This window comes from Pseudaminobacter sp. Soil_N_29 (assembly GCF_057656055.1).
This window is the reverse complement of record NZ_JBDGLC010000005.1, coordinates 110,280-224,830: the sequence shown is the minus strand read 5'-3', so window position 1 is coordinate 224,830 and position 114,551 is coordinate 110,280. Positions and strand designations below refer to the sequence as shown.

General features: G+C 65.1%; 101 protein-coding genes (2 of these 101 cut by a window edge). 52 read left to right on the top strand and 49 right to left on the bottom strand.

The window, feature by feature from the left end:
* Both AC3A4H_RS13795 and AC3A4H_RS13790 read right to left on the bottom strand, forming a co-directional pair.
* Window positions 1-425, bottom strand: partial view of an ABC transporter permease gene (locus AC3A4H_RS13795; protein ID WP_487767170.1) — the start only. 499 nt of this gene lie to the left of the window's left edge; the window shows 425 of its 924 coding nt (coding positions 1-425); it begins with the start codon at window positions 423-425; its stop codon lies off the left edge, out of view.
* A complete protein-coding gene (locus AC3A4H_RS13790; protein WP_487767169.1) occupies window positions 418-1,287 on the bottom strand; it encodes a metallophosphoesterase family protein in 870 nt (289 codons plus the stop codon). Before AC3A4H_RS13790 ends, AC3A4H_RS13795 begins: the two co-directional genes overlap by 8 nt.
* A gap of 134 nt (window positions 1,288-1,421) precedes the next feature.
* On the opposite strand from AC3A4H_RS13790, the gene AC3A4H_RS13785 reads away from it, so the two are divergent.
* The 3 genes from AC3A4H_RS13785 (at window position 1,422) to AC3A4H_RS13775 (ending at window position 3,599) form a co-directional block, all read left to right on the top strand.
* Window positions 1,422-2,189 carry an HAD-IIA family hydrolase gene (locus AC3A4H_RS13785; RefSeq protein ID WP_487767168.1) on the top strand — a complete coding sequence of 256 codons (768 nt, stop codon included), beginning with the start codon at window positions 1,422-1,424 and terminating at the stop codon, window positions 2,187-2,189.
* Between the two features lie 14 nt (window positions 2,190-2,203).
* Window positions 2,204-3,085, top strand: coding sequence for a MurR/RpiR family transcriptional regulator (locus tag AC3A4H_RS13780; RefSeq protein WP_487767167.1), 882 nt, complete (start codon window positions 2,204-2,206; stop codon window positions 3,083-3,085).
* A 193-nt stretch (window positions 3,086-3,278) separates the two neighbouring features.
* A complete protein-coding gene (locus AC3A4H_RS13775) occupies window positions 3,279-3,599 on the top strand; it encodes a c-type cytochrome (protein WP_487767166.1) in 321 nt (106 codons plus the stop codon).
* Window positions 3,600-3,601: 2 nt separating this feature from the next.
* Here AC3A4H_RS13775 and AC3A4H_RS13770 read toward each other — a convergent pair whose 3' ends face one another.
* Both AC3A4H_RS13770 and AC3A4H_RS13765 read right to left on the bottom strand, forming a co-directional pair.
* Window positions 3,602-5,986 carry an HAD-IC family P-type ATPase gene (locus tag AC3A4H_RS13770; protein ID WP_487767165.1) on the bottom strand — a complete coding sequence of 795 codons (2,385 nt, stop codon included), beginning with the start codon at window positions 5,984-5,986 and terminating at the stop codon, window positions 3,602-3,604.
* 700 nt (window positions 5,987-6,686) lie between these two features.
* A complete protein-coding gene (locus AC3A4H_RS13765) occupies window positions 6,687-6,896 on the bottom strand; it encodes a cold-shock protein (RefSeq protein WP_348780082.1) in 210 nt (69 codons plus the stop codon).
* A gap of 264 nt (window positions 6,897-7,160) precedes the next feature.
* On the opposite strand from AC3A4H_RS13765, the gene AC3A4H_RS13760 reads away from it, so the two are divergent.
* The 3 genes from AC3A4H_RS13760 (at window position 7,161) to AC3A4H_RS13750 (ending at window position 9,291) form a co-directional block, all read left to right on the top strand.
* Window positions 7,161-8,378, top strand: coding sequence for a fatty acid desaturase (locus tag AC3A4H_RS13760; protein WP_487767164.1), 1,218 nt, complete (start codon window positions 7,161-7,163; stop codon window positions 8,376-8,378).
* A 134-nt stretch (window positions 8,379-8,512) separates the two neighbouring features.
* A complete protein-coding gene (locus AC3A4H_RS13755) occupies window positions 8,513-8,755 on the top strand; it encodes a hypothetical protein (RefSeq protein WP_487767163.1) in 243 nt (80 codons plus the stop codon).
* 167 nt (window positions 8,756-8,922) lie between these two features.
* Window positions 8,923-9,291: a hypothetical protein gene (locus AC3A4H_RS13750; protein ID WP_487767162.1), complete on the top strand. Its 369-nt coding sequence runs from the start codon at window positions 8,923-8,925 to the stop codon at window positions 9,289-9,291.
* A gap of 29 nt (window positions 9,292-9,320) precedes the next feature.
* Here AC3A4H_RS13750 and AC3A4H_RS13745 read toward each other — a convergent pair whose 3' ends face one another.
* The gene (locus AC3A4H_RS13745) at window positions 9,321-11,333 is read right to left on the bottom strand and encodes a transcriptional regulator (RefSeq protein ID WP_487767161.1); all 2,013 of its coding nucleotides are present in this window, start codon (window positions 11,331-11,333) and stop codon (window positions 9,321-9,323) included.
* 132 nt (window positions 11,334-11,465) lie between these two features.
* Here AC3A4H_RS13745 and AC3A4H_RS13740 point away from each other — a divergent pair, with 132 nt between their 5' ends.
* Both AC3A4H_RS13740 and AC3A4H_RS13735 read left to right on the top strand, forming a co-directional pair.
* The gene (locus AC3A4H_RS13740; RefSeq protein ID WP_487767160.1) at window positions 11,466-12,554 is read left to right on the top strand and encodes a PLP-dependent cysteine synthase family protein; all 1,089 of its coding nucleotides are present in this window, start codon (window positions 11,466-11,468) and stop codon (window positions 12,552-12,554) included.
* Window positions 12,555-12,570: 16 nt separating this feature from the next.
* On the top strand, window positions 12,571-14,061 hold the full coding sequence (locus AC3A4H_RS13735; protein WP_487767159.1) for a pyridoxal phosphate-dependent decarboxylase family protein: 1,491 nt from the start codon (window positions 12,571-12,573) through the stop codon (window positions 14,059-14,061).
* A gap of 45 nt (window positions 14,062-14,106) precedes the next feature.
* On the opposite strand, the gene AC3A4H_RS13730 is transcribed toward AC3A4H_RS13735, so the two are convergent.
* Window positions 14,107-14,733: an FMN-binding negative transcriptional regulator gene (locus AC3A4H_RS13730; RefSeq protein WP_487767158.1), complete on the bottom strand. Its 627-nt coding sequence runs from the start codon at window positions 14,731-14,733 to the stop codon at window positions 14,107-14,109.
* Between the two features lie 48 nt (window positions 14,734-14,781).
* Here AC3A4H_RS13730 and AC3A4H_RS13725 point away from each other — a divergent pair, with 48 nt between their 5' ends.
* The 5 genes from AC3A4H_RS13725 (at window position 14,782) to zwf (ending at window position 23,184) form a co-directional block, all read left to right on the top strand.
* Window positions 14,782-15,300: an SH3 domain-containing protein gene (locus AC3A4H_RS13725; RefSeq protein WP_487767157.1), complete on the top strand. Its 519-nt coding sequence runs from the start codon at window positions 14,782-14,784 to the stop codon at window positions 15,298-15,300.
* 322 nt (window positions 15,301-15,622) lie between these two features.
* Window positions 15,623-17,710, top strand: coding sequence for a transketolase (tkt, locus tag AC3A4H_RS13720; protein WP_487767156.1), 2,088 nt, complete (start codon window positions 15,623-15,625; stop codon window positions 17,708-17,710).
* Window positions 17,703-20,546, top strand: a complete 2,844-nt coding sequence (locus AC3A4H_RS13715; protein ID WP_487767155.1) for a bifunctional transaldolase/phosoglucose isomerase — start codon at window positions 17,703-17,705, stop codon at window positions 20,544-20,546. The genes tkt and AC3A4H_RS13715 overlap by 8 nt, the downstream gene beginning before the upstream one ends.
* A 12-nt stretch (window positions 20,547-20,558) precedes the next feature.
* The gene (gene gnd / locus AC3A4H_RS13710) at window positions 20,559-21,569 is read left to right on the top strand and encodes a phosphogluconate dehydrogenase (NAD(+)-dependent, decarboxylating) (RefSeq protein WP_487767154.1); all 1,011 of its coding nucleotides are present in this window, start codon (window positions 20,559-20,561) and stop codon (window positions 21,567-21,569) included.
* A 97-nt stretch (window positions 21,570-21,666) separates the two neighbouring features.
* On the top strand, window positions 21,667-23,184 hold the full coding sequence (zwf, locus tag AC3A4H_RS13705) for a glucose-6-phosphate dehydrogenase (protein WP_487767313.1): 1,518 nt from the start codon (window positions 21,667-21,669) through the stop codon (window positions 23,182-23,184).
* 107 nt (window positions 23,185-23,291) lie between these two features.
* On the opposite strand, the gene AC3A4H_RS13700 is transcribed toward zwf, so the two are convergent.
* From AC3A4H_RS13700 to AC3A4H_RS13645, 12 genes are all read right to left on the bottom strand, one after another.
* Complete coding sequence (locus tag AC3A4H_RS13700) at window positions 23,292-24,068, bottom strand: MetQ/NlpA family ABC transporter substrate-binding protein (protein ID WP_487767153.1); 777 nt, start codon at window positions 24,066-24,068, stop codon at window positions 23,292-23,294.
* Window positions 24,069-24,113: 45 nt separating this feature from the next.
* Window positions 24,114-24,782 (bottom strand): methionine ABC transporter permease, encoded by a 669-nt coding sequence (locus AC3A4H_RS13695; RefSeq protein WP_348780073.1) that lies wholly within the window; start codon window positions 24,780-24,782, stop codon window positions 24,114-24,116.
* Entirely contained in the window at window positions 24,772-25,806 is a 1,035-nt protein-coding gene (locus tag AC3A4H_RS13690) for a methionine ABC transporter ATP-binding protein (protein WP_487767312.1), read from the bottom strand. Before AC3A4H_RS13690 ends, AC3A4H_RS13695 begins: the two co-directional genes overlap by 11 nt.
* Window positions 25,807-26,171: 365 nt before the next feature.
* Window positions 26,172-29,225 (bottom strand): aminotransferase class III-fold pyridoxal phosphate-dependent enzyme, encoded by a 3,054-nt coding sequence (locus AC3A4H_RS13685; protein ID WP_487767152.1) that lies wholly within the window; start codon window positions 29,223-29,225, stop codon window positions 26,172-26,174.
* Between the two features lie 70 nt (window positions 29,226-29,295).
* Window positions 29,296-30,264 carry an ATP-binding cassette domain-containing protein gene (locus AC3A4H_RS13680; RefSeq protein WP_487767151.1) on the bottom strand — a complete coding sequence of 323 codons (969 nt, stop codon included), beginning with the start codon at window positions 30,262-30,264 and terminating at the stop codon, window positions 29,296-29,298.
* On the bottom strand, window positions 30,257-31,234 hold the full coding sequence (locus tag AC3A4H_RS13675; protein WP_487767150.1) for an ABC transporter ATP-binding protein: 978 nt from the start codon (window positions 31,232-31,234) through the stop codon (window positions 30,257-30,259). The genes AC3A4H_RS13680 and AC3A4H_RS13675 overlap by 8 nt, the downstream gene beginning before the upstream one ends.
* Window positions 31,231-32,052, bottom strand: a complete 822-nt coding sequence (locus AC3A4H_RS13670) for an ABC transporter permease (RefSeq protein WP_348780069.1) — start codon at window positions 32,050-32,052, stop codon at window positions 31,231-31,233. The genes AC3A4H_RS13675 and AC3A4H_RS13670 overlap by 4 nt, the downstream gene beginning before the upstream one ends.
* Before the next feature lie 5 nt (window positions 32,053-32,057).
* Window positions 32,058-32,993, bottom strand: a complete 936-nt coding sequence (locus AC3A4H_RS13665) for an ABC transporter permease (RefSeq protein WP_487767149.1) — start codon at window positions 32,991-32,993, stop codon at window positions 32,058-32,060.
* Window positions 32,994-33,166: 173 nt separating this feature from the next.
* Complete coding sequence (locus AC3A4H_RS13660; RefSeq protein WP_487767148.1) at window positions 33,167-34,765, bottom strand: ABC transporter substrate-binding protein; 1,599 nt, start codon at window positions 34,763-34,765, stop codon at window positions 33,167-33,169.
* A gap of 121 nt (window positions 34,766-34,886) precedes the next feature.
* Entirely contained in the window at window positions 34,887-36,518 is a 1,632-nt protein-coding gene (locus tag AC3A4H_RS13655) for an amidohydrolase (protein WP_487767147.1), read from the bottom strand.
* Window positions 36,519-36,669: 151 nt separating this feature from the next.
* Entirely contained in the window at window positions 36,670-37,467 is a 798-nt protein-coding gene (locus AC3A4H_RS13650; protein ID WP_487767146.1) for a M55 family metallopeptidase, read from the bottom strand.
* 198 nt (window positions 37,468-37,665) lie between these two features.
* Entirely contained in the window at window positions 37,666-38,454 is a 789-nt protein-coding gene (locus tag AC3A4H_RS13645; protein WP_487767145.1) for a helix-turn-helix domain-containing protein, read from the bottom strand.
* 133 nt (window positions 38,455-38,587) lie between these two features.
* Here AC3A4H_RS13645 and AC3A4H_RS13640 point away from each other — a divergent pair, with 133 nt between their 5' ends.
* The 6 genes from AC3A4H_RS13640 to AC3A4H_RS13615 all read left to right on the top strand — a co-directional run bounded on the left by AC3A4H_RS13640 (window position 38,588) and on the right by AC3A4H_RS13615 (window position 45,773).
* The gene (locus AC3A4H_RS13640) at window positions 38,588-40,591 is read left to right on the top strand and encodes a CocE/NonD family hydrolase (protein WP_487767144.1); all 2,004 of its coding nucleotides are present in this window, start codon (window positions 38,588-38,590) and stop codon (window positions 40,589-40,591) included.
* Between the two features lie 22 nt (window positions 40,592-40,613).
* A complete protein-coding gene (locus AC3A4H_RS13635) occupies window positions 40,614-42,203 on the top strand; it encodes an ABC transporter substrate-binding protein (protein ID WP_487767143.1) in 1,590 nt (529 codons plus the stop codon).
* 81 nt (window positions 42,204-42,284) lie between these two features.
* On the top strand, window positions 42,285-43,229 hold the full coding sequence (locus AC3A4H_RS13630; protein WP_487767142.1) for an ABC transporter permease: 945 nt from the start codon (window positions 42,285-42,287) through the stop codon (window positions 43,227-43,229).
* Between the two features lie 10 nt (window positions 43,230-43,239).
* Entirely contained in the window at window positions 43,240-44,094 is an 855-nt protein-coding gene (locus AC3A4H_RS13625) for an ABC transporter permease (protein ID WP_487767141.1), read from the top strand.
* 3 nt (window positions 44,095-44,097) lie between these two features.
* The gene (locus tag AC3A4H_RS13620; RefSeq protein WP_487767140.1) at window positions 44,098-44,946 is read left to right on the top strand and encodes an ABC transporter ATP-binding protein; all 849 of its coding nucleotides are present in this window, start codon (window positions 44,098-44,100) and stop codon (window positions 44,944-44,946) included.
* Complete coding sequence (locus tag AC3A4H_RS13615; RefSeq protein WP_487767139.1) at window positions 44,943-45,773, top strand: ABC transporter ATP-binding protein; 831 nt, start codon at window positions 44,943-44,945, stop codon at window positions 45,771-45,773. Before AC3A4H_RS13620 ends, AC3A4H_RS13615 begins: the two co-directional genes overlap by 4 nt.
* Window positions 45,774-45,786: 13 nt before the next feature.
* Here the strand turns inward: AC3A4H_RS13615 and AC3A4H_RS13610 are convergent, their stop codons facing one another.
* The 3 genes from AC3A4H_RS13610 to AC3A4H_RS13600 are packed head-to-tail and all read right to left on the bottom strand — an operon-like array spanning window position 45,787 to window position 49,051.
* On the bottom strand, window positions 45,787-46,806 hold the full coding sequence (locus tag AC3A4H_RS13610; RefSeq protein WP_487767138.1) for an efflux RND transporter periplasmic adaptor subunit: 1,020 nt from the start codon (window positions 46,804-46,806) through the stop codon (window positions 45,787-45,789).
* Window positions 46,807-46,817: 11 nt separating this feature from the next.
* On the bottom strand, window positions 46,818-47,036 hold the full coding sequence (locus AC3A4H_RS13605) for a DUF1656 domain-containing protein (protein WP_487767137.1): 219 nt from the start codon (window positions 47,034-47,036) through the stop codon (window positions 46,818-46,820).
* Window positions 47,033-49,051: an FUSC family protein gene (locus AC3A4H_RS13600; protein ID WP_487767136.1), complete on the bottom strand. Its 2,019-nt coding sequence runs from the start codon at window positions 49,049-49,051 to the stop codon at window positions 47,033-47,035. The genes AC3A4H_RS13605 and AC3A4H_RS13600 overlap by 4 nt, the downstream gene beginning before the upstream one ends.
* Window positions 49,052-49,339: 288 nt before the next feature.
* Between AC3A4H_RS13600 and AC3A4H_RS13595 the strand changes: the two genes are divergently transcribed.
* The 6 genes from AC3A4H_RS13595 to AC3A4H_RS13570 all read left to right on the top strand — a co-directional run bounded on the left by AC3A4H_RS13595 (window position 49,340) and on the right by AC3A4H_RS13570 (window position 54,888).
* Window positions 49,340-50,167, top strand: a complete 828-nt coding sequence (locus AC3A4H_RS13595) for a transporter substrate-binding domain-containing protein (RefSeq protein WP_487767135.1) — start codon at window positions 49,340-49,342, stop codon at window positions 50,165-50,167.
* A 62-nt stretch (window positions 50,168-50,229) separates the two neighbouring features.
* Window positions 50,230-51,510: an NAD(P)/FAD-dependent oxidoreductase gene (locus AC3A4H_RS13590; RefSeq protein WP_487767134.1), complete on the top strand. Its 1,281-nt coding sequence runs from the start codon at window positions 50,230-50,232 to the stop codon at window positions 51,508-51,510.
* 20 nt (window positions 51,511-51,530) lie between these two features.
* A complete protein-coding gene (locus AC3A4H_RS13585; RefSeq protein ID WP_487767311.1) occupies window positions 51,531-52,502 on the top strand; it encodes an amino acid ABC transporter permease in 972 nt (323 codons plus the stop codon).
* A gap of 225 nt (window positions 52,503-52,727) precedes the next feature.
* Window positions 52,728-53,630, top strand: coding sequence for a polysaccharide deacetylase family protein (locus AC3A4H_RS13580; protein ID WP_487767133.1), 903 nt, complete (start codon window positions 52,728-52,730; stop codon window positions 53,628-53,630).
* Between the two features lie 3 nt (window positions 53,631-53,633).
* Entirely contained in the window at window positions 53,634-53,927 is a 294-nt protein-coding gene (locus AC3A4H_RS13575; protein WP_487767132.1) for a hypothetical protein, read from the top strand.
* Window positions 53,920-54,888, top strand: a complete 969-nt coding sequence (locus tag AC3A4H_RS13570) for a CobW family GTP-binding protein (protein WP_487767131.1) — start codon at window positions 53,920-53,922, stop codon at window positions 54,886-54,888. Before AC3A4H_RS13575 ends, AC3A4H_RS13570 begins: the two co-directional genes overlap by 8 nt.
* Here AC3A4H_RS13570 and AC3A4H_RS13565 read toward each other — a convergent pair.
* On the bottom strand, window positions 54,862-55,914 hold the full coding sequence (locus tag AC3A4H_RS13565) for a LacI family DNA-binding transcriptional regulator (RefSeq protein WP_487767130.1): 1,053 nt from the start codon (window positions 55,912-55,914) through the stop codon (window positions 54,862-54,864). The genes AC3A4H_RS13570 and AC3A4H_RS13565 overlap by 27 nt on opposite strands.
* Before the next feature lie 287 nt (window positions 55,915-56,201).
* On the opposite strand from AC3A4H_RS13565, the gene AC3A4H_RS13560 reads away from it, so the two are divergent.
* The 5 genes from AC3A4H_RS13560 to AC3A4H_RS13540 all read left to right on the top strand — a co-directional run bounded on the left by AC3A4H_RS13560 (window position 56,202) and on the right by AC3A4H_RS13540 (window position 61,838).
* The gene (locus AC3A4H_RS13560; protein ID WP_487767129.1) at window positions 56,202-57,248 is read left to right on the top strand and encodes an ABC transporter substrate-binding protein; all 1,047 of its coding nucleotides are present in this window, start codon (window positions 56,202-56,204) and stop codon (window positions 57,246-57,248) included.
* A 71-nt stretch (window positions 57,249-57,319) separates the two neighbouring features.
* Entirely contained in the window at window positions 57,320-58,141 is an 822-nt protein-coding gene (locus AC3A4H_RS13555) for an ATP-binding cassette domain-containing protein (RefSeq protein ID WP_487767128.1), read from the top strand.
* A complete protein-coding gene (locus AC3A4H_RS13550; protein ID WP_487767127.1) occupies window positions 58,138-59,394 on the top strand; it encodes a sugar ABC transporter permease in 1,257 nt (418 codons plus the stop codon). Before AC3A4H_RS13555 ends, AC3A4H_RS13550 begins: the two co-directional genes overlap by 4 nt.
* Window positions 59,395-59,417: 23 nt before the next feature.
* Entirely contained in the window at window positions 59,418-60,146 is a 729-nt protein-coding gene (locus tag AC3A4H_RS13545; protein ID WP_487767126.1) for an SDR family oxidoreductase, read from the top strand.
* A 54-nt stretch (window positions 60,147-60,200) separates the two neighbouring features.
* Window positions 60,201-61,838 carry an FGGY-family carbohydrate kinase gene (locus AC3A4H_RS13540; protein WP_487767125.1) on the top strand — a complete coding sequence of 546 codons (1,638 nt, stop codon included), beginning with the start codon at window positions 60,201-60,203 and terminating at the stop codon, window positions 61,836-61,838.
* A gap of 31 nt (window positions 61,839-61,869) precedes the next feature.
* On the opposite strand, the gene AC3A4H_RS13535 is transcribed toward AC3A4H_RS13540, so the two are convergent.
* The 5 genes from AC3A4H_RS13535 to AC3A4H_RS13515 form a co-directional block, all read right to left on the bottom strand.
* A complete protein-coding gene (locus AC3A4H_RS13535) occupies window positions 61,870-62,661 on the bottom strand; it encodes an ABC transporter permease (RefSeq protein ID WP_487767124.1) in 792 nt (263 codons plus the stop codon).
* A gap of 2 nt (window positions 62,662-62,663) precedes the next feature.
* On the bottom strand, window positions 62,664-63,839 hold the full coding sequence (locus AC3A4H_RS13530) for an ABC transporter permease (protein WP_487767123.1): 1,176 nt from the start codon (window positions 63,837-63,839) through the stop codon (window positions 62,664-62,666).
* A complete protein-coding gene (locus AC3A4H_RS13525; protein ID WP_487767122.1) occupies window positions 63,836-64,906 on the bottom strand; it encodes an ABC transporter ATP-binding protein in 1,071 nt (356 codons plus the stop codon). The genes AC3A4H_RS13530 and AC3A4H_RS13525 overlap by 4 nt, the downstream gene beginning before the upstream one ends.
* Before the next feature lie 178 nt (window positions 64,907-65,084).
* The gene (locus AC3A4H_RS13520; protein WP_487767310.1) at window positions 65,085-66,119 is read right to left on the bottom strand and encodes an ABC transporter substrate-binding protein; all 1,035 of its coding nucleotides are present in this window, start codon (window positions 66,117-66,119) and stop codon (window positions 65,085-65,087) included.
* A 200-nt stretch (window positions 66,120-66,319) separates the two neighbouring features.
* On the bottom strand, window positions 66,320-66,991 hold the full coding sequence (locus AC3A4H_RS13515; RefSeq protein ID WP_487767121.1) for a FadR/GntR family transcriptional regulator: 672 nt from the start codon (window positions 66,989-66,991) through the stop codon (window positions 66,320-66,322).
* Between the two features lie 246 nt (window positions 66,992-67,237).
* Between AC3A4H_RS13515 and AC3A4H_RS13510 the strand changes: the two genes are divergently transcribed.
* From AC3A4H_RS13510 to AC3A4H_RS13455, 12 genes are all read left to right on the top strand, one after another.
* Window positions 67,238-68,116, top strand: a complete 879-nt coding sequence (locus AC3A4H_RS13510; protein WP_487767120.1) for a fumarylacetoacetate hydrolase family protein — start codon at window positions 67,238-67,240, stop codon at window positions 68,114-68,116.
* Entirely contained in the window at window positions 68,113-68,892 is a 780-nt protein-coding gene (locus AC3A4H_RS13505) for an alpha/beta fold hydrolase (protein WP_487767119.1), read from the top strand. The genes AC3A4H_RS13510 and AC3A4H_RS13505 overlap by 4 nt, the downstream gene beginning before the upstream one ends.
* A gap of 55 nt (window positions 68,893-68,947) precedes the next feature.
* Entirely contained in the window at window positions 68,948-70,270 is a 1,323-nt protein-coding gene (locus tag AC3A4H_RS13500) for a metal-dependent hydrolase family protein (RefSeq protein ID WP_487767118.1), read from the top strand.
* Between the two features lie 241 nt (window positions 70,271-70,511).
* Complete coding sequence (locus AC3A4H_RS13495; RefSeq protein WP_487767117.1) at window positions 70,512-71,549, top strand: branched-chain amino acid ABC transporter permease; 1,038 nt, start codon at window positions 70,512-70,514, stop codon at window positions 71,547-71,549.
* Window positions 71,546-72,574, top strand: coding sequence for a branched-chain amino acid ABC transporter permease (locus tag AC3A4H_RS13490; protein ID WP_487767116.1), 1,029 nt, complete (start codon window positions 71,546-71,548; stop codon window positions 72,572-72,574). The genes AC3A4H_RS13495 and AC3A4H_RS13490 overlap by 4 nt, the downstream gene beginning before the upstream one ends.
* A 52-nt stretch (window positions 72,575-72,626) precedes the next feature.
* Window positions 72,627-73,871 (top strand): ABC transporter substrate-binding protein, encoded by a 1,245-nt coding sequence (locus AC3A4H_RS13485; RefSeq protein ID WP_348780039.1) that lies wholly within the window; start codon window positions 72,627-72,629, stop codon window positions 73,869-73,871.
* A 32-nt stretch (window positions 73,872-73,903) separates the two neighbouring features.
* A complete protein-coding gene (locus tag AC3A4H_RS13480) occupies window positions 73,904-74,680 on the top strand; it encodes an ABC transporter ATP-binding protein (protein WP_487767309.1) in 777 nt (258 codons plus the stop codon).
* Window positions 74,673-76,901 carry a Tm-1-like ATP-binding domain-containing protein gene (locus AC3A4H_RS13475; RefSeq protein WP_487767115.1) on the top strand — a complete coding sequence of 743 codons (2,229 nt, stop codon included), beginning with the start codon at window positions 74,673-74,675 and terminating at the stop codon, window positions 76,899-76,901. Before AC3A4H_RS13480 ends, AC3A4H_RS13475 begins: the two co-directional genes overlap by 8 nt.
* On the top strand, window positions 76,901-77,734 hold the full coding sequence (locus AC3A4H_RS13470) for a phosphoenolpyruvate hydrolase family protein (protein WP_487767114.1): 834 nt from the start codon (window positions 76,901-76,903) through the stop codon (window positions 77,732-77,734). Before AC3A4H_RS13475 ends, AC3A4H_RS13470 begins: the two co-directional genes overlap by 1 nt.
* 28 nt (window positions 77,735-77,762) lie before the next feature.
* A complete protein-coding gene (locus AC3A4H_RS13465; protein ID WP_487767113.1) occupies window positions 77,763-79,952 on the top strand; it encodes a flotillin domain-containing protein in 2,190 nt (729 codons plus the stop codon).
* A gap of 30 nt (window positions 79,953-79,982) precedes the next feature.
* The gene (locus tag AC3A4H_RS13460; RefSeq protein WP_487767112.1) at window positions 79,983-80,420 is read left to right on the top strand and encodes an SRPBCC family protein; all 438 of its coding nucleotides are present in this window, start codon (window positions 79,983-79,985) and stop codon (window positions 80,418-80,420) included.
* Between the two features lie 9 nt (window positions 80,421-80,429).
* Window positions 80,430-81,947 (top strand): zinc-binding dehydrogenase, encoded by a 1,518-nt coding sequence (locus tag AC3A4H_RS13455; protein ID WP_487767111.1) that lies wholly within the window; start codon window positions 80,430-80,432, stop codon window positions 81,945-81,947.
* Between the two features lie 356 nt (window positions 81,948-82,303).
* On the opposite strand, the gene AC3A4H_RS13450 is transcribed toward AC3A4H_RS13455, so the two are convergent.
* The 3 genes from AC3A4H_RS13450 to AC3A4H_RS13440 form a co-directional block, all read right to left on the bottom strand.
* Window positions 82,304-82,867: a pilus assembly protein TadG-related protein gene (locus AC3A4H_RS13450; RefSeq protein ID WP_487767110.1), complete on the bottom strand. Its 564-nt coding sequence runs from the start codon at window positions 82,865-82,867 to the stop codon at window positions 82,304-82,306.
* Entirely contained in the window at window positions 82,864-83,292 is a 429-nt protein-coding gene (locus AC3A4H_RS13445) for a TadE family protein (RefSeq protein ID WP_487767109.1), read from the bottom strand. The genes AC3A4H_RS13450 and AC3A4H_RS13445 overlap by 4 nt, the downstream gene beginning before the upstream one ends.
* A gap of 78 nt (window positions 83,293-83,370) precedes the next feature.
* A complete protein-coding gene (locus AC3A4H_RS13440) occupies window positions 83,371-84,303 on the bottom strand; it encodes a LysR substrate-binding domain-containing protein (protein WP_487767108.1) in 933 nt (310 codons plus the stop codon).
* Window positions 84,304-84,404: 101 nt separating this feature from the next.
* Here AC3A4H_RS13440 and AC3A4H_RS13435 point away from each other — a divergent pair, with 101 nt between their 5' ends.
* The 4 genes from AC3A4H_RS13435 (at window position 84,405) to AC3A4H_RS13420 (ending at window position 88,896) form a co-directional block, all read left to right on the top strand.
* Window positions 84,405-85,445, top strand: coding sequence for an aromatic ring-hydroxylating dioxygenase subunit alpha (locus tag AC3A4H_RS13435; RefSeq protein ID WP_487767107.1), 1,041 nt, complete (start codon window positions 84,405-84,407; stop codon window positions 85,443-85,445).
* On the top strand, window positions 85,442-86,563 hold the full coding sequence (locus tag AC3A4H_RS13430) for a 2Fe-2S iron-sulfur cluster-binding protein (RefSeq protein WP_487767106.1): 1,122 nt from the start codon (window positions 85,442-85,444) through the stop codon (window positions 86,561-86,563). Before AC3A4H_RS13435 ends, AC3A4H_RS13430 begins: the two co-directional genes overlap by 4 nt.
* A 97-nt stretch (window positions 86,564-86,660) precedes the next feature.
* The gene (locus tag AC3A4H_RS13425; protein ID WP_487767105.1) at window positions 86,661-88,289 is read left to right on the top strand and encodes a SulP family inorganic anion transporter; all 1,629 of its coding nucleotides are present in this window, start codon (window positions 86,661-86,663) and stop codon (window positions 88,287-88,289) included.
* A complete protein-coding gene (locus AC3A4H_RS13420; RefSeq protein WP_487767104.1) occupies window positions 88,279-88,896 on the top strand; it encodes a ParB-like protein in 618 nt (205 codons plus the stop codon). Before AC3A4H_RS13425 ends, AC3A4H_RS13420 begins: the two co-directional genes overlap by 11 nt.
* 13 nt (window positions 88,897-88,909) lie before the next feature.
* Here the strand turns inward: AC3A4H_RS13420 and fixJ are convergent, their stop codons facing one another.
* The 4 genes from fixJ to AC3A4H_RS13400 all read right to left on the bottom strand — a co-directional run bounded on the left by fixJ (window position 88,910) and on the right by AC3A4H_RS13400 (window position 92,666).
* A complete protein-coding gene (gene fixJ / locus AC3A4H_RS13415) occupies window positions 88,910-89,527 on the bottom strand; it encodes a response regulator FixJ (RefSeq protein WP_487767103.1) in 618 nt (205 codons plus the stop codon).
* 15 nt (window positions 89,528-89,542) lie between these two features.
* A complete protein-coding gene (locus AC3A4H_RS13410; RefSeq protein WP_487767102.1) occupies window positions 89,543-91,036 on the bottom strand; it encodes a PAS domain S-box protein in 1,494 nt (497 codons plus the stop codon).
* Between the two features lie 242 nt (window positions 91,037-91,278).
* Entirely contained in the window at window positions 91,279-92,100 is an 822-nt protein-coding gene (locus tag AC3A4H_RS13405) for a universal stress protein (RefSeq protein ID WP_487767101.1), read from the bottom strand.
* Between the two features lie 134 nt (window positions 92,101-92,234).
* Window positions 92,235-92,666 carry a c-type cytochrome gene (locus AC3A4H_RS13400; protein WP_487767100.1) on the bottom strand — a complete coding sequence of 144 codons (432 nt, stop codon included), beginning with the start codon at window positions 92,664-92,666 and terminating at the stop codon, window positions 92,235-92,237.
* 162 nt (window positions 92,667-92,828) lie between these two features.
* Between AC3A4H_RS13400 and AC3A4H_RS13395 the strand changes: the two genes are divergently transcribed.
* Complete coding sequence (locus AC3A4H_RS13395) at window positions 92,829-93,665, top strand: universal stress protein (protein WP_487767099.1); 837 nt, start codon at window positions 92,829-92,831, stop codon at window positions 93,663-93,665.
* A gap of 6 nt (window positions 93,666-93,671) precedes the next feature.
* Here the strand turns inward: AC3A4H_RS13395 and AC3A4H_RS13390 are convergent, their stop codons facing one another.
* The 8 genes from AC3A4H_RS13390 to AC3A4H_RS13355 form a co-directional block, all read right to left on the bottom strand.
* Window positions 93,672-94,163 carry a pyridoxamine 5'-phosphate oxidase family protein gene (locus AC3A4H_RS13390; protein WP_487767098.1) on the bottom strand — a complete coding sequence of 164 codons (492 nt, stop codon included), beginning with the start codon at window positions 94,161-94,163 and terminating at the stop codon, window positions 93,672-93,674.
* 75 nt (window positions 94,164-94,238) lie between these two features.
* On the bottom strand, window positions 94,239-94,550 hold the full coding sequence (locus AC3A4H_RS13385) for a hypothetical protein (RefSeq protein WP_487767097.1): 312 nt from the start codon (window positions 94,548-94,550) through the stop codon (window positions 94,239-94,241).
* Window positions 94,547-96,430 carry a heavy metal translocating P-type ATPase gene (locus tag AC3A4H_RS13380; RefSeq protein ID WP_487767096.1) on the bottom strand — a complete coding sequence of 628 codons (1,884 nt, stop codon included), beginning with the start codon at window positions 96,428-96,430 and terminating at the stop codon, window positions 94,547-94,549. The genes AC3A4H_RS13385 and AC3A4H_RS13380 overlap by 4 nt, the downstream gene beginning before the upstream one ends.
* 36 nt (window positions 96,431-96,466) lie before the next feature.
* Window positions 96,467-96,853, bottom strand: coding sequence for a DUF302 domain-containing protein (locus AC3A4H_RS13375; protein ID WP_487767095.1), 387 nt, complete (start codon window positions 96,851-96,853; stop codon window positions 96,467-96,469).
* A 106-nt stretch (window positions 96,854-96,959) separates the two neighbouring features.
* Window positions 96,960-98,525: a bifunctional aminoglycoside phosphotransferase/ATP-binding protein gene (locus AC3A4H_RS13370; protein WP_487767094.1), complete on the bottom strand. Its 1,566-nt coding sequence runs from the start codon at window positions 98,523-98,525 to the stop codon at window positions 96,960-96,962.
* 28 nt (window positions 98,526-98,553) lie between these two features.
* Window positions 98,554-99,204, bottom strand: a complete 651-nt coding sequence (locus AC3A4H_RS13365; protein WP_487767093.1) for a helix-turn-helix domain-containing protein — start codon at window positions 99,202-99,204, stop codon at window positions 98,554-98,556.
* Between the two features lie 112 nt (window positions 99,205-99,316).
* Window positions 99,317-99,697 carry a response regulator gene (locus AC3A4H_RS13360; RefSeq protein WP_487767092.1) on the bottom strand — a complete coding sequence of 127 codons (381 nt, stop codon included), beginning with the start codon at window positions 99,695-99,697 and terminating at the stop codon, window positions 99,317-99,319.
* 140 nt (window positions 99,698-99,837) lie between these two features.
* Window positions 99,838-100,038 carry a hypothetical protein gene (locus tag AC3A4H_RS13355; RefSeq protein ID WP_487767091.1) on the bottom strand — a complete coding sequence of 67 codons (201 nt, stop codon included), beginning with the start codon at window positions 100,036-100,038 and terminating at the stop codon, window positions 99,838-99,840.
* 245 nt (window positions 100,039-100,283) lie between these two features.
* Here AC3A4H_RS13355 and AC3A4H_RS13350 point away from each other — a divergent pair, with 245 nt between their 5' ends.
* Window positions 100,284-101,702, top strand: coding sequence for an FAD-binding oxidoreductase (locus AC3A4H_RS13350; protein WP_487767090.1), 1,419 nt, complete (start codon window positions 100,284-100,286; stop codon window positions 101,700-101,702).
* A gap of 22 nt (window positions 101,703-101,724) precedes the next feature.
* On the opposite strand, the gene AC3A4H_RS13345 is transcribed toward AC3A4H_RS13350, so the two are convergent.
* Window positions 101,725-102,207 (bottom strand): Lrp/AsnC family transcriptional regulator, encoded by a 483-nt coding sequence (locus AC3A4H_RS13345; protein ID WP_487767308.1) that lies wholly within the window; start codon window positions 102,205-102,207, stop codon window positions 101,725-101,727.
* Between the two features lie 90 nt (window positions 102,208-102,297).
* Between AC3A4H_RS13345 and rocF the strand changes: the two genes are divergently transcribed.
* A complete protein-coding gene (gene rocF / locus AC3A4H_RS13340; protein ID WP_487767089.1) occupies window positions 102,298-103,218 on the top strand; it encodes an arginase in 921 nt (306 codons plus the stop codon).
* Window positions 103,219-103,222: 4 nt separating this feature from the next.
* Complete coding sequence (locus AC3A4H_RS13335) at window positions 103,223-104,290, top strand: ornithine cyclodeaminase (protein WP_487767088.1); 1,068 nt, start codon at window positions 103,223-103,225, stop codon at window positions 104,288-104,290.
* Window positions 104,291-104,417: 127 nt separating this feature from the next.
* On the opposite strand, the gene AC3A4H_RS13330 is transcribed toward AC3A4H_RS13335, so the two are convergent.
* Together AC3A4H_RS13330 and AC3A4H_RS13325 are read right to left on the bottom strand one after the other, a co-directional pair.
* On the bottom strand, window positions 104,418-104,708 hold the full coding sequence (locus AC3A4H_RS13330) for a GlsB/YeaQ/YmgE family stress response membrane protein (protein ID WP_348780010.1): 291 nt from the start codon (window positions 104,706-104,708) through the stop codon (window positions 104,418-104,420).
* A gap of 175 nt (window positions 104,709-104,883) precedes the next feature.
* Window positions 104,884-105,555 (bottom strand): Crp/Fnr family transcriptional regulator, encoded by a 672-nt coding sequence (locus AC3A4H_RS13325; RefSeq protein WP_487767087.1) that lies wholly within the window; start codon window positions 105,553-105,555, stop codon window positions 104,884-104,886.
* Window positions 105,556-105,845: 290 nt separating this feature from the next.
* Between AC3A4H_RS13325 and AC3A4H_RS13320 the strand changes: the two genes are divergently transcribed.
* Window positions 105,846-106,691 carry a slipin family protein gene (locus tag AC3A4H_RS13320; RefSeq protein ID WP_487767086.1) on the top strand — a complete coding sequence of 282 codons (846 nt, stop codon included), beginning with the start codon at window positions 105,846-105,848 and terminating at the stop codon, window positions 106,689-106,691.
* 21 nt (window positions 106,692-106,712) lie between these two features.
* Here the strand turns inward: AC3A4H_RS13320 and AC3A4H_RS13315 are convergent, their stop codons facing one another.
* Window positions 106,713-108,032, bottom strand: coding sequence for a glucoamylase family protein (locus AC3A4H_RS13315; RefSeq protein ID WP_487767085.1), 1,320 nt, complete (start codon window positions 108,030-108,032; stop codon window positions 106,713-106,715).
* Between the two features lie 210 nt (window positions 108,033-108,242).
* Between AC3A4H_RS13315 and petA the strand changes: the two genes are divergently transcribed.
* A complete protein-coding gene (petA, locus tag AC3A4H_RS13310) occupies window positions 108,243-108,896 on the top strand; it encodes a ubiquinol-cytochrome c reductase iron-sulfur subunit (RefSeq protein ID WP_487767084.1) in 654 nt (217 codons plus the stop codon).
* A 14-nt stretch (window positions 108,897-108,910) separates the two neighbouring features.
* Here petA and AC3A4H_RS13305 read toward each other — a convergent pair whose 3' ends face one another.
* The 3 genes from AC3A4H_RS13305 to AC3A4H_RS13295 form a co-directional block, all read right to left on the bottom strand.
* Entirely contained in the window at window positions 108,911-110,392 is a 1,482-nt protein-coding gene (locus AC3A4H_RS13305) for an efflux transporter outer membrane subunit (protein ID WP_487767083.1), read from the bottom strand.
* Window positions 110,393-110,561: 169 nt separating this feature from the next.
* On the bottom strand, window positions 110,562-113,846 hold the full coding sequence (locus AC3A4H_RS13300) for an efflux RND transporter permease subunit (protein WP_487767082.1): 3,285 nt from the start codon (window positions 113,844-113,846) through the stop codon (window positions 110,562-110,564).
* On the bottom strand, window positions 113,843-114,551 hold the 3' portion of the coding sequence (locus AC3A4H_RS13295; RefSeq protein WP_487767081.1) for an MdtB/MuxB family multidrug efflux RND transporter permease subunit. 2,408 nt of this gene lie beyond the right edge of the window; only the last 709 of its 3,117 coding nucleotides appear in the window; the start codon falls outside the window, past its right edge — the gene reads right to left on this strand; it ends in the stop codon at window positions 113,843-113,845. The genes AC3A4H_RS13300 and AC3A4H_RS13295 overlap by 4 nt, the downstream gene beginning before the upstream one ends.

The following is a 114,551-nucleotide window of genomic DNA, read 5'->3' as shown; positions in this document are numbered from 1 at the left end:
GGCGTCGCATAGCCAAGGAAGGCCACCCCCATGATCGCCGAGCCGATGGCGTTCTTGCGCTGCAATGCTGCGGCGACGCCGAGCGGCAGCCCGACGACCACCGACAGCGTCAGCGCATAGGCAAACAGTTCCAGCGTGTTGGGCAGTCGCTCGGCATAGATTGCGGTCACCGGGCGACGCTCATAGAGGCTCAGTCCCATGTCGCCCTGGAACAGGCCGCCGATGAAATTGCCGAACTGCACCCAAAGCGGCTGGTCCAGCCCGAACCGCGCCACCATCGCCGCCTTGGTTTCGAGGTCGATGCCGGGCGGCAGCAGATAGTCCATCGCATTGCCGGAAAGGCGGGTGGCGAAGAACACCGCAGCCACGACCGTCGCCAGGGTCGCGACGGCGCCCAGGATGCGTCTGGCCAGATAGTCAAGCACCGCTCGCCTCCAGTTCGGGGGCGGCGGACGGCGCTTCGAGAGAGCCCAGCGGGCGCATCCAGGGCCGCACGCCCGAGGCGCGGAACGGCAGCCTGGCGTGGAACGGGTCCTCGCCATGGACAGTGATCGAGAACTCGCCCCCGCCGATCTCAAGGTCGGCATGGGCGCCGGCCGGCTCGGGCATGGTGGTGAAGCGCTCGCTCAGCGACTGGATGGTGACATGCTGGACACCGCCGACATTGGTCACGGTGTTCCAGTGCACGTGGCCGGACAGCCACAGAGCGGCGCGCCGGGTGGCCTCGACAGCCTGGCGGACCAGGGCATGATCCGGATAGGTCGAATGAAGCGGGCTGCGCTGGAAATAATAGTTGCCGATCTGGGAATGGCCGGACAGCGGCACATGGGTGGCAATGATGGCCGGGCGTTCGTCCTCCATCAGCGCATCGACCAGCCAGCCAAGGCTAGGGGCCGCTGCCGGAAAGCCGGTCTGGCGGCTGAGCTCGACGCCCGGCTGCCACACCAGCAGCCGCGTTTCGCCCAGGTCGACGACCCGGCTGCGCATCGACTGGCCGTAAATGGCCTCGTTGTCCTCGACCGAGAGATTGGCGACGTCGTGATTGCCCAAGACGTGGACGCGCGGCCCGTCGTAGCCGGCGAACACCGCCGCCACTTCCGAGGCGACACGGTAATCGTTCGCGTGGCTGGTGTCGGAGATATGGTCGCCCAGATCGAGCACCAGATCGACATTCTCCGCCTTCGCCCGTTCGAGGAACCGCTCCAGCACTGGCAAGCCGTTCCAGCCAGGCTTCTTGGTGTGGGACTGCGGCCCGTGATGGATGTCGGTGACGATGGCGATCTTCATGGCGGCCCCCGGTGGAAGTTCGTGGGTCCAGGGGTAGCGCGACTCTGTGACACTACGATGAAAGGTTCTCAGTCATAATGTCATTGACATTGAGCTGTTCTCAATCCATTCCAGCGCCACGGAGGATTTCGGATTTGCCTGAACTTGACCTGGACGCCGACGGCTATCTCATCGATCTCGACGGCACGCTGATCGCGGGCCGCAACCTGCTTCCCGACGCGCAATGGCTGCTCGAGCAGGTGCGCGGCCGCTTCGTCATCGTATCGAACAATGCCGAGCACACGCCGGGCCAGTTGGCCCGCGCCCTGAGAGGCATGGGGCTGGATGTCGACAAGGAGCAACTGCTGCTGGCCGGCACGGCCGCCATCGACACCATGGCCGAAGAGTACCCCGGGGCCGCCGTCCTGCTCCTGGGCAGCGCGTCGTTGCGGACCTATGCCCGCCGCAAGGGCCTGCGTCTCGATGCGCCGCGCCCGGATCTCGTGCTCGTGGCGCGCGACCGCCATTTCTCCTACGCGCGGCTGGCTGCTGCAGCGGAAGCGCTCAGCGACGGCGCCCGGTTCTTCGTGGCGGCGCCCGATCGCAACCATCCGGGCGCCAATGGCAGGCCGGTGCCCGAAACCGGGGCGCTGGCGGCGGCGATCCTGTCCTGCGTCGGGCCGATTCCGCACCGTGTGATCGGCAAGCCCGAGCCGGCACTTTTCGAGATGGGCTGTGCCCGGCTCGGCGTGTCCGCCCGCCACGCCCTCATGATCGGCGACAATCCGGAGACGGACGGGCTCGGATCCCAGCGCATCGGCATGCGGTTCCTGCGGGTGGAGCGCGGCCTGATCCGCACTGCCAGAGCGTCGCTCCCGCCGCGTTGCCATCTGACGCCGGATCGCGCAGAAGCACGGGATTAGGCTGGAGAACAGGGTTGGTCACGGTTCGCGAAAAAATGGACGCCGGGCAAGGGGTAGCCGGAGTGCTCGACAGGATACGGGCGATCCGGCAGAGCCTGCCGCCGACGGCGAGGCGCATTGCCGATTTCATCAGCGATAACGCCGCCGAAGTCGTCCACATGTCCGTGACGGAGGTCGCCGAACGGGCCGAAGCGAGCGAGGGCAGCGTCATCGGACTATGCCAGATGCTTGGGGCCCGGGGGTTTCAGCAGATCAAGATCTCGCTGGCGCGTGATCTCGTGCAACCGGTCCAGTTCATCCACGAGGATCTGGCGCCCGACGACGACACCGCGACGGTGATCGAGAAAGTCTTCCGCTCCGACCTTCAGGCGCTGCAGGATACCCAGAAGGCGCTGGACGTTGCGGCACTGGCGCAAGCGGTGCAGGCCATCCGCAAGGCCCGGCGCGTGGAGGTGTTCGGCATCGGCAGCGCGGCCACCATCGCCGAGGACACCAATTACCGCCTGTTGCGCATCGGCATTGCCTCACGGGTGAGTGTCGATAGCCACATCCAGGCAATAACCGCATCGCTGGCCGATCCGTCGGTGGCGGTAATCACCATTTCCCATTCCGGCAGCACGGTCGAGACGCTGACCGCCACGCGCCTGGCCAAGGAGGCGGGAGCGACCACCATCGCCATCACCAATTTCGGCAAGTCGCCGCTGCTGGCCCATGTCGACATCGTCCTGAACACGCTTGCGCGCGAAACCCAGTTCCGCACCGAGGCGATGACGAGCCGCATCGCCCAGCTCGCCATCGTCGACGCGCTGATCGCATGCCTTGCACTGGCCGACTACGAACGCTCGGTCGCCACCATCGGCAAGACCTTCGAGGTTCTCTCGGCAAAGCGCGTCTAGGCGGGGGGCTGCTGATGAGCGGCATCGAATGTTCCGGCAGTGCAGACATTCAGTCCGAAGGCCACCCCGGCGCTCATACGGCAAATCTGACCGCTATCCCGATCGTGTAACGCGACCTGGCCACTTGCAGCCAGAACGCGTCCGTACCATGCTGGCTGCGGTTTCTTGACCGAAGCAGCGGAGGAACTGACGCATGAAACTGGTTCGTCTTGGCCTGTCGCTCCTTTTTGCCGTCTTGGCCATCGATGCGGCGATGGCGCTGTCTCCGTCCGAACAACGCGGCCTGGTGTTCGCGCGCAAGAATTGCTCTCAATGTCATTCGATCGACCCGGCGGGCCCGAGCCCCCTGTCTGTGGCCCCGCCCTTTCGCGATCTTCACAAGCGCTACCCGGTCGAGAGCCTCGAAGAGTCGCTTGCGGAAGGAATCCAAACGGGCCATCCGAGCATGCCGGAATTCCGTCTTGAGCCCGATCAGATTCAAGACCTCATTGCCTTCCTGAAGACGCTGCACTGACGCTATTGTCCGGTCTCCATGATCCTGAGGCGTCGAAACACCCGAACCTTCAGTTGATCGAGCACGAAGGCGAAGGCCAGGGCGGCGGCAAGAGCCCCGGCTACAGCGGCGGCAGGCAGGGGCGCCATCGCGAAACCAAAGATGGCCAGGACCGAAGCGATGGTGATGTCGACGGCGGACGAGACCACAAGCCAGATGCTCGGGCGCGAAACCCACAAGCGGCGGTGGCGCTGGCGAATTGCATAGATGGTCGCCTGACTGCCGAACACCAGTGAAACGAAGGCCAGGGTCCTGAGAGACTCAAGGTCTGCACCGTAGGCAAATTTCCCTACGGCCACGGTGGCGGTGCAGAAGACAAGCAGGCAGAAGCCGAGGATTACGCCGGCCCGCGTCAGGTTGCCGATGTGCCAGGCATTTGGCATCGGCGATGGCCGAACCCTATCGGTGGTCAACGCCATCGTCAGGAAATCCCCGGTGATCATCACGATGACCATCAGCGACGGCGTCAGGATCGCGTGGCCGGTCATGACGAGCCCGGCCACCAGAAACAGCACCGCCACGATCTTCTTGATGATCGAGTTCAGCGTGTAGGTCAGGACGCGCTGGAACGTCAGCCGGCCCTCCTTGACCGCGGCGACGATGCCGCCGAGCCCAGGTTCGGTCAGCACCATGCCGGCGGCCGATTTGGCAACGTCGGTCGCGGTTGAAACCGCAATCCCGATCTGCGCCTGCCGCAGCGCCGGCGCATCATTCGCCCCGTCGCCGCACATGCCGATCGTATGGCCGCCTTTCTGGAAGGCCTTGACGAGCCTGTATTTGTCTTCCGGCAGAACGCCTGCAAAAACCGCGAACTGCTCCGGACGGATGTCGTCCGGAATTGGAACCGACGTGCAGACCTCGCCATCGATCCCGACCTTATGTGCAACCGTCGCCGCGGTCGCCGGTGCGTCGCCGGTCACCATCACCGTTCGCACGCCAAGATCACGCAATTCGGCAATGAGCGCCGGCGAGTCAGCCCGCGGCGGATCGCTGAGTGCGATGAGGCCGATCAGTTTCATGGCTCCTGCGGGACCTGCGGCAACGGCCAGCACCCTGTGGCCCTGCTGCTCAAGCTTCATCGAGGCTGCGACGGCCATCGGGGAGGGCTCCGCGATAACGCGCACCGCTGCGAACGCCCCCTTGACGACACGGCAGGTTTCGCCCGCCGGGCTGCGGACTGTCGCCTGGGACATCTTGATCGCAGGATCGAACGGCACAAACTCGGTCACCCGCTCTGCCGAAGCCGGCACGGCGGAAGCTGCCGAGCGAATGGCCTTGTCGACGGGGTCCTGTCCCCCGTCGGAACTCGCCAGCACGGCAAGTGCCAGGACACGCGCCTCGTCGAAACCCGGCATCGGCTGGACGATGGTGACTGTCAGGGCGTTTTGGGTAAGCGTGCCGGTCTTGTCCGAACACAGAACATTCACGGTGGCGGCTTCGTCGACGGCGGAGAGGCGGGTGAGCAGGACGCCGCGTTTGGCAAGATCCTGCGCGGCGAGTGCCGAGGCAAGGGTGAAAGTTGCCGGCAGCGCGACCGGGATCGACGCCAGGACGGCGGTCAGGACCAGCTGGATCGTTTCTTCACGCTGGATGCCCAGATGCCAGGCATAGGCAACCAGCAGCACGACAACGGCGCAGTTGAAGAAGGCAAGGTTGCGCACCACCCGCAGAACCGCCTTCTGCTGCGTGCTGACAACATGAGCCGTCCGCACCAGCTCGGCCGTGCGCCCGAATTTGGTATTTGCGCCAGTGGCGGTTACCGCGCCCTCGGCCTCGCCGCGCCGCACCAATGAGCTTGCATAGGTGTCCTTTCCGGCGCCGGCTTCGACGGGCATCGACTCGCCGGTAAGCATCGACTGATCGAGCAGCACGTTGCCGCCGACGAGGCGCACATCTGCCGCAACCACATCGCCGAGCGAGAGCTTCACCAGGTCTCCCGGCACAAGCTCCACCGCAGGCACGATTTTCCAGATACCGTCGCGACGGACCGACGCGTTGAGCGCGAGGCGCGACTTCAGGGCGGCCAGGGTCGATTGCGATCGTCTTTCCTGAACCAGCCCGATCACGGCATTGAAAAGCAGGAGCGCAAAGATGATCGCGGCTTCCAGATACCTGCCCCGCAGGAGCTGAAGGAGGATCGCCAGTTCGAGCATCCACGGAACAGGTGCCCAGAACTTTTCAAGGACCAGCCGAAGCAGCGGCACGTCCGCGTCCGGCATTGCGTTCGGACCGAACTTCTCCAGCCGGGCGTTGGCCTCGCTGCTGCTGAGGCCTCTGTGTGCGTCGACTTCAGCTTTGCTTGCTACGGGAGGGGATGGGTCTGCTGCTGATGGACGGTCCTTGGCCATGGCGTCCTTACACTAGCACGCGCGGCCTTCCTTGTGCTCGTCGTCTGGCCGAAACGAGCAGGACCGGATTGCGATGGGCTGGCGAGTTTCGCGGGCGTACAGCGCGCTAAAAAGAAAAAAGCGGGCCGTGATGCCCGCTTCCCCTTCAGTCCTGAGACATATGTGCCGCCGGTACCTTCGTGGTCGACACACCATCAATCAGGGCAAATACAGTCTCTGAACAGGGAAACCCAACACCGTATCTCGGCGAGCGTTCCCGGCCGTTCTGCGACCGATGACCTTCATATGGGACTTCCCAGACAACAAAGCAAGCGATTTCGGTCACCGTGTCCCGCCTCGCTTGCGCTGCGGTCGTGAGTGGCCTGCGATAACAGGTCAGGGCCTCTTCCGATTGGCCGGATTTGATCGTGGCGTCGCGACTGCTGGCTCCGCAGCCGCGTTCGCCAAACGGGCCAGCCGCAGCCGTTCGGTTTTCGCCTCACGGGCAAGCCTATCCCCCTCCATGATCTGCCGCGCAACGCTTGTGGTTGTATCGTCCCTGAATTCGCGGGTCGTCGGCTTCGGCTTGAATATGCCGTCAGGTATTTTCTTCATCCATCGTCCTTCCACAAATGAAAAAGGCCGGGCATTGCCCGACCTTTTCCTGTTCGCCTCGCGGCCGGTGCCAGTACATCCGCGGTCAAAGACCGGGGATACCGACTTACGCGGCCTGAAGGTTTTCTGCCGCGCTTTTTCCCTTGCGGGGGTCGCGCACCACATCGAACGAGAGCTTCTGGCCCTCGACGATGGTGTGCATGCCGGCGCGCTCGACGGCGGAAATATGGACGAAAACGTCCGCGCCGCCCTCATCCGGGGCGATGAAGCCGAAGCCTTTGGTCGAATTGAAGAACTTTACCGTTCCGATGGTCATGACGATTTCCTTTCACTCGGCATAGATGTTTGCCCGCTTGGCGGAAGGCCAAACGTTGTAGTCTTCGAAATTGAGAGGAAGATCGGTAGAGCTCAGGGGCTCAGAAACAAAGTTCGTCAACAAGATCGATCGGGCCAATGTATACGGCAATTGGGTTCCTTACAAGGCAGCCCTCAAGCTTGTTCTTCGATAGGCCCTGTCGCTCGGGCATATCGTGGGCCCAAATAGGGGTTTTGCCGCGCCTGCTGGAGCGCTGCGGCAGCCGTGGCGAGGTCGAAGCCAATTTGCCACAGCGGTTTTACTAGCCATTGCATCGGCTACGCCTTAATGACAGACGGCGCGACACGTGCGCCAATGGATAACAAGAAGGTCAAAGCCCGAATGAACCAGCTGATGCCGTCCAGCGAGGGCGGTCGGATTCCTGCAGACGGAGTCTCTCCCGTAGTCGATGATGCCGCCGAAAAGGCACTCGTTCGTCGGCTGATGTCACATTGCCAGCGCTTTCGCGATCCCGACAACGGCCGCGCGACGGTCGAGTTGGCCCTCACGCTCGTCCCCTTCTTCACGATCGGCGCAGCACTGGTCTGGCTGGCCGCCCATGCCGAGCCGTTGCTGGGCGGCTGGCGATGGGCCCTGGTGGCGCTGCTCGCACCGGTGTGCGCGGGATTTCTGGTCCGGCTCTTCGCGATCCAGCACGATTGCGGCCACGGCTCCTTCACCAGTTCGCGCCTGGCGAACCGCTTGATCGGGCGCGCGCTCAGCGTGCTTACCTTTACTCCCTACACGCTTTGGCAGAAGGCCCATGCGGTCCACCACGGCTCGTCGGGGAACCTCGACAAGCGCGGCATCGGCGACATCACCACCAGGACGGTCGCCGAATACGAGGCGATGAACGCCCGTCAACGGCTGATGTATCGCATCTACCGCAATCCGGCGGTCCTCATCGTTCTCGGTGTTCCGCTCTATTTTCTCATAGTGCATCGGCTGCCATACAACGAAGCCATACCGCGCGCTGACGCATGGCGCAGCGCGGGCGGGCTCAATCTGGCGCTGGTTGCCTTCTACGGCGCGCTGGTCTTCCTGTCGGGCTGGGCGGCCATGCTTGCGGTGTTGCCGGTGGTGGTCATGGGCGCATGGGCCGGCGGCTGGCTGTTCTACATCCAGCACCAGTTCGAGGAGACGCGCTGGGACAAGGGCGACGCGTGGGATTTGCATGTCGCCGCGTTTGGCGGCAGCTCCTGGTATGTGTTGCCTCGCGCTGCGCAGTGGCTCACCGGCTCGATCGGCCTGCACCACATCCATCATCTCTGCAGCCGCGTTCCGTTCTATCGATTGCAGGCGTGCTTCAATGACAGTGCAGAGCTGCGCGCGGCAAGCGAGAGCGTCAAGCTCACATTCGGCAAGAGCCTGGCCTGCATCAATCTCGCGCTATGGGACGAAAAGCGCCGCCGCCTCGTCTCTTTCGCGGAAGCGCGATCATAGGGATACCGGCCCCAAGTCTAAAATTCCGCCGGTATTCTTCCCGGAAAATCCAGAGAACTCCACGAAGTTCCAGTTGGCACACATTGCCGGTGGCGAGCCCCGCATTACGATCCTCCAGTAAATGGAGATTGAAAATGAAAGCTGTGCTCGCTGCAATCCTCGTCATGTCAATGTTTGGCTTGTCTCGACAGGCGAATGCGGAAACGCTCATGGACGTCCTTTTCCCGAAGGCGGAATCGGACGTTGCCGAACGTCCCACCTTGGACAATGCGCCCACGGGATCGCTCGTGCAGCCAGCAAGTCTCGTTACGACCCCAGCGGATCGGCGCCCTGAGAAGCCGAGCTACCCGGATGCGATGTTCTGGAGTTTCCAATAGCTGTAGCCGGCCCGCATAGCTGGTAACGGCCAGCAGCGGGTCCGACAGCCGCAGGAGCCCAGACGCAGCTTGGATTGCGATCGCACCGGTCAACTCAATTGTTTAGCGACAGCCCGCCCATAGAACGGCTGTCCCGAACAATCTGGCTGACACAAGGAGCAATCACAATGACCAAACTTGCGATCGCATTTGCAATAGCCGGGCTGCTACCGACCGGCTTCGCAGCCGCTGCGGAGCTTGCCCCCGGCAGCGGCGAGAGCGTTCGTCTCGGCCGCGTCAACGGTGCTGTGTATTACACGGTCGAGCAAGATGGCTACCGGGTGGTCGCGACAACCGCGGATGATGATGCGGGCGTGCCCGTACGCTTCGTGGCGACTTTGGGTGAGGGCCAGGCGCTCACGATCTCCGTGCCAGGAAATGTCGACCAAGCGCCCCAGCTGTTCGAATTCTCCAGAGCCAATGGCAGGCTCTTCGTCCATCAAGCGCCCAAGGCTGACGAACCGATGAGCATCAGCCCGGTACTCGTCAGCGAGTGACCTGAAGGCGGGCTCGTCCGCCCGCTCGCTCAGCTCATCCCGATCAAGGCCGCCGCCTTGCGGTAGCGCGCGCTGATGTCGGGAGCGAACCGGAAAGTGTCGAGGAAGTTGTCGATCCGGTAGCCCGAACTCTGGAGACGAATCCGGGACGCGTAGTTCCGGGCATCTTCGATGCGCCCGGCCAGCGCAAGGCAAAGGGCGGCTATGGCGACGATGTGGACATGAGCGTTGGGGCGCGCCGCCGCCTTCACACTCCACTGCGCGGCCTCCTCGAAGGCGCCGAGGCTAACCAGCGCCAGCGCCCGCGAGCCGAGCATGCCGAAGAGCAGCGGGTCGCATGGGCTGAGCAGCCGCGAATGATCCGACGAAGCAATCGCTGCCGCCGGATCGCCGGACTGCGAGTGGACGAAGGCCAGCGCATAATGGCCGAGCGCGAAGTTCGGGCTGAGGCGGACGGATTGTTCCAGCTCGCGCACGGCCTCGTCGTGGTCTCCGCAGAGCCAGAGCGCGCGCCCCATGGACCAGTGCGCCGCGGGGTTCTGGTCATCGACAAGCAGGCTTTGGCCGGCTGTCTCCAGCGCATCCCGGGTTTCGGCTTCGCGGTCGTTCCAGCGCTGGAAGGCCCTTTGCCAGTGGGTGAAGGACAGGCCGGCATGGGCGCGCGAAAATGTCGGATCAAGGCGTGTCGACAGGCGGAAGAACTCGGCCGCGCGCGTGTTCTCCTCAGGCGTGAAACGATACATGTGCCAGAGGCCGCGATGGTAGGCTTCCCAGGCATCCAGCGAATCCGGCGGCTTCAGGATCGCGCGGTTCCGTTCCTCGTTCTCGATCTCGGCCGCAATCGAGGACACGATCCCGTCGCCGATCTCATCGAGAATGGCCAGGCGCTCGGCAGAGCGTGCCTCGAACTGCCCGGTCCAGATGATGCGCGCGGTAGGCGCTTCTGCGACTTCCACGGTGACGCAGACGCCGTGACCGTGCTGTTCCATGAAACCGGTCGCCACGTAGTCGACGCCAAGCCGGCGGCCGATTTCCGGTAGTCCCAGCCCCTCCTCGGCAACCGCAAACACGGAACCGCGGGCGATCACGAAAAGGCTGCGCAACCGCGCCAAGCGGCTGATGACGTCATGTGTCACGGCCGAGCCGAGATCGTGCCGACGCTGCGCTCCTGCACCCAGTTCGCGGAAGGGCATGACGGCGATGGAGGCGCGGCGAGACGCGGCCGGATGGATGGACTGCGCAGTTTCCCGAACCGGTTCCGAGGCCGCCACCATGGCCGGCTGCGCAGCGGCGCGCCTGAGTTGCTCCCATGCAGCGCGCACCGGCGCGAAATTCAGCCCCTCATCCGCAAACAGCCTGGCGGCCGTAGCGAGATGCCGGTTGCACTCGTCCAGCATCCGCCTGTGCAGCAGTTCCGAGAGGAAGCGGATGTTTGCGCCGGTGTCCAGCCCGGCAAGATCGATCCACCGGCGCGCGGCCGGCAGACCCTCCGCGCTGCCCACGGGCGTCCTGCGCCCGATTTCCGCAACTATCTCCAACTGGCAAGAGCGAAACTCGGATCTGCGGCCGCCAAGCCAGTGCTCGAAAGCGGCACAGTTGTGGATGACGACACCCTCGAGGAAATCGCCGTCGCATCGCGATGCGATCGTCCGCAGGTCCTGCAGGCCAAGCCTGTCGACGCCGCCCCGCACTGCCTGCAAGAGACGCAGCGCGTCGACGTCGCAACCGTCAAGATCGACCGAGATCCGGTCGTCAACCGCGCTCACCCGCCTGCGGTCATTCGTGTCCAGCACGACGCGCAGCCTGCTCAGGCACCATCGCAGTTCGCCACGAGGGTCGTTAGGCCCGTCCCAGAGCAGGTCGCAAAGCTTCTCGCGGGAAACCGGCCCCCTCGCGACGGCCAGATAGGCCAGCAAGGCGCGGACCTTGCGCGACGCGGGAAGCGGCAACGGGACACCCGCGCGCGACACCTGCACCGGCCCAAGGAGGCGCAGTTGAAGTTCCTGCATTGAATCAGGCACGTCGCTGACGTCCGTTTCCATGCGCGTTCCCACGCCGGCTCACACGCCGGACAGCTGGCCGGTACTTTAGCATTCCTCACACCAACTGACATCCGGAAGCTTCTCGCCCGGCAAACAGGACATGGACCGGGCGCTTTGCACAGCGAGGTTCACATGCTCACAGATACAGGACTGAGGACCACGAAAGGCCGCGGACGGCTCTTCAACAGCGTATTGGAGACGATCGGCGACACGCCGGCGATCCGCATCAACAATCTCGGCGTCGAAAATGCCACGATCTACGTCAAGGCGGAATTCTTCAATCCGGCCTCGTCGGTGAAGGACAGGCTGGCGGTCGCCATCATCGAGGAAGCCGAGCGCAGCGGTGCGCTGCAACCGGGCCAGACCGTGGTCGAGGCGACCAGCGGCAACACAGGCATCGGGCTCGCCATGGTCTGCGCGCAGAAGGGCTACCCGCTCGTCGTGACCATGGCCGACAGCTTCTCCATCGAGCGGCGCAGGCTGATGCGCATGCTGGGCGCCAAGGTGGTGCTGACGCCGCGGGCCGAAAAGGGTTTTGGCATGTACCGCAAGGCGGTGGAACTTGCCGAGAGGAACGGCTGGTTCCTCGCGCGCCAGTTCGAGACCAAGGCAAATGCCGCAATCCATGAAGCGACGACCGGCCGGGAAATCGTCAACGACTTCGCGGGGTCTCGCCTGGATTACTTCGTCACCGGCTACGGCACCGGCGGCACCATCGTGGGCGTCTCGCGCGTGCTTCGCCGGGAACGACCGGAAACGAAGATCGTGCTCAGCGAGCCGGCCAACGCCCAGCTGATCGCCAGCGGCCAGGTGCAGGAGCGCGGCGCCGACGGAGCGCCGGCCGCGAGCCATCCCGCCTTCGAGCCGCACCCGATCCAGGGCTGGACACCGGATTTCATACCCGACGTCATGCAGGAGGCGATCGACGAGCACTACTGTGACGAGGTGATGCCGATTGCCGGGCCCAAGGCGATGGAGTGGGCGAGGGCTCTTGCGCAGGGGGAGGGCATCTTCACGGGTGTGTCGGGCGGCGCGAGTTTCGCCGTCGCACGCCAGATCGCGGACCGTGCGCCGGCGGGCTCGGTCATCCTGTGCATGCTTCCCGACACGGGCGAGCGCTACCTTTCGACCCCGCTTTTCGAGACGATCCCGGCGGAGATGGACGCCGAGGAAATGGAGCTCTCGCGCTCCACCCCCGGCTTCCAGCTCGCCGCCGAATAGATCGGGAGAGAGTGTGATGCAAGCTCATCCCTTGAAGCTGCCGGGCCCGGCCGAGGAATTGCTCGACCGGGTGGAAAGCCTCGACCCTCCAGACTGGGGCTCCCTTTCGGCACTCGCACACCAGATCGTGGACGATGCGGTGGAGCACGTCGCCCGCGTGCGCGAGCGGCCAGTGTGGCGGCCCATGCCCGAGAAGGTGGAAGCCACGTTCCGGGCTCCGCCTCCCGAGGGGCCGATGCCGGTCGAGGACGTCTATCGGCTGGTGCGGGACAACGTGCTTTCCTATCCGATGGGCAATACCCATCCGCGGTTCTGGTCCTGGTACATGGGCTCCAGCAACTTCACCGGCGCCCTGGGCGACTTTATTGCCGCGATCCAGGGCTCCAACCTCGGGGGCGGCAGCCATGCCGCCGCCTTGGTCGACCAGCAGGTGGTGGGCTGGCTGCGGGACATGATCGGCTTTCCCGCCACGGCGAGCGGAACACTGGTCAGCGGCGGCTCGATGGCGAACCTCATCGGCCTGACGGTCGCCCGCAACGCCATGGCCGGGATCGACCTGCGTGAAGAAGGCCTTGCCGCGCTGGACCGGCCCTTGCGCTTCTACGCGTCCGACCAGGTCCATTCCTGCCATCGCAAGGCTGTCGAGACGCTGGGTCTCGGCAACAAGGCGCTGCGCAGGATTGCGACGGACTCCCGCTACCGGATCGACCTTGCTGCCCTCCGCACCGCCATCGCCGAGGACCGGGAGCGTGGCTGGAAGCCCGCTTGCATCATCGGCACGGCCGGTACGGTCAATTCAGGCGCGGTCGACGATCTCGCGGCACTTGCCGAGATCGCCGCCGAGGAAGGCCTGTGGTTCCATGTGGACGGATGCATCGGCGCCCTGATGGCGATCGCACCGAACAATGCCTGGCGCGTGAAGGGCATGGAACGCGCCGACTCGGTCGCTCTCGACCCGCACAAATGGCTGCACGCGCCATTCGAGGTCGGTTGCGCGCTCGTCAGGGACCACATGAAACACCGGCAGACCTTCGCCGTGTCGCCCGAATATCTCCAGGGCATGTCGCGCGGCATCGCTTCGGGCCAATGGCTCTACGAGTTCGGCCTGCAGACCAGTCGCGGTTTCGGAGCGCTGAAGGTGTGGATGGCGCTGATGGAGCACGGCGTCGCGAAGTTCGGCCGATTGATCGACCAGAACGTCGCCCAGGCCGCCTTCCTCGCCGATCTCGTCCGGTCGCATCCGCCCCTGGAACTGGTCACCGAACCGGAGATCAACATCGTCTGCTTCCGCTACGCAGCTGAGGGCCAGGACGAGGAGAAACTGAAGCAGATCAATGTCGAGATCATGCTGCGCCTGCAGGAAACCGGCGTGGCAGCGTTGTCCGACACGACGATAGGCGGGCGGCATTGCCTGCGCGCAGCGATCTGCAACCACCGCACGCGGCTGGATGACCTCACCTTGCTCGTCTCGGAAGTGCTGCGGATTGGAAGGGAGATATCAGCATGACTTCACCGGCTAAGCGCAGTGGAACGGCCATGCTCTTCGCACTGCTCACTCGATTGGGATCAGGTCCGAAACGACACGGTCGCTTTCATGGCTGCTGGCGGCAAGCCCCTGCTTGACGCCCCTGCGATCGGCCTCGGGCCGGTTCTGGCTCATCTTGCGCTTCCCCTCCAGGGACACGATCGGCATGCGCACACCGACGATGCCGCGCAGTTGAGCGGTGACATAAGCTTGCGGCGCGTCGGTCACCGCCCAGGGCGCCCGGCGGGTGCCCTCTTGAAGATTGGTGAGGCGGGTCACGACATCAAGCAGCCGCTCGGCATCGCTGAAGAACTCGACTGGTCCGCTTGCTTGCACGGCCGTGTAATTCCAGGTGGGGACCACCTTTCCATGTTCAGCCTTGGATGCATACCAGGAAGGTGAGACATAGGCGTTCGGGCCCATGAAAACCGCCAGCCCATGACCGATGACATCAGCCTGCCACTGCGGGTTCGGCCGCGCGAGATGCGCGTAGAGGACGCCGCTTTCTCCCTCATTCTCATCGAGAAGCATCGGCAGCGGAGTGGCCATCGGGCCCTGCGGCGTTGCGGTGATGAAGCTTGCGAGGGGACACTGCCGGATCATTTCGTAAAGTTCGGCCGCGTCGGTAACAGCGAAGGCAGGCGGGGTGTACATTTGCGCTCCCTGATTTGAACGCATCATTCCAGTCAACCGCCACAAAAGATGCAGCCAGTTTCGGAGGGTTTCGTTGGGCCACTTCGAGCGGCGCATCTGCCTGTCTTGGCGCTACATGGCGCGAAGCTCCCGTCCAGCCGGCCGAGGCAGAGTGTTGGCGGCGGCTGGCCTTCAGCCCATCCCGGCCTATTTTTCCGGGTCAAGCATGGACGCGACCGGAGGCAAGTCATGAACGGGAAGCAAATGGCAATCCTGGCTGCCCTTGCAGCAACAACGATGGTCCTGCCGGTGGTGCCCGCCGAGGCGGCCCGGGCAGTCGTCACACGCAGCGTCGATGTCCGCTCCGGACCCGGTCCCAAGTACCGCGTCGTCGGGCGTCTGCGCAGCGGGGAGAGAGTGAACGTTACCCGATGCGCCTCCTCGCGCCGCTGGTGTCATGTCGAGTCTCGGCGCACTCGCGATGGCTGGGTCAATTCACGGTTCCTGGACCGTGTGCGTGGCGCCCCCAGGCGCTCCGGTGGCATTTGCTTCTTCGGCGCACATGGGCAAATCTGCCTCGGCCGATAGCACCGCCGGGCGTTCGGAACTTCATCTGTCGCATTCGCACTTCGGCAAGCAACTCTTGTCGGGCGCAACGCTGCAAGATCGGCCTGCCGGCAATATCGGGCGCTGGCCACCTTTCCGCGCCGGGCGACTCCCCTAGTTTTAACTGAACATCACCGCGAGCCCGTTGGCCGCCTACGTTGGATCAAACTCCAACCAATCCAAGCTTCACAATGGCGGAGGAGACCCGAGGATGGATCCTATTCACGCCCAAACCGGTGTAGCTCAGCCGAGCGCGAAACGAGGCCGCCGGGCAGGCGCGGGCACTGGGGCTCCGAACCTGGCGATGGAAGGAGAGCCGAGCGCCAGGTCCATCGAACTGCTTTGCATCAACACCATCCGCACCTTGTCGATGGATGCCGTGCAGCAGGCCAATTCCGGTCATCCCGGCACGCCGATGGCCCTGGCGCCGCTGGTCTACACGATCTGGCAGCACTTCCTGCGCTTCGATCCGCAAGACCCGATCTGGCCGAACCGCGACCGCTTCGTGCTCTCCAACGGGCATGCCTCGATGCTGCTCTATTCGATGCTGTTCCTGACCGGCGTGAAGGCCGTGGATGCGGAATATGAAGAGCTGGGCCGGCCCTCGGTCTCGCTCGAGGACATTGAGCGGTTTCGCGAGATCGGCAGCAAGTGCCCCGGTCATCCCGAGTATCACCTGACCACCGGCGTCGAGACCACGACGGGCCCGCTGGGGCAGGGCTGCGCCAACAGCGTCGGCATGGCGATCGCGGGGGACTGGCTGGCAAAGCATTTCAACCGGCCGGACTTCACCATGTTCGACTACGACGTCTACACGGTCTGCGGCGACGGCGACATGATGGAAGGCGTCTCCAGCGAGGCCGCCTCGCTGGCGGGGCACCTGATGCTGGGAAACCTGTGCTGGATCTATGACAGCAACCGGGTGACGATCGAGGGCCACACCGACCTCGCCTTCACCGAAGACGTGGCGGCGCGCTTCCTCGCCTATGGCTGGAACGTGCGCCGGGTGGGCGACGCCAACGACACGGAGCGCATCGCCCAGGCGCTCGAGGCGTTCCGGCACACCAAGGACGTGCCCACGCTGATCATCCTGGAAAGCCATATCGGCTACGGCGCCCCGCACAAGCAGGACACCGCCGCCGCCCATGGCGAGCCGCTCGGCGTGGAAGAGATACGCCTCGCCAAACGAACCTATGGCTGGCCGGAGGACGCCCACTTCCTGGTGCCCGACGGCGTGCGCGAGCATTTCCGTGCCGGCATCGGCAGGCGTGGCAAGGAGCTCCGCAAGGCGTGGCAGGAGAGGTTCAAGGCGTATCGCGAACACTATCCGCAGCTGGCCGACGAGCTCGACCGGATGCAGAAGCGCAAGCTTCCGGATGGCTGGGACGCCGACCTTCCCGTCTTTCCGGCCGATGCCAAGGGTCTCGCCACCCGCGACTCTTCGGGCAAGGCGCTCAACGCCATCGCGCCGCGCTATCCCTGGCTGATCGGCGGCTCGGCCGACCTCGCGCCATCCACCAAGACGCTTCTCAAGTTCGAGCAGGCCGGAGATTTCGAGGCGCACGAATATGGCGGCCGCAACTTCCATTTCGGCATTCGCGAGCATGTCATGGGCGCGGTGGTGAATGGGCTCGCGCTGTGCAAGCTCCGGCCTTACGGTTCGACCTTCCTCATCTTTTCCGACTACATGAAGCCGCCGATCCGGCTGAGCGCGCTCATGCAGCTGCCGGTGATCTTCATCTTCACGCATGACTCCATCGGCGTCGGCCAGGACGGGCCGACGCATCAGCCGATCGAGCAACTCGTCGCCTTGCGCAGCATTCCCGGCCTGATCACGTTGCGGCCGGCCGACGCCAACGAGGTCGTCGAGGCGTGGCGGGTCATCATCAGCCAGAAGCATCAGCCCGCCAGCCTCGTGCTGACCCGTCAGCCGGTGCCGACCTTCGACCGTACCCGCTATGCCTCGGCCAAGGGCGTCGCGCGCGGCGCCTATGTCATGGCAGATGGCGGGAAGGGCAAGCCGGAAGTGATCCTCATGGGCACCGGCAGCGAGGTCGCGCTCTGCATCCAGGCCTACGAGACGCTGAGGCAGGAGGGCGTTGCGGCGCGCGTCGTCAGCATGCCGTCATGGGAACTCTTCGAGCAGCAGGATCAGGCCTACCGCGACAGCGTGCTGCCGCCCGACGTCAAGGCGCGCGTGTCGGTGGAGGCGGGCTCCAAGATCGGCTGGGACCGCTATGTCGGCGAAACGGGCACCAAGATCGGCATGCACACCTTCGGGTCTTCGGCGCCGCTGAAGGACTTGCTCAAGAAGTTCGGCTTCACGCCCGACGAGGTGCTTGCCGCCGCCAGGGACCAGATGGAGGGCCGAGGAGACAGAGACCATGAATAATCCGCTCATCCAACTCGAAACATGCGGCCAGTCGCCATGGCTGGACTACATGAAACGCAGCCTGATCGACAAAGGCAAGCTGGCGGCGCTCATACGGAAGGACGGGCTGAAGGGCGTCACTTCTAACCCCACCATCTTCGAGAAGGCGATCGGCGAAACCGACGAATATGCCGACTCGCTGAAGCGGTTCCTGGCCAATTCCGACCACAGCGTTTCCGCCATCTACGAGCATCTGGCGGTGGCCGACATACGCGCCGGCGCGGATGTGCTGCGCCCGGTTTACGACCAGACACGGGGCAGGGACGGCTATATCAGCCTGGAGTGCTCGCCCTACCTTGCCAATGACACCGAGGCGACCATAGACGAAGCCATGCGGCTGTGGGCGGCGGTGAACCGCCCCAACCTGATGATCAAGGTACCGGCGACCCCGGCGGGCATTCCGGCCATCCGGACCCTGACCAGACAGGGCCTGAACATCAACATCACCTTGCTGTTTTCGGTGAAGGTCTATGAGCAGGTGGCCGAGGCCTATATTTCGGGGCTCGAGGACCTGCAGCGCGCCGGCGGCGATATTTCCAGGATAGGTTCGGTCGCCAGCTTTTTCGTCAGCCGCATCGACACCGCGGTGGACAAGCGGCTGGACGGTCTGGCCGACAAGCAAGCTGCGCAGCGCCTGCACGGCAAGGTGGCGATCGCCAACGCCAAGCTCGCCTATTCCCTCTACAAGTCGATCTTTGCCGAAGAGCGCTGGCGCCGCCTGGCGTCGGCCGGGGCCATGACGCAACGCCTGCTCTGGGCGTCGACCAGCACCAAGAACCCGGCCTATCCGGACACGATGTATGTCGAAGCGCTCGTCGGCCGCGATACGGTGGACACCATCCCGCCCGCGACCATGACCGCCTTCCGCGACCACGGCCGGGTGATGCCCGACGCCATCGAGCAGGACGTTGCCGGCGCCCGCGCGATGCTCTCCAGCCTGGAGGAGCTCGGCATATCGCTGGACGAGGTCACGGCGGAACTGGTCCGGGACGGCGTCCAGCAGTTCGCCGATTCCTTCGACAAGCTGTTTGGCACCATCGCACGCCGTCGTCGCATGCTTCTGGAGGGCGACACGCCAAGCCTGGAGATCGCGGCGGGTTCGGCAGAGATGACTGCCGCCTTGCGGGAGGAGACCGAAAAGTGGCGCAAGTCCGGGCGCATGCGCAAGCTCTGGGCCGGCGACAAGTCGCTGTGGGACAATACCGACGAGGACCGATGGGTCGGCTGGCTGCATGTCGCCGAGCGCGAACTGGCAGGCATCAAGCGGCTGCAGGATTTCGCGGACGGGGTGAAGCGGCGCGGGTTCAGCGACGTCGTGCTCCTGGGCATGGGCGGCTCGAGCCTTGGGCCGGAGGTTCTTGCCCAGACATTCGGGCCGCAGCCGGGCTGGCCGCGCTTCCACATGCTGGACAGCACCGACCCCGCGCAGATCAAGGCGGTGGAGCGCGACATCGATCTCGGCAAGACGCTGTTCATCGTCTCGTCCAAGTCCGGCAGCACGCTGGAGCCAAACATCTTCCTCGACTATTTTCTCGACCGTGTCGCGGCGCTTCGCGGCATGGACAGGGCGGGCGAGCATTTCGTCGCCGTGACCGACCCGCGTTCGCCCCTGGAACGCCGCGCCAGACGCATGAATTTCGCCCACATCTTCCACGGCGTGACCTCCATCGGCGGCCGCTATTCGGTGCTGTCGAAGTTCGGGCTGGTGCCGGCAGCCGCGATGGGGCTCGATATAAGGCGCCTGCTCGAGACGGCGCTGCACATGGAGCGGGCTTGCGGCGCCGACGTGCCGCCGGCGGAGAACCCCGGCGCGCGGCTAGGCATTGCCATGGGCGTTGCCGCCACCCGCTTCGGGCGCGACAAGGTGACCATCATCGCATCGCCTCAGATCGACGCGCTGGGCGCCTGGCTGGAGCAGCTTCTGGCCGAGAGCACCGGCAAGCACGACCGTGGGCTGATCCCGGTGGCCGACGAGCCCCTGGCCGAGCCGCGGCGTTATGGACGTGATCGCTTCTTCGTGCATATCGAACTGGAGGCGCAGGCCGACCCGGCCCAGCGCGAGATGATGCGGGCGCTGGAGCGGGCCGGCCACCCCGTCGTGCGCATCAGGCTCAAGGATCGCTGGCATGTCGCGCAGGAGTTCTTCCGCTGGGAGGTCGCGACCGCCGTGGCCGGCGCGATCATCGGCATCGACCCGTTCGACCAGCCGGACGTGGAGTCGAGCAAGAAGAAGACGAGCGAGCTTACCGCGGCCTACGAGAAATCACACCGCCTGCCGGAGCAAGAGCCGGTGTTCCGCCAGAACGGGGTGGCCATCTATGCCGATCCCCGCGACGCCAGGGAAATCGGCACGCACCGGACGCTGTCCGGCTATCTGCGCAGCCACTTCCGGCGGGCGCGTTCGGGCGCGAAGGCCGGCGACTATATCGCGCTGCTGGCCTATATGCAGCGCAACGAAGCACATAAGCAGGCATTGACGGCGATGCGCACGCGCATTCGCGACAGGACCCACGCCGCCACCTGCCTCGGCTTCGGACCGCGCTTCCAGCATTCCACCGGGCAGGCCTACAAGGGCGGGCCCAATTCGGGCGTGTTCCTGCAGATCACCTGCGACGATCCCGCCGATATAGAGGTACCCGGCCATGGTTACAGCTTCGGCGTGGTGAAGGCCGCCCAGGCGCGCGGCGACCTCGAGGCGATGGTGGAGCGCGGCCGCCGCGCGTTGCGCGTTCACCTGAAGGACGTCGACGCCGGGCTGGCGGAGTTGAAGCACGCCATGGAATCGGCGCTCAGATAAGGAGCGAGACGAATGCAGATCGGCGTAGTGGGACTTGGCCGCATGGGCGGCAACATTTCGCGCCGCCTCATGCGGGCGGGGCATCGCTGCGTGGTGTTCGACACCAATGCTCAGCCGCGCGAGGCGCTGGCGAGGGAAGGCGCGACCGCCGCGGGCTCGCTGGCGGAGCTGGTACAGGCACTGAAGGAAAGACCGCGCGCGATCTGGCTCATGCTGCCCGCCGGCCAGATCACGGAGGAGACGGTGACCGCGCTGGGCGGTCTGCTGGGGGCCGGCGACATTGTCGTCGACGGCGGCAACTCCTTCTACAAGGACGATATCCGCCGCGCGAAGCAGCTGGCGAGCAAGCATATCCAGTATGTCGACTGCGGCACGTCCGGCGGCATCTGGGGCATCGATCGCGGCTATTGCATGATGATCGGCGGCCCGAAGGAGGCCGTGGACCATCTCGATCCGATCTTCTCGGCGCTGGCGCCGGGTCTGGGCGACATTCCGCGCACCCCGGGGCGCGGCGAGCGCGATAGCCGCGCCGAGCGCGGCTATATCCATGCCGGTCCCTGCGGCGCCGGGCATTTCGTCAAGATGGTGCATAACGGCATCGAATACGGCCTGATGCAGGCCTATGCCGAAGGTTTCGACATATTGCGCGGCAAGGATTCGGCCGACCTGCCGGAGGACGAACGCTACGAGCTGAACGTGGCAGATATCGCCGAGGTCTGGCGGCGCGGCAGCGTGATTTCCTCTTGGCTCCTGGATCTCAGCGCGGCGGCGCTGGCGAAGGATCCTCAGCTTGGCAAGTTCTCCGGCTATGTCCAGGATTCCGGCGAGGGCCGCTGGACGCTGGATGCAGCCATCGAGGAGGCGGTGCCGGCCAGCGTGCTCAGCGCCGCGCTGTTTGCCCGCTTCCGCTCGCGGGAGAAGCACACTTTCGGAGAGAAGCTGCTCTCGGCCATGCGCTTCGGTTTCGGCGGGCATGTCGAGGGCGCCGAGCCCATCGACCCCGAACCTCGCGCGGCGGAGTAGGGGCGTGGCCAACCACCGGCCGGCGCCGGAAAGCGCGCCCGCATTTGCGGTCGAAGCCGGGCCGCGCCGCGTGCCGAAACCCGCCGACCCATGCGCCATGGTGATCTTCGGGGCCGGCGGCGACCTCACCAAGCGCCTGATGGTGCCGGCGCTGTACAATCTCTCCCGCACCGGCCTGCTGCCGCAGCACTTCGCGCTGATCGGCGTGGACATGGCGCAGGGAACCACCGAAAGCTGGCGTGCGCATCTCCTCGACATGCTCAAGAGCTTCGTCGGCAATGCCGATGCCGGGTTCGAGATAGACCGGATCGACGAGGAAGCCTGGACCCGGCTTGCCGACAGGATGTCCTATGTCCAGGGCGACCTGACCACGGCCGATGTATACCAGAAAGTCCGCGCAGCACTTGACGAGGCCGAAAGGTCCCAGGGCACGCAGGGCAATGCGATGTTCTATCTCGCCGTCGCCAGCCAGCTGTTCGGGACCGTGGTCGATCGGCTGGGCGAGGCAGGGCTCACCGAAGAGGAAGTTGGCGAGGGAAAGCGTTCCCATTGGCGCCGCGTGGTTATCGAAAAGCCGTTCGGCCATGACCTGGAGTCCGCACGCGAACTCAACGCCCGCATTCTGCGCACTCTGACGGAGGACCAGATCTACCGCATCGACCATTTCCTCGGCAAGGATACGGTGCAGAGCATCATGGCGTTCCGCTTCGCCAATGGGCTGTTCGAGCCGATCTGGAACCGCGACCGGATCGACCATGTGCAGATCACGGTTGCCGAGACGATAGGCGTGGAGCGGCGGGGCAAATTCTACGAGCAGACCGGAGCGCTGCGCGACATGGTGCCGAACCATGTCTTCGCGCTGCTTTCGATGGTGGCCATGGAGCCGCCGACCGGCTTCGGCGCCGCGTCGGTCCGCGACAAGAAGGCAGAAGTCTTCGCCGCAATGCCGGCCGCCAGTCCGGAATGGGCGGTGCGTGGCCAGTATCGCGCCGGGACGGTGCTGGGCAAGCCGGCGAGGGCCTATCGCGACGAGCCGGACGTGGCGCCGGGCTCCAACGTCGAGACCTATGTCGCCATGCGGCTCGAGATCGACAACTGGCGCTGGGCCGGCGTGCCCTTCTATCTGCGGACGGGCAAGCACATGCCGCAGCGGATCACCGAAATCGCGCTGCGCTTCAAGCAGGCGCCCTCGGCGGTGTTCCAGGACACGCCGGTCACCTCGCTGCGCCCCAACTGGCTGGTGCTGAGCATCGCGCCCGAGGAGGGGATTTCGCTGCAGTTCGAAGTGAAGTGCCCCGGTCCGGTGGTGGATCTCGCCGCCGTGAAGATGGACTTCCGCTACAACGACTGGTTCCCGAAGGAGCCGAATGTCGGATACGAGACGCTGATCTATGACGTCATGATCGGCGACCAGACCTTGTTCGTGCGGGCCGATACGGTGGAGCAGACATGGCGCATCGTGCAGCCGGTGCTCGACGCCTGGGCGGCGCAGAAGCCCGATTTCCCGAACTACGATTCCGGCGATGAGGGGCCGAAGGCAGCTGACGAATTGCTGAGGCGTGACGGGAACTGCGTCTGGCGGCCGGTGAAGTCATCACCTGCCCGCAAGCCGTGAAGGAAGAGCGGGGCTGTCCGCTGTCGCGGGCCATTTGGAAACGCCCGGCAGGCACTGGCACTGCCGGGCGTCGTAGTTCTGCAACCGGGCAAAAACCCGGCGTTCGCTTACCAGGACGGGATCAGCGCGCCCTTGAACTCTTCGTTGATGAAGGCCTTGATGCTGTCGTCATTGTAGGACTCGACAAGCGTCTTGGCCCACGGCGCATCCTTGTCGGCGCTGCGCACGACGATCACGTTGGCGTAGGGCGATTCCTGGCCTTCGATGGCGATGGCGTCGGTCTTCGGATGCAGGCCGGCTTCCAGCGCGTAGTTGGTGTTGATGACCGCCGCATCGACGTCGTCGAGCGAGCGGGGAAGCTGGGCGGCGTCGAGTTCGGAGAACTGGATGTTCTTCGGGTTCTCGGTGACGTCGGCGGGGCCAGCCTTCAGGCCGGCTTCCGGATTGACCTTGATGAGGCCTTCCTTGGCCAGCACCAGAAGCGCGCGGCCGCCATTGGTCGGGTCGTTCGGGATGGCGACGGTGGCGCCGTCGGCGAGTTCGCCGAGGTTCTTCACCTTCTTCGAATAGACGCCCATCGGCGTGGTGATGGTCTTGCCGATGCTGACGAGATCGAAGCCGCGATCGGCGATCTGATTGTCAAGATAGGGCTGGTGCTGGAAGGAGTTGGCGTTGAGGTCGCCGTCGGCGAGCGCCTGGTTCGGCACCACATAGTCGGAGAATTCCATGATCTCGATGTTGAGGCCCTTGGTGGCGGCGATCTCCTTGACCTTTTCCATGATCTGCGCGTGCTCGCCCGGCGTGACGCCGACCTTGATGTCTTCGGCGAGCGCCGGAACGCTGATGAGGGCGGCGAGTGCCACTGAGGCGAGGAACTTCATCATGTGTATCTCCTTGATGTTACACGACTTGGGAGGGAGGGATTGAAATCAGCTCTTGCGGTTGCGCTTGTCGAAGCGGCGGGCAAGCGCATCGCCCGCGCTCTGGACCAACTGCACGAGAACGATCAGCACGATCACCACTGCCAGCATCACTTCCGGCATGAAGCGCTGATAGCCGTAGCGGATGCCCAGATCGCCGAGACCGCCGCCGCCGACCGCGCCGACCATCGCCGAATAGCCGATCAGGCTGACGATGGTCATGGTGAAGGCAAGCAGGATGGCCGGCCGGGCCTCGGCCAGCAGCACCTTGAACACGATCTGCATCGGCGTCGCGCCCATGGCGCGGGCAGCCTCGATCAGCCCCTTGTCGATCTCGCGGATCGCCGCCTCCACCAGGCGGGCGAAGAAGGGAATGGTGGCGATCGTCAGGGGCACGATGGCCGCCGTGGTGCCGATCGAAGTGCCGGTCAGAAGCCGGGTGAACGGGATGATCGCCACGACGAGGATGATGAACGGCGTTGACCGCGCGGCGTTGACGACAAGCCCGATCACGTAATTGAGCTTTGGTGCCGGGAAAAGCTCGTCCTTGCCGCTGGTGGCCAGGAAGATGCCGATCGGCAGGCCGATCAACGCCCCGACCAGGCCGGACACGGCCACCATGTGCAGCGTCTGCAGCAGCGACTTCCAGAGCAGGCCGAAAAGCATCTCAGGCGACATAGCCGAGCACCTCCGTGGACAGGCCGGTTGCGGCATAGAAGCGGTTGGCGCGCTCGAGAATCTCGGGCGCCGCCGGATAGGCGACGACGAGGGTGCCGAAAGGTTCGCCGGCGATCTCCTCGATCGAGCCGGCGAGAATGTTGACCTCGCCGCCGATCTCGGTGACCAGCCGCGCCGTGAGCGGCTGGAAGGCCGTCGCGCCGAAGAAGGTCAGCCGCACGAGGATGCGGTCGCCCGCGGATGGCTCGGCCTTCAGGCCGGAGCGCAGCCATTCCGGCAGGCTGGTGCCCAGCGTGGACGACAGCAGGATCTTCGTCGTCTCGTGTTGCGGGGCGGTGAAGACGTCGAAGGTGCGCCCCTGCTCGACGATGCGGCCCCGGTCGATGACCGCGACATGCGAGGCGATGGCCTTCACCACTTCCATTTCATGCGTGATCAGCAGGACTGTCAGGCCGAGTTCGGCATTGATCTGCTTCAGCAGCGCCAGGATCGACTGCGTCGTTTCCGGGTCGAGCGCCGAGGTGGCCTCGTCGGAGAGCAGCAGCTTCGGCGACGTGGCGAGCGCCCGGGCGATGCCGACGCGCTGCTTCTGCCCGCCCGACAGTTCGGACGGATATCGCGCCGCCTTGTCGCCGAGGCCGACGAGATCGAGAAGCGGCTCGACCTTCTTCCTGATCGCGGTGCGATCAAGACCGGCAATCTCCAGCGGCAGCGCGACATTGTCGAATGCGGTGCGCGAGGACAGCAGGTTGAAATGCTGGAAGATCATCCCGACCTGCCGCCGCAGGCCGCGAAGCCCCGCCTCGGTCAGCCCGCCGACCTCGGTGCCGTCGACGACGACCCGGCCCGAGCTTGCCTTTTCGAGCCCGTTGACGAGCCGGACGAGGGTGGACTTGCCGGCGCCGGAGCGGCCGATGATGCCGGTGATCTCGCCGCGGCCGACGGCCATGTCGACGCCATCAAGCGCGGTGAAGGATTTCGCGTCATTGCCGAAGCGTTTGGTCACGCGCTCGAACGTGACCATGGGGGAGGCTTCCGCGGGCTCGTGCCGGACGGCATCGGCCGCGACAGTGGGGAGTATCATTTTCAGCTCAAGGGTTCAGTCAGGTCACCATGGCGAATAGCATCGCCGCCGCGTCATGCGAAGACGCTGCACATTCGTTGAGCCGTGACTTTCCGTAGCATGCTGTCGCCCTTGGTCTGGTCGGGGTGGTTCCTATGGGATGCACCATTGCCCCGCCGCGCCGGGATTTGACAGGAATGAAATTTCCAAAACCGACAAATTGGGGAAATGTTTTCTCGGAGGCCTCGAAATCGGGCGGGTTGCGATGCCGCAGCGGTCCGACGTGGGCAACAGCCCACGGGGACCGCGAAATCGCTGACGTGCGATTATTCCCTGCCGGCCGACACCGCCTCGAACGTCTCCTCCAGGATCGCGACCAGATGGTCGGCATTGGCGCGCGTGAAGATCATGGGCGGGCGCATCTTCAGCACGTTGTCATGCGGCCCTTCGGTGCCGATCAGCGCGCCGCGCCGACGCACGCCATCGCAGATCTTCTTGGCCAGCGCGGTCGCAGGAACCTTGCTGCGCCGGTCCTCCACCAGTTCGATGCCGAGGAACAGGCCCATGCCGCGCACGTCGCCGATGGCCTCATGGCGTGCCTGCATGTCGCGGAAGCGTTCGAGCAGATAGGCGCCGATCTCCGCCGCGTTGCGGCGCAGGTCGCCCTGCTCGATGACGTCGAGCACCGCCAGGCCGGCGGCGCAGGACACCGGATTGCCGCCGAAGGTGTTGAAATATTCCATGCCGTTGTTGAACGACGCCGCCACCTCGCGCGTCGTCACCAGTGCTGCCATCGGATGGCCATTGCCGATCGGCTTGCCCATGGTGACGATGTCGGGCACCACGCCTTGCGTCTCGAACGCCCACCAGTGGCTGCCGACGCGGCCGAAGCCGACCTGCACCTCGTCGGCCACGCACAGGCCGCCGGCCGCGCGCACCATGGCGTAGACTTCCTTCAGATAGCCCTGCGGCAGGAAGACCTGGCCGGCCACGCTGGGGATGGATTCGGCAAGGAACAGCGCCGGCGCGCGGCCCTGGCCGCGCATCGCCTCGATCTGCTCGGCCACGCTCGCGGCAAAGCGCCTGGCGTGCTCCTCGACCGGCCAGTCGGCCGGGGCGCGGTAGCTGTCGGGAATGGCCGCCTCGAACACATGCGGCATGCGGCCATTGCCGCCCTTGCGCTTGTACTTGTAGGGGCTGAGATCGATCAGCTCCTGGGTGGTGCCGTGATAGGCCCAGTCGAGCACGATCGCTTCTTCGCGGCCGGTGTGGTTGCGCGCCATGCGCAGCATCAGGCTGTTGGCCTCGCTGCCGGAACAGGCGAAGGAAGCGACGCACAATTCCGGCGGCAAGGTCGCCGTCAGCCGCTCGGCATAGGCGACGATGTTATCGTGCAGATAGCGCGTGTTGGTGTTTAGCCTGGCGGCTTGCGTGGCGATCGCCTCGACCACATGCGGATGCGCATGGCCGACATGGCAGACATTGTTGAAGCAGTCGAGATAGGCGCGGCCGCGGTCGTCGATCAGGCAGGCGCCGTCGCCGCGCACAAACTTGATCGGCTCGGAATAGGAGATGGAGAGGTTGGGCAGCAGGCTGGCCTTGCGCGCCGCCACGATATTGGCGCGGCTGCGGCCCGTCTGCGCAAATGTCTCGGGCGGCAGGCCGGCGAGTGCGGCGGCATCGGGGAACAGGCTGCGCCAGACGTCGAGATAGCGTGCCTCGCCCACACCCAGTATGTCGCGCGCAGCCAACTCCGGATCGGCCGAAATTTGCAGGTGCAGGTGCGGCGCCCAGCCGCCGTTTTCGGCATGGTTGCCCATTTCGCCTACCAGCGCGCCCGCCTCCAGCCTGTCGCCTGGCTTCAGCCTTGCCGCCGCCTCATGGGCAAGATGCCCCCACAGGGTGACGAAGGGCGGGCAGCCTTCAGGCTCGTGCAGTAAGGCCACCAGCCCGCCATAGCCGAGCGGGTCCTCTTCGATCTCGACGCTTTTGACGACGGCGGCCAGCGGCGTGTGGAGCTTCGTGCCGGCCGGCATGAACAGGTCGAGGCCGAGATGGTGGATGCGGCGTTCGCCCTCCACGAAGCGCGAACGGAACATGTCGCCCGAATAGACGGTGCGCGCCTCGCCCCAGGGGCCGATGCCGAGCGCGATGCCGTGCTCGGCCGCATGGGCGTCCCACCACGCCGAGGCCGCTTGCGGCTCGGCCGCGGCGGAGGCCACCGTCATGGGATGATCCGCCTCGCCATAGGGCACCAGCGCCTTGGCCAGCGTGGCCGGGTGCGGGTGGACTGTCGGCGCGAAATTCTTGGCGTTGCGGCTGATCCAATCCACGATCGCTCCAGCGCCGGGCGCTGCGTCGAAGCCGCAGGCCTGGCGAAGGATCGCGGTGGCAAAGCGCGGATTCATCGCGTCCAGCCGCCGAAGCAGCCGCCAGGCCGGCGCCTCGCTGATCGCCAGGTAGGGATTGTCGGCAGTCCGCTCCCGGCGCTGGGCCGAGAGCGTGACGCTGATCGCCAGCCGCGCGGCGATCAGGTCGAACAGCAGGTCGACCTCCTCCTCGCGCAGCGGATATTCGGCATGGAAGCCGGCCGCGATGCGTGCCGCAGCGCCGATCGGGTCGTCCTGGTCGAGCATCGCATAGGCGCATGCCACGGCGACCTCGGCGATGAGGACCGTGTGCAGCGCGTCGCCGAAATCGATCACGCCCGCCACCTCGCCGGGCTGCTCCGGATCCACCAGCACGTTCCAGTCGTTGGCGTCGTTGTGGATCACCTGCGCGCGCAGCGCCGGCAAGCGTGGCGCCACGGTCGCGTCGAACCGGTCGAGGAAGCGCGCCAGAAGCGCACGATCGGCGGCATCGGCGACATGATGCAGCCGCGCGCGGGATTGGTCGGCGCGGCGCACGTCCCAGTCGAGCACCCGCAGCGCGCCGGGATGGATGAAGCCCTGCAGGGCGCAGTCCATGCGGCCGAGCATGCGGCCAAGCGAATGAAGCACCTCGGACGTGCGCTCGCTTTCGGCCAGGGGGCTGCCGGGAAGCCACGAGACCATGCGCAGCGCGTGGCGGGTACCTGCCGCCGTGGTGACGGTGGCAAGTGCTGCACCCGAAGCGGCCTTGCGCAAGCGCGGCAGGGCAAGCTGCGGCGCGACCGCTCCGAGATGCTCGAGCAATGCGGCCTGAAACTCGCTCTCTACGGCGGGCTCGCTGGCATTGACGATCTTGAGCGTCCACTCCCCTGCATCCGAGACGAGTCGGAAATTCTGGTCGCGCTCGCTGTCGAGGCGGCTCAGCTCGCCCGCGAGGCCAAAGTGCTCGCTGGCCAGCCTGCCGGCCTGCTCGCGCGAAAAATCGGGTGCCGGATGGTCGAGATCGGTCATGGAAGCCTGAATCAAAACGAGGATGTTGGATAGTTTGGCACGGGCGTGCAAATCAGTCAGGTAAAACCCTTCAGGCCAGGGGCGCCAGCCGCACACAATGGTCGCCGGCCATTGCCATGAGCTGCGAGGGAAGCGGCGCGCTGTAGACGTCCTGCCTGTCGAATTCCTTCGGATAATAGTCGTAGCCCGAAGGCGGCCGGGGCGCCTGCGCTTCATCGACCAGGTTCTTGCCGGAAAGCTCGGAGAAGGGGTCGGGAATGGCCCCGAGCAAACGTCGCGTATAGGGGTGCATCGGGTTGGCAAAGATGCTCTCCCAGCGCCCGGTCTCGACGATCTGGCCGAAATACATCACCGCCACGCGGTCGCTCATATGCTCGACCACGCTGAGATCGTGGCTGATCATGATGTAGGAAAGCTCCAGCCGCTCCTTCAGCTCCAAGAGCAGGTTGATGATCTGCGCGCGGATCGACACGTCGAGCGCCGAGACCGGCTCGTCGAGAACGACCACCTTGGGATTGAGTATGAGCGCCCTGGCGATGCCGATGCGCTGGCGCTGGCCGCCAGAAAACTCGTGCGGAAAGCGCCTGGCTTGGTCCGGTTTCAGCCCGACCAGGCCCATCATCTCCTCCACGCGGCCCTCGACCTCGCTTCCACCCATGCCGTGCAGGCGGAGCGGCGCGGCAAGCGAGGTGAAAACCGTCTGGCGCGGATTGAGCGAGGCATAGGGATCCTGGAACACGATCTGCGCCATGCGCGCACGCTCGATGCGGGAGGGCTGCACCTTTCCGGTGATTGGCGTGCCCTCGAAATGGATGCTTCCCGACGTCGGCGCCTGCAGGCCGACGATGGACAGCGCCAGCGTGGACTTGCCGCAGCCGGACTCGCCGACGACCGACAGGCACTCGCCCTTGTTCAGCGTCAGGCTGACATTGTTGACCGCTCGAACTAGCCTGCCCGAGCGGCTGAAGACGCCGCCCTGTACCGGGAAATGAACGCTGAGGTCCTCGACCCGCAGCAGCGGTTCTGGCGCGCTATTCATGATGGAAGCACCTGACGAAACCATTGTTTCCGAGGTCGACCTGGGCCGGCTGGGTGCTGGCGCAAATCGCGGTGGCTCGTTCGCAGCGCGGCTCGAAGCGGCAGCCCTTTGGGAAATCGGCGATGGAGGGCACGACGCCCTCGATCTCCTGCAGGCGCTTGCGGCCATGGGCGCCGCGCGAGCCGAGCCGCGGTAAGGAGCCGAGCAGGCCCCTCGTATAGGGATGCGCCGGCGTGCGGAACAGATCCGCCACCGCCCGCTCCTCGGCCATGTGGCCGGCATACATGACGCCCACGCGCCTGCACATCTTCGCAATGACGCCGAGGTCGTGGCTGATCATCAGCACGGCGGTGCCGCGCGCATCGCAAAGCTCCTGCATGAGCTTCAGGATCTCGGCCTGCACCGTCACGTCGAGTGCGGTCGTCGGCTCGTCCGCGATCAGCAGGTCGGGATCGCAGGCGAGCGCAATGGCGATCATCACGCGCTGGCGCATGCCGCCCGACATCTGGTGCGGATAGTTCTTCACCCGCTGGTCGGGCGCAGGCACCTGCACGCTCGCCAGCGCCTCCACGGCCTTCTTCTCGGCCTCATGCCAGGTCGCGCCCTGATGCAGCACGAACATTTCCGCTATCTGCCGGCCAACCGGAGAGAGCGGATTGAGCGCGGTCATCGGCTCCTGGAAGATCATGGCGATGCGGTTGCCCCTGAGCTTGCGCATCTCGCGCGCCGAAAGGCTGCGCAGATCCTGGCCCTTGAACCGGATCGAGCCGCCGGTGACGGCCAGCGGCCGCCGCAGCAGGCCGATAACGGCAAGCGCGGTGATGCTCTTGCCGCAGCCGGATTCGCCCACCAGCCCGAAGGTCTCGCCCCGGTCGATCGAGAAGGAAACATTCTCCACCGCATTGTGCCGGCTGTCGCCCGACCCGATGTCGATCCGGAGGTCCTGTACTTCCAGCAGTGCCCCGCTCATGCCCGTCGCGTCCTCATCTGTGGGTCCAGCCAGTCGCGCAGGCCGTCGCCCAGGAGATTGAGCCCAAGCACGGTGAGGAAAATGGCGACGCCGGGGAAGACGGCCGCCCATGGCGCTATCACGATCAGTTCGCGCGCATCGGTCAGCATGTTGCCCCAGCTCGGTTGCGGCGGACGGATGCCAAGGCCGAGATAGGAAAGCGCCGCCTCGGCGAGGATGGCGTCGCCCATGCCGAGCGTCGCGATGACCAGCACCGGTCCGATCAGGTTGGGCAGGATCTGGGTGGCCATGATGCGGGCGTCGCCATAGCCGAGCGTCTTTGCCGCCTGCACATAGCCCTGGCTTTTCAGCGACAGCGTCGAGCTTCTGGCGATGCGGCAGGTCCACGACCAGTTGGTAAGGCCGAGCGCAATCAGCAGGCTGACGAGACCGGGGCCGAGAATGGCCATGATCGCCAGCGCGAAGATCAGCGAGGGGATCGACAGCATCAGATTGGTCAGGCCATTGACGAGATCGTCCCACCAGCCGCCGAAATAGCCGGCCGAAATGCCGAATATCAGTCCGATCATGGTGTTGATGAGCTGGGAGCCTATGCCTACGGTCAGCGACACCTGCGCGCCGTAGAGAATGCGGGTGAAGACGTCGCGCCCTTGCGCATCGGTGCCGAACCAGAACTGCGCATCGGGCGGCAGTTCCGCATTCATCAGGTCCGCGTCCATGACCGGATTGTAGCTCGCCAGCCACGGGGCCAGCACCGCCGCGGTGATGATGAGGGCGCACAGCACGCCGCCGATGACGAGATTGAGTCTCAGGCCCATCGCGCTCACCCGTGGCTGATGCGCGGGTCGATGACGGCATAGAGGACGTCGACCAGCGTGTTGACGAGAAGGAAGCAGAGCACCAGCACGAGGATGCTGCCCTGCACTACCGGTATGTCGCGCAGGCTCACGCTGTCGATCAGCAGCGAGCCGAGGCCGGGCCACGAAAACAGCTTCTCCACCACCACGGCCTGGCCCATCATCGAGCCGAACTGCAGGCCGAGCGTAGTGATGACCAGCACCAGCGCATTGCGCACCACATGCCATTTCACCAGCCGGAAGCTGTTCATGCCCTTGGAGCGCGCGGTGCGGATGAAGTCGGCGTTCAACACCTCCAGCACGGCCGCCCGCGTGGTACGCGCCAGCAGCGCCAGCGGCGCCACGCCGAGCGTAAGGGCGGGCAGGATGAGATTGCGCAGGCCGCCATCGCCATAACCGAAGCTGGGCAGCCAGCCGAGCGTGAGCGCAAACAGGTACATGAGCAGAAGGCCCAGCCAGAACTGCGGCAGGGACAGGCCCGAGATCGCCCCCACCATGGTGACGCTGTCGAGGACGGAGCCGGGCCGGAGCGCGGCGATGAAGCCGAGCGGCAGGCCGATTAAGATCGCCACGCACATGGCGGCGAAGGCAAGCTTGAGCGTCGGCCACAGCCGTTCGCCGATCATGGCCGATACCGGCTGGCGCGTGCGGAAGGAGGTGCCGAGATCGAACTGGGCAAGGCTCCACGCGTAGTTGCCGAACCGCACATGGACAGGCTGGTCGAGGCCGAATTCCTGATTGATCCGTTCGACCAGTTTGGGGTCGTTTCTGCCGCGCCCGTCTGCGAACATGCTGGAAGCGATGCTTCCGGGCACAATGCTGAAAATCACGAATATCAGCAGCGACACCGCGACAATTGTCGGGATCATCTGCAGCAGGCGGCGCAAGGCGAAACGTAGCACCGGTATTGTTCTCCTCCACCTGCGATGCGGCGGGCGCGAACCCTGGCGAGCCGGCCGTCGCATCGGGGGTTTCATGGGCACCGCGGCACGGTGCCCTGACCCGCCGCGCGCGGCGAGTGCGAGGCGGCGAAAGCCGGCAGTGGATCTTGCCGGCTCTGCCAGTTCAGCCGCGCTTACCGGGCCGGCGCGGTGTCATCGACCCAGAGCTTTTCATAGGACTGGATCGCCATTTCCATCGCATTGGGCTGCACGCCATGCAGCCAGGGCTGATAGGCCATGACCGCCTTGTTGTAGTTGAAGAACCACACCGGCGCCTCTTCCTGTAGAAGGTTGTTGGCTTTGCGCAGAAGTTCGTTCTTCTCGTCTTCCGTCGCGGCCTGGCGAGCGGCTTCGATCAGCTTGTCGTAGTCGGGATTGTTGAACTTCGTGTAGTTGCAGGAAGCCTGCGGCATCTTGGAATAGAAGCAGCGCAGCGCCGTCAGCGAATCCGGCCCGCTTTCCGACGACCACATATAGGCCTGGAAATCGCCGCCCGGCACGGCTTCGGACAGAACCGAGCTTTCCACCGGCTTGGCCTTCACCTTGATGCCGACCTTGTCGAGCATCGGAATGATGGCTTCCACAATGGTCAGGCCCCAGCTTTCGTTCTGGGTGGCGGTCAGCTCGAACTCGAAGCCGTCCGGATAGCCGGCCTCGGCCAGCAGCGCCTTGGCCTTTTCCGGATCATACGGATAGGGCTTGGCGTCCTTGTCGTAGGCAGGCGAGGACACTGGCAGCCAGCCCGACGCGCGATAGGCCTTGTCCTTGGCCAGCCGCTTGATGATCAGGTCGGAATCGATGGCGTAGTTGATCGCCTGGCGCACCCGCTTGTCCTGGAACGGCTTGAAGTCGGGGTTGAAGCCGACATGGCGCGTATAGACTTCCGCCACCTCGATGATGTTCTTGGCCAGTTCCGGGTCGGCCTTGTAGGCGACATATTGCGCCGGCCCGAGAACCGAAACGTCGACTTCCTTGTTGCGGAAGGCCACGTCGCGCGCCGAAGCGTCGCCCATGATCATGATGTTGATCTTGTCGGCATAGGGCTTGCCAGCGTCGTAGTACTTGTCGTTCTTCACGACGGTTAGGCGCGAACCCGGCACATATTCGGAGAACTTGTAGGGCCCGAGGCCGACCGGATTGGTGAAGTAACCTTCCTTCTCCGCCGCGCCCGCCGGATAGATGGCAGTGTAGTTGGTCATGAGCGCGTAGCCCGGGTCGATCGGGTCGGTCAGCGTGATCGCCAGCGTGAAATCGTCGATCTTCTTGAGGCCGGAAATCTCCTTGGCCTTGCCTTCGTTGTATTCGGTCGCGCCAGCGATGTTGCTGACGTATTGCGCGGCCGGATAAGCCTTCGCAGGGTCCATGATCCGGGTGTAGGTGTAGATGATGTCGTCGGCGGTCAGCTGCTTGCCGTCGTGGAAAAAGGCATCCTGGCGCAGCTTGTAGGTGTAGGTAAGCCTGTCGTCGGAAACCGAGGCGTCGGTCGCCAGCCCCAGCACAGGCTTGCTGTCATTGGCGTCCCAGTCGTAGAGCGAGCGGTGGATGGCCTTGGTCCAGAATTCGTCCTGAACCTGCGCCGACGCATGGATGTCCAGCGACGAGAAGCTGGAGCCGTAGGGCGCGACGAAGTTGATGACGCCGCCCGAACGCGGTTCTTCGGCCGTCGCAAAGGATGCAGCTCCGGCGAGCAAGGATGCCGAGAGCGTCGAGATGATTGCCAGTTTCTTGAGCATGTTCCCTCCTTTGTTTTTCTTCACGCGGGCGGCCTCTGCCGGCGCGCGATTCTCCCTTCCCATGCGGCGCATCTTTCTCCCTTCGATGCGCCGGCATTCCTGCGGCCATTCGGCCCTGTCGCTATTGTCTTTCGAAAACCACCTCGCCGCCGCGCAGCGTCATCACGCACTGCGTATCGTTCAATATTTCCTCCGGCTTGGCGGTCAGCATGTTGCGTGAGAACACGGCGATATCCGCCACCTGCCCGGACACGAGCCTGCCCTTCACATGCTCCAGCTTCTGCGAGAAGGCGCCGTATTCGGTATAGACCTGCAGCGCTTCCTCAATGGACACGCGCTCGCGCGCATCCATCACCGTGCCCTTCCAGGTCTCGCGCGTCACCATGCTGTAGATGTTGGGGAACGGGTTGGGGTGGCAGACGGGCGAGTCACTGCCCGTGGCCGGCTTGAAACCGAGATCCTTCCAGGTCTTGAGCGGGTAGCTCGACAGCGCCCGCTCTTCGCCCAGCACCGAGACATAGGCATCGCCGAAATCGTAGATGAACACCTGTTGCGGGCAGGGATAAATGCCGGCCGCCTGCATGCGCCGGTGCTGCTCGTCGGTGGAAAAGCCGCAATGCTCGATGCGATGGCGGCGATCCGGATCTGGCCTAGCTGCCAGCGCCTTCTCATAGGCCGTGATGAGCTGACCGATGGCCGCATCGCCAATGGCGTGGCAGGCAAGCTGGTAGCCCTTGGCATGCGCATCCATGACAAGCTCTTCCAGATGCTCGTCGGTGAGGATCTGCACGCCGGTATTGTCGTCGTCGCCGAGATAGGGCCTGCTCATCCAGGCGGTGCGGCCGCCGGCCGAACCGTCTAGGAAGATTTTCACCGCGCCGACCTTGAGCATGTCGTCGCCGACGCCCGACACCAGCCCCGCTTCGTAGCACTGCGGCACGATCGAGGTGCCCGGGTCGCCCAGCAGCACCAGCCAGGTGCGCACCGGCAGCCGGCCGTTGAGCTTGGCGAGATTGTAGGCCCTGATCTCGTCAAAGCCGCCGACATGACCCACCGCCGCGTCCATGACGCTGGTTATGCCGTAGGAAAGCAGCATGTTGCCGGCCGCCTCGATGGCGTCGATCATCTCCTCGGTGGTGGCCTGGGGGATCGCCTTGCGGATCAGCCCTTGCGCGTTTTCGGCAACCATGCCGGTCAGCACGCCGTTCTTCTGTTCCAGCAGCCCGCCTTCGGGCACCGGCGTGCTCTCGTCCACGCCGGCAAGCTCGAAAGCCCGCGAATTGAAGATGGAGACATGGCCGCAGGCGCGCACCAGCATGACCGGATGGTCGGGTGCGGCCGCGTCCAGTTCCGATCTGTGCGGATGGCGGCCGACATCGAGCTTGGTCTGGTCGTATCCGCGTGCGCGGATCCAGGTGCCGGGCGGAACAGTGGCGGCCTGCTCTTTGATCTGACGCAGAAGGCTGTCCAGCGTCGGCGCCTTCTGCGGCGTGGCGTCCAGCCAGCCTAGCGTCAGGCCCACCGAGATCAGGTGCAGATGCGCATCGTTGAGGCCTGGCGTGGCGAACCGGCCGTCGAGATCGATGAGGCGGGTGCCACTGCCCTTGAGCTTGAGGATTTCATTCGCCGGGCCGGCGGCAAGCACCTTGCCCTGCCAGATCGCCAGGGCCTCGACCACACCCTCCTCATAGCCGCACCAGATCGAGCCATTGTGCAGAATTGTATCGGCCTGCAAATACTGCGCTGCTGACATTCAGCAGTTCCCCCCGAAGTCATGCCGTGTTGTACGAAGAGCAACCTTCCATCATAACAAAATACAATCAAGCCGTTGAATCGCCCAAACCGGGCCAAAATTTTTCAGGACTGCGCCGCACGGCCTTGGTGCGGCGCAGCCGCCCCTACCGTCATACGACGAATCTGATCGCGCGCTGGATGTCGAAGAAATTGGTTGCCTCGAAGCGAAGCGTGCGCGGCGCCGGATGCTCCATTCCGGGATACCAGCTCCCCCGATAGGCTTCGACGGGATTGGTGTATTCGACGACGAGTTCGAAGCTGTCCGCCAGCTTTGGCAGGCACTTCGACAGGTCACGCGACAGCGCGGCCTCGACGCCTTCGCGAATGGCCTTCACCGCAGCCCGCGGCGAAAGCGAGGACGTGGCGGGGCCGAAACCTTGGCTCGTGGCTACGGTGGCGATGGCCGGCACCAGCCCTCTCGCTTCCTCGCACATGCCTGCATCGCCGGCGAGGAATACCGAAGGCACGCCATAGCGCGCCGCGCAAAGCGCGTTCAGCGTGTATTCGGACGCGACCTCGCCATTGATCAGCAGCCTGGAGACAGTTCCGGTCATCGTGTGCGCCAGCGGGTTGGTGTCGGTACCCGCCTTGTTGTGATAGCCGGTATAGAGAGCGGCATCGAAGCTCTCATCGATGCCGAACATCATGGAATCCGGATGCCCGCTCCAGCCGCGAACGATGCGCACATAGTCCGGCAGCCTTGAAAGAATGAGGTTGCGCGCGGTCGAATGGGCATCCTTGACCACCACCTCGGAAGCGCCCGCCGCCCTGGCCCCCTCGCAGGCCGCGACCAGCTCGTCGGTCATGTATTCCCGGAACTCGGCATATTCGGGATGCCCCTTCTTCGCTTCGTCCCAGTTGGTGATGCCTGCGGTGCCTTCAATATCGGCACTAATGAAAACCTTCATGATATTGCTTTCCCTAATCTCAATAGATGCCCGCCCCTTTATCACAGCAGCCTGTCGACCCTCTGCTGCATGACCTTCACGATGGTGACGTGTCGGCGGAATTCAGCACGGATTCGCTTCGCGTGAAATGGGTAATCGATTGGCACTTCTGCGGGTGCCGGGCGAATGCGCCCAGCCTTCGCCCTTGTGCAGGGTCCCTTATTTTCCCGGCGCGATGCCGACGCGTGCCGAGCTGTCGCCGATAAAGTCTCGTACCAGCGGCGGTATCTTCGCGGAATCGATTGGCAGGGCGCCGCATTCGGCAACGCCCTTGCGGATGTCGGCGACTGTGCCGAGGTGCCGCCAGATCATGGGCGAGGCGTAGGGCAGGTTGGCCTGCCGCCACGACAGGCCGAAGGTCATGCCCTTCAGATAAAGCTTCTGGTGCACGGTTGCGGGCAGCAGGATCGTCTCGGAAACGAGATGCTGCAGCGTGCTCTTCTCGACGATGAAAATGCGGTCGCGCAGATAGGACACCAGCCCCTGATATTTGCCGAGCTGGCTGATCTCCCGGCCCGGGTCGCGAATCCGCTCCACCGTCTTCACATAGACCAGCCCCTCGTGCTCATAGACCGAGCAAAAAGCGCGGATGATCATGCCCGGCCAGGAAGGCGAGGTGTGATAGGTCTGGTAGTAGCCCAGATAGGGCCGCAGCGCCGCAACATCTCCCGGAAACGCGCTTTGCACGAGGTCCGAGATCGCGTTGCCGGGATTGCGTATTTCCCGAAAACGCTCGCGAAAACTCTTCTCCGGGCGTTCAAAGTCCGCCGGCGTCAGCCCGAAATAGGATGCGATGCGCGACAGATTATAGGCGGATGGCCGACTTTCGCCCGTCACATAGCGGTTGAATTGCTGCCGGTTGATGCCGAGTTCGCGGCAGATGAGCGAGATCGACGGCTTTGTGCTGCAAGCCCAGCGCAGGTTCTCCGCCAAATGCCGGTCGCCCATTCTTCGCTCCGTTCGCTTCGTTCCAACTAGCGTAAATTCGCTGCAGATCGCGGCATATAGCGCAATTGCGTGGCGCAAGACCACCCCTAGACTGCGCCCTTCAAGTTTGGCGGATGAAGGCAAGGGGCGAGGATTGCTTAACAAACCCGACGAGAACTTTACCGTGCTCGAGAACGAGTGGATCGAGCTGAAGGATGGCCGCCGGCTGGCTGCACGCATCTGGCTGCCGGACATGTCGCAGGAAAAGCCGGTTCCGGCGATCCTCGAATACCTGCCCTATCGCAAGCGCGATGGCACTGCAGCCCGCGACGCCACCACCTATCCGGTCTTTGCCCGGCACGGCTATGCGGGCGTTCGCGTCGACATCGCCGGCAATGGCGAGTCGGACGGCCTGCTGACCGACGAATACACCGAGGACGAACTGGCCAGCGGCGAGGAAGTCGTGGCCTGGATCGCCGCGCAGCCCTGGTGCTCGGGTGCTGTCGGCATCATCGGCATCTCCTGGGGCGGCTTCAACGGGCTGCAGATCGCAATGCGCCGCCCGCCGGCGCTCAAGGCTGTCGTCAGCGTCTGCTCGACCAGCGACCGCTATGCCGACGACATCCACTACATGGGCGGCTGCCTGCTCAACGACAACATGACCTGGGCGCAGCAGATGCTGGCCTATTCCTCGCGCCCGCCAGATCCGGCGCTGGTCGGCGAGGCCTGGCGCGACATCTGGCTGGAGCGGCTGAGGAACCTGCCCAACCTGGCGGCCAACTGGCTCTCGCATCAGCGCCGCGACGCCTTCTGGAAGCACGGCTCGCTGTGCGAGGACTGGAAGTCTGTCACCGCGCCGGTGCTGTGCATCGGCGGCTGGGCGGATGCCTACCGCAACACGGGGGCGGCGATTGCCGAAAACCTGGAAGCGCCGGCCAAGGCGCTGATGGGGCCGTGGGACCACAAATATCCGCACATCGCCCGCGTGCTGCCCAAGGCTGATTTCCACGGCGAGGTGCTGCACTGGTTCGACCGCTGGCTGAAAGGCGAGGAGAACGGCGCAGAAGACCTGCCGGACTATCGCGTCTTCGTGCAGGATTTCCAGGCGCCGATGGCCGAGTTCGGCGAGCGCTCGGGCCGGTGGGTGGCGGAACAGGCCTGGCCTTCGCCGAATGTGGCCATGCAGGCGTTCCCTCTCGGCGCCGGCACGCTCGGCGCGCAGTCGGACGGCGAGGTGGTCGTCTCGACGCCTCAGGATCTCGGCAAGGCCTCCGGCAATTTCTGCGCCGGCATGCGCATGGCCAACGAGCTGCCGGGCGACCAGCGCGCCGACGATGCGCTTTCGATCTGCTTCGACAGCGGCCCGCTGGAAGCGGATGTCGAGATCATCGGCGCGCCCGTTGTCGAGCTCGACGTGGTTTCTGACAAGCCGGCGGCGTTCCTGGTCGGGCGGCTGTGCGAGGTGGCGCCTGATGGCACCTCGATCCTCGTCAGCTACCGGCCCTTCAACCTTACGCATCGCAACTCGCACGAGCACCCGGAGGCGCTCGAGCCGGGCAAGCGCTATCGGGTGCGTTTCCCGCTCAACCAGTGTGCTCACCGCTTCTCCAAGGGCAGTTCCATTCGGCTCGCCCTGTCGACCAGCTATTGGCCGATGGTGTGGCCGAGCCCGGAAGCGGCCAGGGTCACGGTGGAACTTCGCGACAGCACGCTCTCGCTGCCGGTGCGCAAGGGCGCGCAGCCGGAAGACGGAACCGCCGCGCCCGAGGCCGCGCGCAGCTATCCGGTGCTCGCGGTGGAGAAGCTTGCCGATGCCCATGACAGAACCGAACGCGGCGTGGACGAACTGGGCCGGAGCTTCTTCGAGACCTTCGACGATTTCGGCTGGAATCGCGATCTCGAAACCGGTCTGGTGACCAATTCCAATGTGCGCCAGCGCTTCTCGATCAAGCCGGACGATCCGCTTACTGCGGAAGCAGCCGCGGAATGGACGATGGATCTCAAGCGCGACGGCTGGGACATCCGAACCCACACGCACCATCGCATGACCTGCGATGCCACGCATTTCCAGATCGAGGCCGGCATAGCGGCCTTCGAGAATGGCAAGCCGGTGTACGAGCACCGGTGGAACCAAAGAATCCCGCGCGACCACATCTGAGCCCGGGGACAAGGGAACGAACATGAAGAAGAACATGAATATCGAATGGGCTGGCCTGAACATGGGGCGCCGGCGCTTCCTGCAGGGCGCGACGGCCATCGGCGCCGCGGCTGCGATGGGCGGCCTGCCGAAGCCGGCATGGTCGGCCGATGGCGGCACGCTGCGCGTGCGCGCCTATTCGGACCTGAAGTCGCTCGACCCGGCGTTCTCGTCCGGCCTGCCGGGAGAGGCGGTGCAGGCGCCGATCTACAACAAGCTCATCCAGTACAAGCCGGGCTCCGACTGGGGCTGGCAGCTCGATGCGGCGACCTCCATCGAGCAGGTGGACCCCACCCACATCAAGTTCGCGCTGCGCGACGACATCGGCTTCACCAACGGCTATGGCGCCATGACTGCAGAGGACGTGAAGTATTCCTTCGAGCGCGTCATCGACCCGGAGCTGGATTCGCCCAACAAGCCCGACATGGGCACGCTGAGCCATGTCGAGGTGACGGGCGAGCGCGAAGGCGTGATCGTGCTGAAGGAGCCGTTCGCGCCGCTGTGGTCGATCGCGCTGCCGCACATCACCGGCAACATCATCTCCAGGAAGGCGTTCCAGGAGGCCGGCGGCCGCATCACCACGTCGGCCGTCACCGCATCCGGCCCCTACATGTTCAAGGAATGGCAGCCGCGCCAGAAGGTGGTGCTGGTGCGCAATCCCGACTGGAAGGGCACGCCGGCTGCCTTTGACAGCATCGAAATCCTGCCCATCGACGATGAGAACAGCGCGGAGATCGCCTTCGAGGCCGGCGAACTGGACTTCACCGCGGTTCCGGTCTCTTCGGTCGAGCGGCTGCGCGGTGCTGCGCCCAGGAACGGCGTGCTGAAGGAATATCCGTCGCTCTACTATGTCTGGCTCGGCATGAACCTGGACAATCCCAAGCTCCAGAACCCGAAGCTTCGCCAGGCGATCCAGCATGCGATCAACGTGCCGATGATCACCGAGGCGGCCTATTTCGGCATCGCCAGGCCCTCCACCGGCCTCATCGCGCCGGGCCTGGTCGGCCATCGCGAGCAGTCGCTGATCCCCGAGGCGGGCGATCTCGAAAAGGCACGCCAGCTTCTGGAAGAATCGGGCGAGACCAATGTCAGCCTGACGCTCGACGTCAACAACACCACGACCTTCGTCACCGCCGCGCAGATCATCCAGGCGAACCTCGCCGAGATCGGCATCGCGCTCGAGGTCAATGTGCATGAGGCGGCGACCTTCTGGACGCTCGGCGAGGAAGCTTCCGGCGACCGGTGGAAGAATCTCGAACTGGTGCTGAACCGCTTCTCCATGCTGCCCGACCCGTACTACGCCACCTCGTGGTTCACCTGCGCGCAGGTGGGCAAGTGGAACTGGGAGCGCTATTGCTCGAAGGAGTTCGACGCGCTGCACGATGCCGCCGCCATCGAGACCGACACGCAAAAGCGCGACGAGATGTACAGGAAGGCGCAGGACATGATGGAGGAAGCCGGCGCCTACCGCTTCCTCACCCATGAAGCGACCGCCATCCTCTACAACAACGCCATCCAGCCGGCGCTGCGCCCCGATGGCTTCACCTTGCTGCGCTACTTCGAAAAGGCGTAGTCCCGCAGACCGGCCTGACCCTGCGGCCAGCGGGCCGCGGGGTTGTCGTGTGATTGCATTCGGGGGAAAGGCAAGGCTGCAATGCTCTTCTATACGATCAAGCGGCTGGGGCTGGCCGCGCTGATCATCGTGGTGGCGATGACGCTGCTTCTGGTCATGGTGCACATGGTGCCGGGCGACCCCGCGCGCACCATGCTGGGGCCGCGCGCCACGCCCGAGATGCAGGAAGCGCTGCGCATCAGGATGGGGCTCGACAAGCCGCTCGTCGCGCAGATCGGCATGTTCTTCATGAACCTCCTGCGCGGCGATCTCGGCATGGACGTGTTCGAGAACCGGCCCGTCGCAACCATCGTCTTCGAGCAGCTGCCCTATACGCTTGAACTCATTGCCGCCGCCATCATCTGGCCGGTCGTGCTCGGCACTATCCTCGGCGTCTACTCGGCCTCGCACCGCAACAGCTTTCTCGACCGGCTCACCGGCGTGCTGTCCATCGCGGTGGTGGCCGCACCGGCTTTCGTCGTCAGCCTCTTTGCCCTGCTGATCTTCGCGGTGCAGCTGCAATGGCTGCCGGCCATTGGCGCGGGCGATCCGGACAGCTTCGCCGACCGGCTGCGCTACCTCGTGTTGCCGGGCTTTTCCATTGGCCTCTCCTGGGTCGGCTACGTGGCCCGCATGGTGCGCGCCTCCATGCTGGAAGTGCTGGGCGAGCCGCATATCCGCACAGCGCGGGCCTTCGGCCTCAGCGAATGGCGCATCCTCTATGGCTATGCGCTGAAGCTCGGCATCCTGCCCATCATCACCATGCTGGGCGTGGGCATGGGCTTTCTGCTTTCGGCCGCCGTATTCACCGAGATGGTGTTCGCGCGGCCGGGCCTCGGCAAGCTGGTCATCGATTCCATCACCTCGCGCAACTACCCGGTGGTGATGGGCGCGGTGCTGGTCTCGACCGTCCTGTTCGTGCTTTCCACGGCCATCGCCGATCTGGTCAATGCCGCGCTCGACCCGCGCGTGCGCAAGGCGCTCTGAGGGGACGGCGATGAAGCAGCAATCCGAACTCCTGAAGAGCGCCAAGCTCATCCTGCGCGATCCGCTCGGCCTGCTTGGGCTGATCATCGTGCTCGCGCTGGTGGGCAGCGCTATCCTTGCGCCATCGCTTGCGCCATTCAATCCGACCGCCATCGACATGAAGGCGCGGCTGAGCGGCCCCACCGCGGCCCACTGGCTGGGCACCGACCAGCTCGGCCGCGACACCTTCTCGCGCATGATCCTGGGCGGGCGCGTGGCGCTGCAGGTGGCGCTGCCCTCGATTGCCGCGGCACTCGGCCTCGGCCTTCTGCTCGGCATGGTCGCGGGCTATGGGCCCCGCTGGGTCGACAACGCCATCATGCTCCTGTTCGATACGCTGCGCTCGTTCCCCACCGTGATGCTGGCGCTGTCCTTCGTCGCGCTCGTCGGCCCGAGCCTCGGCACGGTCATGCTGGTTGTGGTCGTCACCTCGACACCGATCTATGGCCGCATCGCCCGCACGCAGACGATGACGCTGAAGAGCGCCGAGTTCATCACCGCCGAGGAGGCGATGGGCGCGCGCATGCCGCGCATCCTGCTCATCCATATCCTGCCCAACATATTGGGCACGCTGGTGGTGCTGGCCTCAATGGACATTCCGGCGGTGATCGCGCTGGAGGCGGGCCTGTCCTTCCTCGGCATGGGTGTGAAGCCGCCGACGCCATCGTGGGGCTCGCTGCTGAAGGACGGCTATGCGCTGATCCGCAGCACGCCGTGGCTCATCGTCGCCGGGGCGCTGCCAATCGTCATGACCACGCTCGGGTTCACCTTCCTTGGCGAGGCGCTGCGCGACGTGGCCGACCCCAAGCTGCGCAGGACGAGGTAGGACATGAGCGAACCCGTTCTGAAAGTCTCTGATCTCTGCATCGACTATCGCACCGAGCAGGGCCGGCTGAAGGCGCTGCGCAACATCGACCTGACGATAGGCGCAGGCGAGATTGTCGGCGTGGTGGGCGAAAGCGGCTGTGGCAAGTCCACGCTGATTTCGGCCATCCTGCGGCTGATGGCCAACAATGCGGAGGTGACCGGCGGCGGCATCGCCGTCAACGGGCGCGACCTGTTTTCGCTCTCCGCGCGCGAGCTGCGCATGATGCGCGGCGCGGAAGTCTCCATCGTCTTCCAGGACCCGATGCAGAGCCACAACCCGGTGATCTCCATCGGCCGCCAGATGGTGGACATCCAGTTCCGCGAAAACATTTCGAAGAAGGAAAAGCTCAACCGCGCCATCGCCATGCTGGACGAGGTCGGCATTCCCGAACCGGCTGAGAAGATGAAGCAATATCCCTTCGAGCTTTCGGGCGGTATGCGCCAGCGCCTGGCCATTGCGATGGCGCTGCTGTGCCGGCCAAAACTCCTGATCGCCGACGAGCCGACCACGGCGCTCGATGCCACGCTGGAAGTGCAGATCCTCGACAAGCTGAAGGACCTGCAGCAGCGCTATGGCTGCGCGGTGCTGTTCGTATCGCACCATCTCGGCGCGGTCGCCCGCCTCTGCGACAAGGTCGCGGTCATGTACAAGGGCGAGGTGGTGGAAAGCGGCGGCATCGACACGGTGTTTTCCGACCCGCAGCATCCCTACACCCGCGCGCTGATCGAGTGCGATCCGGCCGGACTCGCGGAACGCACGCGCGTGCTGCCGACCATCCCCGCCGACTTTCTGGAAGCTGCCCGCTCATGAACATTGCCGCAGCAACATTCTCCCAAGACAACGCCCGCGACGAGATCCTGCGTATCTCGAACCTGCGCGTCAGCTACAGCCGCAGCGGTCTCCTGACGAAGTCGTCGCCACTGGTTGCGGTCGACGGCGTCTCTCTGTCGGTCGCCAGGGGCGAGATCTACGCCATCATCGGCGAAAGCGGCTCGGGCAAGACCAGCCTGCTGCGCGCGGCCGCCGGCCTGCTTCCGGCCAGCGGCTCGGTGCGGATCGAAGGACGCGAGGTCATCGGCGCCTCGAACAGCGAGCTGCGCGCCATCCGCGCGCGCTTCGGCCTGATGTTCCAAGACCCGGTCGGCAGCCTCAGCCCGCGCCTGACGGTGCAGTCGATCATCACCGAACCCTACCGCATCCACGGCATCAGCAAGAAGGACATGGCCGCCGAGGCGCGGCGGCTGTTGAAGCTGGTCAGCCTGCCGGAAGACTTTGCCTACCGCTATCCGCACCAGCTGTCGGGCGGCCAGGCGCGGCGTGTGGGCGTTGCGCGCGCGCTGGCGCTGGAGCCGGCGCTGATCCTGGCCGACGAGCCGACGGCCGGGCTCGACGTTTCGGTGCAGGGAGAGCTCTTGAACCTGCTGCGCGACCTGCAGGAAAAGCTCGGCCTGTCGATCCTCGTCATCACGCACAATTTGCATGTCGTGCGCCACATCGCCGACCGCATCGGCATCGTCTACAAGGGGCGCATGATCGAGGAAGGCGACAACGACAGCATCTTCGGCTCGCCGGCCGAGGACTACACAAAGCTGCTGCTTGCCTCCAACCTGCATCTTGTCCGCGGCAAGCGACGTTGAGAAGTCGGCCGGTCTAATCCTCCTGGCGGGGCACATCGGGTGACCCTGTGCCGGCATCAGGTTCCGGGGGCGACGTTTCCTGTGGCTCCACTTCGATGGTCGCGGTCATGCCTATGACAAGGCGCACGTCCGGCGGAATGTCGTCGATATGCACGCGCACCGGCACCCTCTGGGCCAGGCGAACCCAGGTGAAGATCGGATTGACCGTGGCAAGCCCGCTCTTGCCAGGCGTCGCGTTGGACACGACGATGCCATGCGCCACGCTGTCGACATGGCCGCGCAGCATCTCCTTGTATCCGAGCAGCCAGATATTTGCCGCATCGCCGTTCCGGATCAGCGGAATTGCCGTCTCCTCGAAATAGCCGTCGACCCAGAACGAATCCGCGTCGACGATCGAAAGAGCTGTCTGGCCCGTGGTGGCGTAGTCTCCCTGCCGGACCAGCAGGTTGGTGACCCATCCGTTCACCGGCGAGCGAATTTCCGTGCGCGCCAGATTGAGCTTGGCGCGGTCCAGGTCGGCCTTCGCCTTTTCGATGTTTGCCGAGGCCATGTTGGCGCTGGCGACAAAGGTTTGTTTCTCCTCGGCCGTCGCTGCCAGATCGCTCAGTTTGAGCCGGCGGGCGGCCTGTGCCTTCTTGTTTTCAAAATCTGCCTGCGCCTGATCAACGGCCGCATTGCCCATTTCAACAGCCAGCTGATAGTCGCGCGGATCGATCTTCATCAGCAGGTCGCCCTTCCGGACCCGCTGGTTGTCCTTCACGGCAAGCTCGGTGATATTGCCCGACACCTCCGGCGCCAGCGTGACCACGTAGGCCCTGACCGTTCCGTCCCGCGTCCATGGGCTCTCCATATAGTTCTGCCATAGAAGCCACACGGCTACGGCCGCGACTGCCGCCACGGCCAGGGTTGCCAGTATGGGCAGCAGCCGCAGCCGGCGGCGCAGCGACCTGCGTTCGTCGGCGACGGGCGGCGACGGTTCCAGGCGCAGCGATTGCGCCGGTCGTTCGGAAGGCGATGGAGTGCCGTGCAACATGCCCTTGCGCCTCAAGCATAAACCTTCAGATTGCCCAGGATCAGCACGGCCGCCGCCAGCAAGATGAGGAAGATGGAGAATTCGAAAAGGGCCGGGTGCCAGATGCGGCGCATCAATCCGGCCTCGGTCATGATGATGCGCAAGGCGATCGTAACGGCGGCGGCGAGTGCCATCAGCGGCACCAGCGGCGATATCAGAACGCCGAAAACGTCGATTTCCACGAAGCTCACGAAAGTCGGTCCCAATAATATTCGCGCTGGCGATCGACGGCCTCGACGATCGCAAGCAGCGCCGCCCGCACCCGCATCCGCCCCGCTGCCCCCGGTTGCGTGTCGGGAATGGCCGCCAGCTCTGCATCCGTCCTTTCGATGACGGCTCGCAGCTTCGCCAGGTCGTCGGCGGCAACGCATATCTGCACGTCCGACAGCTCGACGCCGATGCGGCCATGCCGCGAAAGCCGCTGCAGACGGATGAGCTGCAACCCCACCGACAGCATCGAGACGAGATAGGAGCGCAGGACCGGCTCGGCGTCGCCCGGCATCGCCGTCAAGCGCGTATAGACGCGGTTCTGCCACTGGCTGAGCGTCCATTTGCGGCGGCCCATCGCAAGGCGCCGCAGGTCGCGGATGGTCAGATCGCACAGCCGCTGCGCCCTCAGACGCGTGGAAACGGGCGGAACGAGCGCCAGCGCCAGCACGCCGAAGCCGCAGCCGCCCAGCAGGCCCATCGCGTTGTTGAGATAGGCGATCGTGTCGTAAGAGGTCTGGTTCGTCGGCGCCAGCAGCGGAATGAAGTTCAGCGTGGCCGGCATGAAATAGGGCGAGAGGGTAGGCACGGTCGACAGGGCGCCGAGAGGCGCGAGGCCCAGCGACATGGCGAGGACGAGGCCAGGAAAAGTTTCCAGGCCCGGCAGCACCGAAAACTTGATGATCGCGGCGATAACGGCAGCCATCAGCGTGCCGATGCCCTGGCCCATGGCTGCCCGCCTCGACCGCTCCTGCATCGGCGAAAACACCATGATCGTGATCGCCGCGAAGGTTATGGCCTGCGGCCCATTGGGCCACTCGGAAAAGATCCAGAACAGAACCGCGGCGCCGACACCCAGGAACACGCGAAACGCATTGACCAGGGCGGGAAGATAATCGGGCACGACGAAGCCGGAGGGCAGACGGTCCCGTGCCCGGGCCGGATCGTTCAGCAGTGCAAGTCCATTGTCGGCGGCAGCGAGGCCGGTGGCCGCGTCGGCGGTGCCGCGGGCGGTGAGGTAGAGCGAAAGGTCGTCGGCCCCGAGCCGAAGCAGGTTGCGCACCACCGGAGCGCTGCCGTCGGCGCCGAGGCCCCCGCGCGCAGTGCCCGTTGTCTCTTGCGGGCCCGCTCGCCATCGTGGGGGCAATTGATCGAGCACGATGCGCGCGCTTCGGCGAGCTACCGTCTCTGGCGCGCTGCGCAGGTGCGTCTCCACGATCCGCACGCCCGAAAGCGCCTCGAACAAGCCATTCAGCGCCGCCCGCAGCACCGATCTTCTCTGCAGCAGTTCCGGCGCTTCCCCGACGGCCTGTTCGATGATGGGGTCGAGGGCCGCCGCGCGTCGGATCAGAGCGCGCCTGGTCTCCACGCCGCGGCTATTCCGGGTGCCGGCCGACCCAAGTACATCGGCAAGATGGCCGGCCGTTTCCGCGATCAGCTGCGAGAGCATGGCGGCTAGGCGCCGCGGTGCATCGCCGGGGGTCGTCAGAGCCACGACCAGGGTTCCGGAGACAATTCCGATGCTGATCTCGGAGGCGCGGCTCAGCGCGATCTCGAACACCTGGTCGGGCGCGGCGATGGACGTGCCGGCGATGATGATGAGCGTGTAGCCGGCCAGCATGGCGGCATAGGCGGCATAGTTGCGCAACATCGTGGACAGGAAGGAGCAGGCCGCCACCCACAGCAGCATCGCAAACAGGAACGCGCTCCGTTGCTGCGGGAAAACCGCGGTCAAAGCCACGGCGGCGACGGCGCCGACGGCTGTGCCAACCATGCGGAACAGGCCCTTGCGCAGCGTCGAGCCGAGCACGGGCTGGCAGACGATGCAGGCAGAGGTGCCGGCCCAGTATGGCGTCTCCAGCTCGAGATAGAACGCCAGGTAAAGCGCCAGCGAGACCGCGACCGTCAGCCGGGCGGCCTGCAGCAACGCGGGGCCGCTCCTTGCAACCAGTCCTGCGAAGGGAGCCTGTGCGCGTGCGGCTGAGGCCACGGTGAGCATCGAACAGTCCAGGCCACGGTACAACGTGGATCATAGTCTTCCTGGCGCTCCCCACTGTCCAGCAACAAATTGGTGCTTCGGCACCGCGGGCCTAGGCGCTGCGAAGCGCGGTGTTCAGCGCCTGAGCGTCGGATGCCTGCAGCTGGGGCGGATGTTCCGAAGGAAGGAAGATCATGATGAATTCGCATGGATCAATCTGATTGTTTTCATTGCTCCACCATGGCCATGCTCTTGACTCCTTAGTCTAATTGGGGATCGCTGGCTGGCTCAGGGGAAGAGGAGGACCACTTGAAAAAGCTCATCGCACGACTGGCCGTCGGGGCCGCATTCGTCGCCTTTGCGGTTTCCGCCCATGCCGGGCAGACGCTCGACCGCGTCATGGAAAAGAAGGCGATGGTCGTCGCCACCAACAGCGGCTGGCCGCCGCAGAGCTATCTCGACGACAATAACGAGATGGTCGGCTTCGACATCGACGTCTCGCGGGAGATCGGCAAGCGCCTAGGGGTTGAGGTGAGCTTCGAGACGCCCGAATGGGCGACGCTGACCGGCGGGCGCTGGCAGGGGCGCTACGATCTCGGCGTCGGTTCGGTAACGCCGACCAAATCCCGTGCCCAGGTGATCGATTTCGTCGGCATCTACTACTACAGCCCCTACGTCTATGCCGTGCACAAGGACAGCAAGGCGCAGTCGGTCGAGGACCTCAATGGAAAGGTCATCGGCGTCGAGACGGCAACGACGTCGGAAGACTTCATCAACCGCCGGCTCGAGATCGACGCGCCGGGCCAGCCGCCGATCGAGTACAAGCTCGAGCCGGGCGAGGTCCGCACCTTTGCCGACTCCATGCTGCCCTTCGACGATCTGCGCCTCGGCGACGGTGTTCGCCTCGATGCGGTGATCGCGCCCGAGCAGACGGCGCTCAACGCAATGAAGAACGGCTACCCGATCCGCGTGATCGAAGGCGAATACGCCTTCCGCGAGCCGCTCGTGGTCATCGCGGAGAAGGTCGATCCGGACTGGACGGCCAAGGTCGGCGGCCTCATCGAGGAGATGAAGAAGGACGGCACGCTCGCCGAGCTCACCACGAAGTGGTACGGAAAGGACTACAGCGCAGACTGAGTCGACAGGCACGGGCCGATTCTGTGCCCGTGCCGTTCCCTTTCAAGAAGACCAGGCGCGCGATGACCTATCCAGACACCTACTACAAGCGGACCATGTCCGATCCCAGGCAGCGCCCGGCGCTTGCCGGCGCGGAAGAGTGCGACACCGTTATCGTCGGCGGCGGCCTCGCGGGCCTCACGACGGCGCTGCAGCTCGCAAGGGCAGGGCAGGCGGTGACGGTTCTTGAGGCCGAGAGCGTTGGCTTCGGCGCTTCGGGCCGCAATGGCGGGTTCGTCGGCCCGGGCTATGCCACGGGCACCGAACAGATTGCCCGGATTGCCGGAGAGGATGCCGCAAGGCGTCTCCACCTGATGTCGCTCGAGGGCGTGGATTTCGTGCGCGAAACCATCCGCACGCTGTCGATAGACGAGGCAAAGCCGCAAACCGGGCTGATGAGCGTGCTGCGCCACGACGATGGCGCCAGCCTCAAGGCCTATGTCGAGCAGACCCGCCGGGCCTATGGCTATGAGCTGGAATTTCTGGACCGCGACCAGGTGCGATCCGTCCTGAAATCGGACCGCTACTTCCAGGCGGTGCGGGACGGCCAGTCGTTCCACATGCATCCCCTCAATTACCTGCGCGGCGTCGCGCGCGAGATCGAGCGGCTTGGCGGCCGCATTTTCGAAGCCTCGCCCGCCAAAGCCATTGATCTGCAGGGCGCGCAGAAGCGCGTCACCACGGCCGGCGGCGAGGTGCGGGCGCGCAATGTCGTCTTCACCACCGGTGGTTACACCGGTTCCCTGCACGGCAGGCTGAAGCGCTCCTTCCTGCCCATCGCAACCTATGTGATGGTCAGCGAGGAAGCGCCGGAGCTGATCGCTTCCGCGATCGCGACGACCGATGCCATCGGCGACAATCGCCGCGCCGGCGACTATTACCGCGTCGTCGACGGCGGCAGGCGCCTGCTCTGGGGCGGGCGCATCACCACGCGCGCCGCCTCCACGCAAGCGCTGGTGCGCGAGCTGCGCGCCGAGATGGTGGGCACCTATCCGCAGCTTGCCGGCCTCAAGACCGAGCTCGCCTGGTCCGGCCTCATGTCCTATGCGCGCCATCTCATGCCCCAGATCGGGCGCATGAGCCCCGGCGTCTGGTATTGCACCGCCTTTGGCGGACACGGGCTCAACACCACGGCAATCGGCGGCAAGGTCGTCGCGGAAGGCATTCTTGGAGAGACTGACCGCTACAGGCTGTTCGAGCCCTTCGGCCTGGTCTGGGCCGGCGGCCTTGCCGGCCTCGCGGTCGCGCAGCTCACCTATTGGAAACTCCAGGCTCAGGACTGGTGGCGCGAGCGCCCCGCCTGACGGACGGAAAGATCGAAACCATGCTCGGCCGATTGATACTCACCTACCCGGAAGCGTCACGGCGGGCCGCCGGCCTGTTCGTTCTCGCCGCCGTCACGCTTGCCCTCTATCAGCTTGGCATCAGTGCCGCCTGGATCGGCCGCGTACTGCCCTCGGCCGAAGCCTGGCTTGGCGAAAATCCCGCCGCCGGCAGGCTGGTCTCGGCGCTTTTGATCGCGCTCATTGTCGCCACCAACTGGAAGGCGCTGCGCCAGCTTTCGCGCCGCCAGCAGGTGGTGGCGGTGTGGGTTGAGCTCTTCGCGCTCCTGATGCTGTTCTTCTATTCGTTCGACCTGTCTTTTGCCTTCATCGCCAAGAAGATCGGCTTCCTGATCTCGCAGGGCGTAGTCACCACGCTCTACATTTCCGCGATCTCCATCGTGATCGCCACCATCATCGCTCTTGCCGGCGCCATCGCCAAACTGTCGAGCAATGGCGTCGTCTACGGACTTGCCACCTTCTACACGTCGCTGTTTCGCGGCCTGCCACTGCTGATGCAGATCTACATCATCTATCTCGGGCTGCCGCAGGTGGGCTATGTCATCGGCGCCGTGCCGGCCGGCATCATGGCGCTTTCGCTGTGCTACGGCGCCTATATGACCGAGATCTTCCGCGCCGGCATCCAGAGCATCCCGCGCGGCCAGTCGGAGGGCGCGACTGCGCTCGGCCTCAGCCCGTCGCAGACCATGGCGCTGGTGATCCTGCCGCAGGCGATGCGTGTGATCATCCCGCCCACGGGTAACCAGTTCATCGCCATGCTGAAGGACTCTTCGCTGGTGTCGGTGGTCGGCGTGTGGGAAATCATGTATCTCGCCCGCACCCAGGGCCAGACGGAGTTCCGCCACATCGAGATGCTGATCACGGCCTCCATGATCTACTGGATCCTCTCGATCTGCCTGGAATACGCCCAGTCGCTCATCGAAGAACGCTTCGGCCGCTTCAACGCCCGCTGAACTGCGCGGTTGGACCATCGGTTCGCCGAACCGATGGCGCTCAACCTCTGATGGCCGGGAACGCGCGCCAACGGCGGGCGCAACCCGTTCCCTGCAGCCGCCACACCCGCGTTTCTTGCCAGCTGCGATCCGCGTGGCGGACCAGAAGCCGATTATCGACTACAATGTCTTCGTAGGCTTCGCGCGGCGTCTGATCCGGACGCCCCAACACAGGAGCAGAAGGCCATGAGCAAGAAGATCTATTGCGCATTCGGCACCGACATCGACTCGGTGGCAGGCTGGATCGGGTCCTACGGCGGGGGCGACAGCCCCTCCGACATCCAGCGCGGCATCTTCGCGACCGAAGTCGGCGTGCCGCGGCTGCTGCGCCTGTTCAAGAAATACGACCTGCGCACGTCCTTCTTCATTCCGGGCCATTCGCTGGAGACCTTCCCGAAGGAGATGCAGATGATCGTGGACGCCGGCCACGAGATCGGCGCGCACGGCTATCTTCACGAAAACCCCGTTGCCATGACGCCCCAGCAGGAAGAGGACGTGCTGGTGAAGTCGATCGAGCTGATCGAGAAGCTGACCGGCAGGGCGCCGCGCGGCTATGTGGCGCCATGGTGGGAGATGTCTTCCTCGACCGCGGCGCTGCTGAAGAAATACGGTTTCAGCTACGATCACAGCCAGGGCTATCGCGACTTCCAACCCTTCTATGCGCGCGTCGGCGACGAATGGAACGTCATCGATTACACCAGGAAGGCCAGGGACTGGATGCATCCGCTGAAGCACGGCAAGGAGATCGACCTCGTCGATATCGCGGCGAACTGGTACGTCGACGACCTGCCGCCGATGATGTTCATCAAGAAGTCCCCGAACAGCCACGGCTTCGTCAATCCGAGGGATATCGAGGAACTGTGGCGCGACCAGTTCGACTGGGTGTATCGTGAGATGGATTATGGCGTCTTCGCCTTCACCATCCATCCCGATGTGTCGGGCCGTCCGCAGGTGCTGCTGATGCTCGAACGGCTCATCGAGTACATCAGCGGTCATGAAGGTGTCGAATGGGCGACGTTCGAGGAAATCGCCGACGATTTCCGCAAGCGCTATCCGTTCGAGAGCGACAAGCGTCCGGAGGTGATCTGATCCGTGTGCAGCGCCTGTGGTTTTCCATCGCTGCCAGGCCACTGGACCGACGCCGGGGCGCAACGTCCCGGCAGCAGGCTGCGGCTGCGTTTCACGCGCCTGGCAATCATCAACAGGCTGCTGGCGCCATATCGGCTGACCGCCCACGACGATGGCGCGACCCCTGGGCTGCAACTGATGGCGCCCGGCGGCGAACGCGTGCTGGTCGCCGATCTAGAGGCACTGTGGACGGAGGCGGCACGGCTGGCAGGAACACCCATCGACCCGTTGTCAGCCCGCGCGCTCGGCGATGAATGAACATCGACGCCTCGACGGCCGGCTGCCGCTGACGATCATCGGCGGATTCCTGGGTGCCGGCAAAAGCACCTGGCTGCGCCATCAGTTGCATGAGCAGCACTTTGGGGCTGTGCATCTGATCGTCAACGAGGCGGCGGAGACGCCGGTCGACAATCTGCTGCTGGGAAAAGCCGAGCAGGTCGATGTGCTGGCGGGAGGGTGTGCCTGTTGCGAAGGCCGCGAAGCGCTGATCGCCGCGCTTCGGAACATCTGCGGCAGCCAGGATGCGCCCGACAGCCGGAGAATCGATCGCATTCTGCTCGAAACCAGCGGCCTGGCAGATCCCGGCGCGATCGCCGCCGCCTTGTCCGAAGACCCCATGCTCGCGCGTCGCCTGGTTCTGGACGACGTGATCGTGCTGGTGGACGCCCTGCACGGCGCGCAGCAGCTTGCCGGGGAAGAACTGAGCCGGCGGCAGGTTGAGGCGGCCGAACGGATCGTCATCACCAAGTCGCGCGGCAGCCCGCCCGGGCAGGTTGCGCGGCTGACGCGCACGCTCCGGCTGATCAACCCGGCAGCCGCCCTGGAGGGCGCGGAGCGTGGCGTGCCGCTGGGGCTGCCCGCAGACCTCGATGCCCAGCCGTATGAACTCCCCGAAATAGCCGCGCGCGCGGAACCGATCAGACCCTATCGCCTGAGCATTGCCGAGGGCGGCAGCTGGGCGAGCCTTTCGGTGTGGCTCTCGGCATTGCTGGCCGCCCGCGGCGACGACATCGTGCGGGTAAAGGGCGTGGTGACGAGCCCCGATGGCCGCCTGCTGCTGCAGTCGGTGCGCCGTGTCGTGCAGGCGCCCGAAATATTGCCCGAGCCGGAGGGCGCCAACGAAGGTCCCGCGCCGCAAGACGACGTCATCGTCCTGATCGGGCGCGGCATGGACGAAAAGCTGCTCGCGCGTTCATGGCAGCGGTTCGTGCTGGGGTAATCGTCCCGTCAGGCTGCCCATGAACACGGGGGGAACCTCGATGAGGGGTGTCTGGCTCGAACCCCGGTCGATGATGTCGAACACGGCATTGAGCATGCCCGGCACATCCTGGCGGACCATCTCGATGTCGTCGCCCAGCAGCGCGGCGAAAGGGTCCCAGTCGAAGCAGCCGATGATCGGCGGCCGGCCGTCATAGCGGCCCGATCGCCTGATCCAGCGCATCACCCCTTCCAGCGATATGGTCGAGTTGACGAACATGCCCGCCGGCAGGTGCCCCTCCCGACTTGCCAGGGCATCGAGAGCATTTTCGGCTTTTTCCGGCGCATAGCCGCAGGCCAGGATGTGGCTTTCATCCACCGCCACGCCCGCTTCCGCATGGGCGGCGCGGAAGCCGCGCACGCGCTCGGCGGTGTTGTGGTCGCTGCCGCGCCCGCCGATGAACAGGAGCGGCGAGGCCTTGCCCAGCTTGCGCTCGCAATTGGCCAGGATGCGCCGGGTCAGTTCCCTGGCACCGGCGAAATTGTCCGAGATCACCGAGGGCGCCCGCGATCCGGGCAGGTCGAGGTTGAGGCTTCTGGCGCCGGATGCGGTGCAGATATCGGTAATCCGGTCAGGGTCCGTGGCGCCGGTCGCGACAAGCCATTCGACCTGGTAGGAAAGCATGGTGCGCGCCGCCTCGATTTCGAGTTCCGGATCGCGGCGCGTGCAGGTGATGATCGGAAACAGCCCCCGCTCGCGCGCCATGCTTTCGAAGGTCTCCACGATCGAGCCGAAATAGCGGTTGTCGTATTTGGGCACGATCATGCCGATGATCTTCGATTTCTCCCGTCGAAGCAGGCTCGCCTGCATGTTGATGGCATAGCCCTGTTCTTCCGCCAGCCGCGTGATCTTGTCTGCGAGCTGGCTGCTGATCCTGCGCTTCTTCCAGTTGCCGTTCAGAACTGCGCTGACTGCGCTGGCCGACGTGCCGGCCAGTGCGGCCAGGTCATAAATGGTCGTTTTCTTGGTCTGCTTGTCGCGATTCACGAATACCCGCCTCCGGTTCGAACGCTAGCTTGACATCATTGGGGGAAGGTGGCAATTTTTTGCTACATCGATTGAGCGGCGTAGCTCAATCGATGTAGTTGGTTGGCTGTTGAGGGTCGACCGGGAGGCGTTCAGGAAGAGTTCACGATCATGGCCTGGTCGGTAACGCGTCGACCTGGCCAGGTGATCTGCGCGCTTTTCACCGATCGAAGGGCGGCTGATAGCTTGGGCATGAAACCGGAAAAGCCTCTCCCGACACGGGTTTTCGCTCTTTCAAGGAGGACATTATGAAATTTCGCACTTTGTTGATGGCAACGGCAGCCGCCGGCGCCATGTTCGCGGGCTCGGCCCAGGCTCAGGAAACGGCGACTGTCGCGTTCCTGATGCCCGACCAGGCATCGACGCGCTATGAGGAGCACGACTATCCGGGCTTCAAGGCCGAGATGGAAAAGCTTTGCGCCAGCTGCACGGTCATCTACCAGAACGCAAATGCCGATGCGTCCTTGCAGCAGCAGCAGTTCAACTCGGTGATCGCCCAAGGCGCCAAGGTCATCGTGCTCGATCCGGTCGATTCCGCGGCTGCCGCCGGCCTCGTCGAGATCGCCCATTCCCAGGACGTGAAGGTCATCGCCTATGACCGCCCGATCCCGGAAAAGGCCGCCGACTTCTACGTCTCCTTCGACAATGAAGGTCTCGGCTACGAGATCGCCAAGTCGCTGGTGGACCATCTTAAGGCAAGCGGCGTGGCCGAAGGTTCGGGCGTGCTGCAGATCAACGGTTCCCCGACCGACGCCGCCGCCGGCCTCATCCGCGACGGCATTCATCGCGGCCTGAAGGACTCGGGCTTCGAGACGCTCGCCGAGTTCGACACCCCGGAATGGGCGCCGCCGAAGGCACAGGAATGGACCGCCGGCCAGATCACCCGCTTCGGCGATCAGATCAAGGGCGTGGTCGCTGCGAACGACGGCACCGGCGGCGGCGCCATCGCGGCCTTCAAGGCAGCAGGCGTGCAGCCGCTTCCGCCGGTCACGGGCAATGACGCCACCATCGCCGCCCTGCAGCTGATCATCTCCGGCGACCAGTACAACACGATCTCCAAGCCGTCGGAGATCGTTGCCGCTGCCGCTGCCAGGATTGCCGTGCAGCTGGTCAAGGGCGAAACGCCCGAGCCGAAGACCACCCTCTACGACACGCCGTCCGAACTCTTCGTGCCGGCCGTGGTGACCGCCGAGAACATCAAGGCGGAGATCTTCGACAAGGGTATCCAGACCGCCGAGGAAGTCTGCACCGGCGAATACGCCGAGGGTTGCAAGAAACTCGGCATTATCCAGTAATATCCTCCCGAGAGTGTCCGGCCGGGCTTGTTCCGGCCGGGCACACCCAACGTCCAGAAGAGCGTTCGGCCATGGTGCGAGAAGACAGTGCGCTGCCGGAAAAGGGCAGCCCCATTTTGCGGTTGAGCAATGTTTCCAAGAAGTTCGGAGCCGTGTCGGCGCTCACCGACATAGAGCTTGATGTCCATGCGGGCGAGGTCGTGGCCCTGGTGGGCGACAATGGCGCCGGCAAGTCGACGCTGATCAAGATCCTCGCCGGCGTGCACCAGCCCACCTCGGGCAGCATCGAATTCTGCGGCCAGCAGGTTTCGCTCGACAGCCCCAGCCGCGCGCTCGAGCTCGGCATCGCCACGGTCTTCCAGGACCTTGCGCTGTGCGAGAACCTCGACGTCGTCGCCAATCTCTTCCTGGGCCATGAGCTGTCGCCGTGGAACCTCGACGAGGTGGCGATGGAAGTGCGGGCGTGGACCCTCTTGAAGGAACTCGCCGCGCGCATCCCGTCGGTACGCGAGCCCGTTGCCTCGCTTTCGGGCGGCCAGCGCCAGACGGTCGCGATCGCGCGATCGCTGCTGCTCGATCCCAAGATCATCATGCTCGATGAGCCGACCGCCGCCCTTGGCGTGGCGCAGACGGCGGAGGTGCTGAACCTGATCGAGCGCGTGCGCGAACGCGGACTCGGCGTCATCATCATCAGTCACAACATGGAGGATGTGCGCGCCGTTGCCGACCGCATCGTGGTCTTGCGGCTCGGGCGCAACAACGGGGTCTTCAGCCCCGACGCCTCCAACCACGAGCTTGTCACTGCCATCACCGGCGCCACGGAAAACGCCGTCTCGCGCCGCCACCACCGCAAGACAAGCCAGAGCAACGATTTGAGCGGGACCACCGCATGACACAGCAGATTTCCAAGGATACGCCGCCCCAGGCCCTCGACCGCAGCGACGAGCGCGTCAAGCATGACGAGGGCATGTTCGACATGGTGCGCGGTTTCTTCGACCGCATACGTTCGGGCGATCTCGGCATGTTGCCGGTCGCCGTCGGGCTGGTGGTCATTTCGACCGTCTTCAGCCTCCTCAACCCGGTCTTCCTCGCGCCGAACAACCTGGTGAACCTGCTGTTCGACTGCGCCACGGTCGGGGTCATCTCGCTCGGCATCGTCTGTGTTCTGCTGCTCGGGGAAATCGACCTTTCCGTCGGCTCCATGAGCGGCCTCGCATCCGCGGTCGTCGGCGTGCTGTGGGTCAATTCCGGCTGGCCGATTGCCGGCGCCATCTTCGTGGCCTTGCTTGTCGGCGCGGCCGTCGGCGCGCTTTACGCGATGCTTTACAATCGGCTCGGCATGCCGAGCTTCGTGGCGACCCTTGCCGGCCTGCTCGCGCTGCTGGGCCTGCAGCTCTACATTCTGGGGCCGACCGGCAGCATCAATCTGCCCTACGCCTCGCCGCTGGTTCGCTTTGGCCAGGTCATGGTCATGCCCGATTGGGTGTCGCACACCCTGGCGCTCCTGCCCGGGCTTGTCATGATCGCGGTCGGCATCAAGAACCGCCGGCGCCGCAAGGCCGTCAACCTGTCGTCACGGCCGCTCGGCGCCGTGGTCATAAAGGCTGTCGTGCTGACGGTCGCGCTCGAATTCGCGGTCTACTACCTCAATCTCGGTCGCGGCGTGCCGTGGATGTTCGGCCTGTTCGTCGCGCTGGTCATCGTGCTCAACTATGCGCTCACCAAGACCAAGTGGGGTCGCTCGATGTTCGCCGTCGGCGGCAATCGCGAGGCGGCCCGCCGCTCGGGCATCAATGTCCGGCGGATGTATATGAGCGCCTTCATGCTCTGCTCCACGCTTGCGGCCCTTGGCGGCATCCTGGCGGCCTCCCGTCTGGCTTCATCGAGCCAGCAGGCCGGCGCCGGCGACATCAACCTGAACGCGATCGCGGCAGCCGTCATCGGCGGCACCAGCCTGTTCGGCGGCCGCGGCAGCGCCTATTCCGCGCTGCTGGGCATCATCGTCATCCAGGCGATCTCCAACGGTCTCACGCTTCTCAATCTCAGCTCGTCCCTGCGCTACATGATCACGGGCGCGGTGCTTGCCATCGCCGTCATCGTCGACTCGCTCGCCCGCCAGTCCCGCGTCAGCCACGGCCGCGCCTAAACAATTTCCAGGAGAGATTCGCCATGGCAGAACTCATGAAGGGCAAGGTCGCCGCAATTACAGGTGCTGCGTCGGGCATCGGGCTGGAATGCGCCCGCACGCTGCTTGCCGAAGGCGCGACCGTCGTGCTGATCGACCGCGCCGAGGACAGGCTCGAGGCCCTGTGCAAGGAACTCGGTGAGCGCGCCAGGCCGCTGGTGGTAGACCTGCTCGCGCCCGAGCAGGTCTCCGGCATGCTGCCGCGCATCCTGGAAGTGGCGGGCGGGCTCGATATCTTCCACGCCAATGCCGGCGCCTATATTGGCGGTGCGGTCGCGGAAGGCGATCCCGACGCCTGGGACCGGATGCTGAACCTCAACATCAATGCCGCCTTCCGCTCGGTCCATGCTGTGCTGCCGCACATGATCGCGCAGAAGTCGGGCGACATCCTCTTCACCAGCTCCATCGCCGGCGTCGTGCCGGTCGTCTGGGAGCCGATCTATACGGCTTCCAAGTTCGCCGTTCAGGCCTTCGTGCATTCCACCCGCCGGCAGGTCGCGCAGCACGGCGTGCGCGTCGGCGCTGTGCTGCCGGGCCCGGTGGTCACCGCCCTGCTGGACGACTGGCCCAAGGCCAAGATGGAAGAGGCGCTCGCCAATGGCAGCCTGATGCAGCCGAAGGAAGTGGCCGAGGCGGTGCTGTTCATGCTTTCGCGGCCCCGCAACGTGACGATCCGCGACCTCGTGATCCTGCCCAACAGCGTGGATCTCTGAGAGCGGCTGCAGGCCGCCCTCGATATTTGAAGACCTTTTGAGAGCTTGGGACCCATGAGCAACACACCGGGCACGCCGGCGCCGGAGGGCGCAACTTACGTCATCGGCGTCGATGTCGGGACAGGAAGCGCGCGTGCCGGCCTGTTCGACCTCAGCGGCCGCATGCTGTCCACCGCCAAGCGCGACATCTCGCTGTTCCGCGAGCCGGGCGCCATGGTGGAGCAGTCCAGCACGGAGATCTGGCAGGCCGTATGCGCCATCGTGCGCGAAGCGGTGTCGTCCGCCGGTGTCGATCCGGCCGCTGTGGTCGGCCTCGGCTTTGATGCCACCTGCTCGCTCGTGGTGCTGGGGGAGGGCGGCAGTCCGCTTCCGGTCGGCCCCTCTGAGGACCCCGAACGCGACATCATCGTGTGGATGGATCACCGCGCCGTCGCGCAGGCCGAGCGCATCAACGCGCTTGGCCATGACGTGCTGCGCTATGTCGGCGGGCGCATCTCGCCCGAGATGGAGACGCCGAAGATCCTGTGGCTGAAGGAGAACCGCCGGCCGGTCTTCGATGCGGCCTGGCAGTTCTTCGACCTCGCCGATTTCCTCACTTGGCGGGCGACAGGCGATCTCGCGCGCTCGACCTGCACAGTCACCTGCAAATGGACCTATCTTGCCCACGAGCAGCGCTGGGACCCGAGCTATTTCCGCAAGATCGGCCTCGACCCGCTCGCGGACGAGGGCTTTGCCCGCATCGGCACTCGGATCGTCGAACCCGGCTCCCCGCTGGGGCAGGGGCTGACGCAAGAGGCCGCGCAGGCCATGGGTCTCAAGCCCGGCACGTCTGTCGCCGCCGGCATGATCGACGCCCATGCGGGCGGCATCGGAACCGTCGGCATCGGCGGGCGGCCCGAGCGCAACCTCGCCTATGTCTTCGGCACCTCCTCCTGCACCATGACCTCCACGGCGGAGCCGGTTTTCGTGCCCGGCGTCTGGGGCCCATATTACTCGGCCATGGTGCCGGGCATGTGGCTGAACGAGGGTGGCCAGAGCGCGGCAGGTGCCGCCATCGACCAGCTTCTGCGCTTCCACCCGGCGGCTGCGGAAGCGGCAGCCCAGGCTGAAGCGAAGGGCGTGGCCCTGCCTGTCATGCTCGCCGACCTTGCGGCGGAACGGGCGGGCACGGCGTCGGAGGCGGTGCGTTTGTCGACAGGCCTGCATGTCGTGCCGGAGTTCCTCGGCAACCGCGCCCCCTTCGCCGACCCCCACGCCCGGGCCGTGATCGCCGGCCTCGGAATGGAGCGCGACCTCGACAGCCTGGTGGCGCTCTATGTCGCCGGCATCTGCGGCATAGGCTACGGGCTGAAGCAGATCATCGACAGCCAGGCCGCCGCCGGCGCGCATGTGGACCAGATCGTCATCAGCGGTGGCGCCGGCCAGCATGATTTCGTCCGCCAGATCCTTGCCGACGCCAGCGGCAAGCCCGTCGTGGCCCCCAATTCGGACGAACCCGTCCTGCTCGGCTCCGCCATATTGGGCGCGGTGGCTGCCGGTGCGTTCCCCGATGTTCGCGAGGCGATGGCGAGCCTTTCCGGCGCCGCTCGCGTCTACCGCCCGGCGGAGGGCCCGCTGGGAGACATTCACTCCGCCCGCTACCAAGCGTTCAGGCAACTGCAGGACACAGCCCGCCGAGTGCGCGACTGCTGAAGTGTCTTGGCGCTGATCCGCGTCGCGGCGATCAGGCCCCGGCGGCCTTGATGGCCTTGGCCCTGTCCCGTTGCCACATGATCAGTCCGGCGATCAGGATCGTCCCGACGATGAAGATGAAGGCGGCGGCGGCGATTGCCGGGCTGATGTTTTCGCGGATGGTGGAAAACATCTGACGGGCCAACGTGCGCTGGTTCGGCCCGGCGACGAAGAGCGTCAGCACGACTTCGTCAAGCGAGGTGGCAAACGCAAGCACTGCGCCGGAAAGCACGCCCGGCATGGCAAGCGGCAATGTCACCCGCCGAAAGACGGTGAAAGGGCCTGCCCCGAGGCTTTCGGCGGCGCGCTCGACCCGGCGGTCGATGCCGGCAAGCGCGCCGGTGACGCTGACGATCACGAAGGGAATAGCCACCACCGTATGGGCGAAGATGACGCCGAGATAGGTGTTGGCGATGCCCAGCCGCACGAACAGCACCTGCATGCCGACGCCCAGCACCACCGCCGGCACCACCATCGGCAGCAGGAAAAGCGTCTTCATCGCCGTCGGAAACGGGATGTTGCGGCCGCGCAGGCCCAGCGACGCCGCCGTGCCCAGAATGGTGGCGAGTGTGGTGGTGCCGAGGCCTATGATCAGGCTGTTGACGATGGAGCGTCGCCAGGCATCCGCCGTCACCAGTTCCTGGAACCACCGCGTCGAGAAGGCGGGGATCGGATAGGTGAGGAAGGCGCTCGACGTGAAGGCGAGCGGCAGGATCGCCAGAAGCGGCGCGATCAGGAAGGTCACGACCGCAATGGCAAAGACGAGTTTCGCGCTTTTCAGCATGCTCAGCTCCTCCTCGCATCCTCGGCCGACAGCCGGCCGTAGACGGCGTAGAGCGCGATGGTAACGACGAGCAGGATGAGGCCGAGAGCGCCCGCCATGCCCCAATTGGCCGAGCCGGTGGCGTAGAAGGCGATCACGGAACTGATCATCTGGTCGCTCGCGCCGCCGATCAGCGCCGGGGTGATGTAGTAGCCGATGGCCGACATGAAGACGAGCAACGCGCCAGACGCCAGCCCGCGGAAGCTGAGCGGCAGCAGCACCCGCAGGAAGGCGCGCACCGGATTGGCGCCGAGCGAGGCGGCCGCCGGCATCAGGTTCTTCGGGATGGAGACAAGCACGCTGTAGACCGGCAGGACCATGAAGGGCAGCAGCACATGCGTCATGGCGATGACCACGCCCACCCTGTTGAAGATCAGCGGAACGGGGCCGCTGGTCAGGTGCAGCGCCTGCAGCGCGTCGTTGATCAGCCCTTTCTCCTGAAGCAGGATGAACCAGGCGGCGGTGCGGACCAGAAGCGAGGTCCAGAGCGGCAGCAGAACGGCCGCGAGCAGCAGGTTGCGCTTCCAGCCGTCCATCGTCGCGACCAGCATAGCATAGGGAAAACCGATGGCGGCGCAGGCGAGCGTGACCAGACCCGCAATCAGGAAGGTGCGCAGCATGATGACCCGGTTGGCCGAGGCATCGGCCGGTAGGGCAACGATGTTGCCGGAGGCATCGCGGGTGAGATCGAGCGCGGCCAGCAGGTTGCGGTCCGTCGTGGGCGAGAGGGCATTGGAAATCGCCAGCCAGAATTCGGGCTTTTCCCAGCGCGGGTCGACCGCGGCAAGGTCCGGCGGCGTTTCGGAGCCCTGCACGGCAGAGATGGTCTTTGCCATCAGCGTGCGGAAGCCCGACTGGGCGCTGTTCAGCCGCCGCACCATGTCGCCCACGGCCTGCGTGTCGGTTGCGGCCTTCAGGTCGGCCGCGATGGCAGCTTTCATTTCCGGGGTCGGCGGCGATGCCCGGTTCCAGCCCGCCATGGCGCCGGCCGTTTGCGGCAGGATGCGCAGCACTGCCGTGTCCGACACCGCTTGCGACATCATCGTCACCAGCGGCCAGACGAAGAACAGGGCGATGAAAAGGAACAGCGGCAGGATGAGGGCAAGCGCGCCGGCGCTTCTGCGGCTCGGCCCTTTCATGGCGCGATCACCCGGCAATCGGCGGGCTTGAATTCGGCCACAACCTCGGCGCCGGGCTGCCACTCCCGCGACTTGCGATCGAGCCTGACGACGAAGCCGTGCGCGCTCCCGTCGAGTTGTACGCGCAGATGGTCGCCCTGGTAGACGCAATCGGCGATCCTGGCGGCGATGCTGTTCCCGGCTGCCGCCGCGCCGTCCTTCAGCTCGATGCGCTCCGGCCGGATCGACAGAAGCACGTCCTGGCCGGGGGATACTTCCCCGGAAAGCCCGGCGATCACATGGCCGCCTCTCTTCAGCGCGATGCGGGCTTGCGTGCCCGCCACGCTCTCGACCGTTCCTTCGGCCAGGTTGGTCTCGCCGATGAATTCGGCCACGAAACGGGTGCGCGGTTCGTCGTAGATCTCGCGCGGCGTGCCGATCTGCTCGATCTTGCCCTTGTTGAGCACGGCGATCCGGTCGGACATGGTGAGCGCTTCCGACTGGTCGTGGGTGACGAAGACGATGGTCAGGCCCAGCCGGTTATGCAGCGCGCGGATGTCGAGCTGCATCTGTTCGCGCAGCTGCTTGTCGAGCGCGCCGAGCGGCTCGTCCATCAGCACCACGCGCGGCTCGAAGACCAGCGCGCGCGCCAGCGCCACGCGCTGCTGCTGGCCGCCGGACAGCTGCGACGGGCGCCTGTCGCGCATCGTGGAAAGCTGCACCATGTCCAGCGCCCGCGCCACGCGCTCGGCGGTCTCGGCCTTGCCGACGCCGCGCATCTGCAGCGGAAACGCGACGTTCTCGCCCACGCTCATATGCGGAAACAGCGCATAGCTCTGGAACACCACGCCCATGTCGCGCCTGTAGGTAGGCAGGTGGTCGACCGGCTCGCCGTCGACCAGAACCCTGCCCTTGGTCGGGGCTTCGAAGCCCGCCAGCATCATCAGCAGCGTCGTCTTGCCGGAGCCCGAGGGCCCGAGCAGGCTGACGAACTGGCCCTTGGCGATGTCGAGGTCGAGATTGTCGACCACGCACAAGGATCCGTACCATTTGCTGATGCCGTCGAAGCGGATGCGAATGTCAGTCAAAAGCCCTCTCCAGGATAGGGTCGCGGCAACGGTCCGTTCCGGCAGGGGCGGACGGATGCCGGCATGTCAATTCTGGCAACGCATGGCGCCTCCGGCCTCGCACCGGCCGGCGCCCGGACGGCCAGGCACCAAGCGGGCCGCAGCTCGCCTGGCACCTCGCCGGTTGGCGTGGGCCGGGCTACTGGGCCAGCCAGGCGTTGAAGCGCTGCGTCAGCGCCTCGGAGTTGTCGATCCAGAAGTTGACGTCGAGCGGAATGGCTTCGGCGAGGTTGTTGGGATCAGTCGGCAACTCGGCCGCATATTCCGGCGCAACCTTGCCGGCAGCCTCGAGGTTCGGAAGACCGTAGGCGACATAGGCCGGCAGCTTGACCTGGTGGTCGGGCTGGCTGGCGAAGGCGATGAAGTCCTGCCCGGCATCCTTGTTCTCGGCGTCCTTCAGCACGACCCAGCTGTCGATGGCATAGATGCTGCCCGGCCAGACGACCTTGAACTGCTTGCCTTCGGTGCGGTTGATGCCGGTGATGCGGCCGTTATAGGCCGATGCCATGGCCACTTCGCCGGAAGCCAGCAGCTGCAGCGGCTGGGCGCCGGCCTCCCACCAGACGATGTTCGGGCGAAGCTCATCCAGCTTCTTGAAGGCGCGATCGACCCCGTCCGGCGTCGACAGAACCTGATAGACCTCGTCCTTCTTCACGCCATCGGCCAGAAGGGCGAATTCGAGCGTGTATTTCGCGCCCTTGCGCAGCGAACGCTTGCCGGGGAACTTTTCCACGTTCCAGAAGTCGGCCCAGGAAGCTGGCCCTTCGGCAAGCTTGGCGCCGTCATAGGCAATCGCCGTGGACCAGACGATGGCGCCGACGCCGCATTCGTCCACCGCGTCGGGCAGGAACTTGTCCTTGCCGCCCATCTTGTCCCAGTCGATCTTCTCGAACAGCCCGTCGGCGCAGCCAAGGGCCAGTTCCTCGGCTTCCACCTGCACCACGTCCCAGTTGGGCGTGCCGGCCTTGACCTTCGCCTGCAGGACGCCGAAGCCGCCATCCCAGGCTTCGTCGAGCAGCGGCTTGCCGGTCTTTTCGGCATAGGGCTTGAAATAGATCTCGCGCTGCGCGTCCTGGTAGTTTCCGCCCCAGGAAACCACGGTCAGGTCTCTTGCGAAAGCGGAAGTGCCTGCAAGGCCCGCCGCCGCAAGGAGTACGCCGCCGAACACGGCCAATTTATTGGTTTGTTTCACTTTATTCCCCTCTTTTATTTGATGGCACGCCGGCATAGGACGGGCATGCTCGCGCGAAATCTATCGCTCGATCGAGCTGCCCGGCAAGGCTGCCATGCTCATATTAGTGCATGATCCGGGCCGGCCAGCAACGGGGGGAAATATGTTCGGATGTCGCAGTAAAGCGGCCGCAACAGGCTGTGTCAGCGGCCGAGAAGATTGTGCCCCACGGTCTGGAGGTGCGCCAGCATCGCCTGCCTCGCGCCGTCGGGGTCGCGTTGCATGAGCGCGTCCACGATCGCCTGGTGTTCGCGGCAATAGGCCTGCCGGCGCTCTTCCGAGAAGGAGCGCTTCTTCATCTCGAACCATGGCGACTGGTTGCGCAGGACGCGCATGAGATTATGGATTTCCTTCAAAAACTCGTTGCGCGAGCAGGCGAAGATGCGGTGGTGGAACTCCGCATCCCAATGCTCGAAGGTCGGCATGTCGGTACTGTCGCAAGCCGTCTGGTGGGCTTCGCGCACGGCGTTGAGCTCGCTGTTGCTGGCGTTGGTTGCGGCGAAGGAAGCGGCGGCCGGCTCCAGAAGCTGGCGTATCTCCATCATGTCGGCAGGGCTTGTGCCTTCCATGCGCGAAACGATTGCGGCCAGCGAATCCGGGTCGACCATCGTCAGGAACGTGCCTCGCCCGACATGGCGCACGACCGCGCCTTCGTTTTCCAGCATGGCCACCGCCCGCCGAACCGTGTTGCGCGCAACGCCGAATTCCTGGGCAAGATCACGCTCGGGCGGCATGCGGCCGTCTTCCTGCCAGGCGCCGGCGGAGATCCTCTTTTTCAGCTCCAATGCGATGCCGGTAGCTGTCAGGCGAGACATGAGCAGATCCTTATGTGATCCAATAGTGAACCATTCACGGCTGGGCCAATCACTCCCGTCCCGAGGCTCATACATGCGATTTCACCGGAATTCCACCTATTTCTCAGTGTATTGTTCCGTTTCCGGGTGAGGGCGGCGCGATTTTCTTTCCCGCCACGAAAAAATTCCGCTTGCGGGCTGAACCAATGAGCGCTAGCGTAACCGGAATAAATACGAATTGGTTCATTAATGGACTAGGGGGAGAGAATGAGGGTTGCGACATTTTCCATCGCCGGCGAGCGCCGCGTCGGTCTTGTCGACCCCGACGAGGGGGTGATCCTGCCATTCGATTTCCCGGTCGAGCGGGCGCAGGAAGGCATTCTCGCCCTGATCGAACATGATGGCGTGGCCTTGCCGCGTACGCTCTCGCCGCTGCCGCTTTCCAGTGTGGAACTGGAAGCGCCCATCCCGCTGCCGCGCCGCAACATCTTCTGCGTCGGCAAGAACTATTACGAGCACGCCCATGAATTCGCCCGCAGCGGCTTCGATTCCAGCGCCGCGGCCGGTGCGGTGCCGAAAGACCCGATCATCTTCTCCAAGGTTCCCGATTCAGTGGTCGCGACGCATTCGAGCGTGCTGATCGACACGAAGGTGTCGTCGGCCATCGACTACGAGGCCGAGCTTGCTGTCATCATCGGCAAGGAAGGGCGCGGCATCTCCAGGGAAAACGCGTTCGACCATGTCTGGGGCTATACCATTGTCAACGACGTGACCGCCCGCGACCTGCAGGGCAGGTACAGCCAGTGGCTGATCGGCAAGTCGCAGGACACGTTCTGCCCGATGGGCCCCTGGGCCGTGACCAAGGACGAGTTCGACCTTCAGAACGCCGGCATACGCTGCTTCGTCAATGACGACATGCGGCAGAATTCCAAGATTTCGCTGCTGATCTTCGACATTCCCACGATCATCTCGACGCTGTCGCAAGGCATTACGCTGAAGCCCGGCGACATCATCGCCACCGGCACGCCGGCCGGCGTGGGCATCGGCTTCGACCCGCCGAAATACTTGAAGGCAGGAGACATCGTCCGCATCGAGATCGACGGCATCGGCGCGCTCGAAAACCGCGTCTCGGAGCGGGCGCAATGACCACGGTCACCGTTGGCCAGACCGTCGTGGAAGTCACCGGGGAGGGGTTCCCGGTGGTGATGATCCACGGCCTGGGCGGAACGTCCAACATGTTCCAGCCGCAGATGCAGGCACTGTCGGGCTATCGCGTCATCCGGGTCGATCTTCCGGGTTCGGGCCGCTCGGCGCGGCCGCTCGATCCGCTCACCATCGAGATGATGAGCGAGGCCGTCATCCGCGCCATGGACGGGGTGGGGGTCAGCCGGGCGCATTTCGTCGGCCACTCCATGGGCACCATCGTCTGCCAGCAGGTTGCGGCCGGCAAGCCGGAACTGGTGGCATCGCTTTGCCTGTTCGGTGCGCTGGCCGAGCCGGCGGAGGCCATGCGCCAGGGACTGGCGGCGCGCGCAAGGCTCGCGCGCTCGGGCGGCATGTCAGACATCGCGGACCAGGTCTCGACCAATGCGCTGTCGGCATATACGCGGGAGAATTTGCCGGCGGCGGTGGCCTTCGTGCGGGAATCGATCACGCGGCAGGACCCGGAATCCTATGCCCGCACCTGCGAGGCGCTGGCCAAGGCAAACGCGGTCGATGCGCGCCGGATCAATGCGCCGACGCTGCTGGTCACCGGCGACGCGGACGTGGTCAGCCCGATGAGCGTCGGGCAGGCGCTGGCCGACAAGATCAAGGGCGCCGTGCTGTCTCCCATGGACAGATGCGGCCATTGGGCTACGGTTGAGCATCCGCGCGAGTGCAACCAGAAACTGACGGAATTTCTAAGGCGCGCAGACCGGTGATCTGACGACGAACACCGGCGCACAGAGGGCGCCTTGCCATTTTTGGGAGGAAGAGATGGCAGACGATAGCTGGAGCGGAAACGGCTCGGGTGGCACGCTGTTCACCAATGTGCGCATCCTCGATGCCACCGGCGAATATCCCTACTCCGGCGAGGTGCTGGTGCAGGGCAATCGCATCAAACAGATAACCCGCGGCTCGTCGCGCTTCGGCTCGTCCTCGTCGGCCTATGGCGGCGCGACCGTCATCGACGGCATGGGCGCGACGCTCATGCCGGGCATGATCGACGCGCACCTGCATCTTTCCTGGAACAACGCGCCCGGCATCGACCCCATCCAGATGATGGAACTCGAGGAGCACATGCTGGTGACCATGGAGATGGCGAAGCTCGTGCTCGATGCCGGCTTCACCGCCGGCCGTGGTGCTGCCGCCGCAAAGCCGCGGCTGGACGTGGTGGCGAAGAAATTCATCAACCAGGGCCGCTTCCCCGGTCCGCGCTATCTGGCGGCGGGACCCGAGATCACCACCGTGGGCGGCCTGGGCGACTCCGCGCCCTCGCACATCCCGCATGAGGGCCTCAATCTCGGTCTCGTCGTCTCGGGACCGGAGGAGATCCGCCGCACCGTGCGCACGCTGATCAAATACGGCGTCGACTCCATCAAGCTCAACCTCTCGGGCGAATCCATCACCGGCATGGGGGCCGAGGAAACGCCGATGTCGGAGGAAGAGGTGGCGATGGCAGCATCGGAAGCGCGCTGCCGCAACAAGGTGCTCTCCGCGCATGCCCGCTCTTCGGGCTCGGTCAAGCAGTGCATCCGCCACGGCATCCAGAACATCTACCACGCCTCCTTTGCCGACGAAGAAGCGCTCGATTTGCTCGAAGCGGCAAAGGACCGGCACCTCGTGGCGCCCGGCATGGCATGGCTCATCAACACGGCGCGCCATGCCGAGCAATGGGGCATCAAGCCCGGCTCGGCGCTCGCCATGGAATATGAGCGCGAGCTGGAAATGTGCATCGACACGATGAAGAAGATGCATCGCCGCGGCATCCGCATCTGCATCGGCGGCGACTATGGCTTTGCCTGGACGCCGCAGGGCACCAACGCCAAGGACATCCAGACCTTCGTCGAGATGCTCGGCTTCTCGCCCATGGAAGCCATCATGGCAGGCACGAAGTATGGCGGCGAGATCATGAACATGGGCGACGAACTCGGCATGATCAAGGAAGGCTATCTCGCCGACATTCTGCTCATCGACGGCGACCCGACCGCTGACGTGCGCATCCTGCAGGACAAGAACCGCATCCTCGCCATCATGAAGGACGGCAAGTTCCACAAGGCGCCGCGCATGAACGAACAGCGCCGGCGGCTGACCGCCTAACGGAGAGGTCTTCCATGTCGGCGCTCCACGTGACCCCCCTCTGTCCTGCCGGACATCTCCCCCACAAGGGGGGAGATCAGCTGTCACTACAGCTTTCGCCACACTTCGACCTTGCAGGACAGGCGCCGCAAGCCGAGCTGCAAATCTCCCCCCTTGTGGGGGAGATGTCCGGCAGGACAGAGGGGGGCGCGAAGGAACGCGACAATCCAAGGCGCATCTCTTCGAACTCGCGGTGCGATGCATGAGTATTCTCGACCAGCCATCGACGCAGCCAATCTTCACCCGCCGGCAGGCTTGGGGGCTGTTCTGGCTCCTCGCGGCCGCGCTGTTCGCCTGGCTGATGCTTGCTATCTGGCCGGACTGGCTGAACTCGATCCTCACTTCGAAGAAGGCCTTCGTCAGCGCCGTGCTCAACGGGGTGACGCTGGCAGGGCTGTATTTCCTCGTGGCAAGCGGCTTCACGCTGGTCTTCGGCCTGATGCGCAACGTCAATCTCGCGCATGGCTCGCTCTATCTGCTCGGCGCCTATATCGGCTACGAGGTCGCCACCCGCACCGGCTACTGGCTGCTCGGAGTCGCGGCCGGCTTCGTCGTGCTGGCGCTGGTCGGGCTCGTCATGCAGGTCTTCGTCTTCCGGCGGCTCGAGGGCGACGATCTGCGCCAGACGCTGGTGACGATCGGCATCTCCATTGTCGCGGCCGACCTGATGCTGGCGGTATGGACCGGCACCACCTATCAGATCGTCACGCCTGCATGGCTCGACGGCGCGGTCGCCTTGCCGTTCGTCACCGCGGTCAAGTCCAGCGGCGAGGCCGTGTTCCTGCGCTATCCGTTCTACCGCCTCGTCGTGCTCGCCGTGGCCATCATCATCGGCGTCGGGCTCTGGCTGATGCTCAACCGCACGCGGGTCGGCATGATGATCCGCGCCGGCGTCGACGACCGCGCCATGCTGTCGGCCTCGGGCGTGAATGTGCATGCCGTGTTCGCCATCGTCTTTGCAATCGGCGCGGGGCTGGCCGGCTTTGCCGGCGTCGTCGGCGGCTCGGCGCTTTCGGTCGCGCCGGGCGAAGACGTGCGCTACCTGCTCGCCTCGCTTGTCGTGGTGATCGTGGGCGGCATGGGCTCGATCACCGGCGCGGCAATCGGTGCGCTGCTGATCGGGCTGGCCGAACAGATCGGGCTCGTCTATTTCCCCACCTACGGCATCGTGCTCACCTTCGTCATCATGGTGGTCGTGCTGGCCGTGCGGCCGCAAGGCATCATGGGGAAGGCGCGATGACGGCCCTTGCCCCGACCGACAAGCCGACCACCGCGCAGTCGATCCTGGAAAGGATCGGCGCGGGCAACATCGTGCTTCTGGTGCTGCTTGCGCTCTATCCGGCGGTGGCGTCGAACTTCTTCCTGACCCAGATTGGCGCCTATTCGCTGATCTTCGGAATGATCGCGCTGTCGCTGATGCTGCTTGCCGGCTATGGCGGCATGGTCAGCCTGGCGCAGATTTCGGTGGCGGGCGTCGCCGGCTACACGGTGGCGGTGTTCGGGCTCAACAATTCCGGCGTGCACGGTTTTGGCTGGCCGTTCTGGATCGTGGTGCCCTTCGCGACGCTGATTGCGGCGATCGCTTCGGCGCTGATCGGTGTCATCTCCAACCGCACCGAAGGCATCTACACGATCATGATCACGCTCGCGATCGCGACGGCCTTCTTCTATTTCACGCAGCAGAACTATTCGCTGTTCAACGGCTTTCCTGGCTACACCGGCATTCGCGCGCCGGAATTCTGGGGCGTCAACTGGCGCGATCCGATGCCGTTCTACTATCTGTGCCTCGGCTTCTCGGTGGTTGCATATGCGGCCGTGCTCTACGGTTCGCGCTCGACCTATGGGCTGACGCTGCAGGCGGTGCGCGACAACCCGCGCCGCATGCGCGCGCTTGGCTTCAATGTCACCGCCCACAAGGTGGTCGCCTATTTCTATGCCGGCATCATCGCTGGCCTGGCTGGCGTGCTGCTGGTCTGGTTCAACGGCCGCATCTCGCCCGGCACCATCAATGTCGCTGCCGCCATCAACGTGCTGATCATCGCCGTCATCGGCGGCATGCGCCACCCGATCGGCCCGTTTCTCGGTGCGGTGGTCGTGGTGCTGATGCAGACCTTCGCCATCGACATCGTCGGTGCCGAGCGGTTCAACACGCTGATCGGCCTGTTCTTTCTGGTGATCGTTTTCGTGTCGCCAGACGGTCTTCTTGGGTTGTGGGGGAGGATCAAACCACATCTGGCCCAGGAATCCTTGCGCTCGGGTTCATGAGGAAACGGGCGGCTTCAGATTGATCCAAAGACAACCAGGGAGGGAAGTAATCATGAGGATCCATCGTCGAACATTACTCGCGCTGGCGCTGGCTACCGGGCTCACCGCGCCGTCGCTCGCACTCGCGGAAGACTCCATCAAGATCGGCCTTCTGGCGACCTTCGAGGGCCCCTTCACCGTGCTCGGTGAAGACGGCGAGCGTGGCGCCATGACGGCGCTTGAAGAAGTCGGCGGCATGGTTGCGGGCAAGAAGATCGAGATCGTCAAGGGCTCGTCCGACGCTTCGCCCGACAGCGCTGTGCGCGCCGCGCGCAAGCTGGTCGAGCAGGACGGCGTCAAGGTGCTGGTCGGTCCGCTCTCCGGCGACGAAGGCATCGCCGTCAAGGACTATGCCAAGACCCATCCCGACGTGACCTTCGCCAACGGCGCCTCTGCCGCGCAGGACACCACGCTGCGCGATCCGGCACCGAACTTCTTCCGCTTCGGCACCGATGGCGCCCAGTGGATGGCCGGCCTCGGCACCTATGCCTATAACGACAAGGGCTACAGGAAGGTCGCCACCGTCGCGGAAGACTACTCGTTCCCCTATACGCAGGTGTTCGGCTTCATGGCCGAGTTCTGCAAGGCGGGCGGCACGGTGCCCTCGAAGTCGTGGGTGCCGATCGGCAACAAGGACTATTCCTCGGTCATCGCCGCGATCCCGGACGATGTCGACGCCATCTATGTCGCGCTCGGCGGCGCCGACGGCGTGAATTTCCTGACGCAGTACCAGCAGGCCGGCGGCACCGCGCCGCTGATCGGCGGCTCCATCACCGTCGACCAGACCATCCTGACCTCGAAGGGCAAGATCCGCGACGTCCTGATCGGCACGCCCTCGGCCGGCCCGATCGCCGACACCAACGACACGCCCGCCTGGAATGCTTTTGTCGAGGCCTACAAGAAGCAGCCCAACGCCTTCCCGTCGCCGTCGCTGTTTGCCCACGCCTATTATCTCGACATGAAGGCGATGCTGATGGCGCTTGAGGAAGTCGGCGGGGATACTTCGGATGGCGGCAAGAAGCTGCAGGAGGCGCTGGCGAAGGTTTCCTTCGAGGGCCCGACCGGCAAGGTTTCGCTCGACCACAACCGCAACGCCATCGCCGACATCTATCTGACGGAAGTGTCGGAAGGCGCCGACGGCAACCTCTACAACAAGCTCGTGAAGGTGGTGCCGCAGGTGAACCAGACGCTCGGCATGCCGGAAGACGAGTTCCTGAAGCTCGGCGTTGTCGGCCGCGACAACCCGTCCTGCCCGTAACGTCAAGCACAAGGCGACCGCCAGTGGCCGAGATTTCAGTTGCATCCCGCCTGCAAGGCTCCGGCGCATACGCGCTGGAGCTGGAGGGCATTGCACGTCATTTCGGTGCGCTGGTGGCGTTGACGGGTGTCAACATGAGGATCGCGGCCGGCGAGCGGCGCGCGGTCCTCGGCTCCAACGGCGCCGGCAAGACGACGCTGTTCAACGCCATCACCGGCGACTTCCTGCCGAGCGCGGGGCGCATCCGCTTCTTCGGCGAGGACATCACCGACCTGCCGCCGCATGAGCGCATCCGCCGCGGCCTGCGCCGGACCTACCAGATTTCGCAGCTCTTCAAGGGGCTGACGGTTCTGGATTCGATCTTCCTGGCCTGCCGGGGCGTGTCGCGCCGGCGCTTCTCGGTGCTGCGCCCTTCGGCCAGCGACGTGAACATGGTGCAAGCGGAATCGATCCTGAACGCCGTGCATCTCGAGCGCGACCGCGATGCGCTGGTGGCCACACTTTCGCATGGCCAGCAGCGCCAGCTGGAAATCGCGCTGGCGCTTGCCGGTGCGCCGCGCTTCATCCTGTTCGACGAGCCGGCCGCGGGCCTGTCGCCCACCGAACGGCGCGACCTCGTCGCCATCCTCAACGCGCTGCCCAAGCACATCGGCTACATCATCATCGAGCACGACCTTGATGTCGCGCTGCGCGTCTCGGAATATGTGTCGATGATGCACAACGGGCGGCTGTTCAAGGAAGGCACGCCGCAGGAAATCGAAGCCGACCCGGAAGTGCAGGAGATCTATCTCGGGGGTAAGCATGGCTGAACGTGCTTCTTCTTCCGGCAAGGCGGGCAAGGCCGTCCTGCGCATCGACGATCTGCAGGTCTATTACGGCGAAAGCCACGCACTCCAGGGCGTCTCGCTGACGCTCGAAAGCGGTGTCTTGTCGGTCGTCGGTCGCAACGGCATGGGCAAGACGACGCTTTGCAACACCATTGCCGGCTTGAAGCGCGCCCGCTCCGGCTCGATCCGCGTCAACGGCCGCGAGATTTCCTCGCTGGAACCGCATGAGATCCACCACCTCGGCGTCGGCTATGTGCCACAGGGGCGGCGCGTATGGCCGAGCCTGACGGTGGACGAGCATCTGCGGCTCTCCGCCGGCGGCCGCCGCGACGCGGGCTGGACGGTCGAGCGCGTCTACCAGACATTTCCGCGGCTTGCGGAACGCCGCAACAATGGCGGCTCGCAGCTTTCGGGCGGCGAGCAGCAGATGCTGGCGATCTCGCGCGCGTTGCTGAGCGACCCGAAGCTGCTCGTGATGGACGAGCCGACCGAGGGCCTGGCGCCGGTCATCGTCGAACAGGTCGAGCAGATGCTGATCACGCTCGGCCAGGAAGGCGAGATGGCGATCCTCGTCATCGAGCAGAATATCGGCGTGGCGACGGCGGTTTCCGACAGCGTCGCGATCATGGTCAACGGCCGCATCAACCGCATCATGGACGCCAAGGCGCTGGCCGCCGACCGCGACCTGCAGCAGCGGTTGCTCGGCGTGGGCCGCCATTCGGAAGAGGAGACGGTTTCGCCCGCCGTGGCCGCGCAGGCTGAGGAGCAATTGGCCGAGGTCTACCGCATCGAGCGCGGCGGCAGCGAAGCCGGGCAAGCCAAACAGCCGGCGGGCGGCGTCTACCGCCCGGTGACCGAACTGCCCAACCGCTGGAACGTGCCAGTGACGGCCCTGCGGCAGGCGGCTCTCGAGAAGGCCCCCCCCCAGGATGACCTCAAGAAGGTCTTCGCCATTCCCTTCTCCGAGCGCATCGGGCGCACCGTGTTGGTGGCCGGCACATTCGACACCAAGGGCAAGGAACTGCGCTTCATCGCCGACCGGCTGAAGTCGCTCGGCATTCCCGCCCGCACCGTCGACCTCTCGACTTCGGGCAAGCCGTCGAGCGTCGATGTGACGGCCATGCAGGTTGCGAGCATGCATCCCTATGGCGCGTCGGAGGTGATGTCGGGCGATCGCGGCAAGTCGGTCACGGCCATGGCCGAAGCCTTCGCCCGCTGGGTGGAGCGCGAGCCGCGCCTGGGCGGCATCATTTCGGCCGGCGGCTCGGGCGGTACCACTCTGGCCACGGCGGGCATGCGCGTGCTGCCGGTGGGCATCCCGAAAATCATGGTCTCGACCGTGGCGGCCGGCGACGTCGGCAAATATGTCGGCGGCGCCGACATCATGATGTTCCATTCGGTGGCCGACGTGCAGGGGCTGAACTCGATCACCGAGCAGGTGCTGGGCAACGCCGCGCACGCCATGGCCGGCATGGTGGCGCAGCTGCCCGACGCCGAGGCGTGGGAAGCAAAGCGCAAGCTGGCGCGCCCGGCAGTCGGCATCACCATGTTCGGCGTCACGACGCCCGCTGTGCAGGCGGTGACAAAACGGCTTGAGGCCGACTATGACTGCCTCGTCTTCCACGCCACCGGCACAGGCGGGCGGGCGATGGAGAGCCTGGGCGATTCCCGGCTATTGGCCGGCTTCCTGGACCTGACCACAACCGAGATTGCCGACATGATCGTCGGCGGCGTGTTGCCGGCCGACCAGGACCGTTTCGGCGCGGCGATCCGCACCGGGCTGCCCTATGTCGGTTCGGTGGGCGCGCTCGACATGGTCAATTTCGGGTCGCGCGACAGCGTCCCGGAAAAGTTCAAAAGCCGCAAGTTCGTGATCCACAACCCCAACGTGACGCTGATGCGCACGACGCGGGACGAGAACCGAGCCTTCGGCGAATGGATCGGCGCGCGGCTCAACCAGATGAACGGGCCCGTCCGCTTCCTGCTGCCCGAGGGCGGGGTTTCGATGCTCGACGCGCCGGGCGGCGCCTTCCACGACCCGGAAGCAGACAATGCGCTGTTCGAGGCCATCGAGCGCACGGTGCGCCAGACGCCGCAGCGCCGCATCCAGCGCGTGCGCGCCAACATCAATGACGATACCTTCGTGGACGCGGTGATCGAAGCGTTCCAGTCGATAATGCCCAAGCTTCAGAGGAGAACGTGATGCCGCGTTTCCAGCGATCCGCGCTGATGGAGAAATTCCAGGAGATGAAACGCCAGCGCGTGCCCATCGTCGGCGGCGGGGCGGGCACCGGGCTCTCGGCCAAATGCGAGGAGGCCGGCGGCATCGACCTCATCGTCATCTACAATTCGGGCCGCTATCGCATGGCCGGCCGCGGCTCGCTGTCGGGCCTGCTCGCCTATGGCAACGCCAATGAGGTGGTGATGGAGATGGCGCGCGAGATCCTGCCCGTGGTGCAGCGCACGCCGGTGCTGGCGGGCGTCAACGGCACCGACCCGTTCCTGATCGTCGACCACTTCCTCGACCAGGTGAAGGCGATCGGCTTTGCCGGCGTGCAGAATTTCCCGACCGTCGGCCTGATCGACGGCACCTTCCGCGCCAACCTCGAAGAGACGGGAATGTCCTACGGGCTGGAGATCGACATGATCCGCAAGGCGCGTGAGAAGGACCTTCTGACGACGCCCTATGTGTTCAACGCCGACGAAGCGAAGGCCATGGCCGAGGCCGGCGCCGACATGGTGGTCTGCCACCTGGGGCTGACCACCGGCGGCTCGATCGGGGCCGAGACGGCGCTGAAGCTGAAGGATTGCCCGGCGCTGGTGGATGAGTGGTCTGAAGCCGCGCTGAACGTCAACAAGGACATCATCGTTCTGGTGCATGGCGGGCCGGTGGCCGAGCCGGAGGACGCCGAGTTCGTGCTGAAGAACACGGCCAACTGCCACGGCTTCTACGGCGCTTCGTCGATGGAGCGGCTGCCCACCGAACGGGCGCTGACCGAGCAGACAAGAAAATTCAAGTCGGTCGCCTTCGGCTGACCGCAGCATATCCGGGGAGGATCAGGACATGGCCGCGCAGACCTTTGGCACTTTCCTTTTGTGGCTCATCGTGTTCGTCATCGCCGTGGTGGTGGCCGTCTACATTCTGAGATGGCTCTACCGGCGCTCGACCAAGGAAACGGCCTTCGTGCGCACCGGCTTCCTCGGCGAGAAGGTGGTGGTGAATGGCGGCGCCTTCGTCATTCCGGTGCTGCACGAAATCACCCCGGTGAACATGAACGTCATGCGCATCGAGGTGCGGCGCGAGAACCAGGCCGCGCTGATCACCAAGAACCGCATGCGCGTCGACCTGATCGCCGAGTTTTTCGTGCGCGTTGGCGCCAGCCGGGACCTCGTGGCGGCAGCGGCCCAGACGCTCGGCCGACGCACCATGCAGGACGGCGGCTTGCGGGAACTGCTGGAAGGCAAGTTCGCCGCCGCCATGCGCACGGTTGCGGCCCAGATGACGCTAGAGGAAATGCACGAGCTGCGCCGCGACTATGCCGCCAAGGTGCGCGAGCTGGCCACCGAGTCTCTCGCCGCCAACGGCCTTGAGCTCGAAAGCGTCGCCATTGTCGACCTCGACCAGACCAGCCTCGAATTCTTCGATCCGTCCAATGCTTTCGACGCCGAGGGCCTGACGCAGCTGACCGAGTCCATCGAGACCCGCCGCCGCATGCGCAACGAGATCGAGCAGCGCACGCTGGTCGACATCCGCAACCAGAACCTCGACACCCAGCGCAAGGTGCTGGAGATCGACCGCGAGACCGAATATGCGCGGCTGGAGCAGGAGCGCGAGGTGGAAACCCGCCGCGCCGCCCAGCGCGCCGAGCTTGCCCGCGAGCGCGCCGTGCGCGACCAGGAGGCCGAGCAGGCGCAGCTTCTGGCGCGCGAGGCGGTGGAGAAATCGCGCCTGGCGCAGGAGCGCAGCATCACCGAAGAGCGCATCCGCAGCGAGGAAGAGACCCAGCGCCGTGAGATCGCGCGCCGTCGCGCCCTCGACGAGGCCGAGCTCAAGATGCGCGAGATGACCGAGCGCGAGCAGATCGCGCTGGAGCTTTCGCTCGAAACGGCCCGCATCGAGCGCGAGCGCGCCCAGAGCGAACTGGAGATCGAGCGCAAGAAGGCGCTGGAAATTGTCGAACTTGAACGCCAGATCGCCCTTGCCGAAAAGGCGCTCGACGTGACCAGGGCCGAGGCCGAGAAGCGGCGCGGCGAGATCGTCGCCAACCAGCAGACCGAGGCCGAGCGGATCGCGCAGGAGCGCGCGCTCGACCAGATCAGGCTCGAACGCGAGCGGCATCTGGAAGCGCTGCAGATCGCCAAGCGCCAGGCCTTCGAGGAAGCCGAGATCGCGGCGGCCGAAGAGGTGGAGCGCGCGCGCATCGCCACCGAGCGCGGTATCGAGGAAGCCAAGCTGGTCAAGGAGCGCGAGCTGCGCCAGCTCGCCGTCGACCGCGACCAGAAGGTGGAGATCGCCGAGATCCAGAAGGCCATCGATGTTGCCAAGAAGACGCAGGAGCGCTCCTCCGCGATTGCCGCCGCCGAGGCCGTGCGGGCCAAGGCCATCCAGGCCGAGGAACAGGCCCTCACCGCACGCGAGAGAGAAATCGCCGAGCGCCGTAAGCTGACCGACCTGATCGCCGCGGCGCGCGAGGCCGAGCGCGAAGCGATGCGGGTGACGGCGGCGGCGGAAGCCGAGATGAAGGCCGCCAAGAGCCTCGCCGAAGCCCAAAAGATCGCTGCGACCGCGGCCGCCGAGGCCGAGAAGATCCAGGCGCTCGCCGCTGCCCAGCGCTACGAGGTCGATGCCGCCGGCAATCGCCTGCTCAACGAGGCGGAAAACCTGCTGTCCGACGAGGCGCGCGCCGGTCGGCTGCGCGGCAAGCTGCTGGAGCGGCTCGAAGGCATCGTGCGCGAGAGCGTCAAGCCGATGGAGAAGATCGAGGGCATCAAGATCCTGCATGTCGATGGCGTGAACGGCGGCACCGGCGGCAATCGCAACGTCACCGACGAGGTGATCGACTCGGCCCTGCGCTATCGCGTGCAGGCGCCGATGATCGACAACCTCATGAAGGACATCGGCATCGAGGGCGGCTCGCTCGGCCGCATGACCGACGTGCTGCGCGATGCCAAGGACATTTCCAGCCTGACGCGCGACAAGAAGGGCAAGACCGGGAACGGCAAGGACGACAACGACGACGATCGCGATCGTTGATGCGGCGCGACGGGATCAGGGGGTAAGCCAATGCCGAAAGTCTATGTCTCCTCGGTGGTGAACGCGCCGGCGGCCGATGTCTGGCAGGTGGTGCGCAACTTCAACGACCTGCCCGACTGGACGCCCTTCGTGGCCGAAAGCCGCATCGAGCAGAACGCCCGGCCCGACCAGATCGGCTGCATCCGCAATTTTACGCTGAAGGATGGCGGGCGCATCCGTGAACGGCTGCTGGCGCTCTCGGACTACGACCTCTCCTGCACCTATTCGATCCTCGAAAGCCCGATGGGCGTGGAGAACTATATCGCCAAGCTGGCGCTGACCCCGATCACCGACGGCAACGCCACCTTCTGCGAATGGGAGGCCGAGTTCGACTGTGCGCCGGAGCGGGAGGCTGCATTGATCCAGCAGATCGGCAGCGGCGTCTTCCAGGCCGCGTTCACTTCGCTGAAGAAGCGCTTCGCGCGCTGACGCCGCCAGATGGTTCAGGTCTGCCAGAGCACCATCATCGACGCGCCGATCGAGGAAGTCTGGCGTGTGCTGCGCGATTTCAACGGGCACGACCGCTGGCACCCGGCGATCGCGTCAAGCGAGATCGAAAACGGCGAGCCGGTGGATGCGGTCGGATCGGTCCGGCGCTTTCGGCTCGCGGATGGCGGCGAGTTGCGCGAGCAGTTGCTGTCGCTCTCGGACAAGGATTTTCGGCTGACCTATTGCCTGCTGGAATCGCCGCTGCCGCTGATGGGCTATGTCGCCTCGATCCGGCTGAAGCCGGTGACCGACGGCAACCGCACCTTCTGGGAATGGCGCTCCGAGTTCCATCCGCCGGCGAACCGACGCGACGAACTGGTGCGGCTGGTGACCGATGGCATCTATTGGGCAGGCTTTGCGGCGATCCGCAAGCTGCTGCGCGACACCGGCCCGCGGATCGCTAGCCCTGCGCCGGCACCGGCGATTATCCAGCGGGAAGCGCCACCTCAAGTTCGACCGGTCGAGCAACCGTCCGCCACCGTCCCCGCAAGCCACACCAGGGCGATTGTCGTGGAGAGGCACGGTGGCCCCGAGGTACTGCAGTTCAGGGACATCGGGCTCGCCGCTCCCGGCCATGGCGAGGTGCAGGTCCGGCACACCGCCATCGGCGTGAACTTCATCGATGTCTATTGCCGCACCGGCTATTTCAAGCTGCTGACGCCGCCCGGGGTGCCGGGCATGGAAGCCGCCGGCGTGGTCGAGGCTGTCGGGCCTGGAGTGACGGGGTTTGCCGTCGGCCAGAGGGTCGCCTATGCCTGCGCGCCAGTCGGCGCCTATTGCGAGCGGCGCAACATCTCGACGCAGTTGCTCCTGCATCTGCCGGACGACATCTCCGATGACATCGCCGCGGCCGGGTTGCTCAAGGGGGTTACCGCCAGCTTTCTCCTGCACGATGTCCATGCGCTTAAAGCCGGCAGCGTGGCGCTGATCCATGCCGGCGCGGGCGGGGTCGGCCAGTTGCTGGTGCAGTGGGCCCGGCATCTCGGCGCGACCGTGATCACCACCGTGTCGACGGACGACAAGGCCCGCATTGTCGAACGGCTGGGTGCCCATCATGTCGTGGTCTATTCGCGCAAGAATTTCGCCGATGCGGTCATGCAGATCACCGGCGGTCGCGGCGCCGACGTGGTCTATGACGCGGTCGGCAACGACACTTTTGGCGGTTCGCTGGCGGCTCTTGGCGTAAGGGGCCACCTTGTCAGCTTCGGCCAGGCGTCGGGCCCGGTCGGCGAGTGGGACATCGACCGCATGGCGTCGAAATCGATCACGGTCTCGCGGCCGAACTATGGGCATTACACCGACACGCCCGAGAAACTGGCCCCTCACGCAGAACGCTTCTTTGCGGCGCTGCGCCAGCGCACGGTCTCGGTCGAAGCGCCGGCGCGCTATGCGCTGGAAGACGCCGCCCAGGCGCATCGCGACCTTGAGCTGCGCCGTAGCACCGGGTCCATCGTGCTCGGCGTCTGACCCGCGGTGTGCCGTCAGTCATGCGCGAAAAGAAAAAGCCCCTTCCGCTTGCGGGGGCGTGGCGGAAGGGGCGAGGAAACCCACCGAAAAGGAGGGCACAGGCGCTTGCCTGTAAAAACGAACTTAGCAAACACCCGCAAAGATTGTGTAATCAATCTTTACAACCAAATGTTGTATTTAATTGCGTGCCTGATTGCAAGAGGCAATATCGGGCGAGCACCACGCTCGCCGGAGCGGTAATCGCGGTTCAGGCTTTCTGGTTCAAGGGTGGAAGAAGCCACAATCCGCCAGGCAGCGCCGATGCAGGCGCAGTCGCCCGGAGGCGGGCTGGGACCTTTCGGCGTTGAACGCCAAGGCTACTGGACGAGAACGGAGCGGCCGCGGCCGCCGATCGAAAAGGCGGCCCGCGCCGAAACGCTTGCCGTCGCCTGCGCTCCGATGAGCGGCCGGCCGGTGAGTTCATTGCCGAAACGCCGGGTTCCGACCTTCTGCAATGTCACCCTAACGGCGTTGAATGGTCGCGCGCCGGGCGAGAAGCGTGTGTCTGGGGCGGTTGCCGACGTGCCGACATAACGGCCCGGTTCGACAGTGACAGTCGGCTGGGTGAGCGCGGCGAGGTCGCCGGCCTGCGTGCCGCTACGCGCCAGGACGACATCATGCATGCCGTTGTCGAGCAAGGTCATGAGAACGGCCGCAACCGCCTTGTCGAGGTTGGCGGCTGCGGTGATCGCCGCAAGGTCGACCAGCGACTGCGCATGACGCCGCTCGGCATAGAGCGCACCCTCTTCGATTGCGAAGGCTGCCAGCACCAGCGCCGCCGGCATGGTAATCGCCGTCATCACGGCGAGATTGCCGGAGACGTCGGAAAGAAACCTTCTTCTCCCGGCTGCGCGAGCGTGCTGGCTGGGTCGCTGCATCATGTCCCTCCTATGCGGATGGTCGACTGCCGAAAGATGGTTTTTCCCTGTATCGGCAAGCCGTGCAGGAGGCTCCAGATCGGCAGCGCGCCGGCGTCATAGCTGAGGGCCAAGACGAACTGGCCGCTGTCGTTTGCGCCGTCGCACGTGCCGATCGTCAGTTTTTCCGGATCGACGAAGAGATAGTTGCTCGCATTGCGCCGGATGAAGTCCGCCGCCAGCATGCGGCGCTCCGCCTGGTTCAGCCCGGCAATGGCGATGCGCGCTGCGTCCGCCGCGATCTGGTGGACGGAATGGCTGGCGCCGAGATAGACGCCGTAGCCGGCCATGCCGAGGAACAGCATGATGAAGAGCGGCGCCAGAAGCGCGTACTCGACGGGTGAAGTTCCCGATCTCGATGAAAGATATCGACGGCTGGCGGTTTGCATGGCGCCATTATCGGCTCGCAAGTCGCTAGGAAGGGAAAAGCCGGATTGCAACCGAAGGTGGAGGCCGGTTGCGTCCCGTCACGGCGTTTGCGCGGAGCGGGCGTTTTGGCGTTTGGACATGGAGAGCATGAAAGCGCGAAACGCCGCGCCGAAGGATTTTTCCAGCGCCGCGCGGTTCCACGCCAGGAAATAGGCGCCCGGCATCCGCAGCCGCAGGTCGAAGGGCACCACCAGCCGGCCGGCCTCCAGGTCGCCGGAAATCATAGACATCTGCGCCAGCACGAAGCCGCGGCCGTTCATGGCGGCTTCGATAGCCGCGCTGGAAAGCGAGAAGGTGATTTCCGCGGATTTTTCCGGCACCTCGGCGCCCGCCAGCGCCGCCCAGTCGTGCCAGCTCACCGACGGCTGCTGGTCGGCGTCCCATTCGATCTCGATCAGCGGAAGCGCGACGATGTCGGCCGGCGTACTGAGAGGATGGGCCGCCAGGAAAGATGGCGAGCAGGCCGGCACAACCCAGTCGGTGAACATCTCGGCATAGTGTTCGTAAGTGTGCACCCCCTGGCCGTAGGTGATCCGGAAGTCGGCCTCGCCGTCGTCCAGACGCGGCTCGGTCTCCGAGCCGATCAGCCTGATGTTGGCCTCGGGGTTCTTCGCCCTCCAGTCCAGAACCAGCGGACCCACCCATTTGCTGGCCAGCGAGGGCAGGCAGCTCACCACGAAGCCGGCCTTGCGGTGGCTCTGGTAGAGCGCGGCCTGCGCCTTCTTCAGCTCCTCGAAGGTGTTGGCGATGCCGCGCTGGTATTGCTTGCCCAACTCGGTCAGTGCCACGCGGCGGCCCTTGCGCTCGACCAATCGCAGCCCGATCGCCGTCTCGACATTGCGCAGTTGCTGGCTCACCGCGCCGGGGGTGACGCCGAGTTCGTCCGCAGCCGCACTGACGGTGCCGAGGCGGGCGACGGATTCGAATGCCTGGATGGCGCGCAGCGGCGGCAGTTTGAGCGGCGTTTTCATGCTCGATATTGTAGATTTTCTAACATAGAAGGCAAATTGAATCGCTTTTGATCCCCGGGCTCGTGGCTTAGGCTTTGGCCCAGAAAATACAGGAGGAACTGATGTTTCTGAGAAACGCCTGGTACGTCGCCGCCTGGGACCACGAGGTTGGCCGCCAGCTCCAGCCGATCAAGGTGCTGGGCGAGGAGATCGTTCTCTACCGCAAGACCGACGGCACGCCGGTGGCGTTGGAGAATGCCTGCCCGCACCGCAAGTTGCCGCTGTCCATGGGCCGCATCAAGGGCGACGAGGTCGAGTGCGGCTATCACGGCCTGACCTTCGACGGCACCGGCACCTGCACGCGCGTGCCTGGGGCGGAGAAGATCCCGCACGTGGCCTGCGTGCGCTCCTACCCGCTGGTCGAGCGCTACGGCCTGCTCTGGATCTGGATGGGCGTTGCCGACAAGGCCGACCCGTCCGAGATCTTCCAGGTCGAGCACTGGGGCGACCCGGCCTGGGGTGTAAACCGCGGCGAGTCGATGATGCTCGAGTGCAACTATCTCTACATGACCGACAACCTGCTCGACCCCTCGCACGTGTCGTGGGTGCACCAGTCGTCGTTCGGCGGCGTGCAGGCGATGGAAGACCTGCCGCTGCAGACCACGGTGGGCGAAAAGGGCGTCACGGTGTGGCGTTGGATGCACGACGTGGAGCCGGCGCCCTTCTACAAGCCGTTCCTGAAGTTCGGCGGCAATTGCGACCGCAAGCAGCACTACGAGGTGCACTATCCCAGCAACGCGATCATCAAGGCGATCTTCGCGCCGGCCAACACCGGCGGCGAAGACAAGCCGCTGCATGAAGACGTGTTCCTGATGGACAGCTACAACTTCATGACGCCGGTGGATGAGGACCACACCAGGTATTACTGGTTCCAGATGCGCAACTTCGCGCCCGACGACGAAGAGGTGTCGCGCAAGTTTGCCGCCTCGGTGCGTGGCGCTTTCGAGGAAGATCGGGCTGTTCTGAACGCCGTGCACAAAGGCATGAAGAACATGTGCACGCCGAACCTCGACCTGAAGATCGACGTCGGCCCGCTGCGCTTCCGGCGCAATCTCGGCCAGCTGATCGCCGCCGAGGGCGCAGACAAGAAGGCCGCCGAATGAACGCAGTCGCGGGCATCGAAGCCGCCGGCAGGAGCGGCTTTCGCGAACTGAAGGTTGTCGCCAAGGTTCGTGAAAGCAGCACCATCACCTCGTTTTACCTGGAGCCGCTGCAGCCGGAAGGCTGGCGGCTCTTTGCGCCCGGCCAGTTCCTGGTGTTCAAGCTGCCGGTGGAAGGCGAGCGCGGTTTCGTGCTGCGCAACTACAGCGTCTCCTGTTCGCCGGCCGTGCCCGGCCGCTATCGCATCACCGTCAAGCGCGAGCCGGCAGCGGCGCCCGAGCTGCCGGCGGGTGCGTGCTCGTCCTTCCTGCACGACCGCACCGAGGTCGGCGATGTGCTTTTGGCGGAAGGGCCGCGCGGCGACTTCGTCCTGGACGAGACGAGCGAGCGGCCGGTGGTGCTGTTGAGCGGCGGCGTCGGGCTGACGCCGATGGTTTCGATGCTGCATGCGCTTGCCGGCACCGGGCGCCGGGTGTTCTTCATTCATGCCTGCGACAGCGGCGATGTGCACGCGCTGCGCGACGAGGTCGAGGCCGTGGCGGCCTCGCGTGACGGCATTGGCGTGCATTTCTGCTACCGCTTCCCGACCGAGGCCGATCGCCCCGCCGCCCGCCACCACAGCGAAGGGGTGGTGACCCGCGAACTGCTGCAGAGCCTGCTGCCGCTCGACGACTACGAGGTCTATCTCTGCGGGCCGCCGCCCTTCATGCAGGCGATGTATGGCACGCTGCGCGGGCTGGGCATCGCGAAGGAGCGCATCGCCTACGAGTTTTTTGGCCCCGCGACCGTGCTGGAGCCGGACCGGGTGCAACCGGCCGCCGAAACGCCGCCGGCGCCGCAAGGCGAGGCCGCGGCTACGGGCGACCAGCTCACCATCGAATTCCGCCGTTCGGGCCGCACCGCCGTCTGGGACGACAGCGCGGAATCGCTGCTGGCCTTTGCCGAGGACCAGGGCCTGACGCCGGACTTCTCCTGCCGCGCGGGCGTCTGCAGCACCTGCAAGTCGCGCCTGATCGAAGGCGAGGTCGCCTATTTCGAAGAGCCGCTCGACGAGCTTGCGGCGGGCGAGGTGCTGCTGTGCTGCTCGAAGCCGAAGGGTTCGCTCGTCATCGACATCTGAGGCAGGCAGCGCCGAATCTTCTGGGAAATCACCGCGCGGCTGGTTGCGCCGCGGGGCCTCTTGCCAGCGCCACAGATTGCGGCGTTAGATCAGCTGCATGCGCAAAGGCGACCTCATTGCAGGCGTTTCCGTGGCCGGCCTGTTGCTGCCGGAAGCGGTGGCCTACGCATCCATTGCCGGCTTGCCGCCCCAGCGCGCCATCCTGGCTGGCATTGCGGGTTGCCTGACCTACGCCGCCTTCGGCCGCAGCCGCTTTGCCATCGTCTCGCCGACCTCTTCTTCCGCCGCAATTCTGGCGGCGACGCTCGCATCGATCCCGGGCGCCGATGGTTTCAAGCCGGCTCTTGCCACGATCGTGGTTGCGCTGGCCGGGTGCCTCTTCCTGTTCGCGGCCGCAGCCCGGCTTGGCGGCTTCACCGGCTTCATTTCGCGTCCGGTTCTGGGCGGCTTTGCCTTCGGCCTTGCCATAACCATCATCATCCATCAGTTGCCGCGGCTCGCCGGCGTGGAGGTTTCCGTACCCAATATCTGGTCCCTGCTTGCCAAGCTGGCCGCCGCACTTCCGCAATGGAATCTGGTGAGCCTGGCGATCGGTGCCGTCGCGCTGGTCGCGCTCCTGCTGCTGAAGCGCTTTCCGGCGGTCCCCGGCGCCTTTCTGGTGCTGGCGGCGGGGGTGGCGGCATCGCTGGGCCTCGGGCTGCCGGGGCAAGGCGTTGCGGTAGTGGGCGCGATCAACCTCGAGCCCCGCTGGCCTGCATTCCCGGCGCTCGGCTGGCCGGAATATGCAACGCTTGCCCAGTTCACCGTGCCGCTGGTGCTGATCTTGTTTGCCGAATCCTGGGGCACCATCCGGGCGCTGGCGCTGCGCCATGGCGATTCCGTCGAGCCCAACCGCGAGCTCGGCGCGCTCGGCTTTGCCAATCTTGCAGCCGCGGTCGTGCAGGGCATGCCCGTGGGCGCCGGCTTTTCGGCCGGCTCGGCAAGCGAGGCGGCCGGCGCCAGGACCCGCGCGACCGCCGTGATCGCGGGGCTCGGGCTTGCCGTGCTGATCGCCTTCGCCGCGCCGCTCGTCGCGCAATTGCCGCAGGCGGTGCTGGCCGCGGTGGTGATTGCCGCTCTCACCCATTCGCTCGACCTCGCGCCGTTCCTGCGGCTGTGGCGGCTTGGAAGGGATTTCTACATCGCCGTCGGCGCGGCCGCCTCCGTGCTGCTGCTTGGCGTGCTGGCCGGCATGCTGGTGGCAATCGCGCTATCGTTGATTGCGTTGGTGCAGCGCCTTGCCACCCCGCATGTCGCGCGGCTGGGCCAAGTCGGCAACTCGCATGACTATGTCGACGTCGCTCGCCATGAAGACGCCGTGCTGCCGAAAGGGATTGCCATCTGGCGGCCGACCGAGCCGTTGTTCTTCGCCAATGCGGACCGGACCTTTGCCGTGATCCGCAACAAGGTCGCGGCCGAGCCGACGGTCAGGGCGGTCGTCGTCAGCCTCGAGGAAAGTGCGGAGTTCGACAGCACCGCGCTCGACGCCTTGCTGGAATTCGACCGCGCCATATCTGCAACCGGCGTGAGGGTACAGCTTGCCCGGCTGCACCACCGCGTCAGCGACCTGCTGCTCGCGGCCGGCGCGGCCGATCTTCAGGCACGCAGCAGCTACAGCGTCGACGATGCGGTCCGGGCCGTGTCCGCATCGATCCAGGACCAGGGAGGTTGCCATCATGAAGCGTGACGTCGAGCCGCTGCTTCACCCGGTCGAGATCGCCACTTTGCGGCCCACGCAGATGACGGTCGGCTTTCGCGAAGTTTCCCAGAAGCGCGTCGAGTGGCGCCGGCGTTCGGAAGAGGGCGGGTCGGAGTTCCTGGGGCATCACATGGTGCCGGCGGTGCTGGGTCCAAAGCAGCGGCACTATCTCATCGACAATCACCATCTCGTCCGCGCTCTTTACGAGGAAAGGGTGGAGCATGTTCTGGTGAGGCTCGTCGCCGATCTCAGCACGCTCCCCAAGCCGTCATTCTGGACGTTCATGGACAACCGCAACTGGCTGCACCCCTACGATGCCGCCGGGAAACGAAAGCCTCTCGACCGGCTTCCGAAGGCCATCGACGATCTTGCCGACGACCCCTACCGCTCGCTTGCCGGTGCCTTGCGCAGGGCAGGTGGCTACGGCAAGGACGCCACGCCATACTCGGAGTTCCTCTGGGCCGATTTCCTGCGCCGCCAGGTCGATCTCGCGACGCTGGAGCGCGATTTCCAGAAAGCGCTCGTGCAGGCGCTGGCAGTGGCGCATGGCCCGGACGCCAGCTATCTTCCGGGCTGGTGCGGTCCGGACGAATGACCGACGCCGGGAGTCAATGTAGGTCGAACTGCGCGGCCATTGTCATGCGCACCAGCTCGGGCAGGCTTCTTGCCTGCATCTTTGCCATCACGCTGGCGCGGTGCGCCTCCACCGTGCGCGGGCTGATGTCCAGCTCATAGGCGATGGTCTTGTTGGGAAGCCCGCTCACCACGCCGGAAAGCACCTGTCGTTCGCGTTCGCTCAACTGGTTCAGCCGCGCCTGCACGACGGCCAGCTCCTCGGCGCCGGCCGGCTTGCTGGCATGGGTTTGCACGGCGTGTTCCAGGGCCTCGATCAGCACTTCGTCCTCGAACGGCTTCTCGATGAAGTCGAGCGCGCCGGCCTTCATCGCCTCCACCGCCATGGGCACGTCGCCATGGCCGGTAATGACGATGGCCGGCATGCTGATATGGGAGGCCCGCAGGCAGCGCAGCAACTCGACGCCGCTGATGTCGGGCATTCGCAGGTCGGTCAGCAGGCAGCCGTTGCGGATGTTGGGCGCGACCGCAAGAAACGCGGCGGCCGTCTCGTGCGTACGCACCGCAAAGCCGGCCGTGGTCAGCAGGAAGGCGAGGGACTTCCTTGCCTGCTCCTCGTCGTCGACGATCTGGATGACGTAGGGGTCAATCATGCCGCAGCGCGCCTGTCATATTGTCGGCAGGGTGAAGTGAAACGTCGCGCCGCCATCATCGTTCCGCCTGACGGCCATTTCGCCTCCATGCGCCTCCACGATGCGCTTGGAAATGGAAAGCCCCACGCCCATGCCTCCCGGTTTCGTGGTGACAAAGGGGGTGAACAATTGCGCCGCGATCTCGTCCGGTATGCCGGGCCCGGTGTCCGCAACCTCCACGGTCACCATGCCATCGCCGTTTGACGAGGTGCGCACCAGCAGTTCCCGGCGCTCGCATTCGCGCATCGCTTCCATGGCGTTGCGCATCAGGTTTGCCAGCACCTGCTGGATCTGCACGCGGTCCACCATCACCGTGTCGGCCCCCGGCGCGAAGTCGAAAACCGAACGCACGCCCTGCTCGCGGGAGCCAGCCAGGGCCAGCGCGCCGGCTTCCTCCACCAGCCTGCGCACGTCCTCGGGCGCCTTCTCGGTTTCGCCGCGCGTCACGAATTCGCGCAGATGCTTGATGATCTGGCCGGCGCGAAACGATTGCCGCGCGGCCTCTTCCAGCGCCTCGCGCATCTTGGCAGCAAGGCCGTCGTCGATGTCGCGCAACAGGCGGATGCAGCCCTGCACGTAATTGGCTATCGCCGAGAGCGGATGGTTGAGCTCGTGCGCGAGCGTTGAGGCCATCTCGCCCAGTTCGTTGAGCCGCGCCAGCCTGGCCAGTTCGCCCTGCACCTGGTGCAGGCGCAATTCCGACGCCTGGCGCTCGGTCAGGTCATGAATGAAGCCGGTGAAATAGATGCTGCCGCCGAAGCTCATTTCGCCGACCGAAAGCTTCATCGGAAAGGTCGAGCCATCCTTGCGCCGGCCGACGACGACACGGTCGAGCCCGATGATACGCTTCTGGTGGGTCGTGAAATAGCGGTTGATGTAGCCGTCATGTTCGCTGCGATAGGGCTCGGGCATCAGCACGCGAACGTTCTGGCCCACGATCTCGCTTTCCGAATAGCCGAATTGCCTCACCGCCGCGGCGTTGAAGGTGATGATGGTTCCAGCCGCGTCGATCACCACGGTGGCGTCGGGAACCGTGTCCAGGATAGAGCGCAGATGCGCTTCCCTCGCCTCGAGCTCGCGCGCCGTCTTGTCCGCAAGCCTTTGCGCGTGGTGGAGCCTCTCTCCTACCCAGGCTATGGCAAGGCCCACCAAGGCAAACAGGGCAAACTGAAATGCGTCGGCGGGCAGGCTGGGCGCGCCGCCGCCCAGATAGTATGCGGCCGGCAGGGACAAGACGACCGCGACGAGCCCTGGTCCGATGCCGCCGGCAACCGATGCCAGCAATATTGCGGGGATGAAAAGGATGAACGAGGCGCGACCGTCGAGAAGCTGTTGCAGAGCGAAACGGATGCAGAAGGCCGCGACGACCGACACAAGCGCCAGGACATAGCCCGCCGGACCGTCGAAGCGGTTTGACACGACCTCATGGAGGAAACGGCCATACAGGCCTGAAATATCTCTCGCCGGCATGATGCGGGCACCAGGTTCGAGACTGGTTTTATCACATGATAATTAGGGCAACGATCAGGAAAAACCCGCCTCCGAACGCATGGGAATGCGGGTGATTTTAGCCCATTGCGACGCTGCAAGCCCGCCCTCGTGAGGGGGAAGGCGAGCCTCGGCTATGGCAATGTCCCACGAGGCAAAGAAGCCGCCTGTCCTTTAATCGCCTCCGGTGTGGCGCGCACTGAGAACGGCGGCGGCGGTCCTGGTCAGCTGGACATGAAGCGGTGCAGGCCGTTTTCGCCCAGCAGCGAACGGGTCACGCCGCCGAAGACCCACTCCCGCAATCTGCTGTGGCCGTAGGCGCCGGATACGACCAGATCGGCCTTCATCGACCGCGCATGGCTGGTAAGCGCCGCGCTGTCGTCGTGGCCGGCGATGATCTCGGCGCGTGCCTTGATGCCGTGGCGCGCCAGGTAGGCGGCGACTTCCTCCACCCCTGTGCTCGAAATCGAACCTTCGGTTTCCTCGACCGTCACCACAGCCACTTCCTGCGCCAGGGTAAGCAGCGGAATTGCATCCGCCACCGCGCGCCGCGCTTCGCGCGTGTCCTTCCAGGCCACCAGCGCCTTGTCGGTCGCAAGGCGTTCCGCATCCAGGGCCGCCACCAGAACCGGCCGCCCGGCGTTCAGCACCAGGCTGCCGAGATCGGTGGAGCGATAGAGGTTTGCGCTGGCGCTCTTGTCCGGCGGACCGGTGATGATGAGATCGGCCGAGCGTGCCGCCTCCGCGACATGGCGGGTCGGGATTGCGAGTTCCTCGCGCCATTCCAGCTCCACGGCGGTGCCGGCAAGCTGCTCCAGCTTCGTGCGCAGTTCGGCAAATTTCGCCTCTATGTTCTCGCGCTCGCACTCCACCAGCTCGCCGTCGAAAACCATGCCGTCGGCCGATGCCATCGGGGGCGGAACGTCGGCAGCGGCAAGCCCGATCAGCCGGGCGTCGAGCCGCTGCGCCAGGTCCACCGCGAGCTTCATGAGCAGCGTCGAGCGGCGGTCGATGTCGAGATTGAGGAGTATGGTCTTGTACGCCACGGCACTTCCTTTCCTCGGCCGCCTGCCGACGGGCTTTCCGGTTCGATCCCAGCAACGTCAGGAAATCCATATAGGGCGCATGACGGCGCGCCTTGATCCGGGTCAAAATCGGCTGGCGCCTGCCGCATATGGCATCACTGCTGCTGCTGCAGCGACCTGATGTAGTAGGCGAGGGCAAGGATCCTGTCCTGGGCCGACAACTCGACCCCGTTTGGCGCGGTCGCCGGCTTGTTCTCCTGGCGAAACACATCGCCCCAGATCGGCATCATGCGCTCGCCGTGGCCCGGAACCATGAAGCGGCCGTCTATGGTCGCCACCACCTTCTCCATCGGGAACTTGCCGCCATTGTTCCGTTCCAGGGCGGTGAGATCGGCGGGCTTTCGGGTAAGCACCTGCGCCATGATCCCGTCGCCCCGGCCGCGAATGCCGTGGCAGGCGGCGCAGAAGTTCTTGTAATACTGCTGGCCGAGCGACATGTCCTGCGCGAAACACGTTGCCGGCAGCAGCCCTGCCGCCAGCAACCATGATCCTGTAACGATGGCCAGGGACCTGATGGTCTTTCTCATCACGTCCTCCCTTTTTGAGATGAATGGCACCGTTTGGCGGCCTCTGCCTTGACCCGGGTCAACGCGGCAAATCTTGTTCGGCGTCCGGGCTTTGATCCAGCGCAATGAAGGGGCTGTCCGCCTTCGCTAGAAAGACTTTGCGGCGTGGCAAGGAGTTTCGGAATGTTCTTCAAGACCGTGCTCTGCGTTGTCGGTGTTCACCAGTCGGATCGCGATGTCAGGCGGGCGATTAGTCTCTGTGCCGAAGTGCAGGCTCATCTGTCCGTGCTGGTCGTGTGCCTGGCGGCACCGCCGCCGGTCGGCGCCTATGCGGCGGTTCTGTCCGAGCCATGGCTGCAGGAACGCGAGAAAGACAATTCCGAGCTCAAGCAGCGCGTCGAAGAGATCTCCCAGCTAACAGCGACCGCCGGCACGTCTTGCGACGTGAACGGCTATTATTCCGAGGTCGTCTGGGCTGACGAGGCAATCGGCCAGCGCGCGCGCTACAGCGACCTGACGCTGATTGGCGCCGAACTGCTCGATGACGGCGATTTGCGGGCAGCCGCCATAGGCGGAGCCTTGTTCGAATCCGCCCGTCCGGTGCTGCTGATGCCGGACGGCAAGGTCCCGACCTTGCGGCCGAAGACCGTCCTCGTCGCCTGGGATTCGCGCATCGAGTCGGCCCGCGCCGTGCACGAGGCCTTGCCACTTCTGCCCGGAGCGGAGCGCGTGCACGTCACGCTTGTCGATCCGCAGGCCGGGCTCGACCTGAGCGGCCCGGAGCCGGGCACGGACGTCGCGGCGTATCTGGGCCGCCACGGCATCAAGGTCGCGGTGGATCGTCTCCCGCGCGGCGGACGCGCCGTGGCCGACGTGCTCGCGCAGCATGCGATGGATCTCGACGCCGACTTGATCGTGATGGGGGCATATGGCCATTCGCGCCTTCGGGAGCGCCTGTTCGGAGGCGTGACCAGGACGATGATCGAAAAGGCCAACCTGCCGGTTTTCATGGCTCACTGACGGGAACTAGCCCCGACGAGGGTGGGTACCCGCCGGCTCGTCGGCGGGGGCGACCTCGATGGCCCGGCGACCCGTGACGGTCTCGACCAGGATGCGATAGAAGATGTGGGTGGAATCGCGCACTACCGGCTGCGGACCGGGCTTGAGGCCGCCGGGCTCCCACCAGTTCGGAAATTCATGCAGCAGCGTCCAGGCGTGGTTGCGCTCGCGTTTCCACTGCGGCGTGTCGGTCAATTCCTCGAAAAGCCCGTAGACCACGACGCTGCGCCACTCGCGGTGCTGGGAAAACTCATCGACCTGGATGCAAACGTGAGGGTTGGCGCGCATCCAGTCGATTTTCTGGCCGGGCATCGAGAAACTATAGAGGCAATCATTGGCATAGGCGAAATGGATCGGCACCACATAGGGGCGGTTTTCTCTCGCGCAGGCAAGGCGCCCCAGCCGGGATGCCGAGATCAGGTCGATGCTCTCCTGCCACGTCATTTCCTTCAATAACATTGCAATACCTGCCTGTGTTTCGGGAAGCGTCACGGCCGGCCGCCAGCATACGACCGGCCAGTGTCCAAGGGGCCCTCACCTGCAGGCGCGGGCAACCCTCCTGGCCAGTTCCGCGCCCATCTTGGTTCGATGGGCGTGGCCGAGCTGTATCAATTCCTTGCCGTCCGGCTTCTGCGACACGATCTCACATTTCTTGGAATCGGGCTTGTGAACCACGAAATACTCATTCGCCGCGAGGGCGGTGGTTCCGGTCAGGGAAAGCACCGCGCCGACCATCACAAGTTTCCGTAACATGGCATTGCTCCGTTTCGGATAACGCGGTCCGTCGAAGCCGGACCGGGCAAAAATTCTATAGCCGCCGCAAGGAGTCGCCTTGATCAGCGTCAATGGACAGCCAATTCGGCCTCCGCGTCCTGCAGCACAGGCCACAGCTGGCCGGGACCAAGTGCTCGCAGCGCATTGACGATCACCGCGACATCTATCGCTTCCTGAAACAGTGCTCCCGCCACGGGCGTCAGATAGCCGAATGCGGCCGCCACCATTCCGGCACCTGACAAGGCGAGACCCACCACGATGCTCTGCAGGGCGATGGAGCGGGTGCGTTGGGCGATCGCCAGCGCTTGCGCCACCCGGTCCAGCCGGTCCACCAGCACCACCACGTCTGCCGCTTCCGAAGATGCCGTGGCGCCGCGCGCACCCATGGCAACGCCGAGGCTGGCTGCCGCCAGCGCCGGAGCGTCGTTGATGCCGTCGCCCACCATCATCGTGGGCTGGACGGCCGTTTCGGCCAGCACGGCGTCGACCTTTTCGGCCGGGCTGCGCTCTGCGAGAACCTCGTCAAGGTCGAGCTCGGCTGCCACCGCACGTGCCACGGCCTCGTTGTCGCCGGTCACCATGATCATGCGCGAAACCCCGGCATCGCGCAGGCCCTGAAGGGCCTTCGGGGTGTCGGGGCGGATCTCGTCGCCCATCACGAGAACGGCCGCCAGCTCGCCAGCGATCGAAAGGTAGAGCGTCAGCGCCGCCATGTGCCGGGTCGCGGCCGCGCTGCTTTCGGCCCAGTCGGGCAACTTCATGTCGGCGCAGACAAGGCTACGGGAACCGGCGCGGACCTTCCTGCCGTCGACCAGCCCTTCGATCCCCGAGCCGCGATGTTCCTGGACCATGCTCGGCTGCGAGAGCGGCAAGCCCCGTGCCCTCGCCGTGGCGATGAGGGTTTCGGCAAGCACGTGGTGCGACGCCTGCTCCAGCGATGCGACCAGCCGCAGCGCTTCATCCGCCTCGACGCCGGGCTTGGTCTTCATGCAGAGAAGCTTGGCGCCGCCTTCGGTGAGCGTTCCGGTCTTGTCGAACACGGCGGTCCGGATCCCGGCCAGAGCCTCCAGCGCAGCGCTGCCCTTCATGAGCACGCCGGCCTTGGCCGCGCGCGAAACGCCGCCGATGAAGGCCACCGGCGCGGCCAGGATAAGCGGGCAGGGCGTGGCCACCACCAGCACGGCCAGCGCCCGCACAGGGTCGCCCGAACCCCACCATGCCGCTCCCGCGACGACAAGCGTTGCCGGCAGCAGAAGCAGGGCAAAGCGGTCGGCCATGCGCATGAAGGGGGCCTTGGCGGTCTGCGCCGCCTCCACCATCCGCACGATGCCGGCATAGGTGCTGGCACCCGCCTGCGCGATGGCCCGGAAGCGAAAGGCCTCGCCCGCGTTCACCGTGCCGCTGCGCAGCGTCTCACCCTTGCGGCGGGTGGCGGGAATGGGCTCGCCGGTCAGGGCCGATTCATCGATGGTCGCTGTCGTGTCGAGAAGCTCGCCGTCGACCGGCAGGACCTCGCCGGCGCGCACCAGCAGCTCGTCGCCGATCGCCACCTGGGCAACCGGAACATCGACAATCCCGTCGCTGGCCTTTCGATGCGCCACGCGCGGGGTGCGATCGGTCAGCGAGCGCAGGTCATGCTCGGCTCGGCCGCGGGCAAAATCCTCCAGCACGTTGCCCCCCGAATACATCATGGCGATGACCACGGCAGCGAACGGCTCGTCGAGCGCAAGCGCGCCCGCCATCGAAAGCAGCGCAATGGCATCGACGCCTATCCGCCCGATCCAGAAGTCGCGAAGAATCGAAATGGCGAGCGCGGCGATGACCGGCACCACTGCCGCCGCCCAAATCCAGCCGGCATCCACCGGCCAATCGAAGACGTAAGCCGCGGCGCCAACGACGAGCCCGATGCCGGCAAGCGTCAGAAGCGATCGATGGAACAGGCCTTCGTTCAAGGGCGCGGTCTCTGCTTTCGCTGGCAAGCGGCCCGGTCAGAGCCCGTCGACGATTTCCTTCAGCAGGCCGCGAACCTTCGAGGCAATGTCGGCCAGTTCCGGATTGCCGACGGAGGACATCGACGCGACCGGATCGATGGCGCAAACCTCTATCTCGCCGGGGGCTTTCTCCATCACCGTCACGTTGCAGGGCAGCATCGTGCCGATCCTGTCCTCTGCCTGAAGCGCGCGATAGGCGTAATGCGGATTGCAGGCTCCGAGGATCGTGTACGGCTTGAAGTCGACGCCCAGCTTGCGCTTCAGCGTGTCGCGCACGTCAATGGTCGTCAGAACACCGAACCCCCTGGCCGCCAGAGCCTGGATCACCCTTCCCACGACAGTGTCGAACGGCCCGGGCAACGACTTGCTGAGATAGTAGCTCATGGCATGTCTCGCGAGCAAAACGCGGCATTGCAGGTGCAGCGCCTGTCCTGCAAGCGCGCGTCGGCCATCCTATAGTCCCGGCAAACCGTGCCGGCCTTGATCTGGCTCAAGCTTCGCCGATCCGCTCGGTCTCCGCGTTCTCGCAGCTGGCGGTTCGGTCCTTGAGGGCCAGGATTGCGTTCACGATGGCGGGCGGGGTGCCGGTGGCGTCCACCCGGTTCCAGCCGATTTCTCCCGCGTCGCGCCCAAGCTGCTGCTGCACTATTTCGGCCGTGGCATCCGACGCCCCTCCCGTGCGTTCGCCCACCCGCCGCAGCAGCGTGCCGGCGTCCGCGTCGAGCCAGATGCCGGTGAATTCCGCGCCGCCTTGCGAAGCCGCAGCTTCGATCAGCGCGCGGTTTTCGGGCCTGTCGAACACGGCGTCGGCCACCACCGATCCGCCTTGCTGCAGCAGGGCGCTCGCCCGGTCGCCGAGCGCCCGATAGACCTTCGCGGATACTTCCGGCCGATAGGCTTCGACGGCGAGGCGGGTTTCGGCCGAGACCCCGAACATCGCCTTGCGCAGCCGGTCGCTCTCGACCAGGCGCGCCCCCGGAGGTGCGCCGATGCGAGGCGCCATTGCCTCCGCGATCGTGGACTTTCCCGACCCGCTCAAGCCCCCAATAGCCACGATGGCGGCGGGCACGCGCTCCAGAAGCGCATGGGCCAGCTCGAAATAGGAGCGCGCCGCTGTCACCAGTTCCTCCGACTTCAGTTCGCTTTCCTCGACCTGCGTGGCGGTGACATGCGCGCGCACCGCTGCCCGCACCGCCATGAAGAACGGCAGCAGCGCAAAGCCGTCGTCGTCGCCGGTTTCGTCCAGATAGCGGTTCATCACCACATTGGCGAAGTCGCGCAGGTCGCGATGCCACAGGTCCATCAGCAGGAACGCCAAGTCGTAGAGAACGTCCACGGTGGCGATCCGGTCGTTGAACTCGATGCAGTCGAACAGCCTCGGGGCACCGTTGAACATGCAGATGTTGCGCAGGTGAAGGTCGCCATGGCAGCGGCGGATCTTTCCGGCGTCGGCGCGGCGGTCCAGTGCGGCGGTGTGGCGATCCAGTTCCATCCGGAACCTGCCGGCGCTGGCGCGCACTTCGTCGGGCGTGAAGACGTGGCTGGTGGAAAAGCCGGCTTCGTTTATGTCGAGCACGGCCCGCATGCTGGCCGCCCCCTTCTCACGCGCCCGGGGCGCCTCAGCGTGAAACCGCGCCACCATGTGGGCGACTTCCTGCATCAGCTTCGGCGTCAGTTCGCCCGCCGCTGCCATCCGGTCGAACAAGCAGCCTTGGTCGAATCGCACCATCTCCACCACCGCTTCGACCAGCTCTCCTGCGCCGTCGAGGGCGAGCTTTCCGGTGTTGTCGCGCACGATGCGGCGCACGCCCAGATAGAGGCCGGGGGCCGTGGCGGAGTTCAGCGCCACCTCCTTTTCGCAGGCGGCCATGCGCAAGTCGGGGGTCGAGAAGTCGACATAGGGCAGCCTCACCGCCCGCTTCATCTTGAAGGCGCGGTTTCCGGCAAGGAAGATCAGCGAGATATGCGTCTCGATCACCTCGACAGGGCCCGTCAGCCGAAAGGTCTCCGGTCTGCTGAGGAAGTCGACAGCCGGCGTCTGATCGTCGACGATCATGGGAAGCGGCCGCTCGGATAGGCCGGGCTCAGTCGCTCAGGTTTTGAAGGATGTCCCATCTCAGGATCTCGACGCTGCGCAGGCCGTGAAGGCGGATGGCTCCGGTTTCCCGAAACATCGAGAATACACGCGACACGGTTTCAATGGCGAGGCCGAGATAGTCGCCAATGTCCATGCGCGGCATGGGCAGGTCTATGCGGCTGGTTCCGCCCTGCCTTTCGGCCATATTGAGCAGAAATGCCGCCACGCGCTCGGCGGCGGCCTGCCGGCCCAGCACCAGCAGGTGGTCCTGCGTCCGTATCAGGCTGCGAAGCGCCAGCGGTAGGAGTTCGCGGGACATTTCCTCGCATGAGGCGAGAGAGAATTTGCGGATGCCGGCCGCATTGATCGCCTCGGCAAAGAAGCGGTGCGTGGGGTCGGCCTCGAAGCCGAAGATCTCGCCGCTGAGATGAAAGGCGCTGATCTGGCGGCGGCCATCCGCCATCAGCCGGTAGACGCGAACGGCTCCGAACACGACCTGATAGACGTAGCCTGCCGCTTCGCCCTGCGCATAGATTTCCGAGCCGGCGGGAAAATAGATGGTCTGCTGGCAGGGCGAGAAAAGCGAGGCGTGGTGGCGGCTGGCGGCGTCAGGCTCGTTGAGCACGGACACGTTGCGGGAATTCGCATAGGCAAGCATGGGACGGCCTCCGAGAGTTCTCCGAGGCGATAGAATTGGCGCTTATATGCCGGGGCGGAATTCGGTTATGTCCGTACGTGGAAATACGTAGTCATGGTACCCGGCCGGAAACCTAGCGAACCGAAGTCCGCGGCGCGTCGGTACGGGACAACACCAGCCGCACGGTCTCGACCAGCGTGCTTCCCAGAAACGGCTTGATCAGCACCTTGGCGTCGGGAAAACCGGTCAGGTCGGGCAGCGGCAGAAACCTGTCGGCAAGCAGCACGATGGGCCGGGCGGATCGTCCAAGCTCCTTCCACGCCGAGGCGCGTCCCCGCATCGCGTCCTCGTCGACCACGGCGCAGCCTGCCGAATTGGCGCGGGGGGAAGCTATTGCCTTCGACAGGTGGGCGTGGGGCTCCACGTCGAAGCCCTCGGCTTCGAGCACGAACACCAGCGACCTTCGAAATCCTTCGTCGGAGGCGACGACCAAGATCTTGCCGATGGTGGCCAAAGGAATGAGTTCTCCCACTGCCGACTTGCAATTCCGAGTGATAGACGGCTTCGCACAAGCTTGCCTTGCGTCAGGTCAAATCGGCAGTGGGAGGTGGATTGATATGGCGCGCCGGGGGAAAGCCGCGCGCCGGGTGGATGTCAGAGATTGGCGGGTTCGCCCCTCAGAAGCTGGTTGGCGTCGAAGGGGCGGCGGGGGTATTGCCGGCGAGCCATCCGCTCTGCGGCCTGCATCATGAGCAGTCTCACGTCCTCGGCGCGGACACCGTCGCGCGCCATCACCTTGTGAACGACCGGGTCGCTCAGGAGGTCTTCGAGTGTCGTATGGTACGGGCTCTGCATTACTTCCTCCAAGTGCTTCCTGAACCCCTAGGTAGGGTATGCCTCGACCATTGCCACCCTATGACTGACCAAATTTCCGCACGGGGTGCCGTGTCCGGCCGCGGCCGGAGTGGGCCAGTGCGGGTTTCCGGCGGAAAATGCGACAATCCGTCCGGGGGCCTTCTGCGGGCGCGCGCGGCGTATTTTTGGCTTGCCGCCCATCCCGAGATCGCGCATGTGCTGTGCCGTCCCGAGGAAGACCCACCATGACCCAGACCAGCCCCCGACCATCTACTCCGCTCGATGACGCCACGCTTGCCAGGATCGAGGCCATAGCCGGGCCTGTGCTGCGTGAGGAAAAGCTTCGCGACTGGGACCCGGGATACCACGTCGACAATTTCGCGGCCGGTGCCGCGGTGTCGCCGCGCTCCGTGGACGAGTTGTGCGCACTGCTGGCGCTGTGCAATGCCGAGCGTATTGCCGTGGTCACCCATGGCGGCCGCACCGGCCTGGTCGGCGGCACCGCATCGGCGCCCGGCAGCCTCATCGTCAGCACCCGCCGCCTGAATGGTGGCATCGAGATCGATCCCGTCGGTCGGGTCGCCATCGCCGATGCCGGCGTGACGCTGGAGACGCTGCAGCAGGCCGCGGCCGAGCATGGCCTCAGCCCCGGCATCGATCTGCCCTCGCGCGGCAGCGCGACGCTGGGCGGCCTTGCCGCCACCAATGCCGGCGGCATCGAGGCCTTCCGCTTCGGCACCATGCGCGACCGCCTGCTTGGCTGCGAGTTCGTGCGCGCCGACGGAACGCTGGTCAGTGATCTTGCCCGCGTCTTGAAGAACAACACCGGCTACGGCCTCACCGACCTGATCGCCGGTTCAGAAGGCACGCTCGGCATCATCACCCGGCTTGCGATCCGGCTCGAGCCGTTGCGGCCGGTGGCCGCCACGGCGCTGTTTGCCTTCGCGACCATCGAGGAGACGCTGGCTGTCGCCCGGAACCTGCGCGACCGTTTCGGCGACCGCCTGCGCGCGGTGGAGATTCTCTGGCGCGAATATGCCGAAACCATCGCCGCCCAGCACGGCCAGTCGCTGGAGGCCATCGGTATTGGCGAGGGCGCCTTCCTGCTTCTGGCCGAGACCGAGGAGACGCCGGAGGGCGACGGCCAGGACAAGTTCCTCTCCCATCTCGAGGCGCTGTTCGAGGAGGGGCTGGTCAGCGAAGCCGTCCTGGCGCAGAACAACAGCCAGCGCGACTTCTTCTGGATCCTGCGCGAGGATGCCGACGTGCTGTTCCGCGTCTGGCCGCACGTCCATTCCTTCGACGTCTCGGTGCCGCTCGCCAATCTCGGCGACTATGCCCGCCAAGTCGAACCGAAGCTTAAGCAGCTGGCCGATCCCGTCGGCGTCCACATTTTCGGCCATCTCGCCGACGGCAATCTGCATGTCATGCTCGGCCTCAACGATGACCTGCCGCATGAGGCCATGGAGGCGATCCTATATCCGGGCCTTACCGAAATGGGCGGCGCCTTCTCGGCCGAGCACGGCATCGGCCTGGAAAAGCGCGAAGCCTTTGCGCTCTACAACAGCCCGGCCAAGCACGAGACGATGGCGGCGATCAAGGCCGCTCTCGATCCACGCGGCATTCTCAACCCCGGCAAGATCTTTTCCGCCGAGCCGCGCTGACGCGCAGGCAAGGCGGGGCTGCCTAAAGCCTCGCCTTGGTGCTGCGCGGCGTTGCCAGAAGCAGGTTTGTCTCGCTGCCGGTGATGCCGGGTATCAGGCGGATGCGCCGCAGCGCCGCGTCGAAATCCGTCAGGGTGGCCGTGCCGAGTTCGGCCACCAGATCCCAGCGCCCGTTGGTCGTGTGCACGGCCGACACCTCCGGAAAGCCACCCAGCGCCCGGATCACCCTGTCGGCGGCAACGCCTTCGATCTCGATCATCATGATGCCGCGCACCGGCTGGCCCACGGCATCCGCCCGCAGGATCACCGTGTAGCCGATGATGTCGCCGGCCTTCTCCAGCCGCTCCAGGCGGGCGCGAACCGTGGCGCGCGACACGCCCAGATCGGCCGCCAGATCGGAGATGCTGCGCCTGCCGTCGTGGCGCAGCAGCGTGATGAGCTTTTCGTCCAGGGCATCCATGGCATTCTCATTTTGGCAAAATGGCCTGCCGAAATGATAGACAATGCCGGTTTGATTGCCAATTCAGCCTGTTCATTTCGCCAGCGCAAGCCGCTTCAATGTAGCCGGAATTGCTTTCGGGATTTTCGGGGTCGCATGCATTGCAGGATTGTCGGGGCGCCGGTTCAGGATGGAACCGGGCGCATGGGTTGCGAGATGGGGCCGAGCGCATTGCGCACGGCGGGCCTTGTTGCCGCGCTTGCTGAACTGGGCCACACCGTCGCCGATCTTGGCGCGGTTGTGCCAGAAGCGTTGCGTGAGATCGAGCACGCCAACCAGTCGCTCAAGGCGCTCGGCGCCATCTCGGCTTGGACAGGTGTGATTGCCGAAGCCGCCTATGCCGCGAGCGGCGAAGGCATGCCGATCTTTCTTGGCGGCGACCACAGCATCTCGGCCGGCACGGTCTCCGGCGTTGCCCGGCGCGCCGCCGAAATCGGCCGTCCGCTGTTCGTGCTGTGGCTCGACGCCCACCCCGACTTCCACACGCTGGACACCACGACCAGCGGCAACCTGCACGGCGTGCCGCTTGCCTATGCGACCGGCCAACCCGGCTTCGAAGGCTACCTGCCGCCTCTTGAGGCGACGGTCGATCCCCGTCGGGTCTGCGCGCTCGGCATTCGCAGCGTCGACCCGGCCGAGCGCGTCGCGCTGAGCCGCGCGGGCGTCACGGTGCACGACATGCGCGCCGTGGACGAGCACGGCATCGCGCCGCTGCTTCGCGCCTTCCTGGAACGCGTTGCGGCCGAAAATGGCCTTCTGCATGTCAGTCTCGACGTCGACTTTCTCGATCCGTCCATCGCGCCGGCGGTCGGCACCACCGTGCCGGGCGGCGCCACCTTCCGCGAGGCGCACCTGGCCATGGAAATGCTGCACGACAGCGGACTGGTCACCAGCCTCGACCTTGTCGAGCTGAACCCCTTTCTGGATGAGCGCGGCCGAACGGCAACGCTGATGGTCGATCTCACGGCGAGTTTGATGGGGCGCCGCATAATGGACCGGCCCACGAGGAGTTATTGAAATCATGCTGCCCAAACTGAACATCGTTCCCTTCGTCAGTGTCGACAACATGATGAAGCTGGTTCTGGCCATCGGCGTCGAACGTTTCCTGAAGGAACTCGCCGGCTATATCGAGGAGGATTTCCGGCGCTGGGAAGCCTTCGACAAGACGCCGCGTGTCGCGTCGCACAGCCATGAGGGCGTCATCGAGCTGATGCCCACCAGCGACGGCCATCTCTACGGCTTCAAATACGTGAACGGCCACCCCAAGAACACGCGCAGCGGCCGCCAGACGGTCACGGCGTTCGGCGTTCTGGCCGATGTCGGCTCGGGCTATCCGATGCTGCTGACCGAAATGACGATCCTCACCGCGCTGCGCACCGCGGCGACATCGGCGGTGGCCGCCAAATACCTGGCGCCGAAGGGCAGCGAATGCATGGCCATCATCGGCAACGGCGCCCAGTCCGAATTCCAGGCGCTGGCCTTCGCCACCTTGCTGGGCATCAGGAAGCTGCGCCTGTTCGATATCGACATCGAGGCCAGCCGCAGATGCGCGCGGAACCTGGCCGGCATGGGCTTCGACATCACCATCTGCACCTCCGGCGAGCAGGCGGTGGAAGGCGCCCACATCATCACCACGGTGACGGCGGACAAGCAGTACGCCACCATTCTCACCGACAACATGGTCGGCTCCGGCGTTCACATCAATGCGGTGGGCGGCGACTGCCCGGGCAAGACCGAACTGCATCACGACATCCTGCTGCGTTCGGAAATCATCGTGGAATATCCGCCCCAGACGCGCATCGAGGGGGAGATCCAGCAGCTTTCGCCCGACCATCCGGTAACCGAACTCTGGCAGGTGATTGCCGGCAGGGCGCTCGGCCGCAAGGAAGAGACGCAGATCACGCTGTTCGATTCCGTCGGCTTCGCCATCGAGGACTTTTCGGCGCTTCGCTATGTGCGTGACCGGCTGGAATCAACTGGCCTCTATGAAGAGCTCGACCTCCTGGCCGACCCCGACGAGCCGCGCGATCTGTTCGGTATGCTGCTGCGCGCGCAGAAGGCTTCCGAAGCGCCGGTCGAAGTCGCCTGACACCACCGGCGCGACGCTGGCACACACATTACGAGCGGGGCCTTTGGAGCCCCGCTCGTCCTATCGCCCGCCTATAATCTCGGCTGACCTTGCTTCGCGGCTGCCTGGGGCGGCCGCGGGGCCAAGGTCATGAGTGCCTGCCCCAGTGATGGCGCTGCCAGGTGCCGGCATCATGAACCAGCCTTGCGATCAGCAGCAACACCAGCGCCCCAATGACAGCGTTGATCGACCAGGCAACGAGCGCCGTGCCGATCGTCAGGCCGATCTTGGGCAGAAGCCATGTGCCGATGAATGCGCCGACCACGCCGATGATGAGGTCGCCGACCATCCCGAACCTGGCACCCTGCACGATCTGATCGGCCAGCCATCCGCAAACCAGGCCAGCCACCAACACGATCAGAAGATTTTCGACTGACATGTACATCATGTGCCTCCAGACTTCCCAGGAGACGGACGCCTTTCGATGCGTCGCACAGGCAACCACTCCTGCGGCCAGATGCTACGTCCGTGTCTGGACAAAGACTGTGCAAAATTGCTCACTTCACGAATTTTGTGCATCGTTTCCATGGGCTTGCACCCCTGCCGGCGTGCCCTCAATCCTTGGAGCGCGGCTGCTCGTGCAGAATGACGTTGAACAGCGAGGGGTGGACCTCGATGGTGCCGTTGTAGTCGATGAAGCCGAGCCTGCGAAACTTGTTCATGAAGAAGCTGACCCGGGAGCGGGTCGTGCCGATCATCTCCGCCAGGGTTTCCTGGCTGATCTTGATGACTATCGGCTCGGGCTTGCCCTCCTTGCCGAAATTGGCAAGCCGCAGAAGAACCCGGGCCAAGCGCTTCTCGCTTGAATTGAACAGCTGATCGACCAGGTCGGCTTCGACGCGCAGCGTCCGGTCCAGCAGACGCGCGATGAACTGCTCGGCAAAGTCGGGATCGTTGTGGATCAGGCGCGCAATCGCCGCCTTCTCGAAGCGCGCGACCGAGGCCTCGGTCATCGTCGTCGCGGTTGAAATGCGCTGCTTCTGGCCGGCTAGGCAGCCTTCGCCGAAGAAGTCGCCAGGGCCAAGAATTGCGATCACCGCTTCCTTGCCCTGTTCCGAAACGACGGTGATCTTCACCTTGCCCTGCTGAAGCTGGAACACGGCGTCGGCCAGGTCGCCTTGCGAAAAGACGATCTGGCCTTTTGCGTATCTGCCGATGCTGCGCCCTTCGCCAATCCTGGTGAGAAAGGTCACAGCATCGAATGGCGGTTTGCGCCTGTTTGCCATGGCAGCCTTCGCGTTGCAGCCGGACGACGAAGCTTCTGTAATCATAATGTTCCCGAGCCGCCGGGGCAGGGCCAATGTCGTCGCAAAGCTGCTGCGGCCAACACGATTGCGTGCAGGTCGTCCGCTTTCGAACTAACGTGCGCGGAACGCGGCGCCCGCGACGCTGTTACCTCGTCGGCGTCGAGTGATCCGGCAGCCAGCATGAGCAACCTTGCTCACCCGGCAATGCGCGGCGGCCCGATACTCACGCTTCGGAAAAATTGCCGGACCGGCAGGGAGGAGCGACCAAAATGAACCCTATCACCTTGTTCCTGAGCGCCGTTTGTATTGCTATCGGCGCTGCGTTCATCGCCTCGGGGCACCCGAGCCTGGGTGTTCCGTTCTTCGTTCTGGCTGTCATTGTTGCCGCCGCGCTGAAGATGGCCAACACCTGGGAGAGGTTCGTCATCCTGCGCGCGGGCAAGCTGCTGGGCGTCAGGGGCCCGGGGCTTTTCCTGATCATCCCGGTGGTCGACAATGTGGTGGCGATCATCGACCAGCGCATCCAGACCACGGCCTTCAGCGCCGAGCAGGCGCTGACCAAGGACACCGTTCCGGTCAATGTCGACGCGATCATCTTCTGGTTCGTCCACGACGCGCAGAAGGCAGCGCTCAACATCACCAATTTTCGCGAAGCCATCGACCGGGTCGCCCAGACCTCGCTGCGCGAGATGATCGGTTCGGCGATGCTCTCGGCGCTGCTCTCGGAGCGCAATGCGGCAGACCAGCTGCTGCGCAACGAAATCAGCCGCAAGACCCTCGACTGGGGCATATCGGTGAAGTCCGTCGAGATCCGCGACGTGGCGATCCCCGTCGCGTTGCAGGATGCGATGTCCAGGCAGGCCCAGGCCGAGCGGGAAAAGCAGGCGCGCGTGATCCTGGGGTCCGCCGAGGCTGCCATTGCAGGGCAGTTCGTCGACGCAGCCAGGACCTACGCCGACCATCCCGGCGCCATGCAGCTGCGCGCCATGAACATCATCTACGAGACCACCAAGGAGCGTGGAACGACGATCCTGATGCCAACCTCGATGGTGGACAGCATGAACCCCGCATTCGCGCTGGCACTGGCAGGCAGGGATGGCGGCGCGGCCAAATAGCGTTCCCGGGGAAGCGTCATGTCAGGCTTCGCAGGCGGGCGCTGGCTCGACTTCGCGGGGCTCGGGGCGGGCGTCGAGATACGGGCTCTCGAACTCGAGCCGGGCAAGCGCCCGGCGCACTTCCGGCGCGGACATGAACAGCTTCCACAAAAGCCCTGTCCGATAGTTTTCCGTCATGACGACGATGGGACCCTGGTTGATCGCCAGGTAGGTCCTTGCGTACCAGTTCCGGTTTTCCGAGAAGGAATCCACGAAGCCGAACCGCCCCCAGATGCGCTTGCGCGGCTTGTCCATGAAATAGCGCAGCGCCTGCATTGCTTCGGCGGGCACGTAGGGCAGGCTGGCGATTGCGGCGCTGGGCGTGATGACGCCGATGTCGAAATCCGGCGCGTGGGGGGCATAGCCCGAGGGCCCATGGCTGGCGGTCAGCCCCCAGCAGGCCGGACCGTAGCCGTTGTGGCCGTGCGGGTTGGCGACGCAATGGGCATGGTTGATCTGCGCGTGCCGCACGTTCTGTTCCCAATAATCCGCGTGGCGGTCTCTGAGGCCGCGCGGGTCGAGGCCGCAGAACGAGTAATGCGCCAGGAAAAGCGGGCCGCCATAGTCCATGCCCAACGGCAGCTCGATCCCGTAATACGACCTCCCGTTGCGGAACCCGGGACCGGAGGCAAAGCACTCGTGATAGGTGGCGGGATCGATCGGATAGCTGTCCGAGCCCGTGGCCAGGATGTAGGCCACGAGGCACTCGTTCCAGCCTGCCACCCTGTGGTCCATCGCCCAGCCGTGATTGGGGCTCCAGTGCCAGTAAAGGTGCTGGCCGCCTCGGGTGAACCAGTCCCATTTGGCCTGTGCCAGAAGCTCGTCGATCTGCTGGCGCAGGCTCGATTCCGCTCCCTCGCGTCCGTTGAAATATTGGCGGGCACAGATCAGCCCCTGGAACAGGAAAGCCGTCTCCACCAGGTCGGCGCCGTCGTCCTTGCGGCCGAAGGGGATCGTCTCGCCCGTGCGTCCGTCCAGGAAGTGCGGGAATATCCCGTGGAAGCGGTGGGCCGTGCGCAGGAAGGCAAGCATCGTGGCAACGCGTTCGACGGCTTGCTTGCGCGAGATCCATTCTCGCTCCACCGCCACGATGATCGCCATGACGCCGAAGCCGGTGCCGCCGACGGCGACGAGATCACCCTTCGGATCCCCGGTGGTCTTCTGGCGATCGCGCGCCAGGCCCGATGCCGGGTGCGCGCCCTCCCAGAAGAAGCGGAACGTCTGCCGCTGCACCTGATCGAGCAGCTCGGCATCGTCCTCCTCAAGCTCGGGAAAATAATCGATGGAAGCGTTGAGTTGCATCCAATTTGGCCATTCACTGCACTTTGCCTTGGGCGAGTTAGTGCTTGCGCAGGCCCACTGCAAGCCTGCATTGCGCCACAGGCGCGGCAATGGCCGGGTGATCGCGCGTTTGTTATTACGTGCCGGACATCTTGTCCCCGTAAGCCGTTCTTCACGTGATACGTAGGGGACGAGACGACCCCACCATCGTGCATTGGAGCTTTGAGGAAAATGTCCAATGTTCACTCCGCTGCTGACCGTCCCGCACGATCTCAACGCCAAAATCCCAATCGCCGCGATTTTCTGTACATCGCCACGGCGTGCGCCGGAGTGGTGGGCACGGCCGCCGCCCTGTGGCCGTTCATTGATCAGATGAACCCGGATGCCAGCGCACGCGCCAGTGGCGGGCCGATCGATGTGGACCTGTCAAAGATAGCGCCCGGCCAGCAGATCACGGTGCGCTGGCGCGGAATGCCGGTTTTCATCAGCGACCGGCCGGCCGCCGCGCTCCAGACCCTGCGCAACGCGGATCTGCTGGCGGAGCTTTCCGATCCGGATTCTACAGTGAACCAGCAGCCGCCCTATGCCACGAACTGGTCGCGTTCGGCCAATCCGCGCTATGCCGTTCTGGTTGGGGTCTGCACGCACCTGGGATGCATTCCGGTGTTCCGACCCGAGGCCGAGCCGGGCAATGTCTGGTTCGGAGGCTATTTCTGCCCGTGCCACGGGTCCAAATATGACCTGGCCGGCCGCGTGTTCAAGAATGTGCCGGCTCCCTACAATTTGCCGGTTCCGCCCTACCATTTCACTTCGGAAACGAACCTGCGGATCGGGGAGAACCCGCCGGGGCAAACCTTCGACTTCAGTTCGATCAGGCAGGTCTGAGGCGGGCCTCGGTTCTACTGCGTTGCGACGAGGCCCGGCTCTATCGGCCACAGCCATCCCCCGCCAAGGGCCTGGAACAGGCTGACGCAGGCGAGCATCCTGTTCAGCCGCACCTGCACGAGGTTGGTCTCAGCGGTGAACAGGGTCTGTTGCGTTTGCAGCACGTTGATGAGGCTGACGGTGCCGCCGAGCAGCTGGGCTTCCGCCACCTCGAAGGCCTTGCGCGAATTGGTCACGACGTCCTTCTGAAGCCGTTCCTGGATCGTGGTCTGCTCAAGCGCCACCAGCGCCTTCTCCACATCGGAAAAGGCGGAAAGAATGGCCCTGCGATAGGCCTGCAGGCTCTGCAGTTGCACGCCCCGCGCCTGCTGCAACTGGCTCTCCAGCAGAAAGCCGTCGAAGATCGGCTGGGTGACGGTTGCCATCAGCGTGTAGTACCAGGCCCCCCGCGTGAACAGCTTTCTCAAGGACATGCTCTGGAAGCCTGTCGTCCCGGTCAGCTCGATCTGCGGCAGGAAGGCGGCTCGAGCGGCTTCGACGCTGAAATTGGACGCCGCAAGCTGCGCCTCCGCCTGGCGGATGTCGGGCCGCTGGTTGACGATTTCCGACGGCAGGCCGGGGGTCACGCGCGGCACGGTGATCTGGTTCAGGCTGCTGCCCTTGACGGTGAAGCCCGCGGGCGCGCTCGCAAGCAGGAAGGCAAGGGCTGCGATGTTCTGCTTCAGCGTCACTTCCAGCGGCGGGATCGACGCGCGCACGGTGGCGACGAGTGCGGCCTGCTGCGAAAGGTCCAGCTGCGAGGCCGTGCCGGCGTTGAACTGCTTCTGGACCAGATCGAGAATGCGGCTAGACGCGGCAAGATTTTGCCGCGCCACGCGCAGCTGGTCGCGTGCGGCCAGGATCTGGAAATAGGTGTTGGCCACGCTCGTCACGACGGTGAGCGTGACGATCTCGCGGTTGAACCGGCTCGCCGCAGCGCTCTCGGCGGCGGAGAACAGGGTGGCGTGGTTCTTGCCCCAGAAGTCGAGCATGTAGCTGGCCGTCAGCCCGACATTGTAGAGCGAGAAGGTTTGCGCCGGCAGGGTTCTGGTGGCCGACTGGCGCAATCGTTCGGCGCTGGCCGTCCCGGCCAGGCTCGGCAGCAATGGCGCGCCGGCAATGCCCACCTGCGCGTCGGCCTGGACGATCTGCGCCACTGCGATCGCAACGTCCAGGTTCGAGAACTGTGCCTCCTGGATAAGGGTCGTCAGTTCCTCGGAGCGGAAACCGCGCCACCAGTCCAGCGCGGGCACGGCCGCTTCAACATCCTTCCTGGGGCCATTCTCGTAGGCGCCCGGAACGTCGACCGCCGCAAGAGGCTTTTCACTGCCGAGGATGCAGCCGGACAGCGACAGCCCCACCAGGCCCACCGACAGGATGCGGCCAAACCGCTTGCCATTGCGGCAAAGGTGCACCGGAACACTGGTGAGGACTGACTTGCAAGCAATGCCACGCATTCGATGCCCAGACAGGGTTCGCCGCCCATGTAACCCCAACGCGCTCGACTGCTCGCTGAGTCTCCAATTCATGCTCGACCAATTGTCGAGCCTAAGCGTAACTTGTAAACAATGCTTACGCCAATGGGTGCGGCAAGTATTAGCCCCGATTATCCCCGGCCAACTTGCGTCATTCGCCGGGCAGCGGCCGCGGCTGCATCGGAGCGGCCGGCTTGCGAAGACCCTGCGCCCACAGCCGGAAGCGGTCGATATAGATATAGATCACCGGTGTGGTGTAGAGCGTCAGCAACTGGCTGAGGATCAGGCCGCCCACTATGGCGATGCCGAGCGGCTGGCGAAGCTCGCTGCCTTCGCCGATGCCGACCGCCAGCGGCACCGCGCCGAGCATCGCGGCCATGGTCGTCATCATGATCGGCCTGAAGCGCAGCAGGCAGGCCTGGTAGATCGCGTCGCGCGAGGACTTTCCTTCGTTGCGCTCGGCGTCGAGCGCAAAGTCGATCATCATGATGGCGTTCTTCTTCACGATGCCGATGAGCAGGATGACGCCGATCAGCGCCATCACGCTGAACTCGAGCCTGAACGCCGACAGCGCCAGCAGCGCGCCGACGCCGGCGGAGGGCAGGGTGGACAGGATGGTCAGCGGATGGGCGTAGCTTTCGTAGAGAATGCCCAGCACCACATAGACCGCAATCAGTGCCGCCAGGATCAGCAGCGGCTGGTTTGCCAATGACTCCTGGAAGACCCGCGCCGTTCCCTGGAAGCTGCCGCGGATCGAAGGCGGCATGCCGATGCGTTCCTTGGCTGCGTCGATGACCGCGACGGCCTCGCTCAGCGCGACGCCGGGTGCGAGGTTGAACGAGATCGTCGCCGCCGCGAACAAGCCCTGGTGGTTGACGGCAAGGGGCGTGCTGCCCGGTGCATAATGGGCGACGGCCGAAAGCGGGATCATGTTTTCGGCGCGGGTGCTGACCGCCGTGCCGGTCGAGGCTATGCCCTTTCCGACATTGCCGATCGAATTGGTCGCCAGGTTGCGCGCCGCATCCGCCGCGGCGGGGGAGGGAGGGGCGGCGCCGCGCCTGGGCGAAACGAAGGTCCCGGCCACGGCGTTGGTGGCCTGCGATCCGCTGACGCCGCCGCCAGATGTGCTCACAAAGACCTGTCTCAGCGTCTCCGGGTTCTGCCAGTATTGCGGCGCCACCTCCATGACCACGTGATACTGGTTGCGCGCCACATAGATGGTCGAGACCTGGCGTTGGCCGAAGGCGTCGTAGAGGGTGTTGTCGATCTGGCTCACGGTGACGCCGAGGCGAGCGGCCGTGTCGCGATCGATGACGACATTGGTTTCGAGGCCCTTGTTCTGCTGGTCGCTGCTGACGTCGGTGAGCTTCGGTTCCGCCTGCAGGGCGGCGGTCAGCCTGGGCGCCCATTCGTTGAGCTCGCCAAAGGTGTCGCCCTGCAGCGTGTATTGATACTGGGCGTTCGATTGCCGGCCGCCAACGCGTATGTCCTGCACTGCCTGCAGGTAGAGCGTTGCGCCCGACACTGCCCCAAGCTTTCGCCGCAGCCGGGCGATCACCTGGTCGGCCGAGATCTTGCGTTCGGCCAGCGGCTTCAGCGAAATATACATGAAGCCGGAATTGGTCTGCCCGCTTCCGGTGAAGCCGACGGCGGTGTCCACGGCGGGGTCGCTCTTCACGATGTCGACGAACTGGGCGAGCTTCTTCGACATCAGCTGGAAGGATATCGCCTGATCCGCCTGGATCGATCCGGTGAGCCGCCCGGTGTCCTGCTGCGGGAAGAAGCCCTTGGGAATGGTGACATAGAGATAGCCGTTCAGGCACAGCATGGCCAGGAGCACCAGCAGGACGAACCGCGGATGCGCAAGCGCCCAGCCCAGCGACCGGCGATAGCCGCCCAGCATGGCCGCGAATGCGCGCTCGCTGGCTCGGTAAAGCCGCCCATGCCGGCGCTGGTCCTGCCGGCGCAGCAATATGGAGCACATCATCGGCGTGGTGGTGAGCGATATGGCGAGCGAGATCAGGACCGCCGTCGACAGCGTGACCGCGAACTCGCGGAACAGCCGCCCGACCAGGCCGCCCATCAGCAGTATGGGAATGAACACGGCGATGAGCGACAGGCTCATCGACAGGACGGTGAAGCCAACCTCGCGGGCGCCGCGCATCGCGGCCTTCATCGGAGTCATACCTGCGGCGGTATGACGGGAAATGTTCTCCAGCACCACGATCGCATCGTCCACCACGAAGCCGGTGGCCACCGTCAGCGCCATCAGCGAGAGGTTGTCGATGCTGAAGCCCAGCAGGTACATCACCCCCAGCGTGCCGATGAGCGAAACCGGCACCGCCACGATCGGCACCAGCGTGGCGCGCGCATCGCGCAGGAAGGCGAAGACCACCACAATCACCAGCCCGATCGCGATCATCAGCGTGATCTGCACCTCCTTCAGCGAAGCGCGGATGGTGGTCGACCGGTCCATCATCACGGCGAGGTCGACCGCCGGCGGGATCGAGGCGCGCAGGAACGGCAGCAGCGATTTCACACGGTCGACGGTGGCGATGATGTTGGCATTGGGCGAACGGAACAGGATGAGCAGCACCGCCGGCTTGCCGTTGGCGAGGCCGGCATTGCGGATGTTCTCCACCGCGTCGTTGACCTGGCCGACCTCCGACAGGCGCAGCGGCGCGCCGTTGCGATAGCCGATGATCAGCGAGCGGTAGGCTTCCGCCTCGTTCGCCTGGTCGTTGGCGTAGATCTGGTAGCGCTGGTCGCCGACGTCTATCGCGCCCTTGGGGCTGTGGGCGTTGGCCGAGGCAAGTGCTGCGCGCACGTCTTCCAGCCCGATGGCATATTTGTAGAGCGCCTGCGGGTTCAGCTCCACGCGCACCGCGGGCAGCGAACTGCCGCCCACGATCACCTCGCCTATGCCGTCCACCTGCGAGAGCTTCTGCGCCAGAATGGTGCTGGCGGCGTCATAGACCTTGCCTTTCGGCAGTATGTCGGAGGTGAGCGCAAGCACCATGATCGGCGCGTCGGCGGGGTTGACCTTGCGATAGGTCGGGTTGGTTCGCAGGCTCGTCGGCAGATCGGCGCGCGCAGCGTTGATCGCGGCCTGCACATCGCGGGCGGCGCCGTCGATGTCGCGGTTGAGGCCGAATTGCAGCGTCACGCGCGTGTTGCCCAGCGTGCTGGTCGAGGTCATCTCGGTCACGTCGGCGATTTCGCCGAGATGGCGTTCCAGGGGGCTCGCCACGGTGGTTGCGACCACTTCCGGGCTGGCGCCGGGAAGCGTCGCCTGCACCGAGATGACGGGATAGTCCACTTGCGGCAGCGGCGAAACCGGCAGCAGCGGGTAGGCCACCAGCCCGGTCGCCAAGAGGCCGATGGTCAGCAGCGTGGTGGCGACGGGGCGCCGGATGAAGGGGGCCGACAGGTTCATGGCCGGCCGCCCGCGCCCTGCGCCTCGCCGGCCTGCGGCCGAGCACCCCGAAGGCGTGCGGCAAGCCGGTCGAACCAGAGATAGATCACCGGCGTGGTGAACAGCGTCAGCACCTGGCTCACCAGCAGGCCGCCGACGATGGAGACGCCCAGCGGATGCCTCAGCTCGGAGCCGACGCCCGTGCCCAGCATCAGCGGCAGCGCGCCCAGTATGGCGGCCAGCGTCGTCATCAGGATCGGCCGGAACCGCAGCAGGCAGGCCTGGTAGATGGCCTCGCGCGGCGACTTGCCCTCGTTGCGCTGCGCATCCAGCGCGAAGTCGATCATCATGATCGCGTTCTTCTTCACGATGCCGATCAGCAGGATGATGCCGATGATGGAAATCACGGTCAGGTCCTCGCCGGCCGCCATCAGGGCAAGCAGGGCGCCGATGCCGGCAGACGGCAAGGTCGAAAGGATGGTGATGGGATGGATGAAGCTCTCATAGAGCACGCCCAGCACGATATAGACGGTCACCAGCGCCGCCAGCACCAGGAACAGCTGGTTGGTGAGCGAGGCCTGGAAGGCGCGCGCTGCACCCTGGAAGGTGGTCATCACGCTGATGGGCATGTCGATCTCGGCCTGCGCCTGCTGGATCGCCTTCACCGCCTCGCCCAGCGAGGCCCCGGGCGCCAGGTTGAAGGAGACGGTGGTGGCCGGAAACTGC

Bases quoted from the DNA above. Each gene is read 5' to 3' on its own strand.
- AC3A4H_RS13350 (WP_487767090.1), top strand. From the start codon at position 100,284: ATGACCCAGACCAGCCCCCGACCATCTACTCCGCTCGATGACGCCACG.
- AC3A4H_RS13545 (WP_487767126.1), top strand. From the start codon at position 59,418: ATGGCAGAACTCATGAAGGGCAAGGTCGCCGCAATTACAGGTGCTGCG.
- AC3A4H_RS13690 (WP_487767312.1), bottom strand. From the start codon at position 25,806: ATGGTCACGTTCGAGCGCGTGACCAAACGCTTCGGCAATGACGCGAAA.
- AC3A4H_RS13655 (WP_487767147.1), bottom strand. From the start codon at position 36,518: ATGTCAGCAGCGCAGTATTTGCAGGCCGATACAATTCTGCACAATGGC.
- AC3A4H_RS13515 (WP_487767121.1), bottom strand. From the start codon at position 66,991: ATGTCTCGCCTGACAGCTACCGGCATCGCATTGGAGCTGAAAAAGAGG.
- AC3A4H_RS13425 (WP_487767105.1), top strand. From the start codon at position 86,661: ATGCGCAAAGGCGACCTCATTGCAGGCGTTTCCGTGGCCGGCCTGTTG.
- AC3A4H_RS13695 (WP_348780073.1), bottom strand. From the start codon at position 24,782: ATGTCGCCTGAGATGCTTTTCGGCCTGCTCTGGAAGTCGCTGCTGCAG.
- AC3A4H_RS13315 (WP_487767085.1), bottom strand. From the start codon at position 108,032: ATGCAACTCAACGCTTCCATCGATTATTTTCCCGAGCTTGAGGAGGAC.
- AC3A4H_RS13440 (WP_487767108.1), bottom strand. From the start codon at position 84,303: ATGAAAACGCCGCTCAAACTGCCGCCGCTGCGCGCCATCCAGGCATTC.
- AC3A4H_RS13715 (WP_487767155.1), top strand. From the start codon at position 17,703: ATGAATAATCCGCTCATCCAACTCGAAACATGCGGCCAGTCGCCATGG.
- AC3A4H_RS13390 (WP_487767098.1), bottom strand. From the start codon at position 94,163: ATGTTATTGAAGGAAATGACGTGGCAGGAGAGCATCGACCTGATCTCG.
- AC3A4H_RS13355 (WP_487767091.1), bottom strand. From the start codon at position 100,038: ATGCAGAGCCCGTACCATACGACACTCGAAGACCTCCTGAGCGACCCG.
- AC3A4H_RS13680 (WP_487767151.1), bottom strand. From the start codon at position 30,264: ATGAATAGCGCGCCAGAACCGCTGCTGCGGGTCGAGGACCTCAGCGTT.
- AC3A4H_RS13670 (WP_348780069.1), bottom strand. From the start codon at position 32,052: ATGGGCCTGAGACTCAATCTCGTCATCGGCGGCGTGCTGTGCGCCCTC.
- AC3A4H_RS13375 (WP_487767095.1), bottom strand. From the start codon at position 96,853: ATGAGCTACTATCTCAGCAAGTCGTTGCCCGGGCCGTTCGACACTGTC.
- AC3A4H_RS13620 (WP_487767140.1), top strand. From the start codon at position 44,098: ATGAGCGAACCCGTTCTGAAAGTCTCTGATCTCTGCATCGACTATCGC.
- AC3A4H_RS13590 (WP_487767134.1), top strand. From the start codon at position 50,230: ATGACCTATCCAGACACCTACTACAAGCGGACCATGTCCGATCCCAGG.
- AC3A4H_RS13580 (WP_487767133.1), top strand. From the start codon at position 52,728: ATGAGCAAGAAGATCTATTGCGCATTCGGCACCGACATCGACTCGGTG.
- AC3A4H_RS13500 (WP_487767118.1), top strand. From the start codon at position 68,948: ATGGCAGACGATAGCTGGAGCGGAAACGGCTCGGGTGGCACGCTGTTC.
- AC3A4H_RS13505 (WP_487767119.1), top strand. From the start codon at position 68,113: ATGACCACGGTCACCGTTGGCCAGACCGTCGTGGAAGTCACCGGGGAG.
- AC3A4H_RS13555 (WP_487767128.1), top strand. From the start codon at position 57,320: ATGGTGCGAGAAGACAGTGCGCTGCCGGAAAAGGGCAGCCCCATTTTG.
- AC3A4H_RS13615 (WP_487767139.1), top strand. From the start codon at position 44,943: ATGAACATTGCCGCAGCAACATTCTCCCAAGACAACGCCCGCGACGAG.
- AC3A4H_RS13420 (WP_487767104.1), top strand. From the start codon at position 88,279: ATGAAGCGTGACGTCGAGCCGCTGCTTCACCCGGTCGAGATCGCCACT.
- AC3A4H_RS13550 (WP_487767127.1), top strand. From the start codon at position 58,138: ATGACACAGCAGATTTCCAAGGATACGCCGCCCCAGGCCCTCGACCGC.
- AC3A4H_RS13765 (WP_348780082.1), bottom strand. From the start codon at position 6,896: ATGACCATCGGAACGGTAAAGTTCTTCAATTCGACCAAAGGCTTCGGC.
- AC3A4H_RS13645 (WP_487767145.1), bottom strand. From the start codon at position 38,454: ATGGGCGACCGGCATTTGGCGGAGAACCTGCGCTGGGCTTGCAGCACA.
- AC3A4H_RS13725 (WP_487767157.1), top strand. From the start codon at position 14,782: ATGCAGCCAGTTTCGGAGGGTTTCGTTGGGCCACTTCGAGCGGCGCAT.
- AC3A4H_RS13540 (WP_487767125.1), top strand. From the start codon at position 60,201: ATGAGCAACACACCGGGCACGCCGGCGCCGGAGGGCGCAACTTACGTC.
- AC3A4H_RS13475 (WP_487767115.1), top strand. From the start codon at position 74,673: ATGGCTGAACGTGCTTCTTCTTCCGGCAAGGCGGGCAAGGCCGTCCTG.
- AC3A4H_RS13335 (WP_487767088.1), top strand. From the start codon at position 103,223: ATGCTGCCCAAACTGAACATCGTTCCCTTCGTCAGTGTCGACAACATG.
- AC3A4H_RS13370 (WP_487767094.1), bottom strand. From the start codon at position 98,525: ATGATCGTCGACGATCAGACGCCGGCTGTCGACTTCCTCAGCAGACCG.
- AC3A4H_RS13460 (WP_487767112.1), top strand. From the start codon at position 79,983: ATGCCGAAAGTCTATGTCTCCTCGGTGGTGAACGCGCCGGCGGCCGAT.
- rocF (WP_487767089.1), top strand. From the start codon at position 102,298: ATGCATTGCAGGATTGTCGGGGCGCCGGTTCAGGATGGAACCGGGCGC.
- petA (WP_487767084.1), top strand. From the start codon at position 108,243: ATGTCCAATGTTCACTCCGCTGCTGACCGTCCCGCACGATCTCAACGC.
- AC3A4H_RS13450 (WP_487767110.1), bottom strand. From the start codon at position 82,867: ATGATGCAGCGACCCAGCCAGCACGCTCGCGCAGCCGGGAGAAGAAGG.
- AC3A4H_RS13600 (WP_487767136.1), bottom strand. From the start codon at position 49,051: ATGCTCACCGTGGCCTCAGCCGCACGCGCACAGGCTCCCTTCGCAGGA.
- AC3A4H_RS13660 (WP_487767148.1), bottom strand. From the start codon at position 34,765: ATGCTCAAGAAACTGGCAATCATCTCGACGCTCTCGGCATCCTTGCTC.
- AC3A4H_RS13395 (WP_487767099.1), top strand. From the start codon at position 92,829: ATGTTCTTCAAGACCGTGCTCTGCGTTGTCGGTGTTCACCAGTCGGAT.
- AC3A4H_RS13570 (WP_487767131.1), top strand. From the start codon at position 53,920: ATGAATGAACATCGACGCCTCGACGGCCGGCTGCCGCTGACGATCATC.
- AC3A4H_RS13700 (WP_487767153.1), bottom strand. From the start codon at position 24,068: ATGATGAAGTTCCTCGCCTCAGTGGCACTCGCCGCCCTCATCAGCGTT.
- AC3A4H_RS13470 (WP_487767114.1), top strand. From the start codon at position 76,901: ATGCCGCGTTTCCAGCGATCCGCGCTGATGGAGAAATTCCAGGAGATG.
- AC3A4H_RS13630 (WP_487767142.1), top strand. From the start codon at position 42,285: ATGCTCTTCTATACGATCAAGCGGCTGGGGCTGGCCGCGCTGATCATC.
- AC3A4H_RS13465 (WP_487767113.1), top strand. From the start codon at position 77,763: ATGGCCGCGCAGACCTTTGGCACTTTCCTTTTGTGGCTCATCGTGTTC.
- AC3A4H_RS13435 (WP_487767107.1), top strand. From the start codon at position 84,405: ATGTTTCTGAGAAACGCCTGGTACGTCGCCGCCTGGGACCACGAGGTT.
- AC3A4H_RS13735 (WP_487767159.1), top strand. From the start codon at position 12,571: ATGCAAGCTCATCCCTTGAAGCTGCCGGGCCCGGCCGAGGAATTGCTC.
- AC3A4H_RS13770 (WP_487767165.1), bottom strand. From the start codon at position 5,986: ATGGCCAAGGACCGTCCATCAGCAGCAGACCCATCCCCTCCCGTAGCA.
- AC3A4H_RS13365 (WP_487767093.1), bottom strand. From the start codon at position 99,204: ATGCTTGCCTATGCGAATTCCCGCAACGTGTCCGTGCTCAACGAGCCT.
- AC3A4H_RS13325 (WP_487767087.1), bottom strand. From the start codon at position 105,555: ATGGCAAACAGGCGCAAACCGCCATTCGATGCTGTGACCTTTCTCACC.
- AC3A4H_RS13790 (WP_487767169.1), bottom strand. From the start codon at position 1,287: ATGAAGATCGCCATCGTCACCGACATCCATCACGGGCCGCAGTCCCAC.
- AC3A4H_RS13740 (WP_487767160.1), top strand. From the start codon at position 11,466: ATGCTCACAGATACAGGACTGAGGACCACGAAAGGCCGCGGACGGCTC.
- AC3A4H_RS13625 (WP_487767141.1), top strand. From the start codon at position 43,240: ATGAAGCAGCAATCCGAACTCCTGAAGAGCGCCAAGCTCATCCTGCGC.
- AC3A4H_RS13510 (WP_487767120.1), top strand. From the start codon at position 67,238: ATGAGGGTTGCGACATTTTCCATCGCCGGCGAGCGCCGCGTCGGTCTT.
- AC3A4H_RS13745 (WP_487767161.1), bottom strand. From the start codon at position 11,333: ATGGAAACGGACGTCAGCGACGTGCCTGATTCAATGCAGGAACTTCAA.
- AC3A4H_RS13300 (WP_487767082.1), bottom strand. From the start codon at position 113,846: ATGAACCTGTCGGCCCCCTTCATCCGGCGCCCCGTCGCCACCACGCTG.
- AC3A4H_RS13755 (WP_487767163.1), top strand. From the start codon at position 8,513: ATGAAAGCTGTGCTCGCTGCAATCCTCGTCATGTCAATGTTTGGCTTG.
- AC3A4H_RS13495 (WP_487767117.1), top strand. From the start codon at position 70,512: ATGAGTATTCTCGACCAGCCATCGACGCAGCCAATCTTCACCCGCCGG.
- AC3A4H_RS13330 (WP_348780010.1), bottom strand. From the start codon at position 104,708: ATGTCAGTCGAAAATCTTCTGATCGTGTTGGTGGCTGGCCTGGTTTGC.
- zwf (WP_487767313.1), top strand. From the start codon at position 21,667: ATGGTGATCTTCGGGGCCGGCGGCGACCTCACCAAGCGCCTGATGGTG.
- AC3A4H_RS13775 (WP_487767166.1), top strand. From the start codon at position 3,279: ATGAAACTGGTTCGTCTTGGCCTGTCGCTCCTTTTTGCCGTCTTGGCC.
- AC3A4H_RS13410 (WP_487767102.1), bottom strand. From the start codon at position 91,036: ATGCCGGCGAGAGATATTTCAGGCCTGTATGGCCGTTTCCTCCATGAG.
- AC3A4H_RS13530 (WP_487767123.1), bottom strand. From the start codon at position 63,839: ATGAAAGGGCCGAGCCGCAGAAGCGCCGGCGCGCTTGCCCTCATCCTG.
- gnd (WP_487767154.1), top strand. From the start codon at position 20,559: ATGCAGATCGGCGTAGTGGGACTTGGCCGCATGGGCGGCAACATTTCG.
- AC3A4H_RS13535 (WP_487767124.1), bottom strand. From the start codon at position 62,661: ATGCTGAAAAGCGCGAAACTCGTCTTTGCCATTGCGGTCGTGACCTTC.
- AC3A4H_RS13305 (WP_487767083.1), bottom strand. From the start codon at position 110,392: ATGCGTGGCATTGCTTGCAAGTCAGTCCTCACCAGTGTTCCGGTGCAC.
- AC3A4H_RS13560 (WP_487767129.1), top strand. From the start codon at position 56,202: ATGAAATTTCGCACTTTGTTGATGGCAACGGCAGCCGCCGGCGCCATG.
- AC3A4H_RS13610 (WP_487767138.1), bottom strand. From the start codon at position 46,806: ATGTTGCACGGCACTCCATCGCCTTCCGAACGACCGGCGCAATCGCTG.
- fixJ (WP_487767103.1), bottom strand. From the start codon at position 89,527: ATGATTGACCCCTACGTCATCCAGATCGTCGACGACGAGGAGCAGGCA.
- AC3A4H_RS13430 (WP_487767106.1), top strand. From the start codon at position 85,442: ATGAACGCAGTCGCGGGCATCGAAGCCGCCGGCAGGAGCGGCTTTCGC.
- AC3A4H_RS13585 (WP_487767311.1), top strand. From the start codon at position 51,531: ATGCTCGGCCGATTGATACTCACCTACCCGGAAGCGTCACGGCGGGCC.
- AC3A4H_RS13750 (WP_487767162.1), top strand. From the start codon at position 8,923: ATGACCAAACTTGCGATCGCATTTGCAATAGCCGGGCTGCTACCGACC.
- AC3A4H_RS13455 (WP_487767111.1), top strand. From the start codon at position 80,430: ATGGTTCAGGTCTGCCAGAGCACCATCATCGACGCGCCGATCGAGGAA.
- AC3A4H_RS13445 (WP_487767109.1), bottom strand. From the start codon at position 83,292: ATGCAAACCGCCAGCCGTCGATATCTTTCATCGAGATCGGGAACTTCA.
- AC3A4H_RS13635 (WP_487767143.1), top strand. From the start codon at position 40,614: ATGAAGAAGAACATGAATATCGAATGGGCTGGCCTGAACATGGGGCGC.
- AC3A4H_RS13490 (WP_487767116.1), top strand. From the start codon at position 71,546: ATGACGGCCCTTGCCCCGACCGACAAGCCGACCACCGCGCAGTCGATC.
- AC3A4H_RS13650 (WP_487767146.1), bottom strand. From the start codon at position 37,467: ATGAAGGTTTTCATTAGTGCCGATATTGAAGGCACCGCAGGCATCACC.
- tkt (WP_487767156.1), top strand. From the start codon at position 15,623: ATGGAAGGAGAGCCGAGCGCCAGGTCCATCGAACTGCTTTGCATCAAC.
- AC3A4H_RS13485 (WP_348780039.1), top strand. From the start codon at position 72,627: ATGAGGATCCATCGTCGAACATTACTCGCGCTGGCGCTGGCTACCGGG.
- AC3A4H_RS13685 (WP_487767152.1), bottom strand. From the start codon at position 29,225: ATGACCGATCTCGACCATCCGGCACCCGATTTTTCGCGCGAGCAGGCC.
- AC3A4H_RS13730 (WP_487767158.1), bottom strand. From the start codon at position 14,733: ATGTACACCCCGCCTGCCTTCGCTGTTACCGACGCGGCCGAACTTTAC.
- AC3A4H_RS13320 (WP_487767086.1), top strand. From the start codon at position 105,846: ATGAACCCTATCACCTTGTTCCTGAGCGCCGTTTGTATTGCTATCGGC.
- AC3A4H_RS13675 (WP_487767150.1), bottom strand. From the start codon at position 31,234: ATGAGCGGGGCACTGCTGGAAGTACAGGACCTCCGGATCGACATCGGG.
- AC3A4H_RS13400 (WP_487767100.1), bottom strand. From the start codon at position 92,666: ATGAGAAAGACCATCAGGTCCCTGGCCATCGTTACAGGATCATGGTTG.